The organism is Paraburkholderia nodosa DSM 21604 (assembly GCF_000519185.1).
Lineage (GTDB): Bacteria > Pseudomonadota > Gammaproteobacteria > Burkholderiales > Burkholderiaceae > Paraburkholderia > Paraburkholderia nodosa.
The window spans coordinates 1-112,677 of the sequence record NZ_JAFA01000005.1 but is presented as its reverse complement, the minus strand read 5'-3'; the positions used below and the strand labels follow the sequence as shown (position 1 = coordinate 112,677).

Below are 112,677 nucleotides of genomic sequence, written 5' to 3'. Positions count from 1 at the left end.
CAATGCGGTGCTGCGCGGCTTTTTGCGCGAGCGCGACACCGCGCTTGCCGCAGCAGGGGCCGATGAGACCGCCCACTGGAACTATCCGCGCTGGTGGATCGACGCGGTCCGCGCCGCGTGGCCCACCCAGTGGCAGGCGATTCTCACCGCGGGCAACACGCAAGGCCCGCTCACGCTGCGCGTGAACGCGCGCCGTGCGAGCGCTGCCGAATACGTCCGGCGGCTCGCCGCTGAAAACATCGCCGCCACGCAGATCGGCGAACACGCCGTGCGTCTCGCCGCTGCGTTGCCGGTGGATCGCATCCCCGGATTCCTCGCGGGCGATGTGTCCGTGCAGGATGCCGGTGCGCAAGTGGCCGCGCAAATCCTCGACGTGCGTGACGGCATGCGCGTGCTCGACGCGTGCGCGGCGCCCGGCGGCAAGAGCGGCCATCTGCTCGAGCTTGCCGACATCGACCTGGTTGCGCTCGAAAGCGACGCCACGCGCGCCGCGCGCATCGGCGAAAACTTCGCGCGCCTCGGCTTTACGCAAGACGATCCCGCGCACCCCATGCGGCGCGCAAAGATCGTGGTCGGCGACGCGGGCAATCCTGCCGCGTGGCACGACGGCGAAGGCTTCGATCGCATCCTCGCCGACGTCCCGTGCTCGGCCTCGGGCATCGTGCGCCGCCATCCGGACATTCGCTGGCTGCGCCGCGAGAGCGACATCGCGGCGCTTGCCGCCGAGCAGCGCCGCATCGTCGATGCGCTGTGGCCGCTCGTGAAGCCGGGCGGCGAACTGCTCTACGTGACCTGCTCGATCTTCCCCGAGGAAGGCGAGGCGCAGGCGCGCTGGTTTGAAAGCACCCATGCGGATGCGGTACGATTGGGCGCGCCGGGGCAACTGCTGCCCGAGGCGTTCGGCGCGCCGGCCCGGGGGCCAGAAGACGGCGCAGCCGGCGAGGCGCGGCACGAGGCCGCTGCAAAGGCCGAAGTGACGACAACTGTCTTTCCCGTTCCCGATCGCACCGCAGATCACGACGGATTCTTCTACGCGCGCTTTCAGAAACGGTGACCATCAAACGCTTCTTCCCGCTGCGGTTCGCGGCCCTGATCTGGCTGATGCTTGCCGTCGTCGGCCTGGTGGCCGCCGCGCCGGCTCGCGCCGACTCGATCTCGGTGCAGCGCGCGTCGCTCCAGGCCGACAGCAACGGCTGGAGCCTCGACGCCCGTTTCGACTTCGACCTCAACAGCAGCCTGGAAGACGCGGTCAACAAGGGCATTCCGCTTTACTTCACCACTGACTTCGAGCTCACGCGCGCGCGCTGGTACTGGTTCGACGAACAGCCGGTGAGCATTTCGCAAAGCATTCGCCTGTCGTTCCAGCCGCTCACGCGCGAGTACCGCGTGTCGAGCGGCGGCCTGCAGCTCGGCTTCTCGACGCTCGCGGACGCGCTCGCGGTCATCAAGCACGTCACCTCGTGGCACGTGATCGACCGCAACGACGTGCATGCCGGCGAAACGTACACGGCCTCGGTGCGCATGCAGCTCGACGTCGCGCTGATGCCCAAGCCGTTCCAGATCGACGCCGTGAACAACCGCGACTGGAACCTCGCTTCCGACTGGAAGCGCTTCAACTTCACGGTGACCGAACGTGCTAGATAAAGTACGCCGTGCCACCAGCTTCAGCAGCGTCGTCGTCAAGCTGCTCGTTTCCACCGTCGCGTTCACCGCGACGCTGCTGCTCGTCCTGCTCGCCGCGGCAAGCGCGAACACCGAGTTCTTCGACCGCTACTACGGCTGGCTCTACGCGGCCAATATCATCGTCGCGCTGATCTTCCTGTCGGTGGTCACGGCGCTCATGATCGTGATCGTCGTGCGCTTGAGGCGCGGCAAGTTCGGCACGCGGCTGCTCGCCAAGCTCGCGTTCTTCTTCGCGCTCGTGGGCGTGGTGCCGGGCGGCATCATCTATATCGTTTCGTATCAGTTCGTCTCGCGCTCGATCGAGTCGTGGTTCGACGTGAACGTGGAAACCGCGCTCACCGCCGGTCTGAATCTCGGCCGCGGCATGCTCGACGCCTCGCTCTCCGACCTGCAAACCAAGGGCCGTCTGATGGCCGAGCAGATCGCGAGCGGCGACGCCGCGGGCACGACGCTCACGCTCCTGCGTGCGCGCGACCAGTTCGGCGTGCAGGACGCGATGATCGTCGAACCGGTGCGCAGCATGTCGGGCGCGGCGCCCGACATGCACGTGGTGGCGCAGGCGTCGAGCAACTTCTCGTCGCTCATGCCCGCCGATATGCCCACGTCGCTCATGATCGATCAGGCACGCGGGCGCGGCTATGCGGCGATCGAGGGCGAAGTGGACGGCGACCCGCATCAGCTTGGCTCGAAGGGCGCGCTCCGATTGCGCGTGGTCACGCGCATTCCCGATGCGAACACAACGGATCTGCAGCCGGTCGAGCGCTTCCTGCAGCTCGAGCAGCCGGTGCCGTCCGCGCTCGCGCGCAATGCCGACGCCGTGCAGCGCGCGTATCGCGAGTATCAGGAGAAGGCGCTGGGCCGCACGGGCCTGCGCAAGATGTATATCGGCACGCTCACGCTCGCGCTCTTCCTCGCCACCTTCGTCGCGATGATGCTCGCGCTCGCGCTCGGCAACCAGCTTGCCAGGCCGCTCTTCCTGCTCGCGCAGGGCACGAAGGAAGTGACGGAGGGCGACTACACGCCCAAGCGCGAAATCAAGTCGCGCGACGAACTGGGCTTCCTTACGCAGTCGTTCAACGCGATGACGCGCCAGCTTTCCGAAGCGCGTCAGGCTGTGGAGAAGAACCGCGTCGCGCTCGAGCATTCGAAGGCGTACCTCGAGAGCATTCTCGCGAACCTCACGGCGGGCGTGTTCGTGTTCGACCGGCAGTTCCGCCTCACGACGGCGAACCCCGGTGCGGAGCGCATTTTCCGTCAGCCGTTCCAGACGGAGCTCGGCGTCGCGCTCGATCATATCGGCGCGCTCACGGAGTTCGGCGCGATGGTGCGCAAGGCCTTCGCCGATCAGGAAGCTTCGCGCGGCGATGGCGATCAGGGGCGCGGCCACTGGCAGCAGCAGTTCTCCGTGCCGATTCCGGGCGAGACCGATCCGCTCACGCTGCTCGTGCGCGGCGCGCGCCTCGTATCCGACACGGGCCGCGACGCGGGCGACATGCAGACCTCGGGCTACGTCGTGGTGTTCGACGACATCTCCGACGTGATCTCGGCGCAGCGCTCGGTCGCGTGGGGCGAAGTCGCGCGGCGTCTTGCGCACGAGATCAAGAATCCGCTCACGCCGATCCAGCTCTCGGCCGAACGCCTGCAGATGAAGCTCACCGACAAGCTCGCGCCAACCGACGCCGAAGTGCTCAGGCGCGGCGCGACCACCATCGTCAATCAGGTCGCGGCGATGAAGCAGATGGTCGACGACTTCCGCGATTACGCGCGCACGCCGCCGGCCGTGCTCGCGCATCTGCAGCTCAACGATCTCGTGAGCGAAGTGCTCACGCTCTACGGCGCGGAAGAAGGCAAGAGCGCGATCAAGGTCGAGCTCTCCGACTTGCCGGTGATATGCGGCGACGCGACGCAATTGCGCCAGGTGATCCACAACCTGCTGCAAAACGCGCAGGACGCAGTGGCCGATACGCAGAATCCTCGCGTGACGCTCGAGACCCGCGCCGTAGAATACGGAGACCCCGACGCGCAAGGCCGCACGCACGTGGCGGTGCGTCTCACGGTATCGGACAACGGCCCGGGTTTCCCGGCGCGCATCCTCACGCGCGCGTTCGAACCCTATGTGACGACCAAGGCCAAAGGAACAGGACTTGGGCTTGCGATGGTCAAGAAGATCGTCGACGAGCACGGCGCGCGCATCGACATCCGCAATCGCATGAGAGCGGGCGACGCGATCGAAGGCGCGCAGATCTCGATTCTCTTTCTCCAGTTGGCAGACGATGCCGCCACGCCCGGACCCGGCCGATCCGGGGAGGGGCAGGCGCATGCCGAAGCGGAGCAGGGATCAAAAGCAACAGTGCAGACAAGGGCAGCGTAAATGGCAACCATCCTGGTGGTAGATGATGAAATGGGCATCCGGGAATTGCTCTCGGAGATCCTCAGCGACGAAGGACACGTCGTGGAGCTCGCGGAAGATGCGCAACAGGCGCGCGACTTCCGGCAGCGCCACGTGCCGGACCTCGTGCTGCTCGATATCTGGATGCCGGACACCGATGGCGTGACGCTGCTCAAGGAATGGGCCGCGCAGGGGCATCTCACGATGCCCGTCATCATGATGTCGGGGCACGCGACCATCGACACCGCCGTCGAGGCGACGAAGATCGGCGCGCTCAACTTCCTCGAAAAGCCGATCGCGCTGCAAAAGCTGTTGAAGGCGGTCGAGCAGGGGCTCGCGCGCGGCACGGCCGCGCCGGTCGCGCCGGCTACATCGGCGGCGGCGGGGAAGACGGCTGCGGGCGGACCGGCGGTCGTGGCATCGGCGGCGGCGCTGCCGGTGCTGGGCGCCGACGGCGTGCATGGCATGCAGACGGGCGCGGCCACGCAAACCGCATCGATCTCGTTCGACATCCCGCTGCGTGATGCGCGCGATGCGTTCGAGCGCGCCTACTTCGAGTACCACCTCGCGCGCGAGAACGGCAGCATGACGCGCGTGGCTGAAAAAACGGGGCTTGAGCGTACGCACCTGTATCGCAAGCTCAAGCAGCTCGGCGTGGACCTCGGCAAGAGCAAGGGCGAATGAACGCGTGAAAGTGAGCGGCGTGGCCAGACGCATCAATTTTGTGAAAGCCACTTGGCAAACGCCACATTCATCGCTATAATCTTTTTTCTTCGTTGGCCCGGTAGCTCAGTTGGTAGAGCAGCGGATTGAAAATCCGCGTGTCGATGGTTCGATTCCGTCCCAGGCCACCAGAATGCAGCCCCAGGAGATCGTTCGATTCCTGGGGCTTTTTCGTTGTGCTCATTGTCTTGCGGTTCGCATTCCAGACATCGGCGGTATCCAGGGTATAAGGGTGCGCCGATGCCCGTGTAGAGGCCCCGGCCTATACTGCATGAGCCGGCGCGGGGGTTGTCCCTGCCGGTCCGCCCGGGCGCATCGAGCAACACAAGCCAGCAACGAAGGCATTCGCGCGGAAACCTCATACACGGAGTTTCACGGTGACTCGAACAGAAGCCAAGGGCGCGCTCGTACTGTTTTCCGGCGGCCAGGATTCGGCCACGTGCCTCGCATGGGCGCTCGACCGCTATGAGAGCGTCGAAACGCTCGGCTTCGATTACGGCCAGCGTCATCGCGTCGAACTGGAATGCCGCGAGGGCTTTCGCGCGGCGATCGCCAGCACGTTTCCCGAATGGGGCGAGCGTCTTGGCGACGATCACATGATCGATCTGTCGGTGCTAGGCTCGATCAGCGACACGGCCATGACGCGCGAAATCGAGATCGAGACCGCCGCGAGCGGCTTGCCGAACACCTTTGTGCCGGGCCGCAACCTGATGTTCATGCAGATCGCCGCGGCGATCGCTTATCGTCGCGGGCTCAAGGTGCTTGTGGGCGGGATGTGCGAAACGGACTTCTCGGGCTACCCCGACTGCCGCGACGACACGATGAAGGCGCTGCAGGTGGTGCTCAATCTTGGCATGGACACGCGCTTCGTGCTGGAAACGCCGCTCATGTGGCTCGACAAGGCCGACACATGGCGGCTCGCCGAACAGCTGGGCGGCGAAGCGCTGGTGGACATGGTCCGCGTGGAAACGCACACCTGCTACGTGGGCGAGCGCGCCGAGCTTCACGCGTGGGGCTTCGGCTGCGGCGAGTGCCCGGCGTGCAAGTTGCGCAAGCGCGGGTATGAAGCGTATCTCGCCGGCGAGAACGTGACGGAAGCCCCGGTCTGAGCGTGAGCCTCGGGCTGCACGCGTGACTTTCGCGGTGAAGAATATGGCCAGGGCCGCGCACGGGCGGCGCGCCCCCCCGCCGACACGATGATTTCGCGCCCGAGACCAACCGGCTTTGCACGCGCCTTGCGCGCATGAGCCAGAACCAGGCTGCACGATGACTTACGCGGTAAAGGAAATTTTCTACACGTTGCAGGGCGAGGGCGCGAACGCCGGGCGTCCGGCCGTGTTCTGCCGGTTCGCCGGCTGCAATCTCTGGTCGGGCCGCGAGGAAGATCGCGAGCAAGCTGTTTGCCGCTTCTGCGACACCGACTTCGTCGGCACCGATGGCGAAAACGGCGGCAAATTCCGCACGCCGGAAGAGCTCGCCGCGAAGATCGCCTCGCTGTGGCCAGAAGGCGAGGGCAACCGCTTCGTGGTCTGCACGGGCGGCGAGCCGATGCTGCAGATCGACGCGCCGTTCGTCGACGCGCTGCACGCCGCCGGTTTCGAGATCGCGATCGAAACCAACGGCTCGCTGCCGGTGCTGGAAACCATCGACTGGATCTGCGTGAGCCCCAAGGCCGACGCGCCGCTCGTCGTCACGAAGGGCAACGAGTTGAAGGTTGTCGTGCCGCAGGAAAACCAGCGTCTCGCCGACTACGCGAAGCTCGATTTCGAGTATTTTCTCGTGCAGCCCATGGACGGCCCATCGCGCGACCTGAACACGAAGCTCGCCATCGACTGGTGCAAGCGCCATCCGCAGTGGCGCCTGTCGATGCAGACCCACAAATACCTGAACATTCCCTGATTCACGCGAATTTACCTGAAGAAGCGCCGTGCTGACGATCACCCGAAAACTCGAATTCGACGCGGGCCACCGCATCCCCGACCACCGCAGCCAGTGCCGCAATCTGCACGGCCATCGCTACGTGCTCGAAATCACGCTGGAAGGCGACCTCGTCGAAACCGAGGGCGCGCCCGACCGCGGCATGGTGATGGACTTCGCCGATGTGAAGTCGCTCGCGAACCAGCATCTCGTCGATCTGTGGGATCACGCGTTCCTCGTCTTCGCGGGCGATACGCAGGTGCGCGGCTTTCTCGAAACGCTGCCGGGCCACAAGACGGTCGTGATCGACCGCATTCCGACCGTGGAAAACCTCGCCGCCATCGCGTTCGACATTCTCGCGAACGTGTACGACGCGCACTATGGCGTGAATCTGCGCCTGCACAAGCTGCGCCTGTACGAGACGCCGAACTGCTGGGCCGAAGTCACGCGCGACTGACGCGCGCAGGGCCCCGCCTCACCCTCGCTCCGGCGGCCCGCGCAAGGCGGGTTTTCCGTGCCGACCGCCAGGTTTTTGTCGCGGTATGATCATTGCCGCAAGGCCTGCGCATCCCCGCGCGCGGCCCGACAAACACATAACGGAGCGAGACCTGCCGGCTGCCGCGCTGCCGGGCGACACCGCCCGCACCTGGCGCGTGCGCCCCGCAGTCTCGCCGGGAGCACGGCGATGAGCACCTTCACCAATCCCCTCAAGGAACGCCTCAAGGAGGCGGACCCGCTATTCGGCCTATGGCTGTCGATGGGCAGCGAGACCGCCGCCGAGGCGCTCGCGCACGCCGGCTTCGACTGGCTGCTGATCGACATGGAGCACACCCCCAACGACAGCGCCGACACCATCGCGCAACTGCGCGCCATCGCCGCCGCGCATCTGCCCACCGAGCCCGTGGTGCGTCTGCCCGACAGCGAGCCGTGGCTCGTGAAGCACGTGCTCGACGCGGGCGCGCGCACGGTGATGTTCCCCAACGTGGCCTCGGCTGAAGAAGCGGCGCGCGCCGTGAGCCTCACGCAGTACCCCGATGCGCGCACGCCCGGCGGCCAGCGCGGCGTGGCGGGCGCGGTACGCGCGGCGGCCTATGGCATGCGTCGCGATTATCTTCAGGGCGCGAACGCGCAGATCGCGACGATCGTGCAGATCGAGTCGGCGGCGGCGCTGGCCGAAGTCGAGCAGATCGCGCAGGTGCCGGGCGTCGACTGCCTGTTCGTGGGTCCCGCCGATCTGGCGGCGAGCCTCGGCCATCTCGGCGACTCGAAGCATCCGGACGTGGTTGCCGCCGTGCAGCGCATCGTCGCGGCCGCGCGCGAGGCGGGCGTCGCAGCGGGCATCTTCGCAATGGATGCGGCCGCCGCCAGGCAGTATCGCGAGATGGGCTTCAGCTTCATCGCCCTGGCCGCCGACGTGATGTGGCTCGTGCGCGCGACACGCCAGGCGCTCCAGGAGGCGAGATCATGAAGCGTCTGAAAGCGCTTTTGGGGTGGCATTTCGAGCGGCTTTTTGAGCGGACCGCGCGCGCGCTCGCCATCGGCTGTTTCGCGGCCGCGGCGCTCGGCGTGAGCGGAGTGGCGGCAGCCGCCGACGCCGCTAGCGCCACCGCGGGCGCGGAAGCCGATCCGCAAACGGCCAACGCGGTTGCCGACTACAACGCGGGCAACCTCAGCGCGGCGCGCACCGAGTTCCAGGCGGCGGCCGAGCGCGGCAACCGGCTGGCGGAATTCAATTACGCGATGATGCTCGTGAACGGCGAAGGCGGAGCCGCCGACGTGGGCGAGGGTCGCAAGTGGCTGCGCAAGGCGGCGGACGCGAACATGTCGCACGCGCAGTACGTGTACGGCAAGATGTACGACGACGGCGACTTCGTCGAGCGCGATCCGGTGCAGGCGCACCAGTGGTTTCTCAAGGCGGCCAAGCAGGGCCATGTGCAGGCGGAGCTTGCGCTCGCGAACCAGTACCTGGACGGTCGCGGCACCACGCGCGACAACAAGCAGGCGTTTTACTGGTACAAGAAGGCCGCGGAGGGCGGCGACATGACGGCGCAATACGTAACCGGCTCGTTCTATGAGCGCGGCGGCGACGGTGTGCCGAAGAACCTCAACGTCGCGCGTGCGTACTATGCCGCGGCGGCGGCCCAGGGCGATCCCGTGGCGCGCCTGAAGTACCAGCAGTTGAGCGCACAGCTAATGAAGTCGGCGCCCACGCAGTAAGCGCCAGAAAGCGAACGCCGAAACGAAAACGCGCCGGACAATGCCGGCGCGTTTTTTTTGCTGCTGCGATCGAGCGGGCATGGCCGCCCGCCGTGCCCTCAACTCTGCATCAACCGCTTCTGGCGTCCCACGCTCATGATGAGTCCGATCGCCACGCCGAGCGTGGTGAGCGCCGTGCCGCCATAACTCATGAACGGCAGCGGCACGCCCACCACGGGCAGGATGCCGCTCACCATGCCGATGTTGACGAACGCATAGGTAAAGAACGCCATCGTGAGCGAACCGGCCAGTAATCGCCCGAACAGCGTCGCGCCGTTCGCGGCGATATAGAGCCCGCGCGCAATCAGACACATGTAGAGCGTGAGCAGCACGAGGCCGCCCGCCAGGCCGAACTCTTCGGAGAACACCGCGAAGATGAAGTCGGTGTGCTTTTCGGGGATGAACTCCAGGTGCGACTGTGTGCCCTTCAACCAGCCCTTGCCGAGCGGGCCGCCTGAGCCGATCGCGATCACGGCCTGGATGGTGTGGAAGCCCTTGCCGAGCGGATCGGAGGTCGGGTCGAGCAGCGTGCAGATGCGGTGCTTCTGGTAGTCGTGCATGAGCGGCCAGTTCACCTGCGGCTGGCAGATCTTGTCCTGGAACGCCGCGATCGAGGCCACGGCGATCACGCCCGCGATCAGCACCGGCACGATCAGCTTGAACGAGAGCCCCGCGAAATAGATGACGAAGAGGCCCGACGCGAACACGAGCACGGCGGTGCCGAGGTCCGGCTGCTTGGCGATGAGTCCCACCGGCACGAGCAGGATCACGAAGCCGACGACGAAGTCGTACCAGCGCATCACGCCTTCGCGGCGCTGGTAGTACCAGGCGAGCATGAGCGGCGTGGCGATCTTGAGGATTTCCGAGGGCTGAATCACGACGCCCACGTTGATCCAGCGCTTTGCGCCCTTGCGCGTGAGGCCGAATAGCGCCACGGCAACGAGCAGCGCGATGCCGAAGGTATACATCGGCACCGCGAAGCGCATGAGCGTGTTGGGCGGCACATTGGCCAGCGCCCACATCAGCACGAAGGTGAGCATGATGTTGCGCAGCTGGTCTTCTACGCGGCCCGGCACGTCGAGGCTCGCGCTGTACAGCGTGACGATGCCCACGCACAGCAGCAGGAACACGGTGAGCGCGAGCGGGCGGTCGAAGCCGAGGAACATCTTGCGCAGCGTGTCGAGCACGGCGCGCTTGTCGATCTTGTCGAACTGAAGGAAAGGCATGGTGACTCCTTACTCGTCGATGCCGCCCGTTGCGGGCTTGGGCGGCGGTGCGAGCGTGGCCGCGTCGCTCGCGCTGGCGGGGCGGCGCGGGCGATGGGGGCCAGGGCCGAAGTGGCGGGGCACAGAAGCGGGCGCAGGGCGGGCGGCGCCCGTGTCGGGCGTGCCGCCCGCTCCAGCGGTGCCGCCGTTCACGGCGTCGGTTGCAGCGGGCGCATCGGGGCTAACGTTCTGGCGGGGCTTGCGAGCCTTGCCGGCTGCGCTGCTTGCGGGCGTGGGCCGCGCCGCCGCGCCGGAGGCCGGAGCCGCAGCAGCGGCCGAAGCCGGACCAGCAGCGGCCGCGCCCGAGGCTTGCGAAGCCGCCGCCGCAGCCGCAGCCGAAGCCGCCGCGGCTGCAGATGCCGCGCCGGGAATCGGCAGCGGCGTGAAGCCGGCGGCGACCCTCACAGGCTGTACGGCGGGTGTGGTGGGTGTGGCGGGCGTGCCCGAGGCAGCGCCCGACGCCGCCTCGGGCGGCGCGCCGATCACGGGCGCGGACGCGTCCTCCGTGGCCGAAGCCGCCGCGCTCACGGCCGCCTGCTCGACGCCCGGCTTCAAGCGATCGACGAGGTAGTAATCAAGCACGCGGCGGGCGATCGGGCCTGCGGCCTGCGCGCCCCAGCCGCCGTTTTCGACGATCAGCGCGACGGCAATCTGCGGCTTCTCGGCCGGCGCGAACGCGATGAAGAGCGCGTGGTCGCGCAGATTTTCGGCGAGCGCATGCGCCTTGTACTTGCCGCCCTGCAGCGAGAACACCTGCGCCGTGCCGGTCTTGCCCGCCGAGGTGTACGGCGCGTTGCGGAACACCTGGTAGGCCGTGCCCGAGGGATTCATCGTCACGTTTTCCATGCCGCGCTTCACCACGTCGATATCGGCCTGGCTCACGTTCAGGCGCCCGCTTTCGCTCGGCACCGTGAGGCGCTCCTGCTTCGTGATCGGATTCTCGATCTCCTTCACGAGGTGGGGCTTCATCAGGATGCCATTGTCGGCGAGCGTGGCCGTGGCGTGCGCGAGCTGCAGGATCGTGAACGAGTTGTAGCCCTGGCCAATACCCAGGCTGACCGTCTCGCCCTCGTACCAACGCTGCTGCTCGGGCTTGCGGTACGCCTTGCGCTTCCATTCGGTGGAGGGCAGGATGCCGCGCGCCTCGCCCGCGATGTCGATGCCGGTGAGCTGGCCGAAGCCGAGCGGCTTCATGAAGTTCGCGATGTTGTCCACGCCCAGGTCGTGCGCGAGCATGAAGAAGTAGGTGTCGTTCGACACCATGATCGCGCGGTTCATGTCGACCCAGCCCTGGCCCGAGCGCACGTCGTTGTTGAAGCGATGGCCGCCGAACATATAGTAGCCGGGGTCCGAGAAGCCCCACTGCGGCGTGCGCTTGTGCAGCGTGAGCGCGGCGAGCGCCATGAACGGCTTGTAGGTCGAGCCCGGCGGGTAGGTGCCGTGCAGCGGACGGTTCAGGAGCGGGTGATCGGGCGAGTTGTTGAGCTCGTCCCAGGTCTGCTGGTCGATGCCATCCACGAACGAGTTCGGGTCGAAGCTCGGCGCCGAGACGAACGCAAGAACGTCGCCCGTGGAAGGCTCGATCGCGACGAGCGCGCCGCGCTTGCCCGCGAATGCCTGCTCGGCCACCTGTTGCAGGCCAATGTCGATCGACAGCACGAGGTTGTTGCCGGGCGTAGCCTGGGTGCGCGAGAGCGTGCGCACGGGGCGGCCGCCCGCCGTCACTTCCACTTCCTCGAAGCCGGTCAGGCCGTGCAGTTCGGTTTCGTAACTTTGCTCGACGCCGATCTTGCCGATGTAGTCGGTGCCGTTGTAGTTGTTCGCGTCAAGACGCGGATCGTAGTGCTCGGGGTCGCTGTCGTTCTTGTCGGAGAGATCGTCGATGCGCTCCTGGTCGCGCTGCGAAATCCGGCCGATATAGCCGATCACGTGCGCGGCTGTGGGCCCGAGCGGATACTGACGGAACAGGCGCGCGCGCACTTCCACGCCGGGGAAGCGGAAGCGCTGGGCGGTGAAGCGCGCGACTTCGTCGTCGGTCAGGCGCGTGCGGATCGGCAGGCTCTCGAAGTTCTTCGAGTCTTCGAGCAGCTTCTTGAAGCGGCGGCGGTCGCGCGCATCGATTGGAATCACGGTCGAGAGCTGGTCGATCGTGTCGTCGAGCGTATCGGTGAGCTTCGAGGGCGTGATTTCGAGCGTGTACGCCGAGTAGTTCTTCGCGAGCACGACGCCGTTGCGGTCGGTGATGATGCCGCGGTTCGGCACGATCGGCGCGACGGAAATGCGGTTTTCGTCCGCCTGCAGCGAGTACTTGCTGTGGTTCCAGACCTGCAGATAGAGGAAACGGAACGCGATCAGCCCGAAGCAGACGAACACGAACAGCCCCGCCGCCGCGACGCGCAGGCGGAACTTCGTGAGCTGCTGCTGGGTGTCCTTGAATTCGGTCATGCTGTCAGACCCAGGCTCCGCGGTTCCAATCGCGAGGAACGGCGGGCCGGGGTGCGTAAGAGGTAGTCAAGCGAGTCTTCCAGCGGCGGGCGGCGCGCCGCTCAAATGGGCCGGGTGTCGTCGGGATCGACGGGGCGGCGCTGCGGCAGGAGCAGCAACACGCTCGCGATCGGCCAGAGGATGGCCTCGACGAAGCCGCTGATGAGGTAACCCCAGCCAGGAAACGACGCGCCCATCAGCAGGCGGATCACGAACGGCACGACCTGCGCGCCGACCAGCATGGGCGTGACGGCGAACATTTGCAGGCCGATCGACATCCACAGCACGCGGCGGTGAATGGTGATCGCGCCATACGAAAGCAGCGTGTACGCGAGCGCGTGCTCGCCGAGCAGGTTCGCGTTGTGGACGTCCATCAGGAGCCCGAGGAGGAACGCGACGCCCATGCCGACCTTGCGCGGCTGGTGAATGTTCCAGAACAGCAGCACGAGCGCGACGAAGTCGGGCACGCCGGGTAGCTTGCCCCAGGGCAGCAGGTTCAGCAGGAACGCCGCCGCGAGGCTGAAAACGATGAAGTACGGATTGACCGGCTGGAGGATGTATTGCGGACGCGGCATCAATGGCCCCCTTTCTCGACGGCCTTCGCTGCCTCTTCCCGCAGGCTCTCCCTGGGCCTTCTCTCGGGCTGCTTTTTCTCCGCCGGCCTGGTGTCGGCTGCGGCTGCGTTCGCTGCCGGCTTCGCCTGCTGCGCCGGGGCCGGCGCTGCGCCCGATGCGGCGGCGGCGGGTTTCGCCTTCGCGTCATCGGCCTTCTTGTCGCTCTTCTTGTCCGCGCCCTTGGCGGGCTTCTTCTTCGCGTCCTTCGCCTCGGCGGCCGCTGCGGCTTCTTCGGCGGCGATCGGGTTGGGCGGCACCTGCGGGACGTAGTGCAGCACGAGCACCTGGCGCGCCCCGCGCACGGCGGCGAGCGGCAGGCAGACCACGCGTGCGAATGCGGTGTCGGCCTGCTTGTCCACGCGCAACACCTTCGCGACCGGCAGCCCCTGCGGATAGATGCCGTCGAGTCCGCTCGTCACGAGTTCGTCGCCGACTTGCAGATCGGCGCTGATCGGCACGAAGCGCAGATCGAGCAGGTCGCCCTTCGCCGTGCCGTAGATCACGCTGCGCAGACCCGTGCGCACGACTTCGACCGGCACGGCCTGGTCCTTGTCGGTGACGAGCGTGACTTCGGACTGCATGGGGAACACGCGCGTGATCTGGCCGATCACGCCGTCCTCGCTCAATACCGGCGAACCGTTCTGGATACCCTGCTGCGAGCCGCCGCCGATCACGACCTTCTGCGTGAACGGGTCGCGCGTGTCGTACTGGATGTTCGCTGGCGTGGTTTGCGCGCCGATGCGCTGCGAGAGCTGCAGAAGCGCGCGCAGGTGCGCATTTTCGGCGGCGAGCGAAGCGGCCGCGTTGGCCTGCTGCGAAAGCTGGAGATTGCGCGCGTGCAGCTGCGTGTTTTCGGTGCGCAGCGTGGAACTCGTCACGGCCAGATCGGCGGCGCCCATAAAGAAGTCACGCGGCACGAGGGCCGCGCGTTGCAGCGGGTAGAGGCCCGCGCCGAGCACGCCACGCACGATTTCGAGCGTCTTGAAACGCGCGTCGGAGACGAGGAGCGCGAGCGACAGCACGACGAAGAAAATCAGCCGTGCGAGTGCCGATGGGCCCTGTCTAAAGAGGGGCGGCGGACTGTATTCCATGGTCGGCGCCGGGGGCGTGTGCGGTTCGGTGAAACAGAGGGTGTAACGGAGGGCACAACGAAGCGTGAAACTTCGGCGCCCCGAAGGACGCCCCGTTGCGGGCGCCGTGGCGGCGCGCGTGCCGCCACGCCATCAGTGGCGCGGCGACGCCGAAACCGCGCCGCGGGCGAGCGCAGCGGTGCGCGGCGCGCTTACTCGTAAGAGAAGATGCTGCCAAGCTTGTCCATGCGCTCGAGCGCCATGCCCGAGCCGCGCACCACGCAGGTGAGCGGATCTTCGGCCACGAGCACCGGCAGACCGGTTTCTTCGGCGAGCAGGCGGTCCAGGTCGCGCAGCAGCGCGCCGCCGCCCGTGAGCATCATGCCGCGCTCGGCGATGTCGGCGCCCAGTTCCGGCGGCGTTTGTTCGAGCGCGATCTTCACCGACGAGACGATCTGGTTCAGCGGGTCGGTGAGCGCTTCGAGAATTTCGTTGCTCGAAATGGTGAAGCTGCGCGGAATGCCTTCCGACAGGTTGCGGCCCTTCACTTCCATTTCCTTGACTTCGGAACCCGGGAAGGCCGAGCCGATTTCCTTCTTGATGGCTTCGGCGGTTTGTTCGCCGATCAGCATGCCGTAATTGCGGCGGATGTAGTTGACGATCGCTTCGTCGAACTTGTCGCCGCCCACGCGCACCGAGCCCTTGTAGACGATGCCGCCGAGCGAGATCACGCCCACTTCGGTCGTGCCGCCGCCGATGTCGACGACCATCGAGCCCGTGGCTTCCGAAACCGGCAGGCCCGCGCCGATCGCGGCGGCCATCGGTTCTTCGATGAGGTAGACCTGCGAGGCGCCCGCGCCGTGCGCGGCTTCCTTGATCGCGCGGCGCTCGACCTGGGTCGAACCGCACGGCACGCAGATGATGATGCGCGGCGACGGCGAGAACATGCGCGACTCGTGCGCCGTCTTGATGAACTGCTTGATCATCTGCTCGGTGACGGTGAAGTCGGCGATCACGCCGTCCTTCATCGGGCGGATCGCTTCGATGTTGCCCGGGACCTTGCCGAGCATCTGCTTGGCTTCCTTGCCGACTGCCTGAATCGTCTTCTTGCCGTTCGGGCCGCCTTCCTGGCGAATGGAGACGACCGAGGGTTCGTCGAGGACGATGCCCTTGCCGCGCATGTAAATCAGGGTGTTGGCGGTGCCGAGGTCGATCGCCAGATCGTTGGAGAAGTAGCTACGCAGAAAACCGAACATTCAAAAATCCTGTCTCGCTTGTGGCCGTCCTTCCAGCTTCGTGGGCGAGGGCGGCAGCGGAAAAATTAACAGCCTCAGGGCGACATGCTCCGTCACGAGAGCACTCCGAAATCACGGCGGAGGGCGTCGCAAGGGGCGCCACGAGGGGCCTGAGACTGCGGGGATGGTTACCGGAGGCAGCCTGGCTGCGCCGCCCGTTTGATCTTGTCTGGCCGCATTGTGCTGCGGTCAGAACTGAAAGGCGGATGCAAGGCGGTCCGGGTTTGGGTCGAACGCGTAATGATACCTTATAATTTTGCCTGTTTTGCAGGATCCGGAAGGCAGTTTTTGACCTCATCGAAGCTTTCCTCCAGAGCCGGATCCGGCGCGATAAACCGCTGTTGCAGCACCGAATTTCCGCACTGCCGCAGCCCCTTTTTTCCGGTGACCGCATGGCCCTGACCCTGAACGATGTGAAGCGCATCGCGCATCTTGCGCGCCTCGAACTGGCCGACGCCGAAGCCGGCAATACGCTCGAACGCCTGAACGACTTCTTCGGCCTCGTCGAGCAGATGCAGGCCGTGGACACGACCGGCATTGCCCCGCTCGCCCACCCGATCGAGCAGATCGAGGACGTCGCGCTGCGTCTGCGCGAGGACGCCGTGACCGAAATCGTGGACCGTGAAGCGCTGCAGCGTCCCGCGCCCGCGGTGCAGGACGGACTTTACCTCGTACCGCGCGTGATTGAGTAAACACGCAGGATTTTTTCGCCCTTTTCGAATCCTTTCGAGTCGTCGGAACCGTTCGAAAAGGCACGGACTCCCGAGTTTTCCGGGGTTTTCCGAGCAGTGGCCGACACGTTTGCCAACGTCGTTCGAGCCGCTTTCGGACGGCGCAACGATCTGATTTCGACCACGCCGTGACGTTCTTCCAGGAATCACGCAATGCATGACAAAAGCTTGACCGAACTGCGCGCCGCACTGGCTGCGAAGGAGTGCTCCGCCGTCGAGCTGGCCCAGCACTTTTTGGGCCGGATTGATGCGCATCAAGACCTGAACGCTTTCGTCGACGTCAATCCCGAATTGACGCTCGCCCAGGCGAAGGCCGCCGACGCGCTCCTGCACTCGGGCCACGCGGGCCCGCTCGCGGGCATTCCGCTCGCGCACAAGGACGTGTTCGTCACGCGCGGCTGGCGCTCGACCGCCGGCTCGAAGATGCTTGCAAACTACGTGAGCCCGTTCGACGCGACCGTGGTCGAGCGGCTCGAGCGCGCGGGCATGGTCTGCCTCGGCAAGACCAACATGGACGAATTCGCGATGGGCTCGTCCAACGAGAACTCGCATTTCGGCGCCGTGAAGAACCCGTGGGACACGAAGGCCGTGCCGGGCGGCTCGTCGGGCGGTTCCGCCGCGGCCGTCGCCGCGCGCCTCGCGCCCGCCGCGACCGGCACCGACACCGGCGGCTCGATTCGCCAGCCGGCGTCGTTCACGGGTGTGACGGGCATCAAGCCCACCTATGGCCGCGTCTCGCGCTACGGCATGATCGCGTTCGCCTCGTCCCTCGACCAGGGCGGCCCGTTCGCGCACAGCGCCAGCGATTGCGCGCTGCTCCTGAACGCCATGGGCGGCTTCGACGAGCGCGACTCGACCAGCCTCACGCACGAGCACGAGGACTACACGCGCTTCGTCGGCCAGACGTGGAGCCAGGACGCCAGCGCCGACAAGCCGCTCGCGGGCCTGCGCATCGGGCTGCCGAAGGAATACTTCGGCGCGGGCCTCGCCGACGACGTGCGCGCCGCCATCGACGCGGCGCTGAAGACGTACGAGTCGCTCGGCGCCACGCTCGTGGAAGTCACGCTGCCGAAAACCGAGCTGTCGATTCCCGTGTATTACGTGATCGCCCCGGCGGAAGCCTCGTCGAACCTCTCGCGCTTCGACGGCGTGCGCTTCGGCCACCGTGCGGCCGAATACCGCGATCTGCTCGACATGTACAAGAAGTCGCGCGCCGAGGGCTTTGGCCCCGAGGTGAAACGCCGCATTCTGGTGGGCACCTACGTGCTTTCGCACGGCTACTACGACGCGTACTACCTGCAGGCGCAGAAGATTCGCCGCATCATTGCGCAAGACTTCCAGGAAGCGTTCAGGCAGTGCGACGTGATCATGGGGCCGGTCGCCCCGAGCGTGGCATGGGACCTCGGCGCCAAGGGCGACGATCCGCTGCAGATGTATCTTGCGGACATCTACACGCTTTCCACGAGCCTCGCGGGCCTGCCCGGCATGAGCGTGCCGTGCGGCTTCGGCGCGGGTGCGAACGCGCAGCGACCCGTCGGTCTGCAGATCGTCGGCAACTATTTCAACGAGGCCCGCATGCTGCAGGTCGCCGACGCCTTCCAGCGCGCGACCGACTGGCATCGCAAGGCGCCGGCAGGGGTATGAACATGGCAACACAGTGGGAAGTTGTTATCGGTCTCGAAACGCACGCGCAATTGTCGACGGCGTCGAAGATCTTCTCCGGCGCATCGACGCAGTTCGGCGCCGCGCCCAATACGCAGGCCTGCCCCGTCGACCTCGCGCTGCCGGGCGTGCTGCCGGTGATGAACCGCGGCGCCGTTGAGCGCGCGATCCAGTTCGGCCTCGCGATCGGCTCGACGATCGCGCCGCGCAGCATCTTCGCGCGCAAGAACTACTTCTACCCGGACCTGCCGAAGGGCTATCAGATCAGCCAGTACGAGATTCCGGTCGTGCAGGGCGGGAGTATCACGATCCAGGTTCCGGCCAACGAAAAGGCCGGCAAGGAAGCGTACGAGAAGACCGTCAACCTCACGCGCGCGCACCTCGAAGAAGACGCGGGCAAGTCGCTGCACGAAGACTTCGCGGGCATGACGGGCATTGACCTGAACCGCGCCGGCACGCCGCTGCTCGAAATCGTCACGGAACCCGAAATGCGCAGCGCCGCCGAAGCGGTTGCGTACGCGAAGTCGCTGCACACGCTCGTCGTGTGGCTCGGCATTTGCGACGGCAACATGCAGGAAGGCTCGTTCCGTTGCGACGCGAACGTCTCTGTGCGTCCGGTCGGCCAGAAGGAATTCGGCACGCGCGCCGAGATCAAGAACCTGAACTCGTTCCGCTTCCTCGAAGAGGCGATCCAGTATGAAGTGCGCCGCCAGATCGAGCTGATCGAAGACGGCGGCACGGTGGTGCAGGAAACCCGCCTCTACGATCCGGACAAGCGCGAGACGCGTTCGATGCGCAGCAAGGAAGACGCGCACGATTATCGCTATTTCCCCGACCCCGACCTCATGCCGCTTGTGATCGATGCCGCATGGGTCGAGCGCGTGAAGGGCGAGCTGCCCGAGCTGCCCGCGACGATGCAAACGCGCTTCATCGAGCAGTATGGCGTGACGCCGTATGACGCGAACGTGCTCACGTCGAGCAAGGCGATGGCGGCTTACTTCGAAGCGGTCGTGGCGAAGGCGGGCGCGGCGCAAGCCAAGGCCGCCGCCAACTGGCTGATGGGCGAAGTCTCGTCGCAGCTCAACCGCGAAGGCCTCGACATCGCCGCTTCGCCGGTATCGGCCGCGCAGTTCGCCGTGCTGCTCGCGCGCATCGCCGACGGCACGATCTCGAACAAGATCGCCAAGGAAGTGTTCCAGGCGATGTGGGACGAGAAGGCCGCGGACGTCGACGCTGCCGACCGCATCATCGAAGCGAAGGGCCTCAAGCAGATCTCGGACACCGGCGCGCTCGAAGCGATCATCGACGAGGTGCTCGCCGCGAACCCGAAGTCGGTGGAAGAATTCCGCGCCGGCAAGGAAAAGGCGTTCAACGCGCTGATCGGCCAGGCCATGAAGGCCACCAAGGGCAAGGCGAACCCGCAGCAGGTCAACGAGCTGCTGAAGAAGAAGCTGGGCTGAGTCTGGGCGAGTTTGGATGAAGTGCCGGCCTGATTCGGGCATGCTTGCGAGGCGGCGTCGTGCGTAGCAGTGCGGCGCCGCCTTGCCGCTTTAGGCCGGCAACGGCGCTGGCGCCGTCAAATTCACGAGAGAGAGGAGAACAACGCATGTCCCATATCCCGAGTCTCGACGATTTCCGCGTGCCGTACTTCAGCGACAAGAAGCCGGAGACGTTCTCGCTCAGCGCGCTCGACCCCGCCGTGAAACCGTTCTCGAGCGGCAGCAAGGACGGCGACCGCAACCGGCTCGCCGAGATTGGCAACAAGCTCGACGTGTTGCAGGAGCGTCTGCATTCGCAGCGCCATCAGCGCGTGCTGCTCGTGCTGCAGGGCATGGACACGAGCGGCAAGGACGGCACGATCCGCGGCGTGTTTCACGAGGTCGATCCGCTCGGCCTGCGCATCGTGCCGTTTCGCGCGCCCACGCCCATCGAGGCCGCGCGCGACTTTCTCTGGCGCGTGCACCTGCAGGTGCCCGCGGCGGGCGAACTGGCGATCTTCAACCGCAGCCACTACGAAGACGTGCTCGTGCCGCGCGTGATCGGCCAGATCGACTCGGCCGAGTGCGAGCGCCGCTACCGGCAGATTCGCCATTTCGAGGCGCTGCTCGCGCAGAGCGGCACGTCGATCATCAAGTGCATGCTGCACATCTCGAAGGACGAGCAGCGCAGCCGCATCCAGGCGCGCATCGACGACCCCACCAAGCACTGGAAATTCGACGTATCCGATCTCGAAGCGCGCAAGCATTGGGACGCCTATCAGGCCGCGTACCACGACGCGCTCGCGGCCACCTCCACGGAATACGCGCCGTGGTACGTGATTCCCGCGAACTCGAAGTCGCATCGCAACGTCATGGTCGCCGAACTGCTGCTGCGCCTGATGGAAAGTCTGAAGCTCGAATTTCCGCCGGCCAAGGCCGAACTCAAGGGTCTCAAGATCGACTGAGACCGACCCAATTCCCTCGCGGGGCGCAGCGCAGGTCCGGTTCGGCGCGCCGCGTGAGGCAACGCACAATCAAGAGGAAAGAAGACATGTTGCGTGTGATCACCGCGAATCTGAACGGCATCCGCTCGGCGGCGAAGAAGGGCTTTTTCGAATGGTTCGGCGAACAGAAGGCCGACGTGCTCTGCGTGCAGGAAATCAAGTGCTCGCAGGACGACATGACGCCCGAATTCCTCGCCCCGCACGACTTCACCGGCTACTTCCAGCATGCGGTGAAGAAGGGCTATAGCGGCGCGGGCGTCTATTCGCGCCACGAGCCCGACGACGTCATCATCGGCTTTGGCAGCGAGGAGTTCGACCCGGAAGGGCGCTATGTGGAAACGCGCTTCGGCAAGCTCTCGGTGATTTCGGTGTACGTGCCTTCGGGCTCGAGCGGCGACGAGCGTCAGGCCGCGAAGTACCGCTTCATGGACGAATTCATGCCGCATCTCGCGGAACTCAAGCGTGAGCGCGAAGTGATCCTGTGCGGCGACGTGAACATCGTCCACAAGGAAATCGACATCAAGAACTGGAAGGGCAACCAGAAGAACTCCGGCTGCCTGCCCGAAGAGCGCGCATGGCTCACGAGCCTCTTCGACGACGTGGGCTACGTGGACGTGTTCCGCACGCTCGACCCGCGTCCCGAGCAATACACGTGGTGGAGCAATCGCGGCCAGGCGTATGCGAAGAACGTGGGGTGGCGTATCGACTATCAGATCGCGACGCCCGGCATTGCGCACAAGGCGAAAAAGACGTCGATCTTCAAGGACATCAAGTTCAGCGACCACGCACCGCTGACCATCGACTACGACTACAAGGTCAAGAGCTGACGCTCACCGCGGCGCGCTGTGAAACCGCTTTCAGGGCGCCGATACCACCTTGCGCTTCTGCACCGCCGGGATGCCCTCGTAGTCGGGCAACTCGGCGAGCGGCTTGCCGATGGCCTTTGCGTAGAGCGGCATCATGTCGGCAAGGCGCTTGGCGATATCGGCGCGCCGCGCCGGCGTGTACGGGTGCACGTAGATGAAGCCCTGGTCGCGGTCGGCGCGCGTCGCCACCGCGAGCTTGTCCCACAGCGTGAGCGCCGCGCGCGGATCGAAGCCTGCGCGCGAGGCGATATCGCTGCCGATCACGTCGGCTTCGGTTTCGTCGGCGCGGCCGTAGTGCATCTCCACGAGCTGCGAGCCGATGCCGAGCGGAAACACGCCGAGATCCGCGAGCCCGAATAGCTGCGGCACGGAGCCCGATTCGATCTGCGCGGCCTGTTGTTCGCCAAGGCGCTCGCGCACGTGCTCGCGCACCGCATGCGCGATCTCGTGGCCGAGCAGCATGCCGAACTCGTTGTCGTTGAGCTTCACGCGGTCGAGCAGGCCGCCGTACACGACGATCTTGCCGCCTGGCAGCGCATACATGCGGATGTCGTTCGAGCGGATCACCGCCACTTCCCACTTCCAGTTCTTGACGCGATCGCTCCACTTCAATGAGTAAGGCGCGAGCCGGTCGACGAACGCCCGCACGCGCTGCACGTGCGGATCGCTTTCGGCATAGAGGCGGTTCGAATGTGCCGCGCCGCGCACGATCTCGTTGAACTCGGCCGTGGCCTGCGCTTCGAGCATCGGCGAAGGAATCAGGTTGCGGTACACGGCGGCGTTGCCGAAGCGCACCACGCGGCCCGTGTTCGGCGCACCGGGCGCGACGTTGCCCGGCGAGGCGCTTGCGTTCGCGCCGCTGTTTGCTGCGCCGTTCGCGTTATTCGTTGGGTTGATAGCGACATTGCTTCCGCTCGCGACGCTGCCTGCTGGCGGCGTGGCAGGGTTGCCCGGCACGCTCGCCGGGGCGCTCGTGGCGGCCGGGTTCTCGGCACCCCACGCATTCCATGCAGAAAGGCCCGGCAAGGCCGCGGCAAGCGCCAGCACGAGTGCGCGAGCGCGTGCGCCGCTGCGCTGCGGCGCACGCGGGCTTTGCGCGGCGGTCTCATACGTGCTCACGACCGGATTCTCCACGGGGCAATACGAATGAGCAGGAGCATACCCGGTACCGCGAGCACCGTGCAGACGATGAAATAGTCGAACCAGCCGATCTTCGCGACCACGTAGCCGCTTGCGGCGGAGGCCAGCGTGCGCGGCACGGAGGCGAGGCTCGTGAAGAGTGCGAACTGCGTGGCGGTGTAACGCGGATCGGTCGTGCTTGCAATATAGGCAGTGAACGCGGCGAGTGTGAGCCCCGTTGCAAAGGTCTCGAAGCCGTACACGAGCGCGAGCGCAACGGCGCGCGGGTCGAGCGTGAACTGCACGGTGGCGCCGAAGAGACCCGCGGCCCACGAAACCGCGTGGCTCACGGCGAGCACGGCATCGTAGATGGCGGCGAGCGAGGGCGACCCTGCGCCGAGTTGCGCGAGCCACGCGAAACCCAGAGTAGAAATCATTTGCAGGAAACCGAAGATCCACAGCCCGCGCCCAATGCCGATCTTCACGAGCGCCACGCCGCCGATAATGCCGCCCGCGAGGCTCGCGCCGAACGCCGTCATCTTGGCGATCACGCCGATCTCGGTGCGCGAATAGCCGATGTCGAGGAAGAACGATGTGGACAGGGTGGTCGCCATCGTGTCGCCGAGTTTGTAGAGGAAGATGAAGGCGAGCACAAACAGTGCCGCGGCGAGACCATCGCGGCGCACGAATTCGGCGAACGGCTGCACGATCGCTTCGCGCAGATTCCTGGGCGGCGCGCCGTGCACTTCGGGCTCTTTCACCACGAGCGTCATGATCATGCCGGGAATCATGAACACCGCCGTCACGACGAACACGGTGCTCCACGGCAGGTGGTCGGAGAGGATCAGCGCGAGCGAGCCCGGCACGAGCGCCGCGATCTTGTAGGCATTCACGTGCACGGCGTTGCCGAGGCCCTGCTGCGTATCGGTCAGCAGTTCGCGCCGGTAGGCGTCGATGGAGATGTCCTGGCTCGCGCCGAAGAACGCCACCAGCGCGGTGAGCGCGGCCACGGTCCAGATCGAATCTTTCGGCGAAACGTAGCCTAGCGTGCCGATGGCGAGCGCCACGAGAATCTGCGTGACGAGCATCCAGCCGCGCCGCCGCCCCGGGCGCCAGCCGGGCAGGCGCGGCACGTAGCGGTCCATGAGCGGCGCCCAGACGAACTTCCAGGTGTAGGGGAACTGGATCAGCGCGAAGAGGCCGATCTCCTTGAGATTGACGCCCTCCGAGCGCAGCCACGCCTGCACCAGATAGACGAGTGTGAAGAGCGGCAGCCCGGAGGTAAAGCCGAGGAACACGCAGATCAGCATGTGCGTATTCAGATACGCACGCCAGCCGGGGTGGGATTCGTGAGCGGTAAGAGCGGGTGCCTCGTGGGGCGGATTCTGCATGTCGTCGTTAGCGGCGGCGGTGTTGGGTGCGGTTCCTGGCGAACCGGTCGGGCAGAAAAACACGCGACGCCGCGCACGGCGTCATTTTTTTCTCACGCGATAGACCGCAAGACTACCACGCCAGTTCACACCCCATCTAACGGTCTGACCCCCATGGAGCACGGCGCGGTCGAGAATTTCGATGCCCACCTCGGGCGCGAGCGCCTCGAAGTCCTTCACCGTGAGAACACGCACGTTCGGCGTGTTGTGCCACTGGTAGGGCAGCGACTTCGAGACCGGCATGCGTCCGCGCAGCACCGAGAGCCGGTGCGGCCAGTAGCCGAAGTTCGGGAACGAGACGATGCACTCCTTGCCCACGCGCGCCGTCTCGCGCAGGATGGCGGCCGTCTGGTGAATGGTCTGCAGCGTTTGCGAGAGGACCGCGAAATCGAAGCTCGCGTCCTCGAACAGGCGCAGGCCGTCTTCCAGATTCTGCTGGATCACGTTGATGCCGTTCTTCACCGAAGCGAGCACACCCGCGTCGTTGATCTCGATGCCGTAGCCCGTGCACTCCAGCTCCTCGGTGAGCAGCGAGAGCAGCGAGCCGTCGCCGCAGCCGAGGTCGAGCACCTTCGCGCGCGGTTCGATCCAGCGCGCGATGGTGCGAAAGTCGGGACGGGCGGAAAGACTGTCGAAAGCGCTCTGGTTCATACGCCCACCTCAGCAGCAATACGTTCGTAGTAAGCGCGCACCACATTGTGATAGCGCGCGTCGTCGAGCAGGAAGGCGTCGTGGCCGTGCGGCGCGTCGATTTCCGCGTAGGTCACCTGGCGCTTGTGATCGAGCAGCGCCTTCACGAGTTCGCGCGAGCGCGCGGGCGCGAAACGCCAGTCGGTCGCGAAGCTCGCCACGAGATATTTCGCCTTCGTGTGCGCGAGCGCGCGCGTGAGGTCGCCGTCATACGCCTTGGCGGGGTCGAAGTAATCGAGCGCGCGCGTGATCAGCAGGTAGGTGTTGGCGTCGAAGTAGTCGGCGAACTTGTCGCCCTGATAGCGCAGGTACGACTCCACTTCGAATTCCACGTCGAAGTTGAAGTTGTATGCGTTCTCGGCGCCTTCCGCCCGACGCAGCGCCCGGCCGAATTTTTCGGCCATGTCGTCGTCGGACAGATAGGTGATGTGGCCGATCATGCGCGCCACGCGCAGGCCGCGGCGCGGCTTCACGTGGTGGGCGTAGTAGTCGCCGCCATGGAAGTCGGGGTCCGAGAGGATGGCCGAGCGCGCGACCTCGTTGAACGCGATGTTCTGCGCCGAGAGCTTGGGGGTGGAGGCGACCACGATGCAGTGGCCGAGGCGATCCGGATAGCGCAGGCTCCATGCGAGCGCCTGCATGCCGCCGAGGCTGCCGCCCATCACCGCAGCGAACTTCTCGATGCCGAAGCGATCGGCCACGCGCGCCTGGGCGTCCACCCAGTCCTCGACGGTCACGACCGGAAACTTCGCGCCATAGGGCTGGCCGGTGGCCGGGTCGATACTCATCGGTCCGGTCGAGCCGAAGCACGAGCCGAGATTGTTCACGCCGATCACGAAGAAGCGGTTGGTGTCGAGCGGCTTGCCCGGGCCGACCATGTTGTCCCACCAGCCCACGTTCTTGGGGTCGTCCGCGTAGACGCCCGCCACGTGGTGCGACGCATTGAGCGCGTGGCAGACGAGCACCGCGTTGCTGCGCGCGGCGTTGAGCGTGCCGTAGGTTTCGACCACGAGGTCGTACCCGGCCAGCGCCGTGCCGTTCTGCAGTTGCAGAGGCTCGTCGAAATGCAGTGTTTGAGGAGCGACGATGCCGATCGATTCCATTCGTTCCGCCTTGGTTTTTCGGGCGGCTAAACGGTGTCGGCGGGCGCGGAGTGCGAAAGGATTGGCGCAGCTGACGACCTCTTTAGCCGCATTTATATCGAACTCCGGGGCCCAGGCCCTGGGAGTTCACGCGCCCGCAATCGAGTCAGCAAATCGGCGCGTGGGTATTGCAAAAGGAACGCAGAGTATATCGGAAAAAGTGCAAAGCGACGCGGAGCAAGGGAAAGGCGGCCCGGGCGGCGCGCTGCCGCCCGGCGCATTGGCACCGCCGCTTCACGTGCCCGCGCACCGCGCGAGGCCGCGAAGCCTTATCACTTCCCGGGCGCAGAAGGATGCGCGTTGCGCCAGCGCCGCAGCTGCAAGGCCGCGATGATCATCAGGAGGCCGTAGAGGACCGCATAGGCGGCGATCACCCAGATCAGCGAGAGCGCGCCTGCGCCGGGGAACATCGCGAAGAAGAAGCCCACCGTTGCCGAGAGCAGCCCCGAAATCCCGACCGCCCACGGATGCGCGATGGCGTGCCGGTACTGGATCGCGTAGACGATTTCGAAGATGCCAGTGAAGAACGCCCACACGCCGATGATCATCACGAGGACGATGGCGGTCTCGCCGGGCCAGAAGAACGCCACGAGGCCCGCGATCACGCCGATCAGACCGATGATGACGTAGGTCCAGCGCCGCCGGCCGCCGCCCCGCGCACCGTAGATGAGCGCGAACGCGCCGTCGACGATGGCGTAGGCGCCCCAGACGATGGCGAGCGTGAGCACGGTGAGACCGGGCAGCGAGAAGGCGAGCACGCCGAAGAGGATGGCGGCGATGCCGCGCGCGACGAGCCAGCCCCAATGGGCGGACAGGCCCATCAGGATGGGCGGCAGGCCGAGGGGAGGAACGGGACGGTTCATGCGGCGGTTCTCCTGGTAGCGACGCGAGCCACCGCCGCGGAAAGACGCCGCGCGGCCGCGCTATTGAAGAATGATGCGGATCTGCTCGTCGGCGTGCTCGCTCGGTGAACGCGTGAAGCCGCTTTGCGCATAGCGATGCCAGCAACCGATCACATAGCGCACGACCAGATTCGCCCGGACCGTTGGATCGTATCCTTTGGCGGCAGCCTTCGCGTTGACATGGTCAGACCCCGAAATTGCCTTGCGCTCGGCCTCCTGCGCGAGGTCGACGCGCAGGCACTGGCGCAGCGACGCCTCGACGCGATCGAGCATCTGGTTCACGCGCTCGGCGAGGCGCTCGTGCTCGCCCACGAGGGCTTCGCAGGTCAGTACGCGGGTCATGCCGGCGTTGCGTGTCGAAAAGTTGACGAGCATCAGGGCGATTGCGCGCGCCTGCAGGACGCCGCTCGGCTCTTTTTCGACGATCTGGTTGATGAGCCCGAAGAGTGTCTGCTCGATGAAATCGATCAGGCCCTCGTACATCTGGGCCTTGCTCGCGAAATGGCGATACAGCGCGGCCTCGGAAACCCCCAGGCGCGCGGCCAGCGCCGCGGTGGTGATTTTTTCGCCGCGCGGCGCCTCGAGCATGCTGGCGAGCGTCTGGAGAATGTGGATACGGCGTTCGCCCGGTTTCGGGCGGGGGGCGCGGCGGGCCGCGCCCGGCGAATCTGCTGCTTCGACTGCTTCACGCGTTTGTGTCGGCTGCATGGATATCGTCCCTGGCGTTGGCCTCTGGGTGTGCGCTCCCCCGTTTTACTTCGAGCGTCCCGACTGCAGGCCTGGTTTCAGAGATTTTAGCGAACGAATGCGACGATCGACATAGTGAGGCCTGCCGGTGCCCGGCAGATGCGGCGGCAAATGCCCGGTGATCCAGACGGTGCGGATGCCGAGGCGCCGGTAGCGCTTGAGGTGGCTGCGCGTGTCTTCGATCAGGATCGCATCGGCGAGCGCCACGCCCGCCCGGCGCAGCGTGCCGCGCAGCATCGCGCAGTCGGGCTTGGCGCGCCAGTGGCTGCGCGAGCGCATGCCTTCGATGGCGATCACGCGTTCGAACAGCCGCTCGATGCCGAGCGCCGCGAGCACTGCGTGCGCGTAGTCCTCGGGACCGTTGGTGAGAACGATCTTGCGTCCGGGCAGGGCGGCGAGCGTGCGGGCGAGGCCGCGCTCGGCGTGCAGCATGCCCTGCAGGTCGTCGAAGGTGTGCACGACCTTGAGGAAGTCGTGCGGGTCGATCGGATGATGGCGCGTGAGGCCGAGCAGCGTCGCGCCGTAGCGGCGCGTGTAGCTCGTGCGCAGATGATTGGCTTCGTCGCGGCTCACGCCGAGCGCGTCGACGATGTACTGCGTCATGCCGGCGTTGATGGCCGGGAAGATCGCGCGCGACGCATTGTGCAGCGTGTTGTCGAGGTCGAAGAGCCAGACGGGGCCGCGCAAGGTGGGGGCGCCATAGCTGGGGCCGCCCGCTGTGCGGGCGACGCGGCGCGGCCGGCGCCGGGCACGCCTGGCATGAAGGCTGGAGTCGGTCATCGCGGACGTGAGACGCGGCGGCGGCACGGCGCCGCCGCCGGGAGGAAGGGGCTTAGTGCGAGCGGATCATCGTGCCGAACGGTTGTTCGGTCAGGATTTCCAGCAGCACGGAGTGTTCGATGCGGCCGTCGATGATGTGCACCGAGCGCACGCCGCTCTTGGCCGCGTCGAGCGCCGACGAGATCTTCGGCAGCATGCCGCCCGAGATCGTGCCGTCTTCGAAGAGGGCGTCGATTTCACGCGCCGAGAGGTCGGTGAGCAGATTGCCCGCCTTGTCCATCACGCCCGGGATGTTCGTCATCATCACGAGCTTTTCGGCGTTGAGCACCACCGCGAGCTTGCCCGCCACGAGGTCCGCGTTGATGTTGTACGAGAGGCCGTCTTCGCCGAAGCCGATCGGCGAGATCACCGGAATGAACGCGTCGTCCTGGAGCGCCTTCACGACCGCCGGGTTGATGGCCTCGACTTCGCCCACCTGGCCGATGTCGATGTACTGACCGGGGTTGTCGCGGTCCGGCATCATCAGCTTGCGCGCGTGGATCAGGCCGCCGTCCTTGCCGGTCAGGCCGACCGCGTGGCCGCCGAAGTGGTTGATGAGCGTGACGATGTCCTGCTGCACTTCGCCGCCGAGCACCCACTCGACGACTTCCATGGTTTCTTCGTCGGTCACGCGCATGCCCTGGATGAACGTGCCTTGCTTGCCGATCTTCTTGAGCGCCGTATCGATCTGCGGGCCGCCGCCGTGCACGATGACCGGATTGATGCCCACGAGCTTGAGCAGGATGACGTCGCGCGCGAAGCCCTGCTTGAGCCGCTCTTCGGTCATCGCGTTGCCGCCGTACTTGATGACGACGGTCTTGCCGTGATACTGGCGAATGTAAGGCAGCGCTTCGGCCAGAATTTCGGCTTTCAGGGTGGGGGCGATCTGCGAAAGGTCGATGGGCTCGGACATGGCGGCGGAGACTGGACGAAAAACAGACGAAACTCGCGGACGAAGATCCGCGGACGAAAAACGCGGCGGCAAAACGGTCGAAACAGGCCGGATTGTACAGGACTGGCGCGGTGCAGCAGAGAAAAGGGCGGGGAAAACGACGCGCATCTCGCGCTCGGCGAGGCACATGCGCAACACGGGCGCGGGCGCATCGGCAGCGCCGCAAAACGGGGCGAAATCGGCAGGAAATGGCGGGCGTGAAAAGCGAGGCGCGGGCTGTGGCATCATCTTCTTGTCGCCAACCCATGGCTTCGAGAGGAGTGCGCGCCATGACCGCCTCCGCCGTGCCCGCCACCGGCATGAAAAGCGCCCGCTGCCCGCGCTGCGGGAACAGCTTCGACTGCGGCAGGAACACCGAACCCTTCGATTGCTGGTGCAAGTCGCTGCCCGCGTTGCCCGCGAGCGAGCTGGACCCGCGTGGGCGCTGCCTCTGCCCCGAATGCCTCGCGGCCGCGGCGGCTCCGGCTGCGGGCGCCGCGCCGAAGGGCAGGAGCGCTATGCCATGAAGTGCACGCTGACTTACGCGCTGCGTTGCGCACTCCGCGCGAGCGCCGCGAGATCGGCGCCGACTTCGTCGAGCACGGGCTCCCACTGTCTGAACGCCTTTTGACGGTACAGCCGGGTATTCGGATACCACGGACTGTCGCGCCGATCCAGCAGCCAGACCCAATGCGGATTCACGTCCAGCAGCACCTAGGCGCGCTTGCCGAGCGCGCCCGCAAGGTGTGCGCTCGACGTGCACACGGAAATCACCAGGTCGAGCGTGTCGACGAACGCGGCGGTGTCGTCGAAGGTCTTCCACTGAGCGCTGAAGTCGGCCACCTCGAAGCCCGCGTCGCGCGCCGCGGCGATGTCTTGCCCTGCGCCGGGCTGCAGTGAATAGAACGCCACGCTCTCGATGCCGCCGAAATGCCGGGCGTACCGCTCGAGCCCGACGCGACGAAACGGGTTGCGTTTGTGCGTGAGGCTGCCCGTCCACGCGAGCCCGACCTTCAGGCGCTGTTCACCCGCAAGGCGTTCGCGCCAGCGCGCCGCCGCCTCGGGATCGGCCTTGAGATAACCCGTGGGGCCCGGGATCGTGGCTTCCTCGGTGCCGAAAATGAGCGGCAGGCTCAACAGCGACACTTCGCAATCGTAGGGCGGCAGGTTTTCGACGGGGCCACCCGCGCAGTACAGATCGCAATGGCTGCCCAGGCTGCGCGCGAGCAGCGCGCCCATCTGCGGAAACGAATTCCAGACGAGCCGGCCGCCTTCGCGATGCACGCGTTCGGCGAGCATGGGCACGTAGCGGCAGAATTGCAGCAGGTCGCCCATGCCCTGTTCGCCCCATACCAGCAATGTGCGGCCCGCGAGCGGCTCGCCTCGCCACCCGGGCTTCGGGAACACCGGGCGGCCCATGGCCAGCTCACTCGACCCCTGCCAGCGCATCTCGTGTCCGGGCCAGCCTTCGGCATAGTTGCCGCGCAGAAGCTGGGTCATCGACAGGTTCAAGCGTAGCGATGCGTCGTTGGGCGCATACTGGCAGGCGGCGCGCGCGGCGCGTTCGACCTCGTCCCACTGCTGCGTTTCCTTGCAGGCCATCGCATGGTTGTTCAGGGCGAGCGCGCTTTGCGGCGCGAGATCGAGCGCGCGGCGGCTGGCGTGAAGTGGCCGCGCCGTGTCGGTATCGGTTGGGAACACGCGGGCCAGGTTGATCCAGGCGTTGACGTTGTCGGGCTCTTCGGCGACCGTTTCTTCGAGCAGCGGCAGAATCTCGCGGTCTCCAAAATTGATCTGCATCAAAGCTGTTGCAAGATTGTTGCGCAGATTTGGAAACGTACGCGCGATTCCCAGCGCGTGGCGGTAAGGTTCTACCGCTTCGGCGTGACGGTTTGCAAACTGCAGCGCGAGGCCCGCTGCGAACCACGCGGCGGCCCGCTCCGGTGCGAGCCGGGCGATCGCGGCGCTCAGGCGTACGGCTTCTTGCGCCAGGGCGCTGTCCTGTGCGCGAGCGGCGATGAGCACGAGCGTGTCGTCGTCCAGGCCGCGCAGCTCGGCGCGCGTGGCGGCCAGCAATTCGTGTGCGGACGCATCGGTCGCCTTGTCGGTTCCACTGGCGGTGGCAGCGTCGATGAAATCGAGAAAGAGATTGCGCACAGTGTGAAGTACGTCAGGGGGCGAGGCTTGCATTGTTCCGTCTTGCTTGTCAGAAAGCGCCGAAGCGAATGTGGTCGGCGGATGACATAGATTGAAGCAAACCCTTTCAAGATGATGAATCAGATAAGTCTTAACCGGTAAACTGACAGCATGCATCGCATAACCGTCAGTGCTCGCGTCAATCTCAGCCATCTGTTCTGGCTGCGCAGTCTCGCCATCATCGGCCAGCTCTGTACGATCGCATTCGTGCAACTCTTCATCGGCGTGCAGTTGCCGCTGCCCGCCATGCTGTTCGTGATCGCCATGGAAGTGGCGTTCAACGGCGTGACCTGGCTGCGCGTCACGCAGGATCGTCCCGAGTCGAATCTCGAACTGTTCGGCCAGCTCTGGGTCGATCTCGGCGCGCTTTCCGCGCTGCTTTTTCTTTCCGGCGGCACGACCAATCCGTTCGTCTCGCTCTACCTGCCCTCGCTCGCCATCGCGGCCGCCGTGCTGCCGTGGTATCTCACCGCCTGGCTCGCGGCCTTCGCGGTGGCCTGCTATGTGCTGCTCGGCTTCGACAACGTGCCGCTCAATCTCGACAATCCCGCCAACCTGTTCGACTACTATCGCGCGGGCATGTGGGTGAACTTCATGGTGAGCGTGTGCCTGATCGTGTGGTTCGTTGCGCGCATGTCGCGCGCGCTGCGCCAGCGCGACACCGCGCTCGGCGATGCGCAGCAGCGCCTGCTGCGCGACGAGCGCGCCGTGGCGCTGGGCGTGCAGGCCGCCACCGTGGCGCACGAGATCGGCACGCCGCTCTCGACCATCGCCATGCTCACCGAGGAGCTGCGCGACGTCGCGCGCACGGACAAGGGCCTCGATCCGTATGCCGCCGACCTCGAACTGCTCGACAAGCAGATCTCGCTTTGCACCTCGGCGCTCGCACGGCTGAGAAGCCGCGCGTCGTCCACGGGCGCCCGCCAGGTCGTGAGCGAATGGCTCGGGCCGTTCGTCGAGCAATGGCGCCTGCGCCATCCGCACGTGAAGTTCGAACTCCTCGACAATGGACCGGGCGACTTCGCCCTCGACGACACCGTCGCCGTCGGCCAGATCCTCACCATCCTGCTCGACAACGCTGCGCGCGCCAGCCGCGATTTCGTGACGCTGCGCGCCTATGCGGCCGCGCGGGCCGGGTACGTCGATTTCGAAGTTTGCGATGCCGGGCCCGGCATTCCGTCGTCGCTGCGCGCCTCGATCGGCGCCGCGCCCGTGGACAGCACTCAGGGTGGCCACGGCGTCGGGCTGTATCTGGCGTTTTCGTCGGCGGCGCGGCTTGGCGGCTCGATCGAGCTCAACGACGTCACGCCGCCCGGCAGCGCATCGGGTGAAGTGAGCGGCGCGGATGACGAGACGTCGGCCGGCGTCGTAACCGGCAGCGGCATGCACCCGCGCCGCCCGCGCGGCACCCGTGCGGTGCTGCGCCTGCCGGCGAAGCAGATCAAGGCGGGTCAGGCGAGCCCCGCGGCGGCGGCGCGCGAGGGCGCAGCGCCCGCGGGTTCGGAGATTGGATCAGGCGAGGGGCCGACCCGGCCCGACGCCGCGTAACAACACGGAGAATTAGGCATGAGCGATATGAGTTTTCTGGTCATCGACGACGACGAAGTGTTCTCCGACATCCTCACGCGCGGCCTCACGCGGCGCGGCTTCGAGGTGAAGCAGGCACACAATGCGGAAGAGGCGATTCGCTTCGCCAACCAGCAGAAGTTCTCGCAGATCACCGTGGACCTGCATCTCGGCAACGACTCAGGCCTGTCGCTCATCGCGCCGCTGCGCGAACTGCAGCCGGACGCACGCATGCTCGTGCTCACGGGCTATGCGAGCATCGCCACGGCGGTGCAGGCCGTGAAGGACGGCGCGGACAACTATCTGGCCAAGCCCGCCAACGTCGAGATGATTCTCTCGGCACTCCAAAGCGATGCGAGCGCCATGCAGGCCGAAGAGGCCATCGAGCACCCGGCGCCGCTCTCGGTCGCGCGCCTCGAATGGGAGCACATCCAGCGCGTGCTGGCCGAGCACAACGGCAACATCTCGGCCACGGCGCGCGCGCTCAACATGCACCGGCGCACGCTGCAGCGCAAGCTCGCGAAGCGCCCGGTGCGCCAGTAAGCACAGCCCGGCGCGGCAAAAGAAAAGGGACCCCGCGGGGTCCCTTTTTCATGCGCCATGCGTAACGTTTAGAGCACGTAACGCGACAGGTCTTCGTCCTGCGCCACTTCGCCGAGCGCCTTGTCGACATAGGCGGCGTCGATCGTCACACTCTGGCCCGCGTGATTGCCGGCCGCGAACGACACATCTTCCAGCAGCTTTTCGATCACCGTGTAGAGACGGCGCGCGCCGATGTTCTCGGTCTTCTCGTTCACGGAGAAGGCGATTTCCGCGAGGCGGCGAATGCCGTCTTCGGCGAAATCGAGATGCACGTCCTCGGTTGCGAGCAGCGCCTGATACTGCTTCACGAGGCTCGCGTCGGTCGAGACCAGAATCGCTTCGAAGTCCTTCACGGAGAGCGAGTCGAGTTCCACGCGAATCGGGAAACGGCCCTGCAGTTCGGGAATCAGATCGCTCGGCCTCGAAAGATGGAACGCGCCGCTCGCGATGAACAGAACGTGATCGGTCTTCACCATCCCGTATTTCGTGTTGATGGTCGTGCCTTCCACGAGCGGCAGCAGATCGCGCTGCACGCCCTGACGCGAAACTTCGCCGCCGCTGCCTTCGTTGTTGCGCGAGGCGATCTTGTCGATTTCGTCGAGGAACACGATGCCGTTCTGCTCGACGTTCTGCACGGCCTTTTGCTTGACCTCTTCGTCGTTGAGCATCTTCGCCGCTTCTTCGTCGGTGAGGACCTTGAGCGCTTCCTTCACCTTGAGCTTGCGGCGCGTTTTCTTGCCGCCGCCCAGATTGGCGAACATCGAGCGGATCTGCTCGGTCATGTCTTCCATGCCCGGGGGGCCCATGATGTCCATGCCGACTTGCGGCTGCTCGACGTCCAGCTCGATTTCCTTGTCGTCCAGCTGGCCTTCGCGCAGGCGTTTGCGGAAGGTCTGACGCGTGGCGTTGTCGCCGCTTTCGGCGTGGCTCGCCGCATCGGACGAACCGAAGCCTACCGGGCGCGCCGTCGGCAGCAGGATGTCGAGGATGCGGTCTTCGGCCTGATCCGTGGCCTTGCTGCGCACCTTGCGCATTTCGGTTTCGCGCGTCTGCTTCACCGAGATTTCGATGAGGTCGCGCACGATGCTGTCCACGTCGCGGCCCACGTAGCCCACTTCGGTGAACTTGGTCGCTTCGATCTTGATGAACGGCGCGTCCGCGAGCTTCGCGAGACGGCGCGCGATTTCGGTCTTGCCGACGCCCGTCGGCCCGATCATGAGGATGTTCTTCGGCGTGATTTCCTGGCGCAGCGGATCGGCGACCTGCTGGCGGCGCCAGCGGTTGCGCAGCGCGACGGCCACGGCCTTCTTCGCGTTCGCCTGGCCGATGATGTGCTTGTCGAGTTCCGAGACGATCTCGGCGGGGGTCATGGTGCTCATCCTGATTCCTTCTCGTCTGTGCGGTCGGTTGGCGAGTTATTCGATGGTTTCGATCACGCGATTGTGGTTCGTGTAGATACACATGTCGCCCGCGATCTCGAGCGATTTTTCGACGATCTCGCGCGGCGAGAGTTCGGTGTTCTCCAGGAGCGCGCGGGCCGCGGCCTGCGCATACGCGCCGCCCGAACCGATCGCGCAGATGCCTTCTTCGGGGTCGAGCACGTCGCCGTTGCCGGTGATCACGAGCGTGGTGGTCGGGTCGGCGGCGATCAGCATGGCTTCGAGGCGGCGCAGCATGCGGTCGGTGCGCCAGTCCTTGGCGAGTTCGACGGCGGCGCGCGTGAGGTTGCCCTGATGCTTTTCGAGCTTGGCTTCGAAGCGGTCGAGCAGCGAGAACGCGTCGGCGGTGCCGCCGGCGAAGCCGACCATGACCTTGCCGCCGTAAATGCGCCGGACCTTCTTCGCGCCACCCTTCATGACGATGTTGCCGAGGGTGACCTGGCCGTCGCCGCCGAGCGCGACCTTGTCGCCGCGCCGCACGGATACGATCGTCGTGCCGTGAAATTGCTCCATGTGCGTTCCTTTTTACCGTTGATGCCGGGTTGGGTGCGAAGGTGGTGTGCCTGCCGCTTTCGGGTGGGCGCCGCGGTGCTCGCGCGTCGTGCACGCTGCGGGCGCCGCCGCCCTGAATCCGGGTGCGCTGCGCGCGCCTCTCGGGCGCCGCGAGCGCATATCACCTGGAGTTTAGGGCGGCGATGGGCATATCAAGGCCCGCAGGCACAGAAAACGGCACGGCGGCCGGGCGTGCAACGGCGCGCGCAAAAGAAAAAAGCGCACGGGGCTCCGTGCGCTTCGACAGGGAAGGCAAGTCGCTAGCCGCGCAAGCAGGGCTGCGCGGCCAGAAAAAAGCTCAATCGCCGAACAGCTTCTGGCGCAGTTCGCGGCGCTCTTGCGCTTCGAGCGAGAGCGTGGCGGTCGGACGCGCGAGCAGACGCGGGATGCCGATCGGCTCGCCCGTTTCTTCGCACCAGCCGTAGTCGCCGGAATCGATGCGAGCGAGCGATTGCTGCACCTTCTTGAGCAGCTTGCGTTCGCGGTCGCGCGTACGCAGCTCGAGCGCATGCTCTTCTTCGATGGTCGCGCGGTCGGCCGGATCGGGAACGATCACGGTTTCGCGCAGATTCTCGGTGGTCTGGCCCGCATTGCGGAGGATTTCCGCCTGCAGCTGTTCGAGCCGGTTCTTGAAGAAGGCGAGCTGATCCTCGTTCATGTAATCCTTGTCGCTCATCTTCAGGATTTCGGCTTCGGTCAAGAGTCGTTTCGTCGTCATCTGGCTTGCTTCTTCAATGAGTGAGGCAAAACTGGCACATCTTGCCTGCACTTTTGTGTTGCCCGCAGTGGCCGCGGTGGCCTTTACCAACCTTTACCACTTTGCCAGGCGCAGTTACCGCGCCGTTATATGCGCGCTGGCGGGCACGGACGATGAACTGTCGTGACGCCCGAAGCGCCGCTGCGGGGCCGAACTCCTCTGGAAACCGGTCATCAGATGCTCCTGAGGCATATATCGTACCGACTGCGCGCTGCGACGCGATGCGCTGCCGGCGGGGCGTCCCTCGGCTGAATTCCGGGGCACCTCTCTTCCAGTGGGGCCGTATTGTAACCGAACCGCAAACTCGCGCCGCAAGCGGGAAATCCCTGCGGTGGCCCGCCTGTCGCCATGCCGTTTGTGAACCGGTCGATATCCAGAAAATATAACGCGCCAATCGTGAAAAAGCGATGGTCGGGTACGTTATTTGACGCACGAAGCCGGCAGGAATTCCTTGCGCGGGCCGCAAACTCAGTCTCGGGCCGCGTCGCAGTGCACAAACTCCAGACGAAAACGCCCGGCAGCGGGCCGGGCGTATCGGGAAAAGCGGGGAAGTCTGTCAGGCGAGGCAGGCGTCGAGCCCGTCGGTGATGAGGTCCTGCGGCAGCTCGATGCCGATGAACACCATCTTGCTGCCCTTCTTCTCGATCGGCAGCCATTTGGCGGCTAGGTCGCTGCCCATCATCTGGTGCACGCCCTGAAATACCACCTTGCGGTCCACGCCCTTCATGTAGAGCACGCCCTTGTAGCGCAAGAGGCGCTCGCCGTAGATCTGCAGGATGCCGCCGAGGAAGTCTTCCAGGCGGTTCGGATCGAACGGACGGTCGCTGCGGTAGACGAACGACTTGATCTTGTCGTCGTGGTGCGCGTGATGGTGGTGGGCGTGATCGTGGCCTTCGTGGCTGCACTGGCCGTGATCGTGGTCGCAATCGGCGTGGTCATGATCATGCGCGTGATCATGGTCATGATCGTGATGCGCGTGAGCGTGATCGTCTTCGGCGAGGAAGTCGGGGTCGATTTCGAGCTTAGCGTTCAGGTTGAAGCCGCGCAGGTCGAACACTTCCTTGATGTCGGCCTCGCCGAAATTCACCTGGCGGATCTGCGCCTTCGGGTTCATGTGCAGCACGCGATGACGCAGGTCGGCGAGTTCGTTTTCGTCGACGAGGTCGGCCTTCGTGATGAAGAGGCGGTCGGCGAAACCCACCTGGCGCTGCACCACTTCGTGCTCGTCGAGCTGATGGTTGCCGTGCTTGGCGTCCACGAGCGTGATGATCGCGTCGAGCAGGAATTCGTCGGCGATCTCGTTATCCATGAAGAACGTCTGCGCGACCGGGCCCGGATTGGCGAGGCCGGTGGTTTCGATCACCACGCGGTCGAAGTCCAGCTTGCCATCGCGCTTTTGCTGCACGAGGTCGCCGAGCACGCGCGCGAGGTCGCCGCGAATCGTGCAGCAGATGCAGCCGTTGCTCATCTGGATGATCTGCTCGGTGCTGTCCTGCACGAGGATTTCGTTGTCGATGTTCTCTTCGCCGAACTCGTTCTCGATCACGGCGATCTTCATGCCGTGCTTCTCGTTCAGGATGCGCTTGAGCAGCGTGGTTTTGCCGCTGCCGAGAAAGCCGGTCAGGATGGTGACGGGAATCATGCTGGTTGCCATGCTGTCTGCCTGGTAGGTGTTCGAGGGGTACGTTCAGGCGCGCCGCTTCGTGCTGTCGCTGCCTTCGAGTGTTACGACATAACTTTCTATTGAAACATATCTGCGCCGCGCCCGCATGCGGCGGCCGGGCGCGAGACCCAATCGGGGCGCGAACGAGCGATTCGAAAGGTGCTCCAGCGCGCCGCCGAAAAAGCTCAAGTAAGGCCGTCTCAGGCGATTTGCAACAGCAGGCCCTTCAGATATTCGCCTTCCGGGAACGCCGTGAGCAGCGGGTGATCCACACCCGCGCCAAGGCGCTTGAGAATACGCGCGTCCACCCTGGCGTCGGCGGCGGCGCCGGCCACGATCTTCTGGAACAGCGCCGAATCGATCGCACCCGAGCACGAGTACGTGAACAGCAGGCCGCCCGGGCGCAGCAGCTTGAAACCCGTGAGATTGATGTCCTTGTAGGCGCGCGCGGCGCGGTCCACGTGTTCGCGCGAGGCCGCGAACTTGGGCGGATCGAGCACCACGAGATCGAAGCGCTCGCCTTCGTCGTGGAGGCGGCGCAGCGTCTTGAAGGCGTCCGCGTCGAGCCAGGCGGCGAGCGCGGCGTCGAAGCCGTTCGCCTCGACGTTCTTCTGCGCCGTGGCGAGCGCTTCGCCCGAGGAATCGATCGACACCACGCGTTTCGCGCCGCCCTTCATGGCCGCGAGCGAGAAGCCGCCGGTGTAGCAGAAGCAGTTGAGCACCTCGCGCTCGCGCGCGTACGTCTGCACGAGTGCGCGGTTGTCGCGCTGATCCACGTAGAAGCCGGTCTTGTGGCCGTTGCGCACGTCGACGTGATAGCGCACGCCGTTCTCGCTCGTGATGATCGTTGCGGGCGGTTCGTCGCCGGCGAGCAGGCCGGTGATCTGTTCGAGCCCTTCCTTCTCGCGGATCGACACGTCCGAGCGCTCGTAGACGTTCGGGCAGCCCGTGGCCGACGTGAGCGCGGCGACGATCGCGTCCTTCCACGCCTCGACGCCCGCCGCCATGAACTGGCACACGAGCTGGCCGCGGCCGTCGCCGCCATCCTCGATGTAGTAGTCGACGATCAGGCCAGGCAGACCGTCGGCCTCGCCGAAGATCAGGCGCACCGCGCCCGTGCCGCTCACCATCGCACGGCGGTCGGCCACGGCGCGCTGCACGCGCCGCTTGAAGAACGCGTGGTCGATCGGCTCGTTTTCGTCGAAGCTCCACACGCGCGCGCGGATCTGCGAATGCGGGCTGTAGGCGGCGCGCCCGAGAAAGCGGCCGTCGGCCGCGCGCACGATGACGGTGGCGCCTGGCGCGGGCTTGCCTTCCACGCGGTCGATCGCGTTCGCGTAGACCCACGGATGGCGGCGCAGCAGGGATTTTTCTTTGGACGGCTTGAGGGTGACGATATTCATGATGGGTTCGATGCAGGGTAACGGCACTGGTGTCGCGCAGCGTTGCGCGAGCGCCGTGGCGTATCAATCGCGCTTTTTGGCGCGCGGATGCGCGGTGTCGTAGACCTTCGCGAGGTGCTGAAAGTCGAGCGACGTATAGACCTGGGTGGCCGAGATGCTCGCGTGGCCGAGCAGTTCCTGCACGGCGCGCAGGTCGCCGCTCGACTGCAGCAGATGGGTGGCGAACGAGTGCCGCAGCACGTGCGGGTGCACGTTCGCGGGAATGCCCGCCGCAATGGCGGCGCGCTTCACGCGCTCGCGCACCACGCCGGGCGCCATGCGGTTGCCGCGCACGGAGAGAAAGAGCGGGGCGTCGTCGTGCTTCACGAGGGCGCCGCGGGCGGCGAGCCACGCGTCGAGCGCGACGAGCGCCTTGCGCCCGACCGGCACCATGCGGTGACGGTTGCCCTTGCCCAGCACCTCGACTTCGGCGGCGTCGCGCTTGAGCCAGCCCGCCGATTCGTAGCCGTCGCGCTTGACGTAACGCACGTCGAGTCCCACGAGCTCGGCGAGCCGCAGCCCCGACGAGTAGAACAACTCGAGCATCGCGTGGTCGCGCAGCGCCTCGGGACCGCCTTCCTGAGTGCCGGCGATGGCGGGCGCTTCCATGAGATGCGCGGCGTCGTCGACGGAAAGCGCCTTCGGCAGCGTTTTGGCGCGCTTGGGCGCACGCACGGCGGCCACGGGATTCGCGTCCATCTCGATGCGCCCCGCGAGCCAGCGATAGAAGGCGCGCCAGGCCGAGAGCCGGTGCGCGATCGAGCGCGCCGAGAGGCCGCCCGCATGCGCGCGCGCCACCGCGCCGCGCACTTGCGCGGCGTTGACCGTTTCGAGCGGCTTGCCGTTGGCGAGCTTCTTCAGCTCGTCGAGTTCATGCGTGTAGCCGCGCAGCGTGTGCTCCGAGAGCCGCCGCTCGTGTTCGAGCGTCGCGAGGTAGTCGGCGATCGGGTCGGTCGGGTTCACGTTGGGCGGCCTGGGTGGGTGTCAGTGCGGCAGCAGGCGCGAGAGCGCCGCGCTCGCGAGTGCACCGATCTGCGTGAGAAAGTCGGTGGCCATGCCTTCGTGGAAGCGGCGCGGGTCGGGCGAGCCCATCACCAGCAGGCCAAAGGCTTCGGCCACTGGCGCGTCGTTCGAGGCGACAGCGGGGGCGCGCAGCGCGATGATCGCGACCGATTCGGCGGCGCCGTCGCTCGAGTCGAGCCATTGGGCGGCCTCGAAGCCGGTGTTCGCGCCGCAATACGGCGTGTCGAGACTGTTCGCGAAGATGCGCACTTCCTCGCCGGTATGGCGCGCGAAATCGGCCTGGCTGTAGGCCTCGGCCACGTCCCACACGCGCAGCGCGGCCTGCGGCATGTCGAACACGTCGCGCAGGTTCTGCGTGATCGAGCGCGGCAGCGCGTACGGATCGCGCTCGGCGATCATGCGCGTGGTCCAGCGGTTGAACTTCGCGGCGATCGAATCGTTCTCGTGACCGTAGCGAAGCAGCTCCGAAAGACGCCGCTCGAGATGCTTGTTCTTCTCGCGCAGCATTTCCATCTGGCGTTCCTGCAGCGAGACGGCAGCCTTGCCGTGAGGATTGCCTAGCTTGATCGTCGCGAGCAGTTCGGCGTGCTCAACGAAAAAATCGGGGTGGGCGAGCAGATAGTCGGCAACTTCGCGATCGTTCATGTTGTGGACGCGTTGTAGTTGTGAGGCGCGCACGGCGGCGCGCAGGCTGTCATGCGGTTGATTGTTTTTGCGTAATCGTGCGGCGCGACGTTCTCTCGTTGCGCACGCCGCACGACGCCGATGGTGCGCGCTAGTCGGCCAGCTCGATCTCGCCTTCGAATACCGTGGTGGCCGGGCCCGCCATGGTGAGCGCGGTGGATTCGTCGCGCGCGCCGTCCCAGGCGATGGTCAGCAGGCCGCCGTGGGTATGCACCTTCACGGGCGTGTCGAGCAGCCCGCGGCGAATACCCGCCGCCACGGCCGCGCACGCGCCCGTGCCGCACGCGAGCGTTTCGCCCGCGCCGCGCTCGAATACGCGCAGCTTCACTTCGTGGCGCGAAACGATCTGCATGAAACCGGCATTCACCTTGTTCGGGAAACGCGCATGCGTTTCGATGACCGCGCCTTCGGCCTTCACCGGGTACGCCTCGACGTCGTCCACGACCTGCACCGCGTGCGGGTTGCCCATCGAGACGACCGACACCCAGCGCCGGGCGCCGTTCACGTCGAGCGGCCAGAGCGTGTCGTTGCCTTCGCGGCGGCCTTCGAGGCCGTTCGCGTTGAACGGCACGAGCGCCGGCTCGAACTCGGGGCGGTCCATGTCGACGACGACTTCACCGTTTTCCTGCACGACGAGCGTGATCGTGCCCTTCTGCACCTGCACGCGCACGCGGTTCGAATCGGTGAGCTTGCGGTCGCGCACGAATTTCACGAAGCAGCGCGCGCCGTTGCCGCAGTGCTCGACCTCGCCGCCGTCGCAATTGAAGATGCGATAGCGGAAGTCCACGCCTTCGACGGTCGGCTTCTCGACCAGCAGCAACTGGTCCGCGCCGATGCCGAAGTGGCGATCGGCGAGCGCGCGCACGCGCTCGGGCGAGAGCGCGAGGTCCTGGCTGTAGCCGTCGAGCACGACGAAGTCGTTGCCCGCGCCGTGCATCTTGGTGAATTTGAGTTTCATGCCGTTATTGTAAGCGAGGCCCGGGCGAAAACCCGGGCCTCGATCGTGTGTGCAACGTTCAGCGGTAGACGCTCGGCTCGCCTGGCGGCCGCGTCTTGAAGCGCCTGTGGACCCAGTAGTACTGCTCGGGAATGCGCGGAATCTGTTCTTCGAGGAAGGCGTTCATGCGGCGTGCGTCGAGATCGTCGTCGCCGGTTGGATAATTTTCCCAAGGTTTGAACACTTTCAGCCGATAACCCTTGTAATTGGGCAACACCTCGCCGATGAACGGTACGACCTGCGCATGACCCACCTTCGCCAGACGCCCCACAGCAGTGAGCGTGCACGCCGGCACGCCGAAGAAGGGCACGAACGTGGAATTGCGCATGCCGTAGTCCATGTCGGCGCCGAGCATCACGGGTTTCTTGTCGCGCAGCCAGCGCAGCACGGCGCGCGCGCTGTCCGCGCGGCTCACCATTTCCGCGCCGAAACGGCTGCGTCCCGCCTTGGCCGCGGCTTCGAATTCTGGGTTCGAGAACGGCTGGTAGAGCGAGCCGCACGGCCGGTGCAGCGAGTAGTTGAGGAACATGGAGCCCGCCTCGATACCCACGAAATGCAGGCCGAGGAAGAGCGTAGGCGGCAGGTTCGGATCGGTGAGATCGATCTCGCTGTCGAGCTCGACGATTTTTTCGAGCTTCTTCGCCGAGGCGAACCATTGCACGCTGCGCTCCATGTAGCTGCGAATGGCGTGACGGAAGTGCAGCCCCGCCACTTCCTCGCGCTTTTCGTCGCTCCACTCGGGGAAGCACAGGCGCAGATTCGTATGAACGACGCGCTTGCGCCGGCTCGGGATCTGGTAGAGCAGCCAGCCGAGGCCGTCGCCCAGACGCGCGACGAAGCCATAGGGCAGGATCGCGAACAGCTTGAGCAAGCCGATGGCGAAACGAGAGCCGAGTTTGCCTAGCATGCGGCAACTCCGCGGCACGGCTTGCGAACTGTGGGGAAGGCGACGAACGGCACGCGAGGGTACTCTGCGACAATTTAAGGAAGTCGCTATAATAAGGGCTTCGCCGAGTTAATAGACAACTTGCGGGGCGAAGCCGGATGACCATGATCGATCGCAAATCATGGCAACTGGGCAGCAATTCCGCTAAAGCGTCGCCGCTTCAAAGCTCCCGAAGCTGGCTACGTGAACTCAACCGTCACCAGCTATAAGGAGCCTGACACGTGGCAAACGACTATTTCTTCACTTCCGAATCCGTTTCGGAAGGCCATCCGGACAAGGTCGCCGACCAGATCTCGGACGCGATCCTCGACGCCATCCTCACGCAGGACAAGTACTCGCGCGTTGCAGCGGAAACGCTCTGCAACACGGGTCTCGTCGTGCTCGCCGGTGAAATCACCACGACGGCCAACGTCGACTACATCCAGGTCGCGCGCGACACCATCAAGCGCATCGGCTACGACAACACCGACTACGGCATCGACTACCGCGGCTGCGCGGTGCTCGTCGCCTACGACAAGCAGTCGCCGGACATCGCCCAGGGCGTGGACCGCGCGCACGACAACAACCTCGACCAGGGCGCCGGCGACCAGGGCCTGATGTTCGGTTATGCGTGCGACGAAACGCCCGAGCTGATGCCGCTGCCGATCCACCTGTCGCACCGTCTGGTCGAGCGCCAGTCGAACCTGCGCCGCGACGGCCGTCTGCCCTGGCTGCGTCCGGACGCGAAGTCGCAGGTCACGATCCGCTACGTCGACGGCAGGCCGCACGCCATCGACACCGTCGTGCTCTCCACGCAGCATTCGCCGGACATCGACCTCGGCACGCTGCGCGAAGCCGTGATCGAAGAGGTCATCAAGCCGGTGCTGCCGGCCGAGCTGATCAAGGGCGACATCAAGTTCCTCGTGAACCCGACCGGTCGCTTCGTGATCGGCGGCCCGCAGGGCGATTGCGGTCTCACGGGCCGCAAGATCATCGTCGATACCTACGGCGGCGCAGCCCCGCACGGCGGCGGTGCGTTCTCGGGCAAGGATCCGTCGAAGGTGGACCGCTCGGCAGCCTATGCTGGCCGCTACGTCGCGAAGAACATCGTGGCCGCCGGCCTCGCGTCGCGCTGCCTGATCCAGGTGTCGTACGCAATCGGCGTGGCTGAGCCGACCTCGGTCATGGTCAACACGTTCGGCACCGGCAAGGTGTCGGACGCGACCATCACGAAGCTCGTGCGCGAACACTTCGACCTGCGTCCGAAGGGCATCATCCAGATGCTCGACCTGCTGCGTCCGATCTACGAAAAGACCGCCGCTTACGGCCACTTCGGCCGCGAAGAGCCGGAATTCTCGTGGGAAGCGACCGACAAGGCGCTGACTCTGGCCGAAGCCGCCGGCACGGAGCCGGTGAGCGCAGCCGTCGCGTAAGCGTTCGCAAAAGCCGGCCTCGCGCCGGCTCGAGCGAAGAAAAACCCCGCAGGGCGCAAGCCCGTGCGGGGTTTTTTGTTTTCTGCGGATCGCGCGGCGTGGGTCGCGCGCGGGCTCAGCGCATCGCGAAGCCGAACCAGCCCGCGCTGCTCGCGGCCATCCGGCGCGGCTTGCGCGTGCTGCGCGCCACATGAACCGTGGAAGGCGCGGCCAGCGTGCGCAGCGGCGCATTCGGGCGATAGAGCAGCGTGCGCAGCGAGAAATGACGCGTGCCCGAGCGCATGCGCAGCACGGCGAAGAACGAGTGGAACCAGCTGCGCATATTGTCGACGGGCTTCACTTCGCGCACTTGTTGCGTGAGCGCGCGGGTGCGGGCGGCGTGGTGTCGCAGTGCGCGCACCAGGTGACGGCGGGCGGGGCGTGCCGCTTTCAGGGCTGTGTGGGCGGCGTGGGTCATGCGTTGAGTATCGAAGAGGGTATGCATGGCGGTTGAGCAATCGGGTTCGAGGTGCGCCTTGCGCGACGCTTTGCATCGAGCAGCAAACGTGCCTGTCTTCCAGGGCGTCACGATCTGGGTGGACGGGAGACAGGCCGCATGGCGCGGCGTAAGACGCGACGCGACGGATTCTTCTGTTGGAGCGCCTTGGGTGGCAAGGCGTTCACGGCGATCCGAGCGTGCGATGAGAATTCGGCGACGTAAAACAACATCACGGCAGGCTACACGCGATTCATGACGGCAGAAAGTCGGTTAATACCCGGCCCTGCGCGTCTTTGATGCACACGATCCCGCCCTTTGTCCTCATCGCGGTGCGCGCGCGCCATTCGCGTGCAGCTCGATTTGCGGCGCGCATGGAGCCACCTCGTGTGAGCGCGTGGTCCTTCCCGTCGTGCCGGCACGCTTTACAATCGATGAGTCGGCGCGCGCCGACGCCTCAGCCCTGGTCGCTTAACGAAGCGACCAGGGCTGCGGCCCTTGCTCGCATCGAGATCGCATACGGAAGTCCCATGTCAGTCCATTCAAAGAAAGAACAGGTGCAGGCGCTGCGCGAGCGCGGCTTCGTGGTCGTGCCGGGGCTCGTCTCGCCCGAGCGCTGCGAGGCGATCAAGCGGGTTGCGCAGGAGCAGTTGCAGGCGGCCGCCGCGCCGCTCGAATTCGAAGCCGATCTGCGCTACCCCGGCGCGCCCGAATCGAAGGATGCCCCTGGCGGCCATACGGTGCGGCGCCTGCTCGACGCCTATTCGCGCCACGCGCTGTATCGCGAGTGGGCCACGTCGCCGGAAATCGCGGGGTGGATGGAGCTGTATTTCGGCGAGGAGCCGGTGCTGTCGTGCGCGCATCACAACTGCATGATGACGAAGCACCCGCACTTCGGCAGCCTGACGGGCTGGCACCGCGACGTGCGCTACTGGTCGTTCGAGCGCGACGACCTCGTGTCGGTGTGGCTCGCGCTCGGGCCGGAGAAGATGGAAAACGGCGGCCTGTGGTTCGTGCCGGGCTCGCACGACGCGCCGTTCACTTCGGACAAGTTCGACCCCGCGAAATTCTTCCGCGCCGACCTGCCCGAGAACAAGGTGTGGATCGATCGCGCCATCGCCCCGACGCTCGCCGCCGGCGATGTGGTCTTCTTCCACTGCAACACGCTGCATTCGGCGGGGCAAAACCAGAGCGATCAGGTGAAGTTTTCGCTCGTGTACACCTATCACGGCGCGAGCAACGTGCCGCTGCCGGGCACGCGCTCGGCGTCGAAGCCCGAGGTGAAGTTCTGAGCCGACGCCGCCGTGCTTGCGCCTAGCGCCGGCGCCCCGACATCGCGAGCCCGGTGATGCCCGCGAGCGTCGCGGCGATGCCGCCCCCAATCAGGAGGATCGTGCGGTCGGTGGGCGCGCCGGTGAACAGACGCGACATGTCGTTCGCGAACGAATGGAGCGACTGGCCGCCGAAGTACAACAGGACGACGCCACAGGCGATGAGCGCGATCGAAATCGCTTTGGCCATGAACAACCTCTCGCAAAGGATGGACGCCGCAGTGTAGGCGAGTGGCCGCGGCGCGTCCAGGGTGCGGGTTTTCCACCGGCCTGACACGCGCTCTCCATCGCCTTTCCCGCATAGTGGGCATCTGCACGGCTTGGGCGGATTGGCTAACATAGCTGCCTCACGCGAGCGGCGCGCCCCACGGCGCGTCGCACCCATCCCTTCGCTCACTTCCCGTTTTCGCCGAGGATTCAGACCATGGCTTACGAAGCAGCCTCAGAACGCTATTCGGACATGCAGTACCGCTTTTGCGGCAAGTCGGGGCTCAAGCTGCCCGCGCTGTCGCTCGGTCTGTGGCACAACTTCGGCGACACCACGCCGATCTCGACCCAGCGCGATATCCTGCGCACCGCGTTCGATCTCGGCATCACGCACTTCGACCTCGCGAACAACTACGGCCCGCCGTACGGCAGCGCCGAAACCAACTTCGGCCGCATTTTCAAGGACGATTTCCGTCCGTACCGCGACGAACTCCTGATCTCGTCGAAGGCCGGCTGGGACATGTGGCCGGGTCCGTACGGCCAGGGCGGCGGCTCGCGCAAGTACGTGCTCGCGAGCCTCGACCAGAGCCTGCAGCGCATGGGCCTCGACTACGTCGACATCTTCTATTCGCACCGCTTCGACGTGGAAACGCCGCTCGAAGAGACGGCGGGCGCGCTGGCCACGGCCGTGCAGCAGGGCAAGGCGCTCTATGTCGGCATCTCGTCGTATTCGCCCGCGAAGACGCGCGAAATGGCCAAGCTCCTCGCCGAGTACAAGGTGCCGCTGCTCATTCACCAGCCGTCTTACAACATGCTCAACCGCTGGGTCGAGGAAGAACTGCTCGACACGCTCGAGGACCTGGGCACGGGCAGCATTGCGTTCACGCCGCTCGCGCAGGGCGTGCTCACGAACAAGTACCTGAACGGCGTGCCCGAAGACGCGCGCGTGAACCGTCCGGGCGGCGGCTCGCTCAAGAGCGAGCACCTGAGCGAGCAGAACATCGGGCACGTGCGCAAGCTCAACGACCTCGCGCTGCGTCGCGGCCAGAGCCTCGCGCAGATGGCGATCGCCTGGACGCTGCGCGGCGGCCGCGTGACCTCGGCGCTGATCGGCGCGAGCCGAGCGGAACAGGTGCGCGAGAACGTCGCCGCGCTGAAGAACCTCGAGTTTTCGAAGGAAGAACTCGCAGAGATCGACCGCTATGCGACCGAGGGCGGCGTGAACCTGTGGGAGAAGCCGTCGACCGATCAGCCCATCTGAGCGTCACGCTTGCCTGCTTCCCGGCGCCAAAAACCGTCTCCTCGCGAGGCGGTTTTTTTATGCGCGAACGCCCGGGCGCAGATCGGCCATGGCCGCACGGCGCGCCGTTCTTCGCTTTGTCATGTGGCCCTGCTAACGTCGCGGCAGCCTTTGCCGCGAGGAATCACCATGGAGTCCTTGAGCGCCGAAACTGAAGCGCTTTCCCCGTCCGCCACCCGCGCTGAACCCGCCAGGCGGCCAACCCACTCACCCCAGCCCGCAACGGCGGCCCGCATGAACGCCGCGCTGATCGCGTTCGCGTTCACGGCGCTTAGCTACGAACTCATCGGATTGCCGCTCTTGCTGGACGCGGCGGGCGGACCGACGCTCGCGCTGCTGGCGACGCTTGCGCCCGTCGTGCTTGCCACGCCGATCCACTGGGGCCTCATTCACGAAGGCATACACGGACAACTGGCGCGCGACCGGCGCGTGAACGAGTGGCTCGCCCGCGCGCTCTCGATCGGTCTGGCGATGCCGTTCGACGCCGTGCGTTTCGGACACCTGATGCATCACCGCTTCACGCGCGAGCCGTTCGACCGGCCCGATGTGCACGACACGCACGACGCGAGCGGCTCGCGCTGGCGTCGGCGCGTGGCGTACTACGGGCGGCTGATGGGCGGCCTGTACCTCGCCGAATTGCTGCTGCCGCTTCTGGCGTTTGTGCCGGTGCGGCTCGCGCGCGCCGTCATTGTGCGCGGCGTGGGCACGCATGGCCGCGAAGGCGTGCAGGTGCAGCGGCTCTTCGCGAACCACGCCGCCGATCCCGTGAGGCGCCGCCGCGCGCGGCGCGACTGGCTTGCGTCGCTCGCCCTTTATGCGGCTTCGTTCGCCCTCTACGGCAAGGCCTGGCCCGTGCTGCTCGCGGCGCTGTACCTGCGCGGACTGTGGCTCTCGCTTGCCGACAACCTGCCGCACTACGGCGTCGCGCTCGACGAACCGGGACGCGCGCGGGATTTTCGCGTGCCGCGCGCGCTGGGCGTGCTGCTGATGAATCATCATCTGCATCGCCAGCATCATCTGCATCCGACGCTGCCGTGGACGGCGCTGCCCGCGCTCGTGCACGCCGAAGAGGCCGCAGGCGCTGCCGCGCGAACGGGATATCTGGCTGCTGCGTTGCGTCAGTTCAAGGGCTTGCAGCCGGGCGTCGATTCCGGCTGAGAGGGAGGGGCGAGCGAGTGGCGCGCGTGCGCGCAAGCCGCGGCGCTTCGAGCCGCGAGGATGCCGCTTCGTCGCTTCGTCACCTCGCGCGCCGGCGCATCACGAACGCCGTGCGTATGAAGCGTACGGCAAACGTCCGCTACATCAGCGCCGGTAGTGTCTCGACGAGCGCAACGGCCGCGAGTACGCCGATCAGCGCGCCGATCACGCGCAGCGTGTTGTGTCTGAATTCCGTCGCGCACGGCACGGCGCCAAGAAAGAGCGCGCCAGCGAGGGCCATCGGGATGATCATCACGAAATCGCCGATCGTGAAATAACCTTCCATGCTCGTCTCCTTATCGTATGGGCGACGAAGGCTCGCAGTGGTTGTCGTTCTCGTCGCCATGTCAATGGCATGGCGCTGCGGCCCCGGGCCTGAAATCGAGTATAGGTGAGGGCGGCGCGCACGGCGGCGCGCGTGTGCGCCGCGAGGCTCCCCGTGAAGCAGATGCCGCGCCGAAAAAGCCCGCCAGAGGCGGCGTTGCGCTGCAGTCCGATACGCGCGACCCGCAAATCGCGAGTCGTCTGAATATTACGGACGCCTTTCGATTCGCGGTCGCACGCAGCACACAAAGGCGCGAGTGCGCAGGTTGCATGCCGCGCGGGCGGCTTCGCGGGCTCAGGCCGCTCCGGCGCGCTCGCGCCCGCGCAACGTGAGCGCCAGCGCGAGCCCCACGACCAGTAGCACGATCACGAGGCCGGCCACGCCGCCCCAGCCTGCACCGGCCCAGAAGTGTCCGCCGATCGACCCCATCACGCTCGACCCGAGGTAATAGGCGAGCAGGTAAAGCGCGGCGGCCTGGCCCTTCGCTTCGCGCGCGAGCCGGCCGACCCAGCCGCTCGCCACCGCGTGCCCCGCGAAGAAGCCGATGGTCAGGCAGGCGATGCCCGCCGCAATCGCCGAGAGCGGCGTGAACAGTGTGAGCACGACGCCCGTGAGCATCAGCGCGAGACTGGCGATCAGCACGCGGCCGCGCCCGAACGTGTCGGCCATGCGGCCCGACCACGGCGAGGCGACCACGCCGGTCAGGTAGACGAGGAAAATCGCGCCGATGGCCGCCTGGCTCATGTGATAAGGCGCCGCGATCAACCGGTAGCCGATGTAGTTGTAGAGCGTGACGAAGCTGCCCATCAGGACGAAGCCCATGGCGAACAGCATGGGCAGGCCCGGCCGCGCGAAATGGCGCAGCAGCGCCGCGCGGTGATGCGCGAAACCGAGGCCGCTCTTCGGCACGAAGTGGCGCGAGGGCGGCAGGAGCGAGCGGAACGCGAACATGGAGGCGAGCCCGAGCACGCCGATCACGGCCACGGCCGCGCGCCAGCCGAACAGGTCGGTGGCGATGCCCGTGATCACGCGTCCGGCCATGCCGCCGATCGCCGTGCCGCCCACGTAGAGGCCCATCGAGAGGCCGAGGCCGTCCGGGTGCATTTCCTCGGCGAGCCAGGCCATGGCCACGGCGGGCACGCCGCCGAGCGCGATGCCCTGGAGTGTGCGCAGCACGAGCAGCTGGTGCCAGTGCGGCACGAAGGCAGTGGCGAGCGTGAGCAGCGACGAGGCGCACAGCGACGCGGTCATCATGCCGCGCCGGCTCCAGCCTTCGGAGACGAAGCCCGCGACGAAGATCGCGATGGCGAGCGCGGCCGTCGTGAACGAGAGCGAGAGGCTGCTCTGCGCCGGACTCACGCCGAAGGTTTCGGAGAACGCGGGCAGGAGCGGCTGCACGCAGTAGAGAAGCGAAAAGGTGGCGTAGCCGGCAAACAGCAGCGCGAGGCTTGCGCGCCAGAATTCGGGGGTACCGCGTTCGATGTACGGAACGGCGGAGGGCGCGGAAGTGCGCGGGGCGCCCAGTGATGCAGTCACGACAGGATCTCCAGCAATATTGCAAAGGCGCAACGATACGCCTGTTGGGCAAATGGCGTTGTCGAGCGCCGCAGGCCGGGTGCCTGATGCGACTGCGTGGCTGATTAGCCCGGAGCGCGCGAGGCGGCCGGCTGCGCGCTGCGAGCCGCGCTCGGCGAAGCGCCTTGCGGCCCGCTGGCGGGCTGCGCTTTTTGCGCCTCGTCCGGGTGGACCAGCGCCGCATCGCTCGGCAAATCCGCCGCGTTCCAGCCGCCGCCCAGCGCCTTCACGAGCGCGACGCTCGCCGCCATGCGCCGACGCGAGATCGCCACGGCCTGGCGTTCGTTGGTGAGCGCCGTGGTTTGCGCGACCACCACGTCGAGATACGTGATCGCGCCGCTCAAATAGCGATTGTTGATGGTGACGAGCGTGCGCTGCGCGGCATCCACCGCGCGGTCCTGGGCCGTCGCCTCCTGCTCGAGCACGCGCAACGCCGCGAGGTTGTCCTCGACCTCGCCGAAGGCGTCGAGCACCGTCTGGCGATACTGCGCGATGTTCTCGTCATACTGGGCGCGCGCTTCGTTGCGTACCGCCTCGCGTCCGCCGAAGTCGATCAGCGTGCCCGCGAGCGTCGGCCCGAGTGACCAGAAGCGCGCGGGGGCGACGAGCCACTGGCTGAAGTTGGTCGCCTCCAGCCCGCCCGTGACCGCGAGCATGAGGCTCGGGAAGAACGCCGCCGTCGCCACGCCCACCTGCGCGTTCGCGGCGGCCACACGGCGCTCGGCGGCCGCGATGTCGGGGCGCCGTTCGAGCAGCGTCGAGGGCACGCCCGGCGGGCTCGCGATCGCGCGCACCACGTAGGCCTCCTTCGGCGCGGCAGCGAGCGTGAACGTGGAAGGCGACTGTCCGATCAGAATCGCGATGGCATGCTCGAGCTGCGCGCGCTGCACGCCGAGATCGATCGCCTGCGCCTCGGTGGTCTGCAGCTGCGTTTGCGCCTGGCCCACATCGGCGTCGGTGGCGATGCCGCCCGCGTAGCGGTTCTGCGTGAGTTCGAGCGATTCGCGGTAGGCCTTGATCGTGTCGTCGAGCAGTTGCCGTTCGCGGTCGATGCCGCGTAGCTCGAAGTAGTCGGTCGCGAGTTCGGCCTGCATGGAGAGCAGCACGGCCTGCATGTCGGCGGCGCTCGCCTGCGCACTCGCTTTCGCGGCCTCGACGTTGCGCGCGACGCGGCCCCAGATGTCGGGCTCCCAGGTGGCGTCGATGCCCACGGCGTAGTCGTTGATCGTTTGACCGGCCTTCGACGTGTACAGGAGATTCTGCGAGGTGCGGTAGCGCGAAAAGTCGCCGCTCGCCGTCACGAGCGGGAAATAGCTCGAGCGCTGCTGCGCGACGTTCGCGCGCGCCGCGCGAAAGTGCGCCTGCGCGGCCTGCACGTTCTGGTTCGCGCTTTCGACCTGGACTTCGAGTGCGTCGAGCCTGGCGTCCTCGTAGATCGTCCACCACGCGCCGCGCGACGCACTATCAGCGGGCTGCGCAAGCGTCCAGCCCGAGCCTTCGAGTTCCTTGAACGTCGCGGCCACGGGCATCGTCGGGCGCACGTAGTCGGGGCCTACCTTGCAGCCGCCGAGCGCCGCAAGCATGGCCAACGCGAACAGCCGAATCCGCGCGTGCTTCATCATTCGCCCTGCGCCTGCGCGTTGCTGCCCGCACCGCTCGCGCCATGCGCCGCAGCGGCCTCGTGCTCGCCGTGCGGCTGCACGAGGCGCACCGGCGTGCCGTCGACGATCGCGTCCTGCGGATTGACGATCACGCGCTCGTCGCCCGTGAGCCCCGCCGCCACCGCGACGCGCGTGCCGAAGTCGGTGCCGAGCGTGACCTTCACGAGCTTCACGCGGTCTTGCGCATCGACGGTCGCCACCTTCACGCCGTCGGGGCGGAACAGGAAGGCGTTGCCGGGCAGCGTGATCGGCGTGGCCGAGCCGTCGAGCGCGAAGTGGACCTGCGCGTAGGCGCCGGGCAGCAGTTCGCCGCTGCGGTTGTCCACATCGACTTCGACCAGCATGGTGCGCTGCTGCGCGTCGACCGCGCCCGCCGTGCGCGCGACGATGCCGGGAAAGTGCTTGCCCTGCTCCTCGTTGAGCGTGAGGTACGCGTGCTGCTGCACGCGGATCTGCTGCGCGTAAGCCTGCGGCACGTTCGCGTACACGCGCAGGCGGTCGGCCTGTGCGAGATGGAACAGCTCCTTTTGCGAGGTGCCGCCGTTGCCCGCGTCGATGAGCGCGCCCACGTCCACGTTGCGCGCCGTGACGATGCCGTCGAAGGGCGCCGTCACGCGTTCGTACGACTGCAGCTGCGAGAGCCGCGAAACGTTGAAGCGCGCGGAATCGAGCGTGGCCTTTTTCGCGAGCATGTCGCCGACTTTCTCGTCGGCGTCCTGTTTCGCCACCGAGCGCGTTTGCAGCATCTGCGTCCAGCGGTCGGCCGTGGTTTTCGCGAGCGCGTAGTTCGCTTCGGCATTGGCGAGATCGGCGCGCGCGGCGCGCAACTGGTCGTCCACTTCGGGCGCGTCGATTTCGGCGAGCAGCTGGCCCGCCTTCACGTGCGCGCCGATGTCGAAGTACCACTTGCGCAGATAACCGCTCGTGCGCGCGTAGATCGGCGTATCGAGAAAGGCCTGCACATTGCCGGGCAGCACGAGGTCGAGCGCGCGCGTCGAGCGCTGTGGCGTGACCACCTGCACGGATAGCGTGCTCGCGGTTTTTGCCTCGCGTTCGAGCGCCGCGTGCGCGCTGTGGCGCGACCAGATGCCCTGCGCCGCGAGGCCGAGCACGATGAGCGCGGCGAGCACGAAGGGCCAGCGCCGCGGTTTATGAGGCGACGGCTCTTGCGGCGAAGGCGTTTGCGAATGATTCGTCATGACAGGGTATTCATGATTTGGGCACCACGTTTTCACTGGCGCGCTGGCGGCGCTCGCCGAGCTTGCGGTAGATGAGCGAGAACACCACCGGTACGAAGATCAGCGTGGCGAGCGTGCCCACCGCGAGGCCGCCGATCACCGCGCGCCCGAGCGGTGCGTTCTGCTCGCCGCCTTCGCCAAGGCCGATGGCCATCGGCACCATGCCGATCACCATGGCGAGCGCGGTCATGAGCACCGGGCGAAAGCGCGTGTAGCCCGCTTCGATCGCGGCGCGCGCCGCGTCGCCGTGCAGGCGCAACTGCTCGCGCGCAAAGCTGATGACGAGAATGGAGTTCGCCGTGGCGATGCCGATACACATGATCGCGCCCGTGAGCGCCGGAATGGAAAGCGTGGTGTGCGTGAGGAACAGCATCCAGACAATGCCCGCGAGCGCGCCCGGCAGCGCTGTGATGATGATGAACGGATCGAGCCACGACTGGAAGTTCACGACGATCAGCAGATACACGAGCACGATCGCGAAGATGAGTCCGCCGAACAGTCCGGAGAACGAATCGTTCATCGTCTGGACCTGACCGCGCAGCTTGATGCTCGACGTCTTCGGCAGTTCGCTGCGCGTCTGGTCGATGATCTTCGCGATGTCGTCGGAAACGGCGCCCAGGTCGCGCCCGTCCGCAGTGCCGTAAATGTCGATGGTGGTTTGCGCGTTGTAGTGCGTGACCACCGCGTCGCCCGATATGCGCTGCATGCTCGCGAGCGAGCCGAGTATGTTGCTGCGCCCGTTCGCGGTGAGCGGAATGTTGGCGAGCGATTGCAGCGAATCGATCGTGTATTGCGGGGCTTCGGTCACGACGTTGTAGCTCACGCCGTTGATCGGATTGAGCCAGAACGTGGGCGTGGTCTGCTGGCTGCCCGAGAGCGTGATGAGCAGGTCGCTTGCCACGTCCTTCTGCGTGAAGCCCGCCTGCTGCGCGCGCGTGCGGTCCACGTCGATGAAGATGCGCGGCAGGTCCGCGGGCTGCTGGATGCGCGCGTCGGCGAATCCGGGCACGCCGCGCAGCCGCGCGAGCAGCGTCGCCGCGAACGCGCGGTTGCCGGCCACGTCGCGGCCCACGATCTGCACGTCGATGGGCGAGGGCATGCCGAAGTTCAGCGTCTGGCTCACGATGTCGGCGGGCAGGAAGGCGAACTGCACGCCCGGAAACTCGTCGTTGAGCGTGCGCCGCAAGAGGCGCACGTAGCCGGCGGTCGCGTGATGGTCCTCGTTCAGCGAGATCAGCACGTCGGCGTCGGACGTGCCGATGGTGCCCGTGTTGCTGTATGAGAGGTTGATGCCCGAGACCGGCAGGCCGATGTTGTCGATGATCGAATGCAGCTCGCCCGGCGGAATCAGTGTGCGCACGCGCTTGTCGATACGGTCGACGAGCACGGCGGTTTCTTCGACACGCATGCCCGTTTTCGCGCGCACGTGCAGCGCGATGGTGCCCGCATCGACCTGCGGAAAGAAGTCGCGCCCGAGGAACGGCATGAGCAGCAGCGACGCGCCACAGCAGGCGAGAAACGCCACGACGAACCACACGGGATGCTTCACCCGCGCCGTGAGAAACCCGCGATAGCGCTCGCGCAGCCCCTCGAAGCCGCGCTCGAACGCGAGGTGCACGCGCATGAACGGATTGCGCGTCGTGCCATGCAGGTGATGCAGGTCGGCGGGCTTGTGATGATGGCGCATCAGGTACTTCGCGAGCGTGGGCACGAGCGTACGCGAGAAGAAGTACGACGCCAGCATCGCGAACACCACGGCTTCCGCGAGCGGAATGAAGAGGTAGTGCGCCACGCCCGTGAGCAGGAACATCGGCACGAACACGATGCAGATGGAGAGCGTGGAGACGAGGGTGGGAATCGCGATCTGATGCGCGCCGTCGAGAATCGCCTGTTCCAGCGTCTTGCCTTGCTCCAGTTGCTGGCTGATGTTCTCGATCGCGACCGTTGCGTCGTCAACCAGAATGCCGACCGCGAGCGCGAGCCCGCCCAGCGTCATGATGTTGATGGTCTCGCCGAGCGCCGCGAGCACGATCACCGAGGTGATCATCGAAAGCGGAATCGAGATCGCGATGATGAGCGTGGCGCGCCAGTTGCCGAGGAACAGCAGGATCATGAGCGCCGTGAGGGCCGCCGCGATGAGCGCTTCGCGCAGCACGCCCTGCACGGAGGCGCGCACGAACAGCGACTGGTCGGCGACCGGATCGATATTGAGCGAGCTCGGCACGAGATTGCGCAGCGTCGGCATCATCTCCTTGATGCGGTCCACGATCTCGAGCGTGGACGTGTTGCCGCTCTTGTTGATGGTGAGCAGCGAGGCGCGCTGGCCGTCCACGCGCACGATATTGGTTTGCGGCACGTAGCCGTCGCGCACGTGCGCCACGTCGCGGATGTAGATCGTGCCGCTCGCCGTGGTTTTCACGGGAATGTCGTTCAGGCCCGCTAAGCTGTCGGGGCTTGCATTCATCGTCACCGAATATTCGGTCGCGCCTATTTTGGCCGTCCCCGAAGGCAGGATGAGGTTCTGCGCGCTGATCGCGTTCACCACGTCCATGGGCGAGAGATTGTGCTGCTGCAGCGCGCGCTGGTTGATGTCGACCATGATCTGCCGCTGCTTGCCGCCATAGGGCAGCGGCGCGGAGGCGCCCGGCACGGTCGCGAGCTGCGTCTTCAGGAAGTTGTTGCCGTAGTCGAACAACTCCTGCTCGGTCAGCTGCGGCGAGGAAAGCGACAGGCGCAGGATCGGCACCGTCGAGGCGTTGTAGCGCAGGATGAACGGCGGCTGGATGCCGGGCGGCAGCGAGCGCAGCTGCGCCTGTGACAGCGCCGTGACTTCGGCGAGCGCTTCCTGGATATTGGCATGCGGCTGGAAGAAGATCTTCACGACCGCAATGCCGTTCAGCGACGTCGATTCGGTGTGCTCGATATCGTTCACCGCCACGGAAAGGCCGCGCTCGTAGTTGAGCACGATGCGCTTTTCCATCTCGTCGGCGGGCAGACCCGTGTAGGTCCAGATCACCGAGAGCACTGGAATGTCGATGTTCGGGAAGATGTCCGTGGGCGTGCGCAGGATCGTCAGCGGCCCGACGATCAAAAGCAGCAACGCGAGCACGACGAACGTGTACGGGCGCTTGAGCGCGAGTCGAACGATCCACATGGAACGACGGGTTCCTTCGCTGGTGGCGGAGTCTGGCTCGCGCGGCTGGTCTGGCCGCGGTGGCGAGCGTTCAGGTTATCGGTATCGTGGCCGGCTATTATGGCGCGCGTGAGGTCTTTGCCTGTGCTGCGCGGGGCCTTTGTGGTGCACGGTTGGGACAGGACTATAGCGCCAGTCACCCTGCATCAGCGTACTTTTTCAGGGACTGCCCTAGCAAGGTCGCGAAGAATGGGGTTTACCATCTGTTACAGTCAGGTTTTCGTAAGATGCGTGAGCGAAGCGGGGCGGGGCTGTGGCGGCACAGGGCGCCGTGAGCCCGCCGCCGTTGATACACCCCCCTATTTTTTCGCTTTGCTCGCGCGCTCAAACAAGCAACAATGGGATGCCAAGGGTCCGGCCGTGCTTAGGCGCGCGGCGCGAGCGGGTCGCCCGAGGCGGGTTTGGATGCGCGCGCAACCGATGGTGCGCATCGGTTTTTTTGTCAGCATGCCGACCGGTCTTCCTTCGAGGGAGCCGGCGAAGGTAGCGAGGTAACGGGGAAACATCATGCAAATCGGTTCTATCGTCCGTACCGTTCATATCGCCGTGCCCCAGGGCGCACGCGGCATCGTGATGCGCATTCTCGGCGACATGGCGATGGTGACGTGGTATGCCGGGGAGCCCGGCACGTCGGCGCAGCTCAACACCGAGCCCTTTTTTCTTGAAGATCTGATCGATACGGGCGAGCACGTCATGCCCGCCGGCGCGCAGATCCACTGAGCCTGGGCCCTGTGACACGTTGACGAGGCGCTGCGTCTCGTCGCAGGGTTGTGCCCCGCGTTTGTGTTCATCGTGTCTGCCGTGCGTACCGATTGCTCGCCGGCACTGCCCGCAAGAGGCACAATTGCGGGTATGAATTACGATCCTTCTCCTGTCCCGGGCGGGCCTTCCGGTCCCGGCGACCAGCAAGCCGCGCCCTACGCGCGCCTCACGCCCGAATGCGTGCTCGACGCCGTCGATGGCGTGCTGATCCCAGCCGGGCGCCGCACGGATGGCCGCATGCTCGCGCTCAACAGCTACGAGAACCGCGTGTACCAGGTGGGCGTGGAAGACGGCCCGCCGCTCATCGCCAAGTTCTATCGCCCCGGGCGCTGGAGCGACGAGGCGATCCTCGAAGAGCACGCATTCGTCGCCGAACTCGCCGCGCGCGAGATTCCAGCCGTGCCTGCGCTCGCCTTCGAAGGGCGCACGCTGCACGAGTTCGACGGGTTTCGCTTCTCGCTGTTCGAGCGGCGCGGCGGCCGCGCGCCTGATCTCGACCGCAGCGACACGCTCGAATGGCTAGGCCGTTTCATCGGCCGCATTCACGCCGTGGGCGCAACCCAGCCGTACCAGGCACGCCCCACGCTCGACATCCAAACCTACGGCTACGAGCCGCGCACGTATCTGCTCGAACACGGTTTCGTGCCCGAGGACCTGCGCGAGGCGTGGCAGACCGCGGTGACGCTCGCGCTCGAAGGCGTGGAGGCGGCATTCGAGCGGGCAGGCGAAACGCGCTCGTTGCGCCTGCACGGCGACTGCCATCCGAGCAACGTGCTCTGGACCGACGCCGGCCCGCATTTCGTGGACTTCGACGACAGCCGCATGGGTCCCGCTATCCAGGATTTGTGGCTGCTTTTGCCCGGCGATCGCGCAGGCGCTTCGCGTGCGATGGCGGATTTGCTCGCCGGTTATGAGGACTTCTGCGATTTCGAGCCGCGCGAGCTGCATCTCGTCGAAGCGCTGCGCACGCTGCGTCTCATCCACTACTCGGCCTGGCTCGCGCGCCGCTGGTACGATCCCGCGTTTCCGGCCGCCTTCCCGTGGTTCAACACGCAGCGCTACTGGGAAGAGCGCATTCTCGAACTGCGCGAGCAGATCGGCGCGATGCAGGAAGGGCCGCTCTGGCCCGTGTGAACGTCGTGCGCCGGCTCACTGCGCGCTCGCCGGACTATCCGGCGCGGCGCCCTGGGCCGACGGCTTGACGATCAATTGCGCGCGCAGGTCGCGTGCCATCGTCTCGAACGCGGGGCGCATCTGCGCGAAATCGTCGGCGCTGCATACGTCGCTCGCGAAATGCGTTTGACCGGTGCGCGTGACGCGCAGCACATTCGCCTGCGGGTCGAGCGCGTACTGCGAACTGAAATCGATGAAGCGGTTGTCGGCGTGCTGCGGCATGGGCACGTCGAGCACGCGCATGCCCGGCGGCAGCACGATGCGCGTGCGCTCGGTCATGACCACGTTGCGGCACACGAAGGGCTGCGTGCGCCGCGATTCGCCGAGCCAGTAGCGCAGATTCGCGTCGAGGCCGCCCACGAAGCTCGTGAGCGTGGGCACGGGCGTGGTCATTTCCGGGTCGACGAAGCCGTCGAAGGTGCCCGTGAGCGTGAGCACGAGCGGACCCGCCGTGGCGTCGAGCGGGCTGGAGGCGAGCGTGGCGCTGCCGCGCAGATTGGCGTTGCGCAGCTCCCATTGCAGCGACTCCTCGCGCTGCGCGGGCGTTTGCAGGCGCAGCACGCTGCGCGTCTGTTCGGCGGACCAGCCCTCTGCCTGCAAGCGGTAGATGAAGCGCGCCGAGCCGTCGGGCGCGACCGTGATGTCGAGATCGCTCTCGCGCGTGGTCGTGGCCGTGGCGGGCGTGCGGACCTGCGTGCCGTCGCCGGCGAGCACGGCCTCGCGGTCCATGTCCGTCGACGGCAAATAGCCGAACTCGATGTTGCTCGCCGTGGAATCCGCGAACATCTGCAAATCGGGCAGCCAGGTGATGACGTGATTGATCACGCCGAAGCCGGGTACGCTCGGCAGCGTGTAGACCGTGCCGCTGTTCACGAGCGCCGGCACGCTGCGGATGCCCACCGCGCCGAGCAGCGCACCGTAGAGCGCGACGTGGTCCTTGCAGTCGCCATAGCGGTTCGCAAGCACGTCGGTTACGCGGTGCGGCACGATCTCGCCGCGTCCGATATTCATCGCCACGTAGCGGATGTTGCGGCGCACCCAGTCGTAGAGCGTTTGCGCCCTCGCGCGCGGGGTGTCGTCGTGCGCCGTGAGCGTCTGCGCAAGGCGCACGATGGCCGGGTCGCGCACGGTTGGATCCGCCGCCGCCTCGCGATAGACCTTCGCGAAGGCCGCGTAGTCGGGGAAGGTGGACACCATCAGCCGGTCGCCGTAGCTCACGTACGCGACCGAGCCATATTCGAGGCGCTCGAAATTCGCCTTGTCGTAGCGGTACTCGTAGCGCGTGCGGCCGTTCACCGTGGCGGGCGGCAGCACGGTGAAGCCGCGCGCGTCGGCGTAGAGCGGCACTTTCGCGGGCAGGTCGTAGATCACGCGGAAGTTGTGCGTGGGCGCGAGGTCGGGCGGCGTGAAGTCGCTGAACCAGCCGGGCACGAGCGGCACGCGCTGGATCTTGCGCCACGTGAGATGCACGCGCGCGCCCGGCTCCACGGCCGGGAACACGATCACCTTGTCCTGGACGTCCTGGAACATCGGGGCGTCGAACGAGCGCACTTCCTGCACGTCGCGGATCTGCTCGGGGCGCACGTCGTGACGCCCGCCCTGGGCGTCCTCGGTCCACGCTTCGAGCACGTCCACGTGGGCCATCTCGCGGTTGAACCACACGTAATACTGGCCCGCGCGCGCAATGCCGGCCTCCGTGTTCACGCGCAGGGTGAGCGAGTCGAGCTTGGTGTACGAGCCGTCCGCATTGACGGTGAAGGTCTGCGTTTCCGCTTCGTTGGTGTAGGGCGCCTGCGCGGCGCTGCCTGCCGGATTCAGCGTGCCCGCTTCGAGGGGCACCGGGGTGAGCTGCGCCACGCCCGGGCGCAGGTCGGCGGCGAAGGTTCCCGTGGCGGGGCCGAGCACGGCTAGGCAAAGAGCGAGAGCGAGGCGCATGGGGGGGCTCGGCAGGTGGCGGGTCGCGGATAGGCGCTACTCCTGCCACTTAAAAGTCATGTAACCCGATTGTCAAGCGGATGGCCCGCACACCGCCCGCAGGGGCCCCTGTATCGAGCATTGAGTCTAAATGCTGGGCCGCGCAACGAAATGGCCGCTCGCATGGTTCTCCGTGGCTTCATACGGCGCTGCCGCCGATTTGCTGCGCGCGCAACAATCGAAGAAGTGCGGCGTCGCGCGGGCCGTTGTATGGCATATGTATGTTTACCTCATATTGCCAAGGCGGCGGTTGGGGACTAAGGTTCGTGCAGCCGTCAAGCGGCAATTAAGTGTTCTATGCGTTTGCGCATAAAAAGAGCACGAAAGACCACGCCTACCAACAGCCATTTTGGATGGGACCAGAGCGAGCGCTCACCCCGCGCGCTCAACCTCTGGTCGACTCGGGAGATCCCATGAGCAGCGTTGCAGATTCGACGCGCGGTGCGCAAAGCGCACCTTTCTTTTCCAAAGAGGCGACCATCGCCCCGCCGGGCTTTTCGCGCTGGATGGTGCCGCCCGCCGCGCTGGCCGTGCATTTGTGCATCGGCCAGGCCTACGCGTTTTCCGTGTTCAACGCGCCGCTCACGAAGGTGATCGGCATTACGCAGTCCGCGTCCGATGACTGGTCGCTCACCACGCTTGGCTGGATTTTCTCGCTGGCCATCGTCTTTCTCGGCCTTTCCGCCGCGTTTGGCGGCAAGTGGCTCGAACGTGTGGGCCCGCGCCGCACGATGTTTACCGCAGCGTGCTGCTTTGGCGGCGGTTTCCTCGTTTCCGCGCTCGGCGTGTACCTGCATCAGATCGCGCTGCTCTATCTCGGCTACGGCGTGATTGGCGGCATCGGCCTCGGGCTCGGCTACGTCTCGCCGGTTTCGACGCTGATCCGCTGGTTCCCCGACCGCCGCGGCATGGCAACCGGCCTCGCGATCATGGGCTTCGGCGGCGGCGCGATGATCGCCGCGCCGCTGTCCGTCATGCTGATGAAGCATTTCGCGAGCGACACGAGCGTGGGCGTCGCCCAGACCTTCGTGGTGCTCGGCGTGGCGTACTTCATCTCGATGACGATCGGCGCCATCACCATCCGCGTGCCCGCGCCGGACTGGAAGCCGGCTGGCTGGACGCCGCCCGTCGTGGCGAAGAAGCTCGTGTCGAACCAGCACGTGCACATCGACCAGGCGCTCAAGACACCGCAGTTCTACCTGATCTGGCTCGTGCTGTTCCTCAACGTGACGGCCGGCATCGGCATTCTGGGCCAGGCCTCGGTCATGATCCAGGAAAGCTTCAAGGACACCGTGAGCGCCGGCGCGGCGGCGGGCTTCGTCGGCCTGCTCTCGCTCTTCAACATGGGCGGGCGCTTCGTGTGGGCTTCGGCTTCCGACTGGGTGGGCCGCAAGAACACCTACTTCATCTTCTTCGTGTTCGGCGCGGTGCTCTATTACGCGGTGCCGCAGTTCGCGCAGAGCGGCAACATCGTGTTCTTCGTGCTCGCGTTCTGCCTGATTCTCTCGATGTACGGCGGCGGCTTCTCGACCGTGCCCGCGTATCTCGCGGACATGTTCGGTACGGCGTTCGTCGGCGGCATTCACGGCCGTCTGCTCACCGCGTGGGCCGCAGCAGGCGTGGCGGGCCCGGTGCTCGTGAACTACGTGCGTGCGTACCAGGTCGCGCACGGCGTGGCGAAGGCCGACGCGTACACGATGACCGTGCACATCATGGCTTCGCTGCTCGTGATCGGCTTCATCTGCAATTTGCTCGTGCGCCGCGTGGACGCGAAGCATCACATGAGCGAGACGCAACTCGCCACCGGTAAATAAGGAGGAACGCGCAATGTCTACTCAAGCCGCCCCGAAATCGTCGAACAAGGCGCTGATGGCGATCTTCTGGCTCTACGTGCTGGTGCCGCTCGTGTGGGGCGTGACCAACACGCTCTCGCAGGCGATGAAGCTGTTCGGCTGATGCCGTGACGCCCAGGTGAAGCGAAGCGGCGCGAGCCGCCCGCCAGAAACCCGTACTGCGGGCCGCCGACGAAAGTCGCGGCCCGCAGTTTTTTTGGGCGCGTAGTCAGGCGCTCGAAGCCGCATTGGCCGCGCACGTTCGGGGCGATCCCTCGCCGCACCGCAGTACGATGCGTTTTCATACGCGGCTGCCGGAGACGGGCGATGGTGCGGCTCATGATGATCCTGCTGGGCGTGGAGTATCTGCGCGAGCGCTGGCGCGGCGTGATGGCGGCAGGCATAGCGAGCGCGCTCGTGGGCGCGGCGCTCTTCGTCGACGCACTGGACGGCGTGCTGTTCTTCCCGATCGCGCCGTTCGCGTGGCTGCTGCTGATCGAGGGTCTGGCCACGCTCGCGGTGGCATGGACCGGCATGGGCGGCCAGCGCACGCTGCGCTACGTGAAGGGCTTCGGTTTCTGTATCACGGCGGCGCTCGTGCTTTCGGGCTACCGGCACGCGTCGTTCATTCTTTCGATGGTGTTCGCGACGCTCTTTCTCGCCGATGGCCTGCTGCAGATCGCCTCGGCCTGGGTCGTGCGCTATCGCACGTGGCGCCTCGCGGTGGCGGGCGGCGCGCTGCAGATCGGCATCGCCATCTTTCTCTACCAGCCTTATCCCACCCACTACAAGGGCACGGTGCCCTACTGCCTCGGGCTCATTCTGATGTTCGCGGGCTGGAACCTGCTGCTGCTCGCCTTGCGCGCGCGTCGGCTCGCCGTGAATCCGGCGGCCGCGCAGGGCGGCGCGGCGGCGCTCGTGGCGAGCGCAGTTGGCGCGGCGAACTCGGCCAAAGGCCGCGCGCCCAGGCTCGCGCAGACTGTGTTCGACGGGCCGCCCGCGCCGCACGAGCGCGCGCTCACGGTGCACGTGTGGACGCCGGTGGGCAGTTCGCGGGCCGAGCCGCGGCGTCAGCCGCTCATCGACCGCTATATTGCCGCCGTCGATCGCGATGGCGTGATTTCCACGGGTCACGCTGCGCTCGAATCGCCCGAGCGCGTGTACATCAGCCTCTATCCCGCCGTGGAAATCGATCGTTCTCCCGATGAATTCACGCGCACGCTGCGCGCGACGCGCGAGAACGACGTGCCGGGTCTGTTTCAGCCCGACTACGGGACAGAGTCGAAGGCGTGGTGTCCATCCACGCGCCAGGTGCGCATTCGCAACTACGATCCCCTTCGGCTGGAAAGTTTCTGGGAGCGTTATCGCGAGGACACGACCTATAACCTCACGCACCGCAACTGCTCGAGCACGGTTTCGCACGCGCTGGAGGCGGCGCTCGAAGGTGCGACACCGCGCGTGTGGGGGCATGGATGGCTCGCGTTCGCGCGCATGCTGACGACGCCGGAGCTATGGGTGGCCGCGCAGGTGCGCAAACGCGGCCAGACAATGGCGTGGACGCCCGGACTCACGCTCGACTATGCGCGCGCGTTGAGCATGCTGGCGGATCCGCGGCCTTCAGGATGGACGCGCATGTTGAGATCGCTGCGCGCGTCGATGCTAAGACGTGAACGCAGGCACGAACGCGAGCGGCGGCGCGAGACGGACCACGACGGGCGCTCGCCTCACGCTTGAAGCATCGCGACCACACGAGGCCGCTTCACACATCGCACGTCGATCCCGCTCCTGCCGCCTGTTCGCGCGCGGCTTTTGCGCCTTCCACCTGGAGAATGGTCGGCAGCGAGACGCCGTTCTTCGCCGCCGTGACTTCCGCGAGGATCGACACGGCGATTTCCGGCGGCGTGCGGCTGCCGATGTAAATGCCCACCGGCCCATGCAGCCGCGCGAGTTCCGCTTCGCTCAGGTCGAACTCCTTGAGCCGCTCGCGCCGCGCCGCGTTGTTGCGCCGCGAGCCCAGCGCGCCCACGTAAAACGCGGGCGTCTTGAGCGCTTCCATCAGCGCGAGGTCGTCGAGCTTCGGGTCGTGCGTGAGCGCGATCACGGCGCAGCGTTCGTCGAGCTTCATATCGAGCACCGTGTCGTCGGGCATGGTGCGTACGAGCGCCGTGCCGGCCACGTCCCAGGTGTCGGTGTATTCCTCGCGCGGGTCGCACACGGTCACCTGGTAATCGAGCCCCACCGCGATCTGGCAGAGATAGCGCGAGAGCTGTCCCGCGCCGATCACCAGCATGCGGTAGCGCGGCCCGTGGATCGTGAGCAGGCGCGCGTCGTCGAAGTCCACGCCATCGGTCGCTTTCGCGGGGCCGAGCGTGGCGCGCCCGGTCGCCATGTCGAGTGTGCGCGCAACGAGTTCGCCGCGCTCGACGGTTTCGAGCAGTTCGCGAATGCCCGAGGCTTCGGAGAGCGGTTCGAGCACGAGCTGGATCGTGCCGCCGCATGGCAGTCCGAAACGATGCGCCTCTTCCGCCGTGATGCCGTACTTCACGGCTTCGGGCCTGGCGATCGTCACGCCTTCGCGGCGCACGCGGTCGATCAGATCGTCCTCGATGCAGCCGCCCGAAACGGAGCCGACCACGAGGCCGTCGTCGCGCACCACGAGCATCGCGCCTTCGGGGCGCGGCGACGAGCCCCACGTTTTCACCACCGTCACCAGCAGCGCGCGGTGCCCTGCGTCGAGCCAGTGCACGCCGGATTTCAGGACTTCGAGATCCACGCTGTCCATGATCGTTTCCTCTTCGGTGTTTCCTCTGCGCCTTCGCCTTGCGGCTGGGCTTCTGCGTCGCTGGCGGCAAGTGCCGCCGCTTCGTCGGTATTTTGCTGTGCCCCGCCGCCCAGCTGTTCCCCGAAACGCTTGAAAAACTCGCCGGCGATCTTGCGCGCCGCGCCGTCCACGAGCCGCGAGCCGATCTGCGCAAGCTTGCCGCCCACCTGGGCGTTCGCGGTGTAAGTGAGCGTGGTCGACTCGTCACCGGCAGATTCGAGCTTCACGTGCGCGTCGCCCTTGCCGAAGCCCGCTGCGCCGCCCTGACCCTCGAAGACGATCGTGTAGCTGTTCGGTGCGTCGATATCGGCGAGCTGCATGCGGCCCTTGAAGCGCGCCTTCACCGGGCCTACCGCGGCGGTCAGCGCGACGGCGTAGGCGTTCTCGCCGTCGGCTTCGATGCTTTCGCAGCCCGGTATGCACGCCTTGAGGATCGCCGTGTCGTTGAGCGCTTCCCAGGCGCGCTGTTGCGGCACCGGCAGCGTGTGGCTTTCGGTCAGCTCCATCGTGTTTCTCCTTGTGCCGGGCGCTCCTGCGACGTGTGCGATGCGCGTGCTGGTTTTGCCGGATGAGGTGCCGTTCGAGGCGCATGCCCAATCGGCGTGGCTTCGCACAGGCTGCGCGCGAACGCTTCGAGGCTGTCGAGATTGTGGACGGGGTAGTGCGCGTCGACGTGGGGCAGCATCGCCTGCACGCCGCGCGCCTTGGGCGCGAAATCGCGGTAACGCAAGAGCGGATTGAGCCAGACCACGCGATGCGCGAAGCGGTGCAAACGCGCCATCTCCTCGCCGAGCAGGCTGCATGCATCGTGATCGAGCCCATCGGTGACGATGAGCACCGTCGCGCGGCCGCCGAGCATGCGGCGCGCCCAGCGGCGGTTGAATTCCGCGAGCGTGGCGCCGATGCGCGTGCCGCCCGACCAGTCCGCGACCTGGGTGGCGAGCTGGGCGAGCGCGACGTCGGGGTCGCGTTCGCGCAGCGCGCGCGTGGCGTGCGTCAAACGCGTGCCGAACAGGAATACCTGCAGGCGTTCGCGCGACTGCAGCAACGCGTGGCAGAAGTAGAGCACCGCGCGCGAGTAGCTGCTCATCGAGCCGGAAATGTCGAGCAGCAGCACGAGCGGCAGCTTGCGCTCCACGGGCGCGCGATATTTCCACACGGTCCAGTCGCCGCCCGCCCGCACCGCGTGGCGCGCGCTCGCGCGCAGATCGGCGTGGGTGCCGCGCGACGACGCCTTCAGGCGCCGCGTGCGAACGGTGGCGAGCGGCAGGCGGCGCGCGCGGATCAGGTGGCGCAGCGCGCGCCATTCGTCGGCGGTGAGCGTGTCGAAGTCGCGCTGGCGCAGGCGTTCTTCGGCGCTGAACGTGGCGTGTGCGCGCAACTCGTGTTCTTCGTGCGAGGGCGGTGGCTTCGCGCCGGGGCGATGGGCAGGACGTGCCGCGAGCGCGTCGGCGAGGCGGTTGTTGCGGCGCGGCGGCGGCACGCCGCCTTGCACCTTCGGCAGCAGGAGCGCGCGCAGCTTGCCCTCGAAATCCGGATCGCGCCAGAAGAGCGCGAAGGCGGCGTCGAAGATCTCGCGCTCGTCGGGCGCACTCGTGAGGAGCGCGGCGAGCGCCGCATGCACGTCGTCGCGGCGGCCGAGGTCGATGTGGCGCAGCGCTTCGATCGCGTCGACGGCGCGTGAAGGCGACAGCGGCAGGCCTGCGCCGCGCAGCACGCGCACGAAATGCACGACGTTGCGCGCGAACACGGGCGCGAGCGTGGGCATGGCGGCGGGCGGTGTCGTGCGGGTTTCGAGCGATGAGGCGGAGGGCATCGTGCTCACTCCGCGAGCGCGAGCGTTTGCGCGATGCGTTGCGCGTCGAGCTGCGCGAGGTCGTCCTGGTACTTCAGCAGCACGCCTAGCGTGTCCTGCACCGACTGCGGATCGAGTTCCGTCACGGCGAGTGCGCTCAGCGCGCGGCACCAGTCGATCGTTTCCGCAATGCCGGGCGCCTTGAAGAGGTCCATCGTGCGCAACTGGTGCACGAACGCCACGGCGCGCTGCTGCAATTCGGGCGCGGTTTCAGGCGCGCGCGTGGCCACGATCGCGAGTTCGCGCGCGCGGTCCGGATAGCCGAGCCATTGATAGAGACAGCGCCGCTTGAGCGCGTCGTGCACTTCGCGCGTGCGATTCGACGTGATCACGACGAGCGGCGGCGTACTCGCGCGCACAGTGCCGTATTCGGGAATCGATACCTGGAAGTCCGAAAGGAGTTCGAGCAGGAAGGCTTCGAACGGTTCGTCGGCGCGGTCGATTTCGTCGATCAGCAGCACGCGGCGCGCGCCCGGGTTGTGTGGGTCGGGTTGCAGCGCCTGGAGCAGCGGGCGCTTGAGCAGAAATTCGTCGCGATAGAGCGTGTCGTTGCGGGGCTTTTCGCCGGCGGCTTCGGCAAGTCGCAGCGCCATGATCTGGCGCGGATAGTCCCACTCGTACAGCGCGCTCGCCGTATCGAGTCCTTCGTAGCATTGCAGGCGCAAGACCGTCGTACCGAGCATCGCCGCTGCGGCCTTCGCGAGTTCGGTCTTGCCCACGCCCGGCTCGCCTTCGAGAAACAGCGGGCGTTCCATGCGCAGCGCAAGAAAGAGCGCCGTGGCGAGTTCGCGGCTCGCGAAATAGCCGCGCGCTTCGAGTTGTGCGAGGGTGTCGTCGATCGAGGCGGATTGCATTCGGGCTTCTGTCAACGCGAATCAAAGGCGGCGAGCGCTCCCACGTCCACCGGGAAGCGCTCGCCCTCGGGACAGCCTAGCCGTTGGCCTTCGCCACCGCGCGCGCCGCGAGCACCGGTATGAGGTGCGCGCGGTATGCCGCGCTTGCGTGCAGGTCGGTGTTGAGGTCGTCGGCGGGGATCTTCACCGCGCGTGCGGCTTCCGGCGCGAAGTTCGTCTTCAGTGCGCTTTCCAGCGCGCCCGCGCGAAATACCGAAGGCCCGGCGCCCGTGACCGCCACACGCAGCTCACCGGCGTACTTCGCGACGAACACGGCCGCGAGCGCGAAGTGCGAGGCCGGATTGCGAAACTTCTCGTAGGCCGCGCGTTCGGGCACCTGGAATTCGACGGACACGATCAGCTCGTCGGGCGCCAGCGCCGTTTCGTACATGCCGAGGAAGAAGTCGTCCGCTGCGATGCGCCGCCGGTCCGTCACGACCGTCGCGTTCAGCGCGAGCACCGCTGCCGGATAGTCGGCGGCCGGATCGTCGTTCGCGAGCGAGCCGCCGAGCGTGCCGAGCGCGCGCACCTGGCGGTCGCCGATCATGCCCGCGAGGTCCGCGAGCGCCGGCAGCGTGCTGCGGATCTGCGCGTTTTCGGCGACGTCGGCATGGCACACGGCCGCGCCCACCTTCACCACCTTGCCGTCCACCTGCACGGCTTTCAGCTCGGGAATGCGCGTGACGTCCACGAGCGTGGTGGGCTGGGCGAGCCGCAGCTTCATCGCCGCGAGCAGGCTCTGGCCGCCGCCCAGGAATTTGGCGTCGGCGTCGGCCGCGAGCGCTTTCACGGCGCCTTGCGCGTCGCTCGCGCGCTGATAGTCGAATGCGTACATGGAGCGCCTCCGCTCAAGGTTGTGAAGGGGCCTGCGCGGCCTGGATCGCTTGCCATACACGATGCGGCGTGGCCGGCATCTGCAGGTCCTTCACGCCCAGGGAGCCAAGTGCGTCCAGAATCGCGTTGATGACGGCGGGCGGCGAGCCGATCGCACCGGCTTCGCCGCAGCCCTTCACGCCGAGCGGATTGTGCGTGCACGGCGTGCCTTTCGCGGTTTCCACCGTGAACGAAGGCACATCCGACGCGTGCGGCATCGCATAGTCCATGTAAGAGCCCGAGAGCAGCTGGCCACTCTCGTTGTCGTACACGCACTGTTCGAGCATCGCCTGGCCGATGCCCTGGCCGAGACCCCCATGCACCTGGCCTTCGACGATCATCGGATTGATGACGTTGCCGAAATCGTCCACCGCGGTGAAGCGTTCGATGCGCGTCTCGCCCGTCTCGGGATCGACTTCGACTTCGCAGAGATACGCGCCCGACGGATAGGTGAAGTTGGTCGGATCGTAGAACGCGCTTTCGTCGAGGCCCGGTTCCAGCGTCTCCAGCGGATAGTTGTGCGGCACGTACGCGGCGAGCGAGATTTCAGCGAAGGTCTTCGTGCGGTCGGTGCCCGCCACGCGGAATACGCCGTCGGCGAACTCGATGTCCTCCACGCCCGCTTCGAGCATGTGCGCGGCGATCTTCTTCGCTTTCGCCTCGATCTTGTCGAGCGCCTTCATGATGGCCGAGCCGCCCACCGAGATCGAGCGCGAGCCATAGGTGCCCATGCCGAACGGAATGCGGCCCGTGTCGCCGTGCACGATCTCGACCTGTTCGATCGGCACGCCCAGGCGATCGGCCACGACCTGCGCGAAGGTCGTCTCGTGGCCCTGGCCGTGGCTGTGCGAGCCCGTGAACACGGTGACGGAACCGGTCGGGTTCACGCGGACCTCGCCGGCTTCGAAGAGGCCCGCGCGCGCGCCGAGCGCACCGGCGATGTTCGACGGCGCGAGCCCGCACGCCTCGATGTAGCACGAGTAGCCGAGGCCGCGCAGTTTTCCTTGCGCCTTCGATGCGTCGCGACGCGTGGCGAAGCCCTGTACGTCGGCGAGTTCCAGCGCGCGCCCGAGGCACGCTTCGTAGTCGCCGGTGTCGTAGGTGAGGCCAACGGGCGTGGCATACGGGAAGCTCGTGATGAAGTTGCGGCGGCGGATTTCGGCCGGGTCGAGGTTCATCTCGCGCGCGGCCGTTTCCACCAGACGCTCGACCACGTAGGTCGCTTCCGGGCGTCCCGCGCCGCGGTACGCGTCCACGGGCACCGTGTTCGTGAACACGGCCTTCACCTCGGCGTAGATCGCGGGCGTGGTGTACTGGCCCGCGAGCAGCGTGGCGTAGAGGATGGTCGGCACGCTCGAGGCGAACGTCGAGAGATACGCGCCCATGTTCGCCGTGGTGTGCACGCGCATGGCGAGGAACTTGCCGTCCTTGTCGAGCGCGAGTTCGGCTTTGGTCACATGGTCGCGGCCGTGCGCATCGGAAATGAAGGACTCCGATCGTTCGGCGGTCCACTTCACCGGGCGGCGGATTTTCTTCGCGGCCCACGTGAGCGCGACATCCTCGGCATACAGAAAGATCTTCGAGCCGAAGCCGCCGCCCACGTCGGGTGCGACGATGCGCAGCTTCGTTTCCGGCAACCCGAGCACGAACGCGGCCATCAGCAGGCGCTCGACGTGCGGGTTCTGGTTCGCCACGTACACGGTGTAGCTGTCGTCGTGCTGCGAGTAGCTCGCGTTCACGGCGCGCGGCTCGATGGCGTTCGGGATGAGCCGGTTGTTGACGATGTCGAGTGTCGTCACGTGCGCGGCCTGCGCGAAGGCGGCGTCGGTCGCGGCCTTGTCGCCGTGGCCCCACGTGTAGCAGGTGTTGTTAGGCACGCCGTCGTGCACGAGCGGCTGGCCGGCGTCGGCGGCGTGCGCCGTGTCGACGGCGGCGGGCAGCTCTTCGTAATCGACCTCGATCCGTTCGGCGGCATCCTTCGCGGCCTTGACTGAATCGGCGATCACGAGCGCGACCTGGTCGCCCACGTGACGCGCTTTCTCGTGCGCGATCACGGGATGCGGCGGCTCGTTCATGGGCGTGCCGTCGATGCTGTGGATGAGCCAGCCGCATGGCAGGCCGCCCACGTTTTCCGCCGCGAGGTCCGCGCCGGTGAAGACCGCCACGACGCCGGGCGAGGCCTTCGCGGCGTCGATGTCGATGCGCTTGATGCGCGCATGGGCGTGTGGCGAGCGCACGAACACGGCGTAGGTCTGTGCGGGCAGCACGACGTCGTCGGTGTACTGGCCCACGCCGGTGAGGAAGCGGTAGTCTTCCTTGCGCTTGACGGGCGCGCCGATCATGCGATTGGGTTCGGGTGCGTTCATGGTGGCCTCCCGAGTCACGCCGTCGTGACGGCAGCGGGGGCGCCGGCGCGCATTGCCTGCGCGCCCGCGACCACGGCCTTCACGATGTTGTGATAGCCCGTACAGCGGCAGAAGTTGCCGTCGAGCCCTTCGCGCACGTCCGCTTCGGTGAGGTCGGGCTTGGCCGCGGCGAGCGCAGTCGCGCACATCACCATGCCGGGCGTGCAGAAACCGCATTGCAGGCCGTGGCATTCGCGGAACGCGGCCTGCATGGGATGCAGCTCGCCATTCTTCGCGAGGCCTTCGATCGTCGTCACCTCCATGCCGTCGCACTGCACCGCGAGCTGGTTGCACGACTTGATCGCGCGGCCGTTCAGGTGGACGGTGCAGGCCCCGCATTGTGCGGTGTCGCAGCCGACGTGCGTGCCGGTGAGACGCTGCTGTTCGCGCAGGAACTGGACGAGGAGCGTGTGAGGTTCGACCTCGGCGGTCACGGGCGCGCCGTTGACCGTGAGGCTAATACTGATCGCCATTGATTGTCTCCAATGTCGACCGGAGCACGGCGCTGCGTGTGGCTCCGGTCCCATACCAGATGATGGGATAGAGACCTGCCTGGGCCCGCTTTTTCACACTGAATCGACCGCCATAACCGCCCGCAGGAAAACTCGCCCGTCTAACGCGTTGCGCCTCTTTGCGCGCGCAACGCACGGCGCCACGCAAACCACGCGGGGCGCTTCGGGCGGATCGAACGAATGCGGGTGGAGCGGAATCTGGGTCCGGCTGGTGCCTTGCTGTTCAGTGAAGCCTGGGGGTGACGCCCGGACAGTAAAGCACAATTTGCCGAATTTCGCTGCGCGGGGTTTTACCCTCCAGAATGCTTGCAGCACGTGAAAAAAACGGCCCGCCTCGATGACTCGGGGCGGGCCGTTGCGTTGCAGTGCAGCGATCAAAGGCGATCCAGGCGGAATCGAAGCGCCGCGAAGATCACGCGCGCATCAGTCGTGATGCACTCGCTCGTGCGGTGCATGCGCGAGACGCGAATGGCGGCGCGAATAGCCGAAGTAGACGATGAGGCCGAACCCGGTCCAGACCAGGAACGCGATCCACGTGAGCGGCTGGAGGTTGATCATGAGGAACAGACACGAACCCACCGCGAGAATCGGCACCACGGGCACGCCCGGGCAGCGGAACGCGCGCGGCAGGTGCGGGTGCGTCTTGCGCAATACGAGCACGGCGATCGACACCATCGAGAAGGCGGCGAGCGTGCCGATGTTGATCAGCTCGGCGAGCACGTTCAGCGGCACGAGCGCGCCGATCAGGCCAAAGAAAACGCCGACGAGCCAGGTCGTGAAGAACGGCGTGGCGAAGCGCGGATGCACCTTCGAGAGTTTGGCGGGCAAGAGGCCGTCGCGCGACATCGCGTAGATGATGCGGGTCTGGCCGTAGCTCATCACGAGGATCACGGTGAGCATGCCGAGCACGGCGCCCAGATCGATGAAGCCCGCGACCCAGTTTTCGCCCACCGCCTGCAGCGCGAACGAAACCGGGTGGCCGACATGGGCGAAGCGCGGCGAGGGCACGATGCCGGTCACGACCGCCGCCACGGCGACGTAGAGCACCGCGCACACGGCGAGCGAGGCGATGATGCCGATGGGCAGGTCGCGCTTGGGGTTCTTCACTTCCTCGGCGGCGGACGACACCGAGTCGAAGCCGATGAACGCGAAGAACATCACGGCCGCGGCGCCGAACACGCCGCGCCAGCCGTTGGGCATGAACGGATGCCAGTTCGCGGGGGTGACGTGAAACACGCCTACGGCGATCACGAGCAGCACCACGGTCACCTTGATCGCCACCATGATGTTGTTGATGCGGGTGGATTCGCGCACGCCCACGGAAAGCAGCCCCGTGATCGCCATCATCACGAGGAAAGCGGGCAGATTGAAGAGCGTGTGCACGCCGGGCACGGCGCCGGGCGCGGCCGAGAGCGCGGCGGGCAGCGTGAGGCCGAAGCCGGAAAGCAGCGACTGCAGGTAGCCCGACCAGCCCACCGAGACCGCGGAGGTGGCGAGCCCGTACTCGAGCATCAGGTCCCAGCCGATCACCCACGCGGCCAGCTCGCCGAGCGTCGCATACGAATAGGTGTAGATCGAACCGGCCACGGGAATGGTCGAGGCGAACTCGGCATACGCGAGCGCGGCGAAGCAGCAGGCCACGGCCGCGATCAGGAACGAGACCATGAGCGCCGGGCCGGCCTGCACGGCACCCGTGCCGGTCAGCACGAAAATGCCGGTGCCGATGATCGCGCCGATGCCGAGAAAGGTGAGGTCGAGCGCGCCGAGTGCTTTTTTCAGGCCGGCGCCCTGGGCGCTCGCCTGCAACATGTGCTCGACGTTCTTCTTGCGAAAGAGGGACATTTGGCGGGGAACTCCACGTAAAACGCGCGAAGGCGAGGAACTGGAGCCGTGGTTGACCCACGCCCGCCTGCGCCGGCTTCGCGTGCCGGATGTCTTTGGGGGAAACCCTTAATTTTAGCGGAAGTCGTGCGCGAGACCGGTCGAGCAGGGTCGGAAACGCTCGTTTGACGCGGACGATTCCGCCGCAATCCGCGACGCCCGAGCGCGATCCTTGCCGGGACCTGCGCAAACCGCGAAATTCATTTCCGGATCAACGGGTTGTGGCGAGAAGGCCGCCTGGATGCCGCAGGGGGCGCCGGATTCTCAGGCGCTGACGGTAGGCGAGAGGTCGACGAGCCGGTTGCTCATCACATAGAAGGTCAGCTCGGCGTTGTTGGTGAGCTTCATCTTTTCGAGCAGGCGCGTGCGGTAGACGCTCACCGTCTTCACCGAAAGCGAGAGCGCGTGCGCGATGTCGGTGAGACGCTTGCCCGAGGCGAGCATGCACAGCGTCTGGTATTCGCGGTCGGAGAGCTTTTCGTGCGGCAGTTGCTCGCCGTCCACCAGCACGTAGTCGGCGAGCGCTTCGGCCATGGCCGGGCTCACGTACTTGCGGCCCGCGGCGACCTGCTGGATCGCGGCGATCATCTGCGCGGCGTCCACCGTCTTCGAGAGATAGCCGGCTGCACCCGCCTTCAGCGCACGCACCGCGTATTGATCCTCGCGATACATCGAGAACATCAGCACCGGCACGCGCGGCGCCTTTTTCTTGGCGCGCTTGAGCACCTCCACGCCGTTCATGTCCGGCAGCGAGATGTCGAGCAGGACCACGTCGCACACATGCTTCGCGATCGCCGCGAGCGCCTCGGCGCCCGTTTGCGCCTCGATCACCTCGGCGGCAATGCCGCGGTCGAGCAGCAACTGGCGAACGCCCTGGCGCACGACGGCGTGGTCGTCGACGAGCAGGATGCGATGGGTCATGAGCGGGCGCCTTCTTTGTTGAGGAGGGGCGAGGCGGATTGGGAGACGGCGAGCAGCGCGTCCCACGCGAAGCGCGCTCGCACGGTCGTGCCGCGCGGAGCGGCCTCCTGCTGGGCGTCGTCGTGATGCGCGCGCGCGATGCCGCCCTTGACGGCGCGCAGCGAGCCGCCGAAGGCGGTGCAGCGCTCGCGCATGCCGGCGAGGCCGTAGTGGCCGGAGCGGCTCTCAAGCTTGTCGGCGTTGTCGTCGCCGTGAGCGCACGGCAGGCTGCGGCGCGTGCGGGTTGCGACGCGCGCGAGGCCGATGCCGTCGTCGGCGACGGTGAGCGTGAGGTGGCGCGCCGTGCTTTCGAGCCGCACCTCGGCGCACGTGGCTTGCGCGTGGCGCGCCACGTTGGCGAGCGCTTCCTGGGCGACGCGGAACACCGCGAGCGCGGCCTCGGCGGGCAGGCGGGCGAGGCGCGCGTCGTCGCTGGCGCCGGCCACGCGGGCGGCGAGGCCCGTGCGCGCCGCGAAGCTGCGCACCCAGCACGAGAGCGCGGGCGCCAGGCCCGCGTCGAGGTGCGGCGCATGCAGGCCGTCGAGCACCTGGCGCATCGCGCCGGTGGCGGCTTCGAGCGAGCGGGCGACGAGCGCGAGCGCCTCGGCGCATTGCGGCGGCGCGTTGGCGGGCAGCCAGGTGTGGACGTTGGCGAGCGCGAAGTGCGTGGCGGCGAGTTCCGCGCCCACGCTGTCGTGCAGATCGCGCGCGAGCCGGTGGCGGGCGGCTTCGTCGGCGTGAATGGACTGGGCGGCGCTGCCGTGGGCAAGCGCCCGGCTCCCACGCCGGCGTGCGCCGCGCGCAGGCGCGGCAATCTGACGATGCGCGCGGTCGAGGTCTTCGAGCGCGGCCACCGTGGCCGCCTCGTCGGCGGCAGTGGACCATGCGAGGAAGGCGAGGCCGTCGACGCCATGAGCGGCGCGCGGCGCATCGCCGACGGGCGTGCGCGCGTTCGGCGCGGCGTATCTCGACGTATCCATCATTCCCCCGTTCAGGAACCGGTTCCTGCTGTCAGACGTCCGTCGGGATTTGGCCTCCCCGGCGTGACGGTGAACAGCACGGCGCAGCGTAACGAAATTTACAACCAGTAACAACCTGGCTCTGCCCCTGGACACGTATCAGTGTGTCCAATGTTGCGCTGCGATAATATCTTAAAAAAAGAAAAACTTCAGGCTGGACAAGGGTTAGCGGACAAACTTCAGGTGTAGCATGAGGTCGCGCGTCCTTGTCATGTAGGAAAAATACTGACAGGAAAGGTATCTCATTTGTGTGACAACTGTAACTGCGTCAACGACAAAATAAAGGGCCAAATAAAATTCCGCAGGCGAAAAAAAACCGGAGCGCCGGGCTCCGGTTCTTCGAGTCGCGAGCGACTTTGCGCGGGCGCTTAACCGACGAACGCCTTTTCCACCACGTAGTGACCCGGCTGGTTGTTGCTGCCTTCCGTGAGGCCGGCCTTTTCGAGCAGTTCGACGGTGTCGCGCAGCATATGCGTGCTGCCGCAGAGCATGATGCGGTCGCGCTCGGGCGAGAACGACGGCAGATCGAGGTCTCCGAACAGCTTCTTCGTGTCGATCAGCTCGGTGATCCGGCCACGGTTGTCGAACACTTCGCGCGTGACGGTCGGGTAGTACACCAGCTTCTCGCGCACGATCTCGCCGAGGTATTCATGCTCGCGCAGTTCTTCGGTGATGAAGTCCTTGTACGCGAGTTCGTCGACGAAACGGCAGGTGTGGGTGAGCACGATCTTGTCGAAGCGGTCGTAGATGTCCGGGTCCTTGATGATCGACATGAACGGCGCGAGGCCCGTGCCGGTCGAGAGCAGCCACAGCACCTTGCCGGGCAGCAGGTTGTCGGCCACCAGCGTGCCGACGGGCTTCTTGCCGATCAGCACCTTGTCGCCGATCTTCAGGTGCTGCAGGCGCGACGTGAGCGGGCCGTCCGGCACCTTGATGCTGAGAAATTCCAGATGCTCTTCGTAGTTGGCGCTCGCGAGCGAGTACGCGCGCATCAGCGGCTTGCCGTCCACTTCGAGGCCGACCATGGTGAACTGGCCGTTGTCGAATCGCAGGGCCTGGTCGCGCGTGCAGGTGAAGCTGAAAAGCGTGTCGGTCCAGTGATGGACGCTCAGAACGGTTTCTTCGGTGAATTTGCTCATGGTTCCTGAAGTGCGAAACAAGCGCCGCCTGACTGCGGCGATCCTGCCGGCCTGCTGTCCAGTACAGCGTAGCTTTGACGATATGCCCGGGACCCGGCGGCCAGGCTTTACGCCACGGCAGGCAAGTCCCTGTTGTTTTGCCAGTTCGCCCCGCTGCGAACGAGGCGCAATCCGCCATTTTACCGCGCTCGAGCCGCAAGGACCCGGTCGATCCTGCTTGTCGATCTGCCTGGACCGGGTTGGGTCCCCCTGCGCGGCAAGGGAGGGTGGCTCGCTGCGGCGGTGTGCTGGCAACCGCGCGCGGGCGCAACACGCAACGGCGGGGTCTGCTGGCGACGGCAAAAGGGCGGGTCAAACTTCGCCCGGCCTCGCGGGCCGGAGCGGACCTTGCCAGGACCCGCGAGAGCGGGTTCTCCTGCCGCTGGCGACACGCGCCAGATTGCAAAAACGCGATCGGCGTGTGCGAATTTTCGGCTAAATGATACCGGAAGGTCTGACAGCCCGCAGCATTGACCCTGCTGACGGGGCAGTTTCGGCGCGGCTTTTAGGCGCCAATGCGCGCGCAATGGCGCCATTTTCGACGCTGCAACGGTGGTGCGACGGTGCGCCGCGGCGCGCGAGGCGCATCAGCGCGCCCTAGCGGTCGGCCGCGAGCTTCACGCCGAGCCCGATCAGCGCGGCGCCGCAAAACGCGTCGATCGGGCGGCGCAGGCGGCGGTAGCCGCGCTGGGTGCGGTCGTCGGCGAACAGGAAAGCCAGGCTGCAATGCCAGCCGAACGACATCGTGGCGACCGTGGCGAGCGCGACGCCATAGAACCAGAGCGGCGGATGCGCCGGAAACACGGCCGCGAACACGCTGGTCCAGAATACGCACGACTTCGGGTTCGTCAGGCAGGTGATGAGTCCCGCGCGCCAGGTGCGCAGCCACGTGCGCCGGTCGGCGGCAGGCAGCGGTGCGACCGCGGCCTGCGCCGCGGCGGCCAGCTCGCGGCGCACGCCGGAGCGCAGCAGCTTGAGCCCGAACCAGACGAGGTAGAGCGCGCCCGCCACGCGTACGCCGTTGTAAAGCCAGCCGATGTGCTGAAGCACGGCGGCGAAGCCGAGCATGGCGAGCGCCGCCCAGAGTGTCGAGCCGACGCCCACGCCTGCCGCCGAAGCGACACCCAGGCCGCGCCGGCCGGCAAGCGAAAGCTGCGTGACCATGAAGAAGTTCGGGCCGGGGCTGATGAGGGCAAACAGATAGACGACAACGATCTGCAGCAACGTGGCGAGGTAATGCATCTGAGGACACCTGACGAAACACGCGGCGCGCGCGACGCGACATATTAGCGCGGGCTTGCGTGCGCCGGTGGCCGGTGAGTGTCGCTCGGATGCTTCGGGTGACCCACGCGCCGCTGCCCGGCGCGTCAGTCTTCGAGCCGCAGGCGCGCCATGTACGGCAGGTGATCGGAGAGCCAGGCGGTCTCCTGCGCGGGCTGGATCAGCTCGACGGGCTTGAGGCCCCGCACGAACATCTTGTCGAGCGCGAGCGCCGGCGAGAAGGCCGGAAAGGTGCGCGCCGGCTCGCCGAGCAGCGTCGCGACTTCCTGCAGCCCGTGCTCCGCGAAGAGCGGCACGGAGTCGTTGCGCCAGTCGTTGAAGTCGCCCGCCAGCACGAGTGGCCCCTGCGGCGCTTCCTTCACGATCCAGTGCGCGATCCAGTTCATCTGCCGCAGCCGCGCGCTGCGCGTGAGCGCAAGGTGCGCGCACAGCAGCGTGACAGACTGCCCGGCGACGTTTGCGCGCGCAACGAGCAGCCCGCGCCGCTCGAAGCGGTGCGCGGAGATGTCCCAGCGTCCGCCCAGATCGAGCGGATGCGGCGAGAGAATCGCATTGCCGTGCCGCCATGAAGGCTTGAACACATTGGGTCCGAGGGCGATCTGCAATTCGAGCGCGGTGGCGATTTCGGTGGCCTGGCAGTGCCAGACGTCGTCGAGCGGGTCGCCCAGCTGCGCGCCGAAGGCCGAGGCGAGCACTGGTTGCGGCAAGCGGCGAGCCATCGCTTCCTGCAGAAACCACGCGTCGGCATGGGTGGACTGCACCCAGCGCCGCATGGCCTCCCAGGCCTCGAAGCCCAGCGGCGAGCGGCCCTTGTGCAGATTCCAGCTCACGGCGACGAAGTCTTTGTTCAGTGAGGTGTCGATGAGCGGTTGTTCGGGATTTCGCATGCGTTTTTTCTAACGGATTGGGTCACGCCGGGTCGTGTGTTGGATCGATGCGGTCACTGTGCGGACGGCGGCGCGAGCGTCGCGCGCACCCGGTACGCAAGCGAGGGGTTCTGGTCGACGATCTGCCAGGTCACCCACTGCCCGTCGGGCACGATCAGGCCCGGATGGCTCGCATTCACCTGGCGCGGCTGCGGCGGTAGCCGGCAGCCTTCGGGCGTAGTCGGCGCGGCGTCGTTTTCGAGCGTTTCCTGCGCCTCGACCGACAGGACGACCAGGTTCGCGCGCACCTGCAGCGGCGAAACGGTGATCGTGCGCGACAGATCGATGCTGCCTGCCGGCTGATCCTTGCAGCCCACGCTGTGCGAGACGACCTTGTGATGCGTGTCCGTGTGCGCCTGGCCGATCGAGGTCGTGCCATTGAACGCGTCGATTTGCTGGCCGTCGCGCATGACCTGCAGCTCCCACTGGACAGCGCCCTGGGTGACAGGCGCCGTCGCGGGCGCCACAGCGGTCCCGGCGGGCGCAGTGGGCGGCGCCGGGGGCGGGGGCGTCACGGCGCGTGAGGTCGCGGGCGGGGGAGGCGGCGGTGGCGGGGGCTCCGTCGGCGCTTGCGTGCCCGGCAGGATGGGGGGTTCCGAAGGCGTCGTATAAGCCGGCTGCGCGGTTCCCTGCGCCAGCGCGCACACGCTCGTTCCCCCGAGGGCGGCGCAGAGCAGCAGGGCAAGGCAATGTTTCCACAACTTCATATGGGTGGCTCCGTGCACGGCGCCGCGCGAGGCGACAGTGTCGGCGACGCTACGGCGGGGCGGGTACGTTCTGACCATCGATCCTATACCGGGTTCGCAAACGCCGGACCGCAGCGGTTCATGAAACATGGGGACGCGGCAGGGGCGCTTCAACCATCGCGCGCCGAATGATTGGTTATTGAAGCGCAACAACCATAAATCAATTGGGCTGATTTGAAGCGAATTGTTGTCGTGGCTGCAACGCTGACTTGTTGCTTATCGGGATGGTTTTTCGATAGCCCGTGTTTACACTGGCTTCGACGTGTCCGACACGTTGTCTGGATTCCGCCGGCTGGCCAGCATGGGTTGCAAAGCTTGCCGGGTACCGCCTTGAAGGAGCATCGCCATGAAGCAGTCCGTTACGCTTGCCGCCCTGCTGGTCAGCGCCGCCACCGCCTTTGTTACTGCGCCCGCGTTCGCTGGCGGCGATACGGCGACGCCGGCGGTTCAATCGCTTCCCGTCGCGGCGGTCGCCACGAACGCCCCGAAAACGCGCGCCGAAGTGAAGGCCGAGCTGGCCAGCGCCCGTGCTCACGGCGAACTGAGTCTGGACCCGAATTCGCCGGCTTATCCGCAGCAATACGCGATGGGTGGCTATACCGCGCCTCGCGAGCAGGTCACGGGCTTCTTCCACGCTCGCAACGTCGCCAACTGACGCTTTGGCGGGTGCGTGCCTCGCTTGAAAAGCGGGACGCGCAGCGCGGCGACACCCCTGCTTTGTTCCCTTCCGCGCTTTCCTTGCGAGAGTCTGGCGTAGCCTCCCCGCCGGGCGGCGTACAATTTTTGTCATGCGGCAGCGCGCCAGATGCGCTGCCGACCCCATGGCAGAGAGGATCGCGGTGCGGCTGGCTTGCCTGCCGGCGCTGCGAAGGCGGGACGCAGGGACATGGACCAGATCGAATGCGTGGTGATCGGTGCGGGCGTGGTCGGCCTCGCCATAGCGCGGGCGCTTGCCGCGCGCGGGCGCGAGGTGATCGTGCTCGAAGCCGCCGAGGCCATCGGCACCAGCACCAGTTCGCGCAATAGCGAGGTCATTCACGCCGGGCTCTACTACCCGCGCGGCTCGCTCAAGGCCACGTTGTGCGTGCGCGGGCGCGAAATGCTCTACGAGTACTGCGCGTCGCGCAACGTCACGCACGCGCGCTGCGGCAAGCTGCTCGTCGCGACGGCGGCGAACCAGATTCCGCAACTCGAGGCGATTCGCGCGCGCGGCAAGGAAAACGGCGTGTTCGACCTCACGCGCATCAGCGGCAGCGAGGCGCTCGCGCTCGAACCGGCGCTCGAATGCGTCGCGGCCGTGTACTCGCCGCAAACCGGCATCGTCGACAGCCATCAGCTCATGCTCGCGCTGCAAGGCGACGCCGAGCGCGACGGCGCCGTGATCGCGCTGAAGTCGCCGGTCGAGTCGATCGATGCGCAAGGCAGCGGCTTCACGGTGCGAACGGGCGGCGGCGCGCCGATCGACCTCCGCGCCGCCTGCGTCATCAATAGCGCGGGCCTCTATGCGACGAAGCTCGCCAGGCGCATTCGCGGGCTCGACGCGCGCCACGTGCCGCCGTTCTATCTGGCGCGCGGCAATTACTTCAGCGTGTCGGGTCGCGTGCCGTTCTCGCGTCTCATCTACCCGATGCCCAACGACGCGGGCCTCGGCGTGCATCTCACGCTCGATCTGGGCGGCCAGGCGCGCTTCGGCCCCGACGTCGAATGGATCGATGCGGTCGATTACGACGTCGATCCCCGCCGCGCCGATTCCTTCTACGCGCAGATCCGCACCTACTGGCCCGCGCTGCCCGACGGCGCGCTGCAGCCGGCCTACGCGGGCATCCGCCCGAAGCTCTCCGGGCCGGGCGAGCCTGCCGCCGACTTCATGATCCAGGGCGCGGCGTCGCACGGCGTGCGCGGCCTCGTGAACCTGTTCGGCATCGAATCGCCGGGGCTCACGGCTTCGCTCGCGATCGCGCAGCGCGTGTGCGAGATGGCTTCGTTCGATTGATCCGGCTTTGGGCCTTTCTTGCGCCGTTCTTCCGCTTAAGCGGCATCATGCCGCTCACTTATCTCCGGCATTGCAGCGTCACCGGGGCTTGCTTCGTTGTTAAGCTTCTTCGCGACGCCGCCACCAGAGCGGCTCAGAGGCATGCGCGGCGCGCGCCACAGCACGGCGCCGCGCGAAAACCCAGCGAACGAATCGCCACAATACTGGAGTGAGTCATATGAAATCGTCCCGCCGCAGCTTTCTGATCACGAGCATCGGCGTCGCTTCGACGCTCGCGCTTTCGCGCCAGGCCTTCGCCGACGCGCCCAAGGCTGCCGAATCCGATCCCACCTCCCAGGCGCTCGGCTACAAGCTCGACGCGACCAAGGTCGACAAGGCGAAGTTCGCGAAGTACGCGGCCGGCCAGGACTGCAGCAACTGCACGTTCTACCAGGGCAAGGCCACCGACGCGTTCGCGCCGTGCCCGATGTTCGGCGGCAAGCAGGTCGCGGGCAAGGGCTGGTGCAGCGCCTATAACAAGAAGGCGTGATGAATCGGCGCGGGCGCGCAGTACGTAGACCCCACGCGCCTGGCTGCCCGCGCACGTCGTTCATGAAAGCGCAGGCGCGCTAGAGCCGCGCCTGCAGCAAAGGCGGCCGACGGTTGAACCACGGGCGCGCCGCCTCCAGTTGCGCCGCGAGGCGCAGCAACAACGCGTCGTTGCCCTCGCGTGCGGCGAACTGAACGCCGATCGGCAGCCCACGTGCGTTCCACGCGAGCGGCACCGACATCGACGGCTGGCCCGTCAGGTTGAAAAGCTCCGTGCAGCCCGCCCACGCGAACGCCTTGTTCGAGGCTTCGGTCAGCAGCTTTCTCATCAGCACTTCCATCGGCATGGCCGTGACCGCGCGCATCTGGATGCGCTCGCTCTGGCTCGGCTTCAGTTCGCCGATTTTCACCGGCGGCGCCGCGAGCGTCGGGCACAGCAGCACGTCGTAGCGCTTCATCAGGTCGGCGAGTTGCGCCGTGATGCGCTGCTGCACGTCGAGCGCCGCGGGCAGCTCGCGCTCGCCGAGCTTCTGGCCGATGTGCGCCATGGCCCACGTTGCGATCTCGAACTCCTGGCGGCGCGGCTTCGTGCCGGTGATGTCGTCCGCGTGCAGCACGTACTGTTCGGCCACCACCGACCACAGCATGAGGAACGCTTCGCGCGCCTGCGCGTAGTTCACGGGCAGCGAATACGGCTCCACGCGGTGGCCGAGCGACGTGAGCAGTTCGGCGGCGTCGTCAAGCGCGTCGCGTACTTCCGGCGAGAGCGTGTCCGCGAACATCGGCTCGGTCAACAGCGCGATGGCGAGCGGCCTCGACCCATCGAGCGGCGCGCGCGCGGCGGCGAGGAAGGTGCCGGGCGCGCCGGCAGGCAGCGCGGGATCGCCGGCGATCAGGTCGAGCATCAGCGCGCTGTCACGCACGCTGCGCGACACCGCGAGATCGACGCCGAGCGCGCCGGGCGGCGGCGGCACGTCGGACGCCGGCTGGAACGCGCGCGACGGCTTGAAGCCGAAGAGTCCGCAGCACGACGCCGGGATGCGGATCGACCCGCCGCCGTCGGACGCATGCGCGAGCGGCACGATGCCCGCCGCGACCGAGGCGGCCGCGCCGCCGCTCGAGCCGCCGGGCGTGTGATCGAGGTTCCACGGGTTGCGGCAGGGGCCGAACAGCTCGGGTTCGGTGTAGGGCATCTGCCCGAGTTCCGAGGCGCTCGTCTTGCCGAAGATGTTCAGGCCCGCGGCGCGAAAACGCGCGACCACGGGCGCGTCGGCGGTGGGAATGTAGTGGCGGTAATGGCGGCTGCCGAGCGTCATGCGCAGCCCGGCCACCGCCGCGCCGAGATCCTTGACGAGAAACGGCACGCCCGCGAGCGGCCCTTCGCTCAGCGCGTTCACGCCGTTGCCGGACGCCTCGATGCGCCGTGCGCGCTCGCGCGCCGCTTCATAGTCCTTGAGGACGATGGCGTTGATCGCGGGATTGGTGGCTTCCGCGCGGGCGATGGCGGTCTCGAGCAACTCGCGCGCACTCACCTCGCGGCGGCGCACGAGATCGGCGAGGCCGATGGCGTCGTATTCCAGATAGTCGGACTGCAAGGCGCGTACTCCTCGTCGTCGGGTTGGGCCGGGCTTAAGCGATACGGGCTACGCAAGGAGTGTAAGCGGGCGGCGCGCCCGCCGGGTTTGTCGTTGCGCGCGCATCGATGCATCAAGGCGTGCGCAACGACAGCCGGGCATCGACGCAACAGGCGCCGCCGCCCGCGAGACCAGGGTATTACAGATGCTCGGCGAGGAAGCTCAGCGTGCGGCCGTGCGCGAGCGCCGAAGCGTGCTGGTTGTACGAGCCGCGCACCGAGCAGTTGAAGCCGTGATCGGCGTTCGGGTACAGGTGGAACTCGGCGTTCGGGCGGCCCGCGAAGCGCTCCTTGACCTGGCCCACCGCCGAAAGCGGAATGCCGTGATCGAGTTCGGCGTAGTGGAAGAGGATCGGCCTGGTGACCTTGTCGGCGAGATCGAGCTGATTCTGGATGCCGCCGCCGTAGTAGGACACCGCTGCATCCACCGAGCCACCGGCGGCCGCCAGGTAGGCAAGACGCCCGCCGAAGCAGTAGCCGATCGCCGCGACCTTGCCCGTGCACTCGGGCAGCGCGCGCAGCGCGGCCGCCGTCGCGGCGATGTCCTCGACCACGAGGTTGACGTCCGTCTTCTGCATCAGCGCGATGCCGCGATCGCGGTCCGCGCCCACGTAGTCGAGCTCGACGCGCGGGGCCGCGCGCCAGAACACGTCGGGGGCGATCGCCACGTAGCCGTCGAGCGCGTATTGCTCGACGACGTCGCGGATGTGCCCGTTCACGCCGAAGATCTCCTGCAGGATGACGATGCCGGGACCCTTGCCGCCCTTGGGCAGCGCGAGGTACGCGCCGAAGCTGTCATTGCCGGCGGGAATGTCGATCCATTGGGTCGAAACGCTCATGTTGTTTCTCCGTCTTCATCAATGAGTCATGCGACGCGCCGCAGTGGGCTGGCAGGCGGCTCGCACACTGCCCGCGGCGCGTCGCGAAATCGGGGAGCCAGTTTGCCATAGGCCCTTGACTCTCTGCAGCGCACGCCACCGAAAACTCGTTCTCGCAAGCGGATCGTAATGATCTCGATTATTCATTTTTCGGGCACGAGGGCTTTGGCTAGAGTCGGTAGCGATTTGTACCGTCATCGCTCATTCAGCCATACAAGGATCGCCTCATGAGTTCTGCTCCCGCGTTGCGCACGTCGCCCGACTTTTCCACGCCGTTCAGCCGCCGCTTCGGTTTGCGCCTGCCGCTCGTGCAGGGGCCGATGGCGGGCGGCCCGACGACACCCGCGCTCGTCGCGGCGGTGTCCAACGCGGGCGGGCTCGGTTTTCTCGCCGGGGCCGCGCTCGCGCCCGAAAAGATCGCGAGCGAAGTCGCCGCGATTCGCGCGCTCACCGACCAGCCCTTCGGCGTGAATCTGTTCGTGCTCGACCCCGCGCATCCCGACGACGCCACTGTGCGCCGCGCGCTCGAAGCCATCGATCCGGTGGCGGCGCAGTTCGGCCTGCCGCCCGCTGAGGCGCTCGCACGTTACGCGCCTGACTTTCGCGCGCAACTCGACATGGTGATCGAGCTGCGCGTGCCGGTGGTGAGCTTCACGTTCGGCCTCTTGCCCAACGCCGATGTTGCGCGCCTGCACGCGGCGGGCAGCTACGTGATGGGTACGGCCACGCACGTGGCCGAAGCCCTCGCGTGGCGCGACGCGGGTGCGGATGCGATCGTCGCGCAAGGCGCCGAAGCGGGCGGGCACCGCGGCACGTTCATCGGCGAGGCGCCGCACGCGCTCGTCGGCACGATGGCGCTGGTGCCGCAACTCGTGGATGCAGTCGCTGTACCCGGTGCAAGCGGCCTGCCGGTGCTGGCGGCGGGCGGCATCATGGACGGGCGCGGCATCGTCGCGGCGCTCGCGCTGGGCGCGCAAGGCGTGCAGATGGGCACCGCGTTTCTCGGCTGCGCGGAAAGTGCGATTCCCGCCGACTGGAAGGCGCGGTTGCGTGCGTCGACGGATACCGCGACCTCGGTCACGCGCGCAATCACCGGGCGCCACGCGCGCGGCATTCGCAATCCGCTGATGCAGCAACTCGAGGCGCGTCCCGAGGCGGTCGCGCCGTACCCCGTGCAGAACGCGCTCACGCAGCCGTTGCGGCAGCACGCGGCGCGCGAGAACGACGGCGATTATCTTTCGTTGTGGTCGGGGCAGGGCGCACCGCTTTCGCGCACGCGCGAGGCAGGTCTCGGCGCAGCGCAAATCGTCGCAGCGCTCGATGCCGAATGGCGCGCGCTTCTCAGCAAACTTCTCGGCCAACTACTCAGCAAACTACCCGGCCAACTCAGTCACGACGCGTGAGGCACGCGGCCGCATGAGATGCGAGTCTGCAACGCATCGGCGTCCGAAATTAATCGAATGCTTACTTGAACCGGCACGCGCAAAAAAAGCGCGTGCTCAACAGCCGCGCGACTCGCAAACGTTATCGCGAATGCGAGGGATTTTCATATGGTCGCGACGCTCCCTGGTGTATTCCCGGAACGCCTGCGCTAACACACCAATAACTCCCGTCAAATAAACTCAAAAACGATTCGCTCGGGACCCCTCAGGGAATATCCCAGTAATTGGATCCAAAGTCGGGATGCCTTATTACATAAGGCTTGCGGCCGATTGATCAGGGTTTCGAACTGTTCTTGCAGCACGCATATTGGTACTCGCACCAATATCTGAAAAAAGTCCCCCAAATTAATTTGATCACCTACACTTGCGCGCAAGTATGGATGGGCGGCCCGCCATGAACGGGCCATTCGCCATACTGGCCAGGTGCATCAAGGATGCATCCTGCGTGGTCGTCCGCACGGGGAGCGACACGTTCGGGGCGCGGGAGCACTGGGCGATTACGTAGCTTTTGGGTTCGAAACTGGAGACTTACATGACTATCAAGCTTCACAAGCTGTTGCCGATCAGCGCTGCGGCCATTATGTTCGCGTCGTTCGCAACGGCAGCGAGCGCAGACGTTACGGTCAAGATTGGCCACGTCGCGCCGCTCACGGGTGGGATTGCGCACCTCGGTAAAGACAACGAAAACGGTGCACGTCTCGCAGTCGAAGAGATCAACGCGAAGGGCCTCGTGATCGGCGGCCAGAAGGTCACGCTCGTGCTCGACGCACAAGACGACGCAGCTGACCCGCGCACGGCCACCCAGGTCGCGCAGAAGCTCGTCGACGACAAGGTCGTTGCCGTCGTCGGCCACCTGAACTCGGGCACGTCGATCCCGGCGTCGAAGATCTACAGCGATGCAGGCATCCTGCAGATCTCGCCGTCGGCCACGAACCCGGCCTACACGCAACAAGGCTTCAAGACGACCTACCGTGTCGTGGCGACCGACGCCCAGCAGGGCCCGGCGCTCGCGAACTACGCGGCGAAGAACCTGAAGGTCAAGACCGTTGCCGTGGTCGACGACTCGACGGCTTATGGCCAGGGTCTCGCGAACGAATTCGAGAAGACCGCCAAGTCGCTCGGCATGAACGTGCTGTCGCATGACGCGACGAACGACAAGGCCGTGGACTTCCGCGCCATTCTGACGAAGATCAAGGGCGAAAACCCCGACGCGATCATGTACGGCGGCATGGACGCCACTGGCGGCCCGTTCGCGAAGCAAGCCAAGCAGCTTGGCCTGCGCGCGAAGGTGCTCGCGGGTGACGGCGTCTGTACCGACAAGCTGGCGGACCTCGCCGGCGACGCGACCGACAACATCGTGTGTTCGGAAGCGGGCATGGCGCTCGAAAAGATGCCGGGCGGCAAGGAATTCGAAACCAAGTTCGAGAAGCGCTTCGGCCAGCCGATCCAGATCTACGCACCGTTCACGTATGACGCTGTGTACATCATCGTCGATGCAATGAAGCGTGCGAACTCGACGGATCCGGCAAAGATCCTCGCCGAAATGCCGACGACGGACTACAAGGGCGTGATTGGCGAGACGACCTTCGATTCGAAGGGCGACCTCAAGCACGGCGTGATTTCGCTGTACAACTACAAGTCGGGCAAGAAGTCGCTGCTCGACGTCGTGAAGATGTAAATCGCGCTTAGCGATTTCGCTCACGCGATTGGAAAAGCCCGCGGCTCAGTTTAGAACTGGGCCTTCGGGCTTTTTTTTGAGGTTGCGAGCGACGCAGTATTCGATGCGCTTTTAGATTCCCAACCGCCGCAACACCTTCGGCCCCGCAAACGCCACGAGCGCCGCGCACAACGCCACCACGGCGAGCCCGACCGTGAGGTTGGTCACCTGCGTGATGCCGCCGATCACCACCGGCCCGAACAGCAAGCCGAAATAGGCGATGCCCGCGACGTGCGCGAGCCCTTCGGCCGCGTGGATGCCTTTCACGCGCGCGGCGGCCGCGAACAGCACCGGCATCATGTTGGCGAGGCCGAGACCCATCAGCGTGAAGCCCGTGAGCGCGGTGAACGAGTACGGCAGCAGCAGCGCGCCGATCATGCCCGCGCACGCGAGCGAGGCGCTCGCCATCACGAGCTGGGGCGCGCCAAAGCGCGCGCGCACGGCGTCACCGGCGAAGCGCGCCGCGGCCATGCCGCCCGAGAACGCCGCGTAGGCCGCGCTCGCGAGCGCCGGCGTGGAGAGCACGACGTCGCGCATGTAGACCGTGGCCCAGTCGTACATCGCGCCTTCCGCGATCAGGGCGATGAGCGCGATGGCGCCGAGCGCCCACAGCGCGGGCGTGCGCCAGCGGTTGCCGGTTTTCGCGTGCTCGCCGTGCGTGGCGTGCGGCACGTGCGGCAGCACGGCCGGGCACGAGACGAACAGCACGAGCGCCGCCAGCGCCGACGCGAGAAAGAGATGCAGCGCCGGCGCCATGCCGCGCGCGAGCAGCGCGCCGCCAATCGCCGCGCCCGCCATGCCGCCCAGGCTGAACATGCCGTGCAGCCCCGACATGATCGGCTTGGCGACGGCTTCTTCCACGGCGCTCGCTTCGGCGTTCATGGCGACGTCGAGCGTGGCCATGCCCACGCCGAAAAAGGCGAGCACGACGATCAGCATCCAGTAATAAGGCACCACCAGGATCAGCGCGCCGCACACGGACATCGTCAGGCCGCCGGTGAGGCAGGCGCGGCGCGAGCCCACGCGCGCGATCCAGCCGCCGATGGTCGTCATCGCGGCGATCGAGCCGCCCGCGACCGCGAACAGCGCATACGAGAGCAGCGCCGGGCTCAGATGGAACTTGTCGCGTACGGTGGGCACGTGCACGCCCCACGACGCGTACATCATGCCGGCGACGAAAAAGAGCGCCATGGTCGCGATGCGCGCGCGATGGCGCGTGGCGGCGGGCAGCGCCCGATGGTGGGCGGCTGGGCTCGCCACGGCGAGGGCGGGATCGGTCGGTCGGTCGGACACGGGAATTCCGGGCAGAAGGAAGAGAAGGGACCAGGAAGGCGCCTGAAAGCAAACGATGATTCTAACGAAGGTGCGACTGGCCTGTCGCAGCGCATTCGCCGGGCCAGCTGCTCTAATATCGGCAGGATCCATCGCTCGAGGACGCGCCCTTGAAGATTCCCGCCCACGCCCCGCTGCATCTGCTGCACCAGGCGCCCACCGGTACGCTCGCCACGCACTCGTGCGAGCCGCGCGGTTTCCCGTACCCCACGCTGCTGCCGTTCGCGCCCGACGCGCGGCACCGCCCGGTGATCCTGGTGAGCCGCCTGGCCGAGCACACGCGCAATCTGCTCGACGACCCGCGCGCGGGCTTTCTCGTCGCGCACGCAAGCGACGCCGACGTGCTGAACGCCCCGCGCGCCACGCTGCTCGGCCGCTTCGAGCCGGTCGAGGCGGCGGCCCACTCAGCGAACGAGGCGCTGGCGCGGCGCTACGTGCGCTATCACCCGGACGCCGAGCGTTATCTCGCGCTCGGCGACTTCACCTTCTGGGCCATGCACGTCGAGCGGCTGCGCTATATCGGCGGCTTTGGCGCGATGGGCTGGATGGACGGCGCCGACCTCGACACGCTGGCGCCGCTCGCTCCCGCCGAAGAAACCACGCTGATCCGCTTTTTCGAAACGCACGCCGCGCGCCGCGCCGGACTGGATCTCGCGGGCGTGGATCGCTACGGCGCCGATCTCGTGATCGACGGCGCCCGCACGCGCTTCGTTTTCGATGCGCCGCAGCCAGATTTGCAATCCTTGCATGCGGCGCTAGCAGACTGCATTGAGCGCCATACGCAATGACGGGATTTTCTGCCCACGCGGGCGTTATCCGCCGTTCTATATAGCGTGTCGTCTCATGCTGCTTCGCAGCAACCGGTTTCTGTCCCCGTTGATTGGTGCAAAGTTGTCATGCGATGAAATGTTTGACGTATTTCAACGCATTTAATTTTCATCCGCTGCTAATTATGAGACGTGGATTTATCTGGCAAAAGCAGGATTTAGTAAAAATACCGATTTGCACGAAATGACAATGAGTTAGACGCTTGCAGGAAGGCCGTGGATTGGAAATCTGGCTTTAATTATTTTTATTGCTTACACGCATCCCGACATTCAAATCTGTGTTAATCTCGCCACCGATTTCCGAGGCACGCATCTATCAATCGGCATACTGGCGCGAGATCAGTAGCCATTAAGATCAAACCACAAGGGCACCTATGTCTTCCTACAAGGAACTCCTCGCTCAGCGAGAAAAGCTGGAAAAGCAGATTGAAGAGGCGAAGGCTCGCGAATATGCCGAGGTCCTCGACGAAATCAAGCAGAAAATGTCCGACTACGGCATTACCCTGGCAGAACTCGGTGGCGGCCGCGCCAGCGCCAAAGCCGCGAAGGCAGCCAGCCGTTCGCGTGCGAGCGTCGCGCCGAAATACCGCGATCCCGACAGCGGCAGCACCTGGTCGGGCCGCGGCAAGCCGCCGCGCTGGATCGCCGGTCAAGACCGCGATCGTTTTCTGATCCAGAAGTAAATCAACTTGTCAGCGGCGCGTTTGAACGCGCTGCGCATGAGTGAAAGCAGGAGCGGAGTCGGGCGAGGTATCTCCCGATTCTCGAAAACAAGAAGCCGCGCAGTCCGGGGACGCGCGGCTTTTTGATTTTCTGCGCCACGCGCGATTGGATCGAGCCGTGTCCGCGGCATGAATGCGAATGCTTCCTGGTATTGTAGGCATCTGATTTAAAAGAGATTTTTAGGGGTATCCATAAAATCGACGCACACGCTAGCTACAATCGCGGTTATTCCCTAATTTGCTCTCGCGCCGCGCATGACTTCCTCCTCCGCCCCGCCGTTATCAGATAAACACGAGGTCGCGCGCCGCACGACGTGGGTCAGCGTTGCCGTCAATAGTGTGCTGGTGGTGCTGCAAATCGTCATCGGCGTGCTTGCGCATTCGCAGGCGTTGATCGCCGATGGCGTGCATTCACTGGCCGATATCGTTTCCGACTTCGTCGTGCTGCTGGCCAACCGGCATAGCGGTGCAAAGCCGGACGCCGATCATAACTACGGCCACAGCCGTTATGAGACGGTCGCGTCGTTATTCCTCGGCGCATTATTGATTGCGGTGGGCGTCGGCATGCTGGTGCGCGCCGGCACGCGCATCATGAATCTCGGCGATATTCCGGCGCTGCACGTGAGCGCGCTGGTCGTGGCGCTCCTCGTGCTGGTTTCCAAGGAAGGGCTCTTCCGCTACATGCTGCGCGAGGCGCAGCGCGTGCGCTCGGCCATGCTGATCGCCAATGCGTGGCATGCGCGTTCGGACGCGGCGTCGTCGCTCGTCGTGGCGATCGGCATCGTGGGCAGCCTCGCGGGCGTGCGACTGCTCGATCCGATCGCGGCGGCCATTGTCGGCTTCATGGTCGCGCGCATGGGCTGGGTGTTCGGCTGGGACGCGCTGCAGGACCTCTCCGACCGCGCGCTCGACGAAGCCGCCGCCGCGGACCTGCGCGCGCTGCTGATGGACACGCCGGGCGTGCTCGACGTGCACGAGATGCGCACGCGCAAGACCGGCGACCTCGCGCTCGTGGATGCGCACATCCTCGTCGATCCGCTGATTTCGGTTTCGGAAGGGCACTACATCGCGGAGACGGCGCGCGCTCGCCTGCTCACCGATTCACGCGTGCTCGACGCGCTGATTCACGTCGATCCCGAAGACGACATGCACGTGCGGTCCGTAGCCAACCTGCCCGCGCGCGACGACGTGGCGGAACGCCTGCGAAACGCGCTGGCGGAGCATGACGTGCATGTCGAAGGCATCACGCTGCACTACTTGAGCACGGGGCTGGAGATTCAGGTGGTGCTGGCCGCGGCGGACGACGCGCGCCGCGCGGCCTCCGTGGACCTGGAAGCGCTGCGCGCCCGCCTTGGCGCGAGCAAGCTCGACGTCATGCAGCCGCTCGATGCGCATGGCTCACTGGCCGTGCACGACAAACCGCGCGAGGCACATTGAATCGCGCCGTGCGGCTGGAAGGCGCATAGCGCGGCAGAGAAGCCGCCGCGCTATGCCGGCTTCACAGCGGCAATTGCGTATCGAACTTGATTTCCCGCAGCACGACGCTCGTGCGCACCTGCGCCACCGCGGGAATGCGGAAGATGCGCTCGTGCAGGAAGGCGTCGTAGGCCTTGATGTCGGGCGCAACGATCTTGAGGATGTAATCCGATTCGCCCGTGGTGCTGTAACACTCGGTGACTTCGGGGCAGGTGGCGATCTCGCGTTCGAAGGCTTCGACGCCGCCTTCGGTGTGGCGCGTGAGATGGATATGCGCGAGTGCGCAGACATGCAGGCCAAGCTTTTCGCGATCGAGCAGCGCCGTGTAGCGCTGGATCACGCCCGACTGTTCCATGTCCTTGATGCGGCGCCAGCAAGGGGTGCTGGAGAGCCCCACCTGGTCGGAGATTTCCTGGACCGAACGGCGCGCGTCGAGCTGCAGCAGGCGCAGGATCTTCTGAGAGAACGTATCGAGTGTCAACTGCGCCTCCATTGCGTCGCTGTATTCCTGAATGTTAGAGGCCAGGAGAAGAGAACGCAATGCGAAGCGCAGGTGATGAGGGAGATTACCTAATTTGCCGGAGTGCTCGCGGCGTTTTGCCCTGAGTCGTCCCCATCAGCAGCGAGCGCGGCTTGCTGCGCGCGCAAGTCGGCCAGCATGTTGCAGAAGAGGGCGCCTTGCTCGATCGCGTCGTCAAGGGCGACGTGCGTGTGCGGATGATCGTCGAACCAGTGCTTCGGAAAGCGTGGCTTGATGCACTTGCGGTACGGCAGGCCCGTCATCGCGAAGGCGAGCGTCTTGATGTCGAGCGCCGACCACGAGAACGGGCAACGCCCGGCGAAGCGCATCATGTACCAGAACATGAAGGTGAAATCGAAGCCCGCCGGCATTGCCACGAACACCGGCTTGCCGGGCAGCGCCTCCACCCATTCGACATAGGCGACGAGCGCCGCCGCCGGGTCTTGCAGATCCTTGCGGCACGCGGCCCAGGCCTCGGGCTGCGTCTCCCACCAGGCGGCCTGCACCGGATGCGGCGCCGCGCCTTCGAGCATCTCGAGATTGGCCGAGAACGTGGCGATCAAACGCTTGTCGGCGGTGTACGCCGCCGAAGCGAAACTCAGCATCGAATGCGGGCCGGGAATGGGACCATCGGCCTCGACGTCGGTGCTGACGTAAATCTCCTCAATAGCGGCTTGATTCATCGTACTTTTCACTCTCATCCAGGTACGCCATCTGCGACGTAGGGGTTGGAGCGGCGCTCCTCGCCGAATGTCGAAACCGGGCCATGGCCCGGCACGAACGTGATGTCGTCGCCCAGCGGCCAGAGCTTTTCGCGGATCGAACGGATCAGGTCCGCATGATTGCCGCGCGGAAAGTCCGTGCGGCCGATCGAACCCGCGAACAGCACGTCGCCGACCGTGGCGACCCGGTGCTTGCGGCTGAAGAAGATTACGTGGCCCGGCGTGTGCCCGGGGCAGTGATAGACCTCGAGTTCCTCGCTGCCGAAGCGCACCGTGTCGCCGTCGTGAAGCCAGCGCGTGGGCTCGAACGCTTCGGCGTGGCCGAAGCCGAAGCGCACGCTCTGCTGCGGCAACTGGTCGATCCAGAAGCGCTCGTCTTCCTGCGGGCCTTCGATCGGCACGCCGAACTTCGTGGCGAGCGCCTTCGCGCCGGCGCAGTGGTCGAGGTGGCCATGGGTGAGCAGCACCTTTTCCAGCTGCACGCCCTGACGCTCGATCTCGGCTTCGATGCGTTCGAGGTCGCCGCCCGGATCGACGACGGCGGCGCGGTTCGTCGTTTCATCGACGAGCAGCGAGCAGTTTTGCTGGAACGGCGTGACGGGAATCAGCGTGACTTTCATGCGGGGATCGTGGGGGTTCGGGTCTCGCGGGGCGGGCGCAGCAACGATTCGAAAGCGACGGTGCGCGCCGGCGACCCCAGCCAAAGGATCGATTGTACCGGGGTGCAGGAAGTGCCGCCGACGCTGCTCGCGTCGGCCGAAATCCCTTGTCTGACAAGGGATGCGGCGGCGCAAGACGAACGGCTTTGTTACGCCAATAGTGAAAAATCATGGAGATTTGTGGGGCAGAGGCGTGACAGGAATAACTTTTGGGTATAATGCGACCCATCACGCACGGAATTCGTGCTTTCAAAGGGCGGTGTGACCTTCGTAAAAAAAGAGGTCGCATACATCGCCGTCAAGCAGTGCTGTCGTTGAAGGCTGGCCGAAGAGGCTGCCTTACAAGATGGCAAATCAGGTGTCGATCCGTTCGACGCCGCACGTCTTGCCCAGCCAGGTGCCACGCGCCTGCAACGGCCTACATGCCGTGACGCTGGGTGGGGCCTACGCCGCCGTTCCTGTGCGCCGAGAGTTTCCGGCGCGCCTGAACGAGTTTCATCGTTCGATGGCGGCATGTGGGGTCTGGTCAGGCTGCCGGGGACAGGTTGCGCCAGACGTGAAAGATAACTAGCGGTTAGCGGCTTATTAGGGCTGCATCCGGGCATTGGCACGCGTTCGCCTTTTTCATTCCAGGCGAGCGATGGCGCGAAGCCATGCCTGCGACCGCCGAAGCCTTTCCGACAACGCGCACACATGGCGCGGGGCGGGCTTCGAAAACGTGATGGCAATGTTATGAACCTTAGACTGACTCGACGACGACTCGGGAGTCTCGCAGCCGTGTCCATTCTGGCCGGTTGCGCCATGCCGCCTGGCCCGCAGGACCAGGCGGCCAGCGACGCCCTTCGCACGAAGGACGCCGCATTCACCGCGCCGCAGGGCTACGGCTCCGCGCTCGCTGCGCTGCCCGCATCGGGCACCGAGAAGGACAACTCGCTCGCGAACGCTGAGGCGATCGACGAGAACAGCCCGGACGTCCACTCGTTCCACCAGACCGGCCGCGCCTCGTGGTACGGCCGCGCGTTCCACGGCCGCCGCACCGCAAGCGGCGAGCGCTTCAACATGAAGGCGCTCACGGCTGCGCACCGCACGCTGCCGCTCGGCTCGTATGTGCGCGTGAGCGTGCCCAGCACGTCGAAGTGGGTGGTGGTGAAGATCAACGACCGTGGCCCGTACGCGCGTGGCCGCGTGCTCGACCTCTCGTATGCCGCCGCCAAGATCCTTGGCGTGCAGCACGCCGGTACGGCGAAGGTGAACATCGAAGGCCTCACGCGCCAGGAAGCGAAGGCAGCGCAAGCGGAGATGGTTGCCGCGAACTCGAACATCGATCACTAAGCGCTTTCGTTTGGGCGTGGCGCCGAGTGCGCCGCGACGCGCCCAAAGCTGAACCGCCTGGTAACGGGATGCATACGCGAAGGGCCGCCTTGTTGGGCGGCCCTTCGGTTTTTCTGGCTCGTGCTTTTGACGGCTTCGGCTGGCGGCTCAGTCGTCCTCTTCTTCCTCGCCTGCACCCTTCAATTCCAGCGCCCGCGCGTAGAGCGCGTTGCGCGACGCGCCCGTGAGCGCCGCCGCGATCTTCGCCGCGCCCTTCACCGGCACTTCCTGAAGCAGCACGCGCAAGAGCGCGTCGTGATCGGCTTCGCCTTCCGCCTGCTCGCACGCGCCTTCCACCACCAGCACGAACTCGCCGCGCTGACGGTTCGCATCCCCTGCGAGCCACGTTGGCGCTTCGGCCAGGGTGCCGCTCCAGAGCGACTCGTGTAGCTTCGTCAATTCGCGGGCGATGAGGAGGCGGCGCGCGGGACCGAACGCATCGGCGAGCGACTGCACGGTTTCGACGATGCGATGCGGGGCTTCGTAAAACACCATCGCGTGCGTATGCGCGGCGAGCGGCTGCAGTGCGGTTGCTCGTTGCTTGGGCTTGGGCGGCAGAAAGCCGAGGAACGTGAAGGTCGAGACCCAGTCGCCGGCGGCGGAGAGCGCCGTTGCGAGCGCGCTCGCGCCGGGCAGCGGCACGACGTTCAGGCCGGCGGCGCGCACGGCATCCACGAGCTTCGCGCCCGGATCGGAAATGCCTGGCGTGCCCGCGTCGGACACGCAGGCCACACGCTCGCCCGCGCGCAGAAATTCGATCACGCGCTGCGCCGCCTCGCGCTCGTTGTGCTCGTGCACGGCGACGAGCGGCTTCGAAATACCGTAGCGCGCGAGGAGCTGGCCGGTGTTGCGCGTGTCTTCGGCGGCGATGCGATCGACGAGGCCGAGCACGTGCAGCGCGCGCAAAGTGATGTCGGCGACATTGCCGATGGGCGTGGCCACGACGTACAGCGTGGCGGCCGGATACTGCTGGGCCTGTGCGAGTTCGAAGGGGGACGAGAGGGACGTCATGACACGCAACGCGCGAATGCAGGTAAAGAGGCCGACATTGTGCCACGCGGGCGCGAGCGCACCCGAGGGAAGCGGCGCGAACGAACGCGCACGCGCAGACAACTTTTGCGCGCGAGCGCAGTCGAATGCCCAACGCCGCGCGACAGGCGCGCGTTTCGAAGCGCACGCACTGGCGTTTTTGCGGCGCGAGCGCCTGGCGCTGGTCGCGCGCAACGTGAATTGCCGCGGCGGCGAACTCGATCTCGTGATGCGCGAGCGCGACGGCACGCTGGTTTTCGTGGAAGTGCGCGCCCGCGCGCGGCCGGAATTCGGCGGCGCGGCGGCTAGCGTGGGGTGGCGCAAACAGCAGCGCGTGCTGCGGGCGGCGCGCTACTTTCTCGCGACGTGGCGCGGCGCCGGTGCGGACGGCGAAGCTCACACGCAGGCGCGAACGCCGCCCGCGTGCCGCTTCGATGTGATCGCGTTCGAGAGCGGCCGGCTCGTGTGGCTGCGCGACGCGTTTCAACCGGAAGCACACGAGAGCTAAAACAGACGCTAATAAAAGAAGGGTGAAAATGAATGCCCTCGAGTGCGCTAAACTTGCGGCACGCCGCACCACGCGGAAATTTTGCGATACCCGCAGTACAGATTAGAGAGTCGATGTCCGTCGAACGCATTCAACAGCACTTCCGCGATAGCGCAGCCATTACGCTCGCGACCATGGAAACCCTGGCGGTCCCGATTGCCGCCGCGGTCGATACGATGTTCGCCGCGCTCGCGAACAGCAACAAGATCCTCGCATGCGGCAATGGCGGATCCGCCGCCAACGCCCAGCAACTCGCCGCCGAACTGATCGGCCGGTTCGAGCGCGAACGCCCGGGCCTGCCCGCGCTCGCGCTGACCACCGACGCCTCGGTGCTCACCGCCGTTGCCAACGACTACGCGTACGAACAGGTATTCGCGAAGCAGGTGCGCGCGCTTGGCCAGCCCGGCGACGTGCTGCTCGCCATCACCACCTCGGGTAATTCGGTGAACGTGCTGGCCGCCATCCAGGAAGCGCACGAACGCGAAATGGTCGTGATCGCGCTGACCGGCAAGGGCGGCGGCGACGTGAACGGCGTGCTCGCCGATACCGACATCCAGTTGTGCGTGCCGGGCGACCGGACGGCGCGTATTCAGGAAGTGCATCTGTTAACACTCCACTGCCTGTGCGACGGCATCGACGCGATGCTGCTGGGCGAAGACTGACACCGTAAGACGAAGAGAGGGGAAGTTGATGAGCAGATACGGCATGACGCGCGCGCTGGCACGGACCACGCTGACGATCGGCTTCGCAGCCTCACTCTGCGCAAGCCTGCAGGGCTGCTTCCTGGCGCTGGCGGGCGCGGCGGGGGGCACGGCGCTGGTGGCAACCGACCGCCGCACGGTGGGATCGCAAACCGAGGACCGCGAGATCCAGGTGAAGGCGCTGGCCGATCTCGGCAAGCAACTGCCCGACACGGCGCACGTGAACGTGGCGGTGTTCAACCAGCGCGTGCTGCTCACGGGTGAAGTGCCCGACGACGCCTCGAAGCAGAAGGCGGAGAGCATCGTGCGAGCCGTGACGAACGTCGCATCGATCGTCAACGAGCTGGCGGTGCAGCCGGCCAGCTCGTTCTCCTCGCGCGCGAACGACTCGTACCTCGAAGGACGCGTGAAGGGGGAGCTGATTGCCTATAAGGGCATCTCCGCGAACAACTTCAAGGTGGTGAGCGAGCGCGGCACGATTTATCTGATGGGGCTCGTTACGCCCGATGAAGGCAATATCGCCGCCAACGCGACGGCCGGGGTGATGGGCGTGGCGCAGGTGGTGAAGTGCTACCAGTACATCGACCCGCAGCAGGCGGCGGTGGCGACGGCGGCTGCGGCCAGTGCGCCAGCGGCGGCTCCTGCTGCTGACGCGCCGACGGTGGGGGCGGTGCCGGATGCGGGCGTGACCTCGCAGCCTATCGATCACCAACCGCCCGCGCCCGTGACTAATTCGTCGGCTACGAAGCCGGGGAATACGGGGGCTTTGTGATGCGGCGTTTTGTTGGTGGGGTTGTGGCTTGGATGGTGGTTGCTGGGGCTGGTTTTGGTTTCGCTTCGCCGGCTTTTGCTGCTGTGCCAGATGGGTTGAAGGTAGCTCAGGCGAATGCTTGCATGGGGTGCCATGCGGTGGATCGCAAGCTTGTGGGGCCGTCATTTAAGGATGTCGCCACGAAGTACAAGGGCGATGCCGCGGCCCAGGCCAAGCTGGAGAAGAAGGTGCGGGACGGTGGCGCCGGGGTTTGGGGCGCTATTCCTATGCCGTCGCACCCGGGGATGAGCGCCGACGATGTCCATTCTGTCGTGACGTGGGTGCTCGCTGGGGCGCCTTCGAAGTAGTTTTGCTTGGGGTCAAATTTGACGCTTGGCAAAACGGATTTTGTGTGTGTAGAATCGGTGATTCGTTGGGGCGGTAGCTCAGCTGGGAGAGCGTCGCGTTCGCAATGCGAAGGTCGTGAGTTCGATCCTCATCCGCTCCACCAATAAAATCAAAGGGTTACAGGTGATTTTCCTGTAACCCTTTTGTGTTTCTGCGGTCCGTGTAACCGCTGTGTAACCGGATTTAGTACACGCCAATCCATTTCGATCCTCTTGACTAGCAAGCTGTGGGACCGCTTACGATTCGCGGAGGGCAGGTGCGTCGTTGTTACGCCTGTCGTTGTTGTCCGGCAATGCAAGGTCGGCTTCGGCTATCGCTTCGTTGATTTGGCGAATGCTCAATCGAGCACCGTTGGTCCTGCTCTTCAGGATGCCCCGCGGATCCCGGAAGGAGCAGTTCATGCGTGCGGCGCTCAACTCGGCGTGGCCATTCGGCAACAGGTGCAGCTCAATCTTCCCCTCGGGCTCGATGCCCAGGTGCTGCAATACGTCTTTCGTCAACGTCACCCGGCCCAGCGCAGAGACAGTGAGCGTGCTCACGAAATCGCCTCCATCAATTGCGGTCACATGGTGGCGCAAAAGTTCGCCCGCCTCGAACGTTTCGCGGGCGCTTCGGCCCTGTATCTCATCTACTTTAAGCCGATCCAGGTAATCTGCCCAAGCCTGCATCATCGCGATCCGATCCTCGATAAAGCGGGTGCGGTTGTAGGCGTTACCAAGCGCACCGGGCACGCGGTGGGCCAGTTGGTGCTCGATGACGTCGGCAGGGAAGCGGAGACGCTCATGCAGAATCGTGCGCGCCATTGCGCGAAAACCGTGGCCGGTGATCTCCGTTTTCGTGTCGTAACCCAGTCGGCGAAGCGCGGCATTGATAGCCGCACCGCTCATAGGTTTCCTGCGATCGCGGCCCGGGAATACATAGCGCCAATGGCCGGTGAGCGCCTGCAATTCTCTCAACATCTGTACGGCCTGCGTAGCAAGCGGCACCAGATGCTCGGTCTTTGTCTTGGAAACGGTATAGCGCCATTGGCCCCGCTCGAGGTCAATCTCCGCCCATTCGGCCTGCCTCAGCTCGCCGGGGCGCACGAACAACAACGGCGCTAACCGCAGTGCAGCGCGTACGACAAGCGTGCCCGAAAAGCCATCGAAGGCGCGGAGCATCTCGCCGACCTTTGCAGGATCCGTGATCGACGCAAAATGAGTATGCCGATTCGGTCGTAGCGCACCGCGTAGGTCGACACTGACATCGCGGGCGGCGCGCCCGGTCGCAACGGCGTAGCGGAAAACCTGCCCGCAGTTCTGATGGAGCCGATGCGCCGTATCGTGAGCTCCTCGCGACTCGGCCCGCCGCAGCACTTCGAATACTTCCGGCGGAGTGATGTCCGCAATGGGCCGCGAGCCAAGCCACGGGAACAAGTCCTTCTTCAGGCGCCCCATGATCTTCTCGGAATGGCTGGCCGCCCAACGTGGAGCTTGTCTCTCAAACCACTCGAGCGCTACCGCCTCGAAGGTCGCCGCCGCATTGAGTCGGGCCAAGAGCTTCTTCTCTTTCTTCGCCTGTCCTGGGTCAACACCGTCTGCCAACATCGCACGCGCCTCGTCGCGCTTGCGGCGAGCATGAGCGAGCGTTACGTCAGGGTAGACGCCAAGCGCCAGCCGTTTCTCACGGTCGAGGAAACGGTATTTGAGGCGCCAGTACTTTCCCCCGGTGGGCGTGATCTCGAGATACATTCCGCGACCGTCCGAGATCCGACACGTCTTCGTTCGTGGCGCAAACCGGCGAACTTCCAGATCGGTAAGCGGCATGGGCACCCCCTGGCTTACGGCACGGATTTTCGGCGCCGCGAGAAACCGGTCCGACGCCCCAAAAACTGAATCCGAGAGCCGCGGCTGTCAACGAAATTCACGGATGGAGTCCTGTAAGCCCTCTGCTGCGCGAGGGGTTGCGGGCTTTTTCCGAGCTGCTTGGACGTTTCGATGGTACGGCTCTTCTACCGCTACGTCGACGCGACATCGCGTTCGGCGAGACTTGGGATGAATACCTCGAGAACCGCAAGCTGTTTTGGAGCGAGCGCCTTTACCACTATCGCCAGCAGCATGCCGATGTGGGGGGAACCCAAAAGGCGCGGCAAGGGCATCGTCCGAATAGGTGATCGTTAGCAAGACGTCGGAGGACGGCAGGATTGCCGAGCTGCGTATCGCGCACAACAAGGCGCTTGCTGCGGCCGAACTGCGTCATGTCACGCTTCATGGCCTGCGCCGATCATTTGGAACGTTATCGGAGTGCGTCGAGGTTCCCGTCGGCGTTGTCGCCCAAATCCAAGGGCACAAACCATCCACCGAGCCCCGAGAAGCACTATCGACGCTGGTCGCTAGATTTTTTGCGCAAGTGGCACGACAGCATCGAAGCGTGGATTCTGGAAGGCCGGGATTCCGATTCAGGCCAACGCAGCGTGATCTGCGAGGAAGCGGTGCCGCTCAGGTTTTCGTCATCGGCTTGCGGCGCGATAAAATTCACGAGGCGAGACAATCGCCACCGCGAGTCGACATACGAAGCCGGGGATATGACAGAAGACCAAACACCACAAGAACGCATCGCTGCCGCCAGGCAGCTTTACGCCGTATTGAAGGAGTACCTCGACCGGCCGACCTGGTCGCCCATGGACGGCACGCTGATCGTCTCGGGTATTCATCCTGCCCCTGGCTGCGCGGAGGTCCCCAGCGGAGGCGTGGGTCTCGATGGCCGAGTCTTCTCTAACGGTGGCAACGAACGCTTTTCCGACGCCCGTCAGGTCTGGCGAAAGTGGCTTTGGCGCTGCGAAGACGATCAGGAAAACGGCGACGCTACGCCGAACGAACTTCGGCCAGACGAGTTCTTGAACTGGTGCGACGACATGAATATCGAGACCGAGTGGTGTCGGCTTTTCCGTACGTTCATTTCTGGCAAGAACGGTAACCAGGTCGACGCGATTCCTCCAGCTATTGTTGAATATGCAAAGCGACATGCAAGGGGAGTGGATCTGCTCCTGACCAGACTGGGGGCTGACGAGTCGGCGGCCGCTGCGATGGAAATAGGCGATAGCTCTTCGAATGATGCCGCAAATCCCGCGCAGGAAAATACGGAAGAACAAGCCGATTCCAGTGGTAAAACTCGACCGGCCGGAAAAGCATCCTCTCCCCGGGACGACATGTCTCGCTTTATCCAGGACTTGAGAGCGACGCTGCCGCAAAAGAAACGTGACGACGTAGCTTACGTTTTCAGTGAGCTTAGGCGCATTGCATCAGATGAAAGCGTCCAGAAAGATAAGAAATTCCCATTGCTGGGATTCATACCAAATAAAGGTGTCGCATGGGAGAAGGGGCGTTTGCGGGTCCCCATGTGTTTGGACGAAGCCGCGCTAAAGAAGAGGATGTTTCCGGAGACCCGGGGTGAAAGGTCAAAAAAAGTGCCTTCTTCCGGCTAGCTTCGCAGCCGCATCATCCCGCTTGAACCCGCATCCTCCCGGATCCATTCTTTCTGCCTAAACACGCGAGTAATTTCCTGTCTCAGCGATTCGTTGCGAGCCAGATCGATCAAGTTCGAAAGTCATTGACCTGATCGTCGGGCTCGTGCGGCGCTGAACTCTTTACGACTGGAGAACTCGCATGCACCACACTGCAATCCCCGCGGCGGTCGGACCCGACCACGAGCAACCGGCTGCACGCCCGGCTTGCCCGACCCTGTGCCACACCACTTTCCGCCCCACCCACGTCGGCACCGACGTTGCCGCTCCGTTGCTGCTCGTCGATCCGAAGACGATGCTGAAGTCGCACAGCCTCAACGGTCACTACGCCGGCATCCGTCCCGTCCGTTTGCCGAACCGTAAGCTGGCTTGGCCGATTGCGGAAATCGAAAAGCTGTTCCAGTCGTCGGCTGCGGTTACGGTCAAGGAGGCGGCATGACCCATTACGAGCATGATTTTCTTCTGCCCTACGACATGAAGAATTTTCTGTCGAAGGAGGATATTGCGGTGCTTCCGCGCAGCCATCGTGACGCGGTACGTCTTGCACAAGCGCTGCTCGACCACGAGTCCTCTACTTGCATGGACGTGATCCACATCGGGAGCATTCTGGACATGGCGCCGAATTACGATTTGACGACCATGGCGATGTTGCGTGCGGTGATCGTCCTGCGGTCCAGCCGGATGATCGGCATGAGCAAGCACTATGGAAAGCTGCAACTGATCAGCATGAATCCGGCGCTCTTCTCCGCTGCGGCATGGATCCGTGATGCCGCAGATCAGCTTTGCGTAGCGTAAGGGGGAACGGAGAACATGGCGAAACTTAATTCTTCCGACGGCTCCAAGATTGACATCGTGGCGCTGAAGAAGGCGATTAGCGCTCTCGAATCGCCCAAGACCAAGCGCGCGCGCGAGCGTGTCGCACTGTTCGCGGAGCTTTACGAGATCATCCGCGACCAGATCAACGAGGACGTGTCGAAAAGCACGATCATCAAGACGCTTGCTAACCAGGGTATGTCGGTCAGCAATGCCGTGTTCGACAAGCTGCTCGCAGACGAAGCGAAGCGCCGCGGCGAGCCGGTGCCGGGCAAAGACGACGACGCGGGCGAAGGTGAACCGGTGCCCTTGAACATCGCGCCGAATGCGCCGCAGGCTGGCGCGAAGGAAGAGGTGACCGAATAATGTTCGTCCCCGTCAATCCGTATGGCGGGGGCGCTTTGCCCCCGCAAAACTCTGCATCTGGCCTGTTTGCCAGTGCGTTCGATGCCGTGACCGCGTTGCCGCCGCGCCTGGGCAAGGTCGTGTGGAATTTGCATAACCGCTATGGCGTGCCGCTCGATATCGCGCTCGGTAACGTGCTCGGCGTCCTGAGCTTTGTGTGCCAGGGTGTCAGCAATGCGCTCGATAGCAAGGGCGATCCGATGCCGCAGAGCGCCATCGTCCATGTTGTCGGTGTGCCCTTCAGCGGAAAATCGGTGAGCTTCCTTCGCCTGATGGAACCGGTCGAAAAGACGATGGTCGACTGGCCGCATCAGTGGGACTTTGAGGATTCGACGCCGCAGGGCATCAAGCGTGTAGCTCCGGTACTCGGCCTCTGCGCGCACGAGGAAGGTGACGCATTCTTCCAGACCTCGCTCGGAAGGGATCTTGCCCTGCAAATTAGCCTGCGTGACGGGCGCGTTCCTGTGGTGACGCGCGCGAAACGCCAAGAAGATGATCGCAAGAAAAAGGGCGTGACGCGTTTCACGACCATCGTGCTGATCCAGCCGGATCGCTATGACGAGTGGCTGAATGGAAATCGCAGGAAGGCGGTGGGGTCTGGCTTTCTTCAGCGCGTCTGGATGGTTCGTTCGTACTTGAAGAGCGACAAGAGCGCGATCGGCCGCTACCCTCAGTCCGAAGGCGGCCTTGATGGCTGGGACGAGCGCGTGCCCGAACTGCTGGAACTCGCCAAGGCGAACGGCAACAGCGGCCTCGCCAACCTCCATGCGTCAGAGGTTGCCAGTGATGCCAGTTACGTGCTGAACTTGGCGCAGCAACGCATCGACTTCCTGGATGCGCAGGGCGTGTTTCGTGAGGCGTCTGCGATGGCTGCGCGCTATCACGAACGCGCGAGCGTTCTGGCAGGGATGTTCCATCTCTACGAGGGCGAAGGGCTCGTCATCGACCGTGTGTCGATGTCCGCCGCCACCGTTGTGGCCGACTACTTGGCTGGTCAGTGGCTGAGCATTGTGTTTCCGCCTGCGCCGCCGTCTCAGGTAGAGCTGGATGCAGGCGAGCTCTTGCCATTGGTGCATGTGCTGCTGCGCGAATCCAATGGGTCCGGCATCAGGGAATCTGAGGTCGTAACGTGCGCGAAAAACCTGAATTTGGCACCAGCGCGAACCAAAGCTGCCTTGAGGAGGCTGTACGACGCAGGCCATTTTCGCCTGAAGCCTCGGACAATAAACGGCCGCGTAGTCGACATGATCGAATATCCGCCGCGACTTATCTGACTACCTTCGCAAGCCCCGTCCGCCGTTAGGTGGGCGGGGCTTTTTGCGTTCGGCGCGGCGCGAATGCGCTGTGTCAATACGAATAATCAGACGCCACACTCCGCCATCGTGAACGAATACAAGCCAGCTTCTCCCTACAAGAACCTGAAGAGGCTCTCTTATATCGAGCGCAATCTAAAATTCCGTGTCCCCCACGGTGGTCCCGATTCCCCGTTTATGTACGGTCTCGGGGAGCTCGAAATTCCGCTTTTGGCGGCGTTTGACGACTTCGCGTGGCTGTCGATTCGGACCCACATGCCGCCGTTCTATAGCGTTCGATCGAACCGCGGCGTAACGGCCCAACCGAACTCGCTGTGGTTCCGAGCCGCCGGGAAGCTGGCCCATCACTACAGTTCCATCCGCCGTATCGCGGGCGGCTTCGATCCCGCTACGCCGGCGGCTCGGCAGTTGGCTTACGCGCCGCATCTGGCGCTCCTTATGGAGCTCTTCTTCAAGCACTCCGTTCGATTTTGCGAGAGGCGTAATGACGTGGTCGACGATGGTAGCGGACGTATCGCGGCCGAAGTTTATAACGATTTCGTCGCTGAATTCCGAAAGGCCATTATGGCGAGGAACCTGTTGCGGCGGGAACTGCACAGCTGGGGGTTGAGCAGCCAGGAAAATGCAACGAACCTGCATGCCTACTTGCACGGCCTGTTCGCCAAACATGGCAACCTCACCGTGGTGCATCTCCGTCTGTTACATACCCGTGAGCGGTCTGCTGTGAGCCTTGCTCCGGTTGAGGATCAGCTGCGTGAGCTTAATGCGCTTCGAAAGGCTCGAACCGTGTTCTTCGACCGTATGAGGCGCAAGCCGGCGTTGTTCACGACTGATCCCGCGTACGTCTGGTCGATCCTCCCCTCGCTCGAAGGCGCGTACGATTTGCACCTCACGCTGCTATTCAGCACGGTCGCTTTGCGAAAGGTGCACGACGACAAGAGGGCGGAAGCCGAGCAGTTCGGCACGGTCCAGCGGGATCACGCGGATCAGGTCGGCGAATATTGGGTAGAGCGGGCTACCGGTGGTCGCGGGCACTACCTGCGCGGCGACGCGAACCCGCTGCTATATGGTCCGGATTGGGTGCATGGCGAGGTCAGCGCGGACGACGTCGGAAAGCGCGAAAAGCTCAAGGAAACGCTTGGCTATCTGGCCATGCGCCGCGCCCTGGTACGACTGAAGGGCGAGCCTCCGGGCGAGTATTTTGGCATGCGCGAGCGTGAAGCTCGCCGCCCGCGCCGGTCGGTCCACAGTGGCGAGAAGGCCGGGTAAAGATGCGAGGATGTATGTTGGGCAGGTCCGAAAATCGGTATCCAAAACGCCTAACCCGTTGATTTGATTGGACCGCTGGTTTCGAAGATTTCAAGGCTTGCCGGCGTTCGTGCGCTGGCCGGCAAGCCGCCGAGGCGGCGGCCGGTTCGTCAGTTCGTATGAATTTCCGTCGGATAATCGTGCAGAAAATTGCAGCGAAAATTTGTTCAGCAACCCCGCGTGCTGTCACGCGTTTACCCAAATTCCGCGGAAGAACGCTTGTGAAGTTTGCGCAAAAAAGTTCGTGATGATCGTCGCGGTTTTCCGAGATACGCGCTGCGGTTTCCGGTCTGCTCTTGATCGTTAGCGTTGTGGAAACGGGCCGTTCATTTTTCGCGACAGGCAGGAGTAGCTCGCCGCGCTTTCTTCGCGGCATCCAGCGTCATCGAGAGCTTTCCAAGGGCCAGTCTTGGTGGCCTCGGACAAAATTTACTGCGTGCAAGAGTATACATATGAGGAACAACACAAAAGCGCGATGTCCTCGATAGGTTCTCGGTCGAATTCGTGATTTCTCTTGCATATCACGGCTTCACGCACTTTTTCTTCTACTGTATATGTAATGCTAAACATTCAAAGCATGTATAGAAGATAAATCATAGAAGAATCAGGGGCGCGGGATATGACGTAGAGGATGCTCAACATCCTCGCAGGCATGTCTTTTACGTTCGGTCGAGAAACAAAAAAAAGGAAGGTCTCACGCATCTGCTGAGATGACCGGCAACGGTCAGATCAGACAGTGTACCCGAGACCGAACACGACGAACCACCGTCGCCACCACTGCGACGGATCACATCATTGACACTATGAACGACTTCATCGAAGACCTGGAAGCTCAGGAGGTACTTGCTCGTCATGACAAGCGTAACCGCTACGAAGAAATCGAGATCAATGGACGCAAGATGATTCGCCAGAATCACAGCATGCGATATCTGTTCACGATCGAGCAGTTCGTAAAGGAGGTCGAAAAGCAATACGCCGAGAAAGGTCAAGCAAAAGGTATCCGTGAATGGGTAGGACGAGACGGGTTCATGAAAACCAAACCATATTCACTTGGCAAGGCGTACTATGGGAAACTCAATCATTGGATCGAACGCTATCGCGAAGGAACGCGCTATTCTGCACACGTCGAAGCATTCCACGATGCCAGCAAGGACCTTGGTATCCTCGGTGGCAGAAAGCGCTTCTGGTTCGGTGAGTTTGGTGATACCGATGTTCGTCACGACAAGTCTTATGCAGAGTGGTTCAACGAAATGATCGTGAAGATTCATGAGCGTTGCCAATCTCGCAAGTTCAGGGAGCGCATGCGTCTGCTAGAGATTCACTGGCAGCGCAGTATCGATAACGTCACGGCATTCGAGCAGAAACTGTTCTGCCCTGATACGGGTTGGGCGCGCTGGCTTGTTATCGAACTGACGTTGAAGTACGAGTCGAAGTACCGTGGTTCGATTACGCTGGATGACGTCATAAAGCATCGCGACACATTCTTCCGTTCACGCAACTACAACAGCATGATGTCGTGTATCAAGGCATATGTCTGGACTATCGAGGAAGGCGAAGATACCGGGTTTCACCTGCATGTGGTCCTGTTCTGCCTTCCTGTAACGAAAGATGATGAACGTTTGGCGAATCAAATCGGTGACTACTGGGAAGACATAGTTACGGAGGGTCGGGGAAGGTACTGGAACAACAATCGTGCGGACCTGAAGCCCAGCTATGAGAGAAAGCATGGTATTGGCGTAGGTTTGATTGAACATAGCGATCGGGAGATGCGCAGTTCGTTGCTTGTGAATTTGCTCTATCTTGCGAAAGCCGAGCAGCAGCTGCAGGTTCGAGCAGAGGGCAATGTCCACACGTTCGGCATGAGTGGTGTGCCAAAGAAAGAGAAGATGGGACGTCCTCGTAAGGGTAGCGTCGTTGATTTCGAGAACGATGGTGTTGGACAGTCAGAAAGAGTGGGGCGAGAAAGTTCTGTCGTGCAGCAAGGCTCCGCACGCGCAGCTACAGGCCCTACAAGCCGCGCGTACAAGACGGGAGTGCCCTTGCTGTTCCCGATTGAAGCAACTGTGTCGGCGGTCTGAAAGCCGGAGTGATGGCAAGGTGGAGAAGAGCCAAACGATTGGCTCTTCGTCTTGGCGAAAAACGTATCATTGATTGCACGCGTTGAACGGCGGCATCAAGTTCTCATCGGTGTCAAACGCGGTGGTGCGCTTGGGCTTTCTCTTCGTGGCACAGGTAGACGTGCCCGAGGGTCGCGAAGTCGTACGACGTTCGCGTTTAACCATTACAGCGAGAAACACAGCGTTCACGAACGTTTCCTTCCCCATAGCGCGCTGAACTACCGCTCGCCTCGCGAGTTTCGGCGCTCGATGGATTCAGCGACCTCAGTGTGAGAAGCAGTGCCCTTATTACGGGGGGGCAACCTCACTACGCGTCTTCAGTCTGTTGACGCTCAAAGAATCTATAGGCTCCCTTGCCGGCCCTTTTGGCGGAATAAAGTGCGCAGTCGGCCTCCTCAAGAAGCTGATCTGCATTTTTCTCGTCGCGTGGCAAAAGGGCGATGCCCACGCTGGCACCGATGCGTATGGTGGTACCGTCAGCAAGAGTGAATGGCGTGTGGATCTGCTGGATGATGTCCTCGGCAACAATGGCAGCATCTTGCTCGCGCGCGATCTGTTCCAGGACGATGACGAACTCATCTCCCCCGAGGCGAGCTAGCATATCGGTGTGCCGCAGTCGGGCGTTGAGCCGAGCCGTAACCGCCTGCAAAAGTTTGTCGCCAGTCTTATGTCCGAACGTGTCGTTAACCAGCTTGAATCCGTCCAGATCAACGAACAAGACCGCGCCGGCAACATCTTTGCGATAGTGGACGAGCATGTGTTCCAGTCTCGACATCAGTAGCAGGCGGTTTGGTAGCCCCGTGAGCGGATCGTGGTGCGCAAGCCGAACCATTTCACGTCGCATGTCCGATAGACGGGTGTCGTCAATAAGGGTCCAAATGAGGGCGACCGTATTCCCGTGATCGTCGCGAATAGCATTGATGCGCAGTGGATAGCGATGCGCGCGCTCGTACACTGGCGCGTCAGGCATTTCGCCTTGCCAGCAGCCCGTGGAAGCGATGGACTTGCGGATTGTCCGATAGAGCGTCCGGTCGCAATATCCAGCCCACGCGCGGCGCAGGTTTTTGTCCTGCGTTTCATCAGGACAGTATCCGGTCATACGCTTGAATGAGGTGTTGGATTCCACCACGCATCCCCGGGCATCGGTGATCACAATGCCGTCCGGACAATGTTCAAAGACCATTGCACGCAGCACGATTCGGTGAGCTGCGGTAATCGGAACAATAGGTTTCCCGCTTTTCAAACTTCCTCCCTGCCTCTTTCCCCGACCGTGCAAGGTTAGAGAGCCGATAGGACAAATCGTGTCTTGTTACAGGAAGTGGTTTCCGGCCATATCGCGGGGAGGACGGCGACCGCTGATCTAGGCATTGCGAAGTCGCGCGCTAAAGAACTTCGGAAATGTGCCGTTAAGGCAGTCTTGAGCAGTTTTACCCTGATTCCACCTACGACATGCTGGATCGAGAAATCATGCAGGTCTTGCCCGATGCTGCCAAGGGCGAGGAGCCTATGTCCACTCCCGACGTACATCGCAAGGTCAGCGCCATGCTGCTCGATCCGCCGGTTGTGAAGACCGTGCACCGACGGCTCGAGGAGATGCTCGAAGATTCGCTTGTTGTCATGGAGCGGCGCGGGAGGGCGAAGTATTGGTGCAAGGTGGCAGGAGCAAGCGGCCTTGCTGCAAAGGCGGCCGGCATGATGACGCACGACGAGGCGCTGGCACTGCAGACGTTGCGACGTTTTTCAACGTGGCGGATCCCAACGCTGGTGGCGGAAACGCTTTCGCCATTGTTCGATGTGGCGGGCAAGCGTCTGGCGACTGTCAACAGCGAGCATGAGCGGCGCTATCGTAAATGGATCGACAAGATCGAGGTCGAAACCGGCAGCTTCGCGCTGCAATATCCCGAGGTCGATCCTGCTATTTTCGCAACGGTTTCACAAGCGCTCTTTAATGAGCAGAAACTGGAGATCGTCTATCAGCCGCGTTCGAAAATCGACAATGCCGAGGCGAAGACTATCTACCCGCTCGGGTTAGTGGAAGTCGGTGGACTGGTCTATCTCGTGGCAGCGATGCCGCGCCATCCCCATCCGGCGATGTACCGGCTCGACCGTTTCGCACGTGCAACCATGCTGCCGGAGTCATTTGCCTATCCACGTGGATTTCGACTCTCGGAATACGTGCGGGAACAACGGCAGTTCGACTTCATGGTGGAGGGCGAAATCGACTTGGGGCTGTGTTTCAGGAATGGAGCGGGGAACCATCTGCTCGAAGCGCCGCTGTCCGAGGACCAGCAAGCTGCCCAAAATGGTGACACGCTTGAAGTACGCGGCACGGTGCTGTTGAGTCAGCGACTGAGGTGGTGGTTGAGGGCGTTTGGTCCGAACGTCGAGGTGCTGCGGCCGGCAAGCCTGCGGGCAGAACTAGCGGCGGAGGCGAAGGCCTTGACTGCCCTTTACCAAGGATAGTGGGCATCGTGATTCTCGGACATGATTTGTCTGATGGCGAGGTTATGTTGAGAGGGTAGCACGTCGTTGCTGTTCCATCGAACCCTTGAACAGGAGAAAGCATGTTCACGAATTGCAATCCCTCCCCCCTGCAACATCTGGCCGCGTTCGCGATTGTTTTTGTTGCAGCTGTGGTGGGAACTGTAGCCGTAGGAGCATATGTCGATTCGGTAACGAGCGATCCGCAACGCGGATGAATGACATGTATCGGATAGGTGGTGAGTTTAAGGTAGCCTGTCACATAGAACAAACAAACTGCCAGAAGTGATATGCCAGTACGCCCAGCGCCCTTTACGTTGACATGCAATCAGTGTGGTTGGAAGTATACGTTTGCCCCGCGTAGCGATGTCCTGACGCCTGACATGGATAGTCGTTCGCATTGTCCAAGATGTGGTGCGCATACGTTGGTTCGTTCACAGCCAAATTTGATCGAGCGTCTATCCAGCCGATTCAGGCAGATTTGTTAGGGGTATTTGATTGAAGTACAACGCTCACGGAGATACTTCACCGTGAGCGATTTGAGGCGAGACCACTCCTGTCGGCGCCATCGATGCACGAAGGGCGGTCATTCTCTCGACATGTGGTCATTTCGTTTTATTTCTCTAACAATATCTGCAATATCGATCCACCATGCGACGAACCGACGGTACATCATCGAATGGCCTGCATCAGGCCGTGTTGCGGGAAATCGACGATTTGCTCAGGCAGCTCAATCTCGATGCGACGGACCCGCGCATTGCGAGCACGATGAAGCAGGTCGTCGATCTCGTCGCTCCGATTCATGACGATCTGGCGAACCGAATAGAGGCCTTGCAACGCCACGCGCGGTGGGACACCTTCACGATCGCGTTCTATGGCGAAACGAACGCGGGCAAGTCGACGATCATCGAAACGCTGCGCATCTTGCTGCAAGAGCGAACCAAGGTTGAGGCGCGCGCTGCTTTCCGAGCGAAGGAGGCAGAGTTCGGCATCAGCGAAGCAGCTTTGGCGGCGGTTGCGCAGTCGATCAAGTCGAGCCGTGCGGCGTTAGACGAGCAGCGTGCACAAGCCGCCGAACGTAACGCGCAGCTCGATGCCGAGCACGATGCCCTCCAGCAGAAACTGAATCACCTGCGTCTTGCTAGACGGCGTCAAGCAGCACGGCCGGTCAGCGACAACCATCTTGGCCGGTCGACGGGTGTAGTTGTCGCTGGTTAAGAGGCCATGGTTGTCGCTCCTTCTTCGTAGTTGTCGTTGGGTAATTGTCGTCGGCGCGCGCTCTGTTTGTCGCTGGCCTTACGGCGGCGATAGCTCTCAACATTCAGCTCGAAGATCGTCGAGTGATGCACGAGCCGGTCGATGGCGGCAACCGTCATGCCGGGGTCGGGGAACACGTCATTCCAGCCAGAGAAC

At 65.2% G+C, this 112,677-nt stretch carries 104 protein-coding genes, 2 tRNA genes and 1 pseudogene (1 of these 107 only partly in view); 51 read left to right on the top strand and 56 right to left on the bottom strand.

Features of this window, described 5'->3' with window-relative positions; genetic code table 11:
- From rsmB to A3CW_RS0108710, 10 genes are all read left to right on the top strand, one after another.
- Nucleotides 1-1,054 carry the 3' portion of a 16S rRNA (cytosine(967)-C(5))-methyltransferase RsmB gene (gene rsmB / locus A3CW_RS0108755; RefSeq protein WP_028203219.1) on the top strand. 485 nt of this gene lie to the left of the window's left edge, so 1,054 of the gene's 1,539 nt are visible here — the last part of the coding sequence; the start codon falls outside the window, past its left edge; its stop codon occupies nt 1,052-1,054.
- Nucleotides 1,051-1,644 carry a DUF4390 domain-containing protein gene (locus tag A3CW_RS0108750; RefSeq protein ID WP_028203218.1) on the top strand — a complete coding sequence of 198 codons (594 nt, stop codon included), beginning with the start codon at nt 1,051-1,053 and terminating at the stop codon, nt 1,642-1,644. The genes rsmB and A3CW_RS0108750 overlap by 4 nt, the downstream gene beginning before the upstream one ends.
- The gene (locus A3CW_RS0108745) at nt 1,634-4,054 is read left to right on the top strand and encodes a sensor histidine kinase (RefSeq protein ID WP_028203217.1); all 2,421 of its coding nucleotides are present in this window, start codon (nt 1,634-1,636) and stop codon (nt 4,052-4,054) included. The genes A3CW_RS0108750 and A3CW_RS0108745 overlap by 11 nt, the downstream gene beginning before the upstream one ends.
- Nucleotides 4,055-4,756, top strand: a complete 702-nt coding sequence (esaR, locus tag A3CW_RS0108740) for a response regulator transcription factor EsaR (protein WP_028203216.1) — start codon at nt 4,055-4,057, stop codon at nt 4,754-4,756.
- Nucleotides 4,757-4,850: 94 nt separating this feature from the next.
- Nucleotides 4,851-4,926 (top strand) — tRNA-Phe (locus tag A3CW_RS0108735).
- Nucleotides 4,927-5,172: 246 nt separating this feature from the next.
- Nucleotides 5,173-5,904 carry a 7-cyano-7-deazaguanine synthase QueC gene (queC, locus tag A3CW_RS0108730; protein ID WP_028203215.1) on the top strand — a complete coding sequence of 244 codons (732 nt, stop codon included), beginning with the start codon at nt 5,173-5,175 and terminating at the stop codon, nt 5,902-5,904.
- Nucleotides 5,905-6,061: 157 nt separating this feature from the next.
- Nucleotides 6,062-6,694 carry a 7-carboxy-7-deazaguanine synthase gene (gene queE, locus A3CW_RS0108725; protein WP_028203214.1) on the top strand — a complete coding sequence of 211 codons (633 nt, stop codon included), beginning with the start codon at nt 6,062-6,064 and terminating at the stop codon, nt 6,692-6,694.
- A 31-nt stretch (nt 6,695-6,725) separates the two neighbouring features.
- Entirely contained in the window at nt 6,726-7,169 is a 444-nt protein-coding gene (gene queD / locus A3CW_RS0108720) for a 6-carboxytetrahydropterin synthase QueD (RefSeq protein ID WP_028203213.1), read from the top strand.
- Nucleotides 7,170-7,397: 228 nt separating this feature from the next.
- Complete coding sequence (locus A3CW_RS0108715) at nt 7,398-8,180, top strand: HpcH/HpaI aldolase family protein (protein ID WP_028203212.1); 783 nt, start codon at nt 7,398-7,400, stop codon at nt 8,178-8,180.
- The gene (locus tag A3CW_RS0108710) at nt 8,177-8,929 is read left to right on the top strand and encodes a tetratricopeptide repeat protein (protein ID WP_081771570.1); all 753 of its coding nucleotides are present in this window, start codon (nt 8,177-8,179) and stop codon (nt 8,927-8,929) included. Before A3CW_RS0108715 ends, A3CW_RS0108710 begins: the two co-directional genes overlap by 4 nt.
- Before the next feature lie 98 nt (nt 8,930-9,027).
- Here the strand turns inward: A3CW_RS0108710 and rodA are convergent, their stop codons facing one another.
- From rodA to A3CW_RS0108685, 5 genes are all read right to left on the bottom strand, one after another.
- Nucleotides 9,028-10,194, bottom strand: coding sequence for a rod shape-determining protein RodA (gene rodA / locus A3CW_RS0108705; protein ID WP_035512622.1), 1,167 nt, complete (start codon nt 10,192-10,194; stop codon nt 9,028-9,030).
- Nucleotides 10,195-10,203: 9 nt separating this feature from the next.
- A complete protein-coding gene (mrdA, locus tag A3CW_RS0108700; RefSeq protein ID WP_028203209.1) occupies nt 10,204-12,678 on the bottom strand; it encodes a penicillin-binding protein 2 in 2,475 nt (824 codons plus the stop codon).
- A gap of 101 nt (nt 12,679-12,779) precedes the next feature.
- Nucleotides 12,780-13,292 carry a rod shape-determining protein MreD gene (mreD, locus tag A3CW_RS0108695; protein ID WP_028203208.1) on the bottom strand — a complete coding sequence of 171 codons (513 nt, stop codon included), beginning with the start codon at nt 13,290-13,292 and terminating at the stop codon, nt 12,780-12,782.
- On the bottom strand, nt 13,292-14,422 hold the full coding sequence (gene mreC / locus A3CW_RS0108690) for a rod shape-determining protein MreC (RefSeq protein ID WP_028203207.1): 1,131 nt from the start codon (nt 14,420-14,422) through the stop codon (nt 13,292-13,294). Before mreC ends, mreD begins: the two co-directional genes overlap by 1 nt.
- A gap of 191 nt (nt 14,423-14,613) precedes the next feature.
- Nucleotides 14,614-15,657, bottom strand: coding sequence for a rod shape-determining protein (locus tag A3CW_RS0108685; protein WP_004189550.1), 1,044 nt, complete (start codon nt 15,655-15,657; stop codon nt 14,614-14,616).
- A 431-nt stretch (nt 15,658-16,088) separates the two neighbouring features.
- Here A3CW_RS0108685 and gatC point away from each other — a divergent pair, with 431 nt between their 5' ends.
- The 5 genes from gatC (at nt 16,089) to A3CW_RS0108660 (ending at nt 21,398) form a co-directional block, all read left to right on the top strand.
- On the top strand, nt 16,089-16,388 hold the full coding sequence (gene gatC, locus A3CW_RS0108680) for an Asp-tRNA(Asn)/Glu-tRNA(Gln) amidotransferase subunit GatC (protein WP_028203206.1): 300 nt from the start codon (nt 16,089-16,091) through the stop codon (nt 16,386-16,388).
- A gap of 192 nt (nt 16,389-16,580) precedes the next feature.
- Nucleotides 16,581-18,071 (top strand): Asp-tRNA(Asn)/Glu-tRNA(Gln) amidotransferase subunit GatA, encoded by a 1,491-nt coding sequence (gatA, locus tag A3CW_RS0108675; RefSeq protein WP_028203205.1) that lies wholly within the window; start codon nt 16,581-16,583, stop codon nt 18,069-18,071.
- A gap of 2 nt (nt 18,072-18,073) precedes the next feature.
- Nucleotides 18,074-19,549 (top strand): Asp-tRNA(Asn)/Glu-tRNA(Gln) amidotransferase subunit GatB, encoded by a 1,476-nt coding sequence (gene gatB, locus A3CW_RS0108670; RefSeq protein ID WP_028203204.1) that lies wholly within the window; start codon nt 18,074-18,076, stop codon nt 19,547-19,549.
- A gap of 146 nt (nt 19,550-19,695) precedes the next feature.
- A complete protein-coding gene (locus A3CW_RS0108665; protein ID WP_028203203.1) occupies nt 19,696-20,532 on the top strand; it encodes a PPK2 family polyphosphate kinase in 837 nt (278 codons plus the stop codon).
- A gap of 86 nt (nt 20,533-20,618) precedes the next feature.
- Nucleotides 20,619-21,398: an exodeoxyribonuclease III gene (locus A3CW_RS0108660; RefSeq protein WP_028203202.1), complete on the top strand. Its 780-nt coding sequence runs from the start codon at nt 20,619-20,621 to the stop codon at nt 21,396-21,398.
- A gap of 30 nt (nt 21,399-21,428) precedes the next feature.
- Here the strand turns inward: A3CW_RS0108660 and A3CW_RS0108655 are convergent, their stop codons facing one another.
- The 8 genes from A3CW_RS0108655 to argB form a co-directional block, all read right to left on the bottom strand.
- Complete coding sequence (locus A3CW_RS0108655) at nt 21,429-22,556, bottom strand: M48 family metallopeptidase (RefSeq protein ID WP_245623569.1); 1,128 nt, start codon at nt 22,554-22,556, stop codon at nt 21,429-21,431.
- Nucleotides 22,553-23,947 (bottom strand): AmpG family muropeptide MFS transporter, encoded by a 1,395-nt coding sequence (locus A3CW_RS0108650; RefSeq protein WP_028203200.1) that lies wholly within the window; start codon nt 23,945-23,947, stop codon nt 22,553-22,555. The genes A3CW_RS0108655 and A3CW_RS0108650 overlap by 4 nt, the downstream gene beginning before the upstream one ends.
- An 81-nt stretch (nt 23,948-24,028) precedes the next feature.
- Nucleotides 24,029-24,637, bottom strand: coding sequence for a methionine biosynthesis protein MetW (gene metW, locus A3CW_RS0108645; protein ID WP_028203199.1), 609 nt, complete (start codon nt 24,635-24,637; stop codon nt 24,029-24,031).
- Nucleotides 24,634-25,779, bottom strand: coding sequence for a homoserine O-succinyltransferase MetX (gene metX, locus A3CW_RS0108640; RefSeq protein ID WP_028203198.1), 1,146 nt, complete (start codon nt 25,777-25,779; stop codon nt 24,634-24,636). The genes metW and metX overlap by 4 nt, the downstream gene beginning before the upstream one ends.
- A gap of 311 nt (nt 25,780-26,090) precedes the next feature.
- Nucleotides 26,091-26,681: an HdeD family acid-resistance protein gene (locus A3CW_RS0108635; RefSeq protein WP_051481330.1), complete on the bottom strand. Its 591-nt coding sequence runs from the start codon at nt 26,679-26,681 to the stop codon at nt 26,091-26,093.
- A gap of 60 nt (nt 26,682-26,741) precedes the next feature.
- Nucleotides 26,742-27,428, bottom strand: coding sequence for a nucleoid occlusion factor SlmA (gene slmA / locus A3CW_RS0108630; RefSeq protein WP_028203196.1), 687 nt, complete (start codon nt 27,426-27,428; stop codon nt 26,742-26,744).
- A 45-nt stretch (nt 27,429-27,473) separates the two neighbouring features.
- Nucleotides 27,474-28,247, bottom strand: coding sequence for a pyrimidine 5'-nucleotidase (locus A3CW_RS0108625; protein ID WP_028203195.1), 774 nt, complete (start codon nt 28,245-28,247; stop codon nt 27,474-27,476).
- A gap of 52 nt (nt 28,248-28,299) precedes the next feature.
- Nucleotides 28,300-29,199 (bottom strand): acetylglutamate kinase, encoded by a 900-nt coding sequence (argB, locus tag A3CW_RS0108620; RefSeq protein ID WP_028203194.1) that lies wholly within the window; start codon nt 29,197-29,199, stop codon nt 28,300-28,302.
- 308 nt (nt 29,200-29,507) lie between these two features.
- Between argB and A3CW_RS0108615 the strand changes: the two genes are divergently transcribed.
- A complete protein-coding gene (locus A3CW_RS0108615; RefSeq protein ID WP_028203193.1) occupies nt 29,508-29,744 on the top strand; it encodes a cysteine-rich CWC family protein in 237 nt (78 codons plus the stop codon).
- Nucleotides 29,745-29,757: 13 nt separating this feature from the next.
- Here the strand turns inward: A3CW_RS0108615 and A3CW_RS54540 are convergent, their stop codons facing one another.
- Nucleotides 29,758-29,919 (bottom strand): hypothetical protein, encoded by a 162-nt coding sequence (locus tag A3CW_RS54540; RefSeq protein WP_407669720.1) that lies wholly within the window; start codon nt 29,917-29,919, stop codon nt 29,758-29,760.
- A gap of 12 nt (nt 29,920-29,931) precedes the next feature.
- Nucleotides 29,932-31,407, bottom strand: coding sequence for a hypothetical protein (locus tag A3CW_RS45715; RefSeq protein ID WP_407669719.1), 1,476 nt, complete (start codon nt 31,405-31,407; stop codon nt 29,932-29,934).
- A 117-nt stretch (nt 31,408-31,524) separates the two neighbouring features.
- Here A3CW_RS45715 and A3CW_RS45710 point away from each other — a divergent pair, with 117 nt between their 5' ends.
- Together A3CW_RS45710 and A3CW_RS0108600 are read left to right on the top strand one after the other, a co-directional pair.
- Nucleotides 31,525-32,961 carry an ATP-binding protein gene (locus A3CW_RS45710; protein WP_051481329.1) on the top strand — a complete coding sequence of 479 codons (1,437 nt, stop codon included), beginning with the start codon at nt 31,525-31,527 and terminating at the stop codon, nt 32,959-32,961.
- An 18-nt stretch (nt 32,962-32,979) separates the two neighbouring features.
- On the top strand, nt 32,980-33,522 hold the full coding sequence (locus A3CW_RS0108600; protein ID WP_028203192.1) for a response regulator transcription factor: 543 nt from the start codon (nt 32,980-32,982) through the stop codon (nt 33,520-33,522).
- Nucleotides 33,523-33,590: 68 nt separating this feature from the next.
- On the opposite strand, the gene hslU is transcribed toward A3CW_RS0108600, so the two are convergent.
- From hslU to A3CW_RS0108555, 9 genes are all read right to left on the bottom strand, one after another.
- Nucleotides 33,591-34,940, bottom strand: coding sequence for an ATP-dependent protease ATPase subunit HslU (hslU, locus tag A3CW_RS0108595; protein ID WP_028203191.1), 1,350 nt, complete (start codon nt 34,938-34,940; stop codon nt 33,591-33,593).
- A gap of 36 nt (nt 34,941-34,976) precedes the next feature.
- Nucleotides 34,977-35,513, bottom strand: coding sequence for an ATP-dependent protease subunit HslV (gene hslV, locus A3CW_RS0108590; RefSeq protein ID WP_028203190.1), 537 nt, complete (start codon nt 35,511-35,513; stop codon nt 34,977-34,979).
- A gap of 337 nt (nt 35,514-35,850) precedes the next feature.
- Nucleotides 35,851-36,270, bottom strand: coding sequence for an RNA polymerase-binding protein DksA (dksA, locus tag A3CW_RS0108585; protein ID WP_028203189.1), 420 nt, complete (start codon nt 36,268-36,270; stop codon nt 35,851-35,853).
- A 595-nt stretch (nt 36,271-36,865) separates the two neighbouring features.
- The gene (locus tag A3CW_RS0108580) at nt 36,866-37,951 is read right to left on the bottom strand and encodes a CobW family GTP-binding protein (protein WP_028203188.1); all 1,086 of its coding nucleotides are present in this window, start codon (nt 37,949-37,951) and stop codon (nt 36,866-36,868) included.
- Nucleotides 37,952-38,172: 221 nt separating this feature from the next.
- Nucleotides 38,173-39,375, bottom strand: a complete 1,203-nt coding sequence (locus A3CW_RS0108575; RefSeq protein ID WP_028203187.1) for a class I SAM-dependent rRNA methyltransferase — start codon at nt 39,373-39,375, stop codon at nt 38,173-38,175.
- Nucleotides 39,376-39,438: 63 nt separating this feature from the next.
- Nucleotides 39,439-40,377: a tyrosine recombinase XerC gene (xerC, locus tag A3CW_RS0108570; protein ID WP_028203186.1), complete on the bottom strand. Its 939-nt coding sequence runs from the start codon at nt 40,375-40,377 to the stop codon at nt 39,439-39,441.
- A gap of 21 nt (nt 40,378-40,398) precedes the next feature.
- Nucleotides 40,399-41,082: a DUF484 family protein gene (locus A3CW_RS0108565; protein WP_028203185.1), complete on the bottom strand. Its 684-nt coding sequence runs from the start codon at nt 41,080-41,082 to the stop codon at nt 40,399-40,401.
- Nucleotides 41,083-41,212: 130 nt separating this feature from the next.
- The gene (gene dapF / locus A3CW_RS0108560) at nt 41,213-42,079 is read right to left on the bottom strand and encodes a diaminopimelate epimerase (protein WP_028203184.1); all 867 of its coding nucleotides are present in this window, start codon (nt 42,077-42,079) and stop codon (nt 41,213-41,215) included.
- Nucleotides 42,080-42,137: 58 nt separating this feature from the next.
- Nucleotides 42,138-43,025, bottom strand: a complete 888-nt coding sequence (locus tag A3CW_RS0108555; RefSeq protein WP_028203183.1) for a lipid A biosynthesis lauroyl acyltransferase — start codon at nt 43,023-43,025, stop codon at nt 42,138-42,140.
- Between the two features lie 260 nt (nt 43,026-43,285).
- Between A3CW_RS0108555 and metK the strand changes: the two genes are divergently transcribed.
- Nucleotides 43,286-44,476 carry a methionine adenosyltransferase gene (gene metK, locus A3CW_RS0108550; RefSeq protein WP_028203182.1) on the top strand — a complete coding sequence of 397 codons (1,191 nt, stop codon included), beginning with the start codon at nt 43,286-43,288 and terminating at the stop codon, nt 44,474-44,476.
- A gap of 115 nt (nt 44,477-44,591) precedes the next feature.
- Here metK and A3CW_RS0108545 read toward each other — a convergent pair whose 3' ends face one another.
- Nucleotides 44,592-44,960 (bottom strand): hypothetical protein, encoded by a 369-nt coding sequence (locus A3CW_RS0108545; RefSeq protein ID WP_028203181.1) that lies wholly within the window; start codon nt 44,958-44,960, stop codon nt 44,592-44,594.
- A 521-nt stretch (nt 44,961-45,481) separates the two neighbouring features.
- On the opposite strand from A3CW_RS0108545, the gene A3CW_RS0108540 reads away from it, so the two are divergent.
- Complete coding sequence (locus tag A3CW_RS0108540; RefSeq protein ID WP_028203180.1) at nt 45,482-46,243, top strand: phytanoyl-CoA dioxygenase family protein; 762 nt, start codon at nt 45,482-45,484, stop codon at nt 46,241-46,243.
- A gap of 22 nt (nt 46,244-46,265) precedes the next feature.
- Here A3CW_RS0108540 and A3CW_RS0108535 read toward each other — a convergent pair whose 3' ends face one another.
- Complete coding sequence (locus A3CW_RS0108535) at nt 46,266-46,472, bottom strand: DUF3185 family protein (protein WP_028203179.1); 207 nt, start codon at nt 46,470-46,472, stop codon at nt 46,266-46,268.
- Nucleotides 46,473-46,706: 234 nt separating this feature from the next.
- On the opposite strand from A3CW_RS0108535, the gene mgrA reads away from it, so the two are divergent.
- Complete coding sequence (gene mgrA, locus A3CW_RS0108530) at nt 46,707-47,750, top strand: L-glyceraldehyde 3-phosphate reductase (protein WP_028203178.1); 1,044 nt, start codon at nt 46,707-46,709, stop codon at nt 47,748-47,750.
- A gap of 273 nt (nt 47,751-48,023) precedes the next feature.
- Entirely contained in the window at nt 48,024-48,947 is a 924-nt protein-coding gene (locus A3CW_RS45705) for a fatty acid desaturase (RefSeq protein ID WP_063750819.1), read from the top strand.
- A 139-nt stretch (nt 48,948-49,086) separates the two neighbouring features.
- Here A3CW_RS45705 and A3CW_RS0108520 read toward each other — a convergent pair whose 3' ends face one another.
- From A3CW_RS0108520 to A3CW_RS0108500, 5 genes are all read right to left on the bottom strand, one after another.
- Nucleotides 49,087-49,272, bottom strand: a complete 186-nt coding sequence (locus A3CW_RS0108520; RefSeq protein WP_028203177.1) for a hypothetical protein — start codon at nt 49,270-49,272, stop codon at nt 49,087-49,089.
- Nucleotides 49,273-49,605: 333 nt separating this feature from the next.
- Entirely contained in the window at nt 49,606-50,847 is a 1,242-nt protein-coding gene (locus A3CW_RS0108515; protein ID WP_245623567.1) for an MFS transporter, read from the bottom strand.
- 104 nt (nt 50,848-50,951) lie between these two features.
- The gene (locus tag A3CW_RS45700; RefSeq protein ID WP_051481348.1) at nt 50,952-52,505 is read right to left on the bottom strand and encodes an efflux transporter outer membrane subunit; all 1,554 of its coding nucleotides are present in this window, start codon (nt 52,503-52,505) and stop codon (nt 50,952-50,954) included.
- Nucleotides 52,505-53,746 carry an efflux RND transporter periplasmic adaptor subunit gene (locus A3CW_RS45695; RefSeq protein ID WP_051481328.1) on the bottom strand — a complete coding sequence of 414 codons (1,242 nt, stop codon included), beginning with the start codon at nt 53,744-53,746 and terminating at the stop codon, nt 52,505-52,507. The genes A3CW_RS45700 and A3CW_RS45695 overlap by 1 nt, the downstream gene beginning before the upstream one ends.
- Before the next feature lie 10 nt (nt 53,747-53,756).
- Complete coding sequence (locus tag A3CW_RS0108500; RefSeq protein WP_028203175.1) at nt 53,757-56,939, bottom strand: efflux RND transporter permease subunit; 3,183 nt, start codon at nt 56,937-56,939, stop codon at nt 53,757-53,759.
- A gap of 546 nt (nt 56,940-57,485) precedes the next feature.
- On the opposite strand from A3CW_RS0108500, the gene A3CW_RS0108495 reads away from it, so the two are divergent.
- Both A3CW_RS0108495 and A3CW_RS0108490 read left to right on the top strand, forming a co-directional pair.
- Entirely contained in the window at nt 57,486-57,698 is a 213-nt protein-coding gene (locus A3CW_RS0108495; protein ID WP_028203174.1) for a hypothetical protein, read from the top strand.
- Nucleotides 57,699-57,821: 123 nt separating this feature from the next.
- Nucleotides 57,822-58,874 (top strand): serine/threonine protein kinase, encoded by a 1,053-nt coding sequence (locus A3CW_RS0108490; protein ID WP_028203173.1) that lies wholly within the window; start codon nt 57,822-57,824, stop codon nt 58,872-58,874.
- A 15-nt stretch (nt 58,875-58,889) separates the two neighbouring features.
- Here A3CW_RS0108490 and A3CW_RS45690 read toward each other — a convergent pair whose 3' ends face one another.
- On the bottom strand, nt 58,890-60,848 hold the full coding sequence (locus A3CW_RS45690) for a DUF3857 domain-containing transglutaminase family protein (protein ID WP_051481327.1): 1,959 nt from the start codon (nt 60,846-60,848) through the stop codon (nt 58,890-58,892).
- A 452-nt stretch (nt 60,849-61,300) separates the two neighbouring features.
- Between A3CW_RS45690 and A3CW_RS0108480 the strand changes: the two genes are divergently transcribed.
- From A3CW_RS0108480 to A3CW_RS45685, 3 genes are all read left to right on the top strand, one after another.
- Nucleotides 61,301-62,701, top strand: coding sequence for an L-lactate MFS transporter (locus tag A3CW_RS0108480; protein WP_028203172.1), 1,401 nt, complete (start codon nt 61,301-61,303; stop codon nt 62,699-62,701).
- A gap of 13 nt (nt 62,702-62,714) precedes the next feature.
- Complete coding sequence (locus tag A3CW_RS0108475; protein ID WP_028203171.1) at nt 62,715-62,843, top strand: MFS transporter small subunit; 129 nt, start codon at nt 62,715-62,717, stop codon at nt 62,841-62,843.
- A 203-nt stretch (nt 62,844-63,046) separates the two neighbouring features.
- Nucleotides 63,047-64,453 carry an HdeD family acid-resistance protein gene (locus A3CW_RS45685; protein ID WP_035512614.1) on the top strand — a complete coding sequence of 469 codons (1,407 nt, stop codon included), beginning with the start codon at nt 63,047-63,049 and terminating at the stop codon, nt 64,451-64,453.
- Between the two features lie 25 nt (nt 64,454-64,478).
- On the opposite strand, the gene A3CW_RS0108465 is transcribed toward A3CW_RS45685, so the two are convergent.
- From A3CW_RS0108465 to A3CW_RS45670, 14 genes are all read right to left on the bottom strand, one after another.
- Entirely contained in the window at nt 64,479-65,501 is a 1,023-nt protein-coding gene (locus tag A3CW_RS0108465) for an XdhC family protein (RefSeq protein WP_028203170.1), read from the bottom strand.
- On the bottom strand, nt 65,474-66,046 hold the full coding sequence (locus tag A3CW_RS0108460; protein WP_028203169.1) for a CoxG family protein: 573 nt from the start codon (nt 66,044-66,046) through the stop codon (nt 65,474-65,476). Before A3CW_RS0108460 ends, A3CW_RS0108465 begins: the two co-directional genes overlap by 28 nt.
- On the bottom strand, nt 66,037-67,308 hold the full coding sequence (locus A3CW_RS45680) for a vWA domain-containing protein (protein ID WP_081771585.1): 1,272 nt from the start codon (nt 67,306-67,308) through the stop codon (nt 66,037-66,039). Before A3CW_RS45680 ends, A3CW_RS0108460 begins: the two co-directional genes overlap by 10 nt.
- A 53-nt stretch (nt 67,309-67,361) precedes the next feature.
- Nucleotides 67,362-68,249, bottom strand: coding sequence for an AAA family ATPase (locus A3CW_RS0108450; RefSeq protein ID WP_028203168.1), 888 nt, complete (start codon nt 68,247-68,249; stop codon nt 67,362-67,364).
- 76 nt (nt 68,250-68,325) lie between these two features.
- Nucleotides 68,326-69,123: an FAD binding domain-containing protein gene (locus A3CW_RS0108445; protein WP_028203167.1), complete on the bottom strand. Its 798-nt coding sequence runs from the start codon at nt 69,121-69,123 to the stop codon at nt 68,326-68,328.
- A gap of 13 nt (nt 69,124-69,136) precedes the next feature.
- Entirely contained in the window at nt 69,137-71,527 is a 2,391-nt protein-coding gene (locus A3CW_RS0108440; RefSeq protein ID WP_028203166.1) for a xanthine dehydrogenase family protein molybdopterin-binding subunit, read from the bottom strand.
- 14 nt (nt 71,528-71,541) lie between these two features.
- The gene (locus tag A3CW_RS0108435) at nt 71,542-72,039 is read right to left on the bottom strand and encodes a (2Fe-2S)-binding protein (protein WP_028203165.1); all 498 of its coding nucleotides are present in this window, start codon (nt 72,037-72,039) and stop codon (nt 71,542-71,544) included.
- A 462-nt stretch (nt 72,040-72,501) separates the two neighbouring features.
- Nucleotides 72,502-73,920, bottom strand: coding sequence for an amino acid permease (locus tag A3CW_RS0108430; RefSeq protein WP_028203164.1), 1,419 nt, complete (start codon nt 73,918-73,920; stop codon nt 72,502-72,504).
- A 303-nt stretch (nt 73,921-74,223) separates the two neighbouring features.
- Nucleotides 74,224-74,880, bottom strand: a complete 657-nt coding sequence (gene rqpR, locus A3CW_RS0108425) for a response regulator transcription factor RqpR (RefSeq protein ID WP_028203163.1) — start codon at nt 74,878-74,880, stop codon at nt 74,224-74,226.
- Nucleotides 74,877-75,899, bottom strand: a complete 1,023-nt coding sequence (locus tag A3CW_RS45675) for a sensor histidine kinase (protein ID WP_081771584.1) — start codon at nt 75,897-75,899, stop codon at nt 74,877-74,879. Before A3CW_RS45675 ends, rqpR begins: the two co-directional genes overlap by 4 nt.
- Nucleotides 75,900-76,306: 407 nt before the next feature.
- Entirely contained in the window at nt 76,307-77,077 is a 771-nt protein-coding gene (locus A3CW_RS0108415; RefSeq protein ID WP_028203162.1) for a ferredoxin--NADP reductase, read from the bottom strand.
- Between the two features lie 636 nt (nt 77,078-77,713).
- Nucleotides 77,714-78,358 carry a LysE family translocator gene (locus A3CW_RS0108410; protein ID WP_028203161.1) on the bottom strand — a complete coding sequence of 215 codons (645 nt, stop codon included), beginning with the start codon at nt 78,356-78,358 and terminating at the stop codon, nt 77,714-77,716.
- 125 nt (nt 78,359-78,483) lie between these two features.
- Nucleotides 78,484-79,284 carry an endonuclease/exonuclease/phosphatase family protein gene (locus tag A3CW_RS0108405; RefSeq protein ID WP_028203160.1) on the bottom strand — a complete coding sequence of 267 codons (801 nt, stop codon included), beginning with the start codon at nt 79,282-79,284 and terminating at the stop codon, nt 78,484-78,486.
- 53 nt (nt 79,285-79,337) lie between these two features.
- The gene (locus A3CW_RS45670; RefSeq protein ID WP_407669729.1) at nt 79,338-79,790 is read right to left on the bottom strand and encodes a hypothetical protein; all 453 of its coding nucleotides are present in this window, start codon (nt 79,788-79,790) and stop codon (nt 79,338-79,340) included.
- Nucleotides 79,791-80,415: 625 nt separating this feature from the next.
- Between A3CW_RS45670 and A3CW_RS45665 the strand changes: the two genes are divergently transcribed.
- The 3 genes from A3CW_RS45665 (at nt 80,416) to A3CW_RS0108385 (ending at nt 82,591) form a co-directional block, all read left to right on the top strand.
- Nucleotides 80,416-80,724, top strand: coding sequence for a DUF4148 domain-containing protein (locus A3CW_RS45665; RefSeq protein ID WP_051481326.1), 309 nt, complete (start codon nt 80,416-80,418; stop codon nt 80,722-80,724).
- Between the two features lie 231 nt (nt 80,725-80,955).
- Nucleotides 80,956-82,062 (top strand): NAD(P)/FAD-dependent oxidoreductase, encoded by a 1,107-nt coding sequence (locus A3CW_RS0108390; RefSeq protein WP_028203158.1) that lies wholly within the window; start codon nt 80,956-80,958, stop codon nt 82,060-82,062.
- Between the two features lie 217 nt (nt 82,063-82,279).
- Nucleotides 82,280-82,591, top strand: coding sequence for a high-potential iron-sulfur protein (locus A3CW_RS0108385; RefSeq protein WP_028203157.1), 312 nt, complete (start codon nt 82,280-82,282; stop codon nt 82,589-82,591).
- A 79-nt stretch (nt 82,592-82,670) separates the two neighbouring features.
- Here the strand turns inward: A3CW_RS0108385 and A3CW_RS0108380 are convergent, their stop codons facing one another.
- Both A3CW_RS0108380 and A3CW_RS0108375 read right to left on the bottom strand, forming a co-directional pair.
- Nucleotides 82,671-84,185 carry an amidase gene (locus A3CW_RS0108380; protein WP_028203156.1) on the bottom strand — a complete coding sequence of 505 codons (1,515 nt, stop codon included), beginning with the start codon at nt 84,183-84,185 and terminating at the stop codon, nt 82,671-82,673.
- A gap of 178 nt (nt 84,186-84,363) precedes the next feature.
- Nucleotides 84,364-85,062 (bottom strand): dienelactone hydrolase family protein, encoded by a 699-nt coding sequence (locus A3CW_RS0108375; protein ID WP_028203155.1) that lies wholly within the window; start codon nt 85,060-85,062, stop codon nt 84,364-84,366.
- A gap of 266 nt (nt 85,063-85,328) precedes the next feature.
- Here A3CW_RS0108375 and A3CW_RS45660 point away from each other — a divergent pair, with 266 nt between their 5' ends.
- Complete coding sequence (locus A3CW_RS45660; RefSeq protein ID WP_051481325.1) at nt 85,329-86,504, top strand: NAD(P)H-dependent flavin oxidoreductase; 1,176 nt, start codon at nt 85,329-85,331, stop codon at nt 86,502-86,504.
- Nucleotides 86,505-87,075: 571 nt separating this feature from the next.
- Nucleotides 87,076-88,221, top strand: coding sequence for a branched-chain amino acid ABC transporter substrate-binding protein (locus tag A3CW_RS0108360; protein WP_028203154.1), 1,146 nt, complete (start codon nt 87,076-87,078; stop codon nt 88,219-88,221).
- Between the two features lie 111 nt (nt 88,222-88,332).
- Here A3CW_RS0108360 and A3CW_RS0108355 read toward each other — a convergent pair whose 3' ends face one another.
- Nucleotides 88,333-89,553 (bottom strand): MFS transporter, encoded by a 1,221-nt coding sequence (locus A3CW_RS0108355; RefSeq protein ID WP_028203153.1) that lies wholly within the window; start codon nt 89,551-89,553, stop codon nt 88,333-88,335.
- Between the two features lie 149 nt (nt 89,554-89,702).
- Between A3CW_RS0108355 and A3CW_RS0108350 the strand changes: the two genes are divergently transcribed.
- The 3 genes from A3CW_RS0108350 to A3CW_RS45655 all read left to right on the top strand — a co-directional run bounded on the left by A3CW_RS0108350 (nt 89,703) and on the right by A3CW_RS45655 (nt 92,578).
- Entirely contained in the window at nt 89,703-90,380 is a 678-nt protein-coding gene (locus tag A3CW_RS0108350) for a HugZ family pyridoxamine 5'-phosphate oxidase (protein ID WP_028203152.1), read from the top strand.
- Nucleotides 90,381-90,793: 413 nt separating this feature from the next.
- Entirely contained in the window at nt 90,794-91,102 is a 309-nt protein-coding gene (locus tag A3CW_RS0108345) for an H-NS histone family protein (RefSeq protein ID WP_028203151.1), read from the top strand.
- 294 nt (nt 91,103-91,396) lie between these two features.
- On the top strand, nt 91,397-92,578 hold the full coding sequence (locus A3CW_RS45655; RefSeq protein ID WP_051481324.1) for a cation diffusion facilitator family transporter: 1,182 nt from the start codon (nt 91,397-91,399) through the stop codon (nt 92,576-92,578).
- 61 nt (nt 92,579-92,639) lie between these two features.
- Here A3CW_RS45655 and A3CW_RS0108335 read toward each other — a convergent pair whose 3' ends face one another.
- The 3 genes from A3CW_RS0108335 to A3CW_RS0108325 form a co-directional block, all read right to left on the bottom strand.
- Nucleotides 92,640-93,110: an Lrp/AsnC family transcriptional regulator gene (locus tag A3CW_RS0108335; protein ID WP_174479506.1), complete on the bottom strand. Its 471-nt coding sequence runs from the start codon at nt 93,108-93,110 to the stop codon at nt 92,640-92,642.
- A gap of 77 nt (nt 93,111-93,187) precedes the next feature.
- Complete coding sequence (locus A3CW_RS0108330; protein ID WP_028203150.1) at nt 93,188-93,820, bottom strand: 3'-5' exonuclease family protein; 633 nt, start codon at nt 93,818-93,820, stop codon at nt 93,188-93,190.
- A gap of 14 nt (nt 93,821-93,834) precedes the next feature.
- Nucleotides 93,835-94,479 carry an MBL fold metallo-hydrolase gene (locus A3CW_RS0108325; protein ID WP_028203149.1) on the bottom strand — a complete coding sequence of 215 codons (645 nt, stop codon included), beginning with the start codon at nt 94,477-94,479 and terminating at the stop codon, nt 93,835-93,837.
- A gap of 771 nt (nt 94,480-95,250) precedes the next feature.
- Between A3CW_RS0108325 and A3CW_RS0108320 the strand changes: the two genes are divergently transcribed.
- Nucleotides 95,251-95,850: a septal ring lytic transglycosylase RlpA family protein gene (locus A3CW_RS0108320; protein WP_028203148.1), complete on the top strand. Its 600-nt coding sequence runs from the start codon at nt 95,251-95,253 to the stop codon at nt 95,848-95,850.
- A 147-nt stretch (nt 95,851-95,997) separates the two neighbouring features.
- On the opposite strand, the gene rsmI is transcribed toward A3CW_RS0108320, so the two are convergent.
- Nucleotides 95,998-96,900 (bottom strand): 16S rRNA (cytidine(1402)-2'-O)-methyltransferase, encoded by a 903-nt coding sequence (rsmI, locus tag A3CW_RS0108315; protein ID WP_028203147.1) that lies wholly within the window; start codon nt 96,898-96,900, stop codon nt 95,998-96,000.
- Here rsmI and A3CW_RS0108310 point away from each other — a divergent pair.
- The 5 genes from A3CW_RS0108310 to A3CW_RS0108290 all read left to right on the top strand — a co-directional run bounded on the left by A3CW_RS0108310 (nt 96,899) and on the right by A3CW_RS0108290 (nt 99,428).
- Nucleotides 96,899-97,426 carry a YraN family protein gene (locus A3CW_RS0108310; protein ID WP_028203146.1) on the top strand — a complete coding sequence of 176 codons (528 nt, stop codon included), beginning with the start codon at nt 96,899-96,901 and terminating at the stop codon, nt 97,424-97,426. The two genes, rsmI and A3CW_RS0108310, sit on opposite strands and share 2 nt — an antisense overlap.
- A gap of 113 nt (nt 97,427-97,539) precedes the next feature.
- A complete protein-coding gene (locus tag A3CW_RS0108305; RefSeq protein WP_028203145.1) occupies nt 97,540-98,127 on the top strand; it encodes a phosphoheptose isomerase in 588 nt (195 codons plus the stop codon).
- A 28-nt stretch (nt 98,128-98,155) separates the two neighbouring features.
- Nucleotides 98,156-98,938 carry a BON domain-containing protein gene (locus tag A3CW_RS0108300; protein WP_028203144.1) on the top strand — a complete coding sequence of 261 codons (783 nt, stop codon included), beginning with the start codon at nt 98,156-98,158 and terminating at the stop codon, nt 98,936-98,938.
- A gap of 32 nt (nt 98,939-98,970) precedes the next feature.
- Nucleotides 98,971-99,285: a c-type cytochrome gene (locus A3CW_RS0108295; RefSeq protein WP_051481346.1), complete on the top strand. Its 315-nt coding sequence runs from the start codon at nt 98,971-98,973 to the stop codon at nt 99,283-99,285.
- Between the two features lie 67 nt (nt 99,286-99,352).
- A tRNA-Ala gene (locus tag A3CW_RS0108290) sits at nt 99,353-99,428 on the top strand.
- A 133-nt stretch (nt 99,429-99,561) separates the two neighbouring features.
- On the opposite strand, the gene A3CW_RS45650 is transcribed toward A3CW_RS0108290, so the two are convergent.
- The gene (locus A3CW_RS45650) at nt 99,562-101,130 is read right to left on the bottom strand and encodes a phage integrase central domain-containing protein (protein ID WP_081771566.1); all 1,569 of its coding nucleotides are present in this window, start codon (nt 101,128-101,130) and stop codon (nt 99,562-99,564) included.
- 343 nt (nt 101,131-101,473) lie between these two features.
- On the opposite strand from A3CW_RS45650, the pseudogene A3CW_RS50805 reads away from it, so the two are divergent.
- The 8 genes and pseudogenes from A3CW_RS50805 to A3CW_RS0108245 all read left to right on the top strand — a co-directional run.
- Nucleotides 101,474-101,781, top strand: a pseudogene (locus A3CW_RS50805) (preprotein translocase); the annotation flags it as partial.
- Nucleotides 101,782-101,888: 107 nt separating this feature from the next.
- Complete coding sequence (locus A3CW_RS54535) at nt 101,889-102,788, top strand: hypothetical protein (RefSeq protein ID WP_051481323.1); 900 nt, start codon at nt 101,889-101,891, stop codon at nt 102,786-102,788.
- 181 nt (nt 102,789-102,969) lie between these two features.
- Nucleotides 102,970-103,266, top strand: coding sequence for a hypothetical protein (locus A3CW_RS45640; RefSeq protein ID WP_245623566.1), 297 nt, complete (start codon nt 102,970-102,972; stop codon nt 103,264-103,266).
- Nucleotides 103,263-103,622: a hypothetical protein gene (locus A3CW_RS0108265; protein WP_028203142.1), complete on the top strand. Its 360-nt coding sequence runs from the start codon at nt 103,263-103,265 to the stop codon at nt 103,620-103,622. The genes A3CW_RS45640 and A3CW_RS0108265 overlap by 4 nt, the downstream gene beginning before the upstream one ends.
- 15 nt (nt 103,623-103,637) lie before the next feature.
- Complete coding sequence (locus A3CW_RS0108260; RefSeq protein WP_028203141.1) at nt 103,638-104,006, top strand: hypothetical protein; 369 nt, start codon at nt 103,638-103,640, stop codon at nt 104,004-104,006.
- Complete coding sequence (locus tag A3CW_RS0108255; protein ID WP_028203140.1) at nt 104,006-105,319, top strand: DUF3987 domain-containing protein; 1,314 nt, start codon at nt 104,006-104,008, stop codon at nt 105,317-105,319. Before A3CW_RS0108260 ends, A3CW_RS0108255 begins: the two co-directional genes overlap by 1 nt.
- A 108-nt stretch (nt 105,320-105,427) precedes the next feature.
- The gene (locus tag A3CW_RS0108250) at nt 105,428-106,627 is read left to right on the top strand and encodes a hypothetical protein (RefSeq protein WP_154677888.1); all 1,200 of its coding nucleotides are present in this window, start codon (nt 105,428-105,430) and stop codon (nt 106,625-106,627) included.
- 842 nt (nt 106,628-107,469) lie between these two features.
- Complete coding sequence (locus tag A3CW_RS0108245; protein WP_028203138.1) at nt 107,470-108,744, top strand: YagK/YfjJ domain-containing protein; 1,275 nt, start codon at nt 107,470-107,472, stop codon at nt 108,742-108,744.
- Nucleotides 108,745-109,090: 346 nt separating this feature from the next.
- Here A3CW_RS0108245 and A3CW_RS45635 read toward each other — a convergent pair whose 3' ends face one another.
- Nucleotides 109,091-110,026 (bottom strand): diguanylate cyclase domain-containing protein, encoded by a 936-nt coding sequence (locus A3CW_RS45635; protein WP_154677886.1) that lies wholly within the window; start codon nt 110,024-110,026, stop codon nt 109,091-109,093.
- A gap of 224 nt (nt 110,027-110,250) precedes the next feature.
- On the opposite strand from A3CW_RS45635, the gene A3CW_RS0108235 reads away from it, so the two are divergent.
- On the top strand, nt 110,251-111,246 hold the full coding sequence (locus tag A3CW_RS0108235) for a helix-turn-helix transcriptional regulator (protein ID WP_245623565.1): 996 nt from the start codon (nt 110,251-110,253) through the stop codon (nt 111,244-111,246).
- A 669-nt stretch (nt 111,247-111,915) separates the two neighbouring features.
- On the top strand, nt 111,916-112,482 hold the full coding sequence (locus tag A3CW_RS0108230) for a hypothetical protein (protein WP_028203136.1): 567 nt from the start codon (nt 111,916-111,918) through the stop codon (nt 112,480-112,482).
- On the opposite strand, the gene A3CW_RS45630 is transcribed toward A3CW_RS0108230, so the two are convergent.
- Nucleotides 112,479-112,677: ATP-binding protein (locus A3CW_RS45630; RefSeq protein WP_035512607.1), on the bottom strand; the 199-nt coding region annotated here is incomplete at its 5' end. The genes A3CW_RS0108230 and A3CW_RS45630 overlap by 4 nt on opposite strands.

Coding starts and splice junctions, on each gene's coding strand:
- esaR (WP_028203216.1), top strand. CDS start 4,055: ATGGCAACCATCCTGGTGGTAGATGATGAAATGGGCATCCGGGAATTG.
- queE (WP_028203214.1), top strand. CDS start 6,062: ATGACTTACGCGGTAAAGGAAATTTTCTACACGTTGCAGGGCGAGGGC.
- A3CW_RS0108715 (WP_028203212.1), top strand. CDS start 7,398: ATGAGCACCTTCACCAATCCCCTCAAGGAACGCCTCAAGGAGGCGGAC.
- A3CW_RS0108710 (WP_081771570.1), top strand. CDS start 8,177: ATGAAGCGTCTGAAAGCGCTTTTGGGGTGGCATTTCGAGCGGCTTTTT.
- rodA (WP_035512622.1), bottom strand. CDS start 10,194: ATGCCTTTCCTTCAGTTCGACAAGATCGACAAGCGCGCCGTGCTCGAC.
- mrdA (WP_028203209.1), bottom strand. CDS start 12,678: ATGACCGAATTCAAGGACACCCAGCAGCAGCTCACGAAGTTCCGCCTG.
- mreD (WP_028203208.1), bottom strand. CDS start 13,292: ATGCCGCGTCCGCAATACATCCTCCAGCCGGTCAATCCGTACTTCATC.
- mreC (WP_028203207.1), bottom strand. CDS start 14,422: ATGGAATACAGTCCGCCGCCCCTCTTTAGACAGGGCCCATCGGCACTC.
- A3CW_RS0108685 (WP_004189550.1), bottom strand. CDS start 15,657: ATGTTCGGTTTTCTGCGTAGCTACTTCTCCAACGATCTGGCGATCGAC.
- gatC (WP_028203206.1), top strand. CDS start 16,089: ATGGCCCTGACCCTGAACGATGTGAAGCGCATCGCGCATCTTGCGCGC.
- gatA (WP_028203205.1), top strand. CDS start 16,581: ATGCATGACAAAAGCTTGACCGAACTGCGCGCCGCACTGGCTGCGAAG.
- gatB (WP_028203204.1), top strand. CDS start 18,074: ATGGCAACACAGTGGGAAGTTGTTATCGGTCTCGAAACGCACGCGCAA.
- A3CW_RS0108665 (WP_028203203.1), top strand. CDS start 19,696: ATGTCCCATATCCCGAGTCTCGACGATTTCCGCGTGCCGTACTTCAGC.
- A3CW_RS0108660 (WP_028203202.1), top strand. CDS start 20,619: ATGTTGCGTGTGATCACCGCGAATCTGAACGGCATCCGCTCGGCGGCG.
- A3CW_RS0108650 (WP_028203200.1), bottom strand. CDS start 23,947: ATGCAGAATCCGCCCCACGAGGCACCCGCTCTTACCGCTCACGAATCC.
- metW (WP_028203199.1), bottom strand. CDS start 24,637: ATGAACCAGAGCGCTTTCGACAGTCTTTCCGCCCGTCCCGACTTTCGC.
- metX (WP_028203198.1), bottom strand. CDS start 25,779: ATGGAATCGATCGGCATCGTCGCTCCTCAAACACTGCATTTCGACGAG.
- A3CW_RS0108635 (WP_051481330.1), bottom strand. CDS start 26,681: ATGAACCGTCCCGTTCCTCCCCTCGGCCTGCCGCCCATCCTGATGGGC.
- slmA (WP_028203196.1), bottom strand. CDS start 27,428: ATGCAGCCGACACAAACGCGTGAAGCAGTCGAAGCAGCAGATTCGCCG.
- A3CW_RS0108625 (WP_028203195.1), bottom strand. CDS start 28,247: ATGACCGACTCCAGCCTTCATGCCAGGCGTGCCCGGCGCCGGCCGCGC.
- argB (WP_028203194.1), bottom strand. CDS start 29,199: ATGTCCGAGCCCATCGACCTTTCGCAGATCGCCCCCACCCTGAAAGCC.
- A3CW_RS0108615 (WP_028203193.1), top strand. CDS start 29,508: ATGACCGCCTCCGCCGTGCCCGCCACCGGCATGAAAAGCGCCCGCTGC.
- A3CW_RS45715 (WP_407669719.1), bottom strand. CDS start 31,407: ATGCAAGCCTCGCCCCCTGACGTACTTCACACTGTGCGCAATCTCTTT.
- A3CW_RS45710 (WP_051481329.1), top strand. CDS start 31,525: ATGCATCGCATAACCGTCAGTGCTCGCGTCAATCTCAGCCATCTGTTC.
- A3CW_RS0108600 (WP_028203192.1), top strand. CDS start 32,980: ATGAGCGATATGAGTTTTCTGGTCATCGACGACGACGAAGTGTTCTCC.
- hslU (WP_028203191.1), bottom strand. CDS start 34,940: ATGAGCACCATGACCCCCGCCGAGATCGTCTCGGAACTCGACAAGCAC.
- hslV (WP_028203190.1), bottom strand. CDS start 35,513: ATGGAGCAATTTCACGGCACGACGATCGTATCCGTGCGGCGCGGCGAC.
- dksA (WP_028203189.1), bottom strand. CDS start 36,270: ATGACGACGAAACGACTCTTGACCGAAGCCGAAATCCTGAAGATGAGC.
- A3CW_RS0108580 (WP_028203188.1), bottom strand. CDS start 37,951: ATGATTCCCGTCACCATCCTGACCGGCTTTCTCGGCAGCGGCAAAACC.
- A3CW_RS0108575 (WP_028203187.1), bottom strand. CDS start 39,375: ATGAATATCGTCACCCTCAAGCCGTCCAAAGAAAAATCCCTGCTGCGC.
- A3CW_RS0108565 (WP_028203185.1), bottom strand. CDS start 41,082: ATGAACGATCGCGAAGTTGCCGACTATCTGCTCGCCCACCCCGATTTT.
- dapF (WP_028203184.1), bottom strand. CDS start 42,079: ATGAAACTCAAATTCACCAAGATGCACGGCGCGGGCAACGACTTCGTC.
- A3CW_RS0108555 (WP_028203183.1), bottom strand. CDS start 43,025: ATGCTAGGCAAACTCGGCTCTCGTTTCGCCATCGGCTTGCTCAAGCTG.
- A3CW_RS0108545 (WP_028203181.1), bottom strand. CDS start 44,960: ATGCATACCCTCTTCGATACTCAACGCATGACCCACGCCGCCCACACA.
- A3CW_RS0108540 (WP_028203180.1), top strand. CDS start 45,482: ATGTCAGTCCATTCAAAGAAAGAACAGGTGCAGGCGCTGCGCGAGCGC.
- A3CW_RS0108535 (WP_028203179.1), bottom strand. CDS start 46,472: ATGGCCAAAGCGATTTCGATCGCGCTCATCGCCTGTGGCGTCGTCCTG.
- mgrA (WP_028203178.1), top strand. CDS start 46,707: ATGGCTTACGAAGCAGCCTCAGAACGCTATTCGGACATGCAGTACCGC.
- A3CW_RS45705 (WP_063750819.1), top strand. CDS start 48,024: ATGAACGCCGCGCTGATCGCGTTCGCGTTCACGGCGCTTAGCTACGAA.
- A3CW_RS0108520 (WP_028203177.1), bottom strand. CDS start 49,272: ATGGAAGGTTATTTCACGATCGGCGATTTCGTGATGATCATCCCGATG.
- A3CW_RS45700 (WP_051481348.1), bottom strand. CDS start 52,505: ATGAAGCACGCGCGGATTCGGCTGTTCGCGTTGGCCATGCTTGCGGCG.
- A3CW_RS45695 (WP_051481328.1), bottom strand. CDS start 53,746: ATGACGAATCATTCGCAAACGCCTTCGCCGCAAGAGCCGTCGCCTCAT.
- A3CW_RS0108500 (WP_028203175.1), bottom strand. CDS start 56,939: ATGTGGATCGTTCGACTCGCGCTCAAGCGCCCGTACACGTTCGTCGTG.
- A3CW_RS0108495 (WP_028203174.1), top strand. CDS start 57,486: ATGCAAATCGGTTCTATCGTCCGTACCGTTCATATCGCCGTGCCCCAG.
- A3CW_RS45690 (WP_051481327.1), bottom strand. CDS start 60,848: ATGCGCCTCGCTCTCGCTCTTTGCCTAGCCGTGCTCGGCCCCGCCACG.
- A3CW_RS0108480 (WP_028203172.1), top strand. CDS start 61,301: ATGAGCAGCGTTGCAGATTCGACGCGCGGTGCGCAAAGCGCACCTTTC.
- A3CW_RS0108475 (WP_028203171.1), top strand. CDS start 62,715: ATGTCTACTCAAGCCGCCCCGAAATCGTCGAACAAGGCGCTGATGGCG.
- A3CW_RS45685 (WP_035512614.1), top strand. CDS start 63,047: ATGGTGCGGCTCATGATGATCCTGCTGGGCGTGGAGTATCTGCGCGAG.
- A3CW_RS0108465 (WP_028203170.1), bottom strand. CDS start 65,501: ATGGACAGCGTGGATCTCGAAGTCCTGAAATCCGGCGTGCACTGGCTC.
- A3CW_RS0108460 (WP_028203169.1), bottom strand. CDS start 66,046: ATGGAGCTGACCGAAAGCCACACGCTGCCGGTGCCGCAACAGCGCGCC.
- A3CW_RS45680 (WP_081771585.1), bottom strand. CDS start 67,308: ATGCCCACGCTCGCGCCCGTGTTCGCGCGCAACGTCGTGCATTTCGTG.
- A3CW_RS0108450 (WP_028203168.1), bottom strand. CDS start 68,249: ATGCAATCCGCCTCGATCGACGACACCCTCGCACAACTCGAAGCGCGC.
- A3CW_RS0108445 (WP_028203167.1), bottom strand. CDS start 69,123: ATGTACGCATTCGACTATCAGCGCGCGAGCGACGCGCAAGGCGCCGTG.
- A3CW_RS0108440 (WP_028203166.1), bottom strand. CDS start 71,527: ATGAACGCACCCGAACCCAATCGCATGATCGGCGCGCCCGTCAAGCGC.
- A3CW_RS0108435 (WP_028203165.1), bottom strand. CDS start 72,039: ATGGCGATCAGTATTAGCCTCACGGTCAACGGCGCGCCCGTGACCGCC.
- A3CW_RS0108430 (WP_028203164.1), bottom strand. CDS start 73,920: ATGTCCCTCTTTCGCAAGAAGAACGTCGAGCACATGTTGCAGGCGAGC.
- rqpR (WP_028203163.1), bottom strand. CDS start 74,880: ATGACCCATCGCATCCTGCTCGTCGACGACCACGCCGTCGTGCGCCAG.
- A3CW_RS45675 (WP_081771584.1), bottom strand. CDS start 75,899: ATGGATACGTCGAGATACGCCGCGCCGAACGCGCGCACGCCCGTCGGC.
- A3CW_RS0108415 (WP_028203162.1), bottom strand. CDS start 77,077: ATGAGCAAATTCACCGAAGAAACCGTTCTGAGCGTCCATCACTGGACC.
- A3CW_RS0108410 (WP_028203161.1), bottom strand. CDS start 78,358: ATGCATTACCTCGCCACGTTGCTGCAGATCGTTGTCGTCTATCTGTTT.
- A3CW_RS0108405 (WP_028203160.1), bottom strand. CDS start 79,284: ATGCGAAATCCCGAACAACCGCTCATCGACACCTCACTGAACAAAGAC.
- A3CW_RS45665 (WP_051481326.1), top strand. CDS start 80,416: ATGAAGCAGTCCGTTACGCTTGCCGCCCTGCTGGTCAGCGCCGCCACC.
- A3CW_RS0108390 (WP_028203158.1), top strand. CDS start 80,956: ATGGACCAGATCGAATGCGTGGTGATCGGTGCGGGCGTGGTCGGCCTC.
- A3CW_RS0108385 (WP_028203157.1), top strand. CDS start 82,280: ATGAAATCGTCCCGCCGCAGCTTTCTGATCACGAGCATCGGCGTCGCT.
- A3CW_RS0108375 (WP_028203155.1), bottom strand. CDS start 85,062: ATGAGCGTTTCGACCCAATGGATCGACATTCCCGCCGGCAATGACAGC.
- A3CW_RS45660 (WP_051481325.1), top strand. CDS start 85,329: ATGAGTTCTGCTCCCGCGTTGCGCACGTCGCCCGACTTTTCCACGCCG.
- A3CW_RS0108360 (WP_028203154.1), top strand. CDS start 87,076: ATGACTATCAAGCTTCACAAGCTGTTGCCGATCAGCGCTGCGGCCATT.
- A3CW_RS0108345 (WP_028203151.1), top strand. CDS start 90,794: ATGTCTTCCTACAAGGAACTCCTCGCTCAGCGAGAAAAGCTGGAAAAG.
- A3CW_RS45655 (WP_051481324.1), top strand. CDS start 91,397: ATGACTTCCTCCTCCGCCCCGCCGTTATCAGATAAACACGAGGTCGCG.
- A3CW_RS0108335 (WP_174479506.1), bottom strand. CDS start 93,110: ATGGAGGCGCAGTTGACACTCGATACGTTCTCTCAGAAGATCCTGCGC.
- A3CW_RS0108330 (WP_028203150.1), bottom strand. CDS start 93,820: ATGAATCAAGCCGCTATTGAGGAGATTTACGTCAGCACCGACGTCGAG.
- A3CW_RS0108325 (WP_028203149.1), bottom strand. CDS start 94,479: ATGAAAGTCACGCTGATTCCCGTCACGCCGTTCCAGCAAAACTGCTCG.
- A3CW_RS0108320 (WP_028203148.1), top strand. CDS start 95,251: ATGAACCTTAGACTGACTCGACGACGACTCGGGAGTCTCGCAGCCGTG.
- A3CW_RS0108310 (WP_028203146.1), top strand. CDS start 96,899: ATGACACGCAACGCGCGAATGCAGGTAAAGAGGCCGACATTGTGCCAC.
- rsmI (WP_028203147.1), bottom strand. CDS start 96,900: ATGACGTCCCTCTCGTCCCCCTTCGAACTCGCACAGGCCCAGCAGTAT.
- A3CW_RS0108305 (WP_028203145.1), top strand. CDS start 97,540: ATGTCCGTCGAACGCATTCAACAGCACTTCCGCGATAGCGCAGCCATT.
- A3CW_RS0108300 (WP_028203144.1), top strand. CDS start 98,156: ATGAGCAGATACGGCATGACGCGCGCGCTGGCACGGACCACGCTGACG.
- A3CW_RS0108295 (WP_051481346.1), top strand. CDS start 98,971: ATGGTGGTTGCTGGGGCTGGTTTTGGTTTCGCTTCGCCGGCTTTTGCT.
- A3CW_RS45650 (WP_081771566.1), bottom strand. CDS start 101,130: ATGCCGCTTACCGATCTGGAAGTTCGCCGGTTTGCGCCACGAACGAAG.
- A3CW_RS54535 (WP_051481323.1), top strand. CDS start 101,889: ATGACAGAAGACCAAACACCACAAGAACGCATCGCTGCCGCCAGGCAG.
- A3CW_RS45640 (WP_245623566.1), top strand. CDS start 102,970: ATGCACCACACTGCAATCCCCGCGGCGGTCGGACCCGACCACGAGCAA.
- A3CW_RS0108265 (WP_028203142.1), top strand. CDS start 103,263: ATGACCCATTACGAGCATGATTTTCTTCTGCCCTACGACATGAAGAAT.
- A3CW_RS0108260 (WP_028203141.1), top strand. CDS start 103,638: ATGGCGAAACTTAATTCTTCCGACGGCTCCAAGATTGACATCGTGGCG.
- A3CW_RS0108255 (WP_028203140.1), top strand. CDS start 104,006: ATGTTCGTCCCCGTCAATCCGTATGGCGGGGGCGCTTTGCCCCCGCAA.
- A3CW_RS0108245 (WP_028203138.1), top strand. CDS start 107,470: ATGAACGACTTCATCGAAGACCTGGAAGCTCAGGAGGTACTTGCTCGT.
- A3CW_RS0108235 (WP_245623565.1), top strand. CDS start 110,251: ATGCAGGTCTTGCCCGATGCTGCCAAGGGCGAGGAGCCTATGTCCACT.
- A3CW_RS0108230 (WP_028203136.1), top strand. CDS start 111,916: ATGCGACGAACCGACGGTACATCATCGAATGGCCTGCATCAGGCCGTG.